Annotated in this window: 109 protein-coding genes, 1 tRNA gene and 1 pseudogene; 51 read left to right on the top strand and 60 right to left on the bottom strand. The window is 63.2% G+C overall.

Going from position 1 to position 112,095, the window contains the following annotated elements; genetic code table 11:
* Positions 1–27 precede the first annotated feature (27 nt).
* Positions 28–915 carry an ABC transporter permease gene (locus MKI86_RS03240; RefSeq protein ID WP_241597126.1) on the top strand — a complete coding sequence of 296 codons (888 nt, stop codon included), beginning with the start codon at positions 28–30 and terminating at the stop codon, positions 913–915.
* A 61-nt stretch (positions 916–976) separates the two neighbouring features.
* On the opposite strand, the gene MKI86_RS03235 is transcribed toward MKI86_RS03240, so the two are convergent.
* Both MKI86_RS03235 and MKI86_RS03230 read right to left on the bottom strand, forming a co-directional pair.
* On the bottom strand, positions 977–1,372 hold the full coding sequence (locus MKI86_RS03235; protein ID WP_241597124.1) for a DoxX family protein: 396 nt from the start codon (positions 1,370–1,372) through the stop codon (positions 977–979).
* A gap of 149 nt (positions 1,373–1,521) precedes the next feature.
* Positions 1,522–2,535, bottom strand: coding sequence for a zinc-binding alcohol dehydrogenase family protein (locus tag MKI86_RS03230; protein ID WP_241597122.1), 1,014 nt, complete (start codon positions 2,533–2,535; stop codon positions 1,522–1,524).
* Between the two features lie 101 nt (positions 2,536–2,636).
* On the opposite strand from MKI86_RS03230, the gene MKI86_RS03225 reads away from it, so the two are divergent.
* Complete coding sequence (locus MKI86_RS03225) at positions 2,637–3,041, top strand: winged helix-turn-helix transcriptional regulator (protein WP_241597119.1); 405 nt, start codon at positions 2,637–2,639, stop codon at positions 3,039–3,041.
* 24 nt (positions 3,042–3,065) lie between these two features.
* On the opposite strand, the gene MKI86_RS03220 is transcribed toward MKI86_RS03225, so the two are convergent.
* Positions 3,066–4,304 (bottom strand): MFS transporter, encoded by a 1,239-nt coding sequence (locus MKI86_RS03220; protein ID WP_241597116.1) that lies wholly within the window; start codon positions 4,302–4,304, stop codon positions 3,066–3,068.
* Between the two features lie 345 nt (positions 4,305–4,649).
* Between MKI86_RS03220 and MKI86_RS03215 the strand changes: the two genes are divergently transcribed.
* Positions 4,650–5,588, top strand: a complete 939-nt coding sequence (locus tag MKI86_RS03215) for a diacylglycerol/lipid kinase family protein (protein WP_241597113.1) — start codon at positions 4,650–4,652, stop codon at positions 5,586–5,588.
* Positions 5,589–5,645: 57 nt separating this feature from the next.
* Here the strand turns inward: MKI86_RS03215 and MKI86_RS03210 are convergent, their stop codons facing one another.
* Positions 5,646–7,016 carry a glutamine synthetase family protein gene (locus MKI86_RS03210; protein WP_241597111.1) on the bottom strand — a complete coding sequence of 457 codons (1,371 nt, stop codon included), beginning with the start codon at positions 7,014–7,016 and terminating at the stop codon, positions 5,646–5,648.
* 149 nt (positions 7,017–7,165) lie between these two features.
* Here MKI86_RS03210 and MKI86_RS03205 point away from each other — a divergent pair, with 149 nt between their 5' ends.
* A complete protein-coding gene (locus tag MKI86_RS03205; protein ID WP_241597107.1) occupies positions 7,166–8,539 on the top strand; it encodes an aspartate aminotransferase family protein in 1,374 nt (457 codons plus the stop codon).
* 3 nt (positions 8,540–8,542) lie between these two features.
* Here MKI86_RS03205 and MKI86_RS03200 read toward each other — a convergent pair whose 3' ends face one another.
* The 8 genes from MKI86_RS03200 to MKI86_RS03165 all read right to left on the bottom strand — a co-directional run bounded on the left by MKI86_RS03200 (position 8,543) and on the right by MKI86_RS03165 (position 14,688).
* Entirely contained in the window at positions 8,543–9,286 is a 744-nt protein-coding gene (locus MKI86_RS03200) for a ChbG/HpnK family deacetylase (protein ID WP_241597104.1), read from the bottom strand.
* An 18-nt stretch (positions 9,287–9,304) separates the two neighbouring features.
* A complete protein-coding gene (locus MKI86_RS03195; RefSeq protein WP_241597101.1) occupies positions 9,305–10,807 on the bottom strand; it encodes a glycosyltransferase family 39 protein in 1,503 nt (500 codons plus the stop codon).
* The gene (locus tag MKI86_RS03190) at positions 10,808–11,818 is read right to left on the bottom strand and encodes a glycosyltransferase family 2 protein (RefSeq protein WP_241597097.1); all 1,011 of its coding nucleotides are present in this window, start codon (positions 11,816–11,818) and stop codon (positions 10,808–10,810) included. It lies immediately after the preceding gene.
* Entirely contained in the window at positions 11,815–12,222 is a 408-nt protein-coding gene (locus MKI86_RS03185; protein ID WP_241597094.1) for a GtrA family protein, read from the bottom strand. Before MKI86_RS03185 ends, MKI86_RS03190 begins: the two co-directional genes overlap by 4 nt.
* A 147-nt stretch (positions 12,223–12,369) precedes the next feature.
* Positions 12,370–13,872 (bottom strand): AMP nucleosidase, encoded by a 1,503-nt coding sequence (locus MKI86_RS03180; protein ID WP_241597091.1) that lies wholly within the window; start codon positions 13,870–13,872, stop codon positions 12,370–12,372.
* A gap of 60 nt (positions 13,873–13,932) precedes the next feature.
* The gene (locus MKI86_RS03175; RefSeq protein WP_241597088.1) at positions 13,933–14,253 is read right to left on the bottom strand and encodes a YnfA family protein; all 321 of its coding nucleotides are present in this window, start codon (positions 14,251–14,253) and stop codon (positions 13,933–13,935) included.
* Positions 14,254–14,320: 67 nt separating this feature from the next.
* Positions 14,321–14,497: a hypothetical protein gene (locus MKI86_RS03170; RefSeq protein WP_241597085.1), complete on the bottom strand. Its 177-nt coding sequence runs from the start codon at positions 14,495–14,497 to the stop codon at positions 14,321–14,323.
* A 26-nt stretch (positions 14,498–14,523) separates the two neighbouring features.
* Positions 14,524–14,688: a hypothetical protein gene (locus tag MKI86_RS03165; protein ID WP_241597084.1), complete on the bottom strand. Its 165-nt coding sequence runs from the start codon at positions 14,686–14,688 to the stop codon at positions 14,524–14,526.
* 165 nt (positions 14,689–14,853) lie between these two features.
* Here MKI86_RS03165 and MKI86_RS03160 point away from each other — a divergent pair, with 165 nt between their 5' ends.
* The gene (locus tag MKI86_RS03160) at positions 14,854–15,555 is read left to right on the top strand and encodes a glutathione S-transferase N-terminal domain-containing protein (RefSeq protein ID WP_241597082.1); all 702 of its coding nucleotides are present in this window, start codon (positions 14,854–14,856) and stop codon (positions 15,553–15,555) included.
* A 45-nt stretch (positions 15,556–15,600) separates the two neighbouring features.
* On the opposite strand, the gene MKI86_RS03155 is transcribed toward MKI86_RS03160, so the two are convergent.
* On the bottom strand, positions 15,601–15,942 hold the full coding sequence (locus MKI86_RS03155; protein WP_241597080.1) for a DUF2147 domain-containing protein: 342 nt from the start codon (positions 15,940–15,942) through the stop codon (positions 15,601–15,603).
* Positions 15,943–16,405: 463 nt separating this feature from the next.
* On the opposite strand from MKI86_RS03155, the gene MKI86_RS03150 reads away from it, so the two are divergent.
* Positions 16,406–16,675 (top strand): SEL1-like repeat protein, encoded by a 270-nt coding sequence (locus MKI86_RS03150; RefSeq protein WP_241597077.1) that lies wholly within the window; start codon positions 16,406–16,408, stop codon positions 16,673–16,675.
* A gap of 99 nt (positions 16,676–16,774) precedes the next feature.
* Here the strand turns inward: MKI86_RS03150 and MKI86_RS03145 are convergent, their stop codons facing one another.
* The 4 genes from MKI86_RS03145 to MKI86_RS03130 form a co-directional block, all read right to left on the bottom strand.
* Positions 16,775–17,887, bottom strand: a complete 1,113-nt coding sequence (locus MKI86_RS03145) for a pyridoxal phosphate-dependent aminotransferase (RefSeq protein WP_241597073.1) — start codon at positions 17,885–17,887, stop codon at positions 16,775–16,777.
* An 85-nt stretch (positions 17,888–17,972) separates the two neighbouring features.
* Complete coding sequence (locus tag MKI86_RS03140; protein WP_241597070.1) at positions 17,973–18,398, bottom strand: PilZ domain-containing protein; 426 nt, start codon at positions 18,396–18,398, stop codon at positions 17,973–17,975.
* A 121-nt stretch (positions 18,399–18,519) separates the two neighbouring features.
* Positions 18,520–18,876, bottom strand: coding sequence for a hypothetical protein (locus tag MKI86_RS03135; protein ID WP_241597067.1), 357 nt, complete (start codon positions 18,874–18,876; stop codon positions 18,520–18,522).
* A 119-nt stretch (positions 18,877–18,995) separates the two neighbouring features.
* Positions 18,996–20,219, bottom strand: coding sequence for an acyl-CoA dehydrogenase (locus MKI86_RS03130; protein WP_241597064.1), 1,224 nt, complete (start codon positions 20,217–20,219; stop codon positions 18,996–18,998).
* A 229-nt stretch (positions 20,220–20,448) separates the two neighbouring features.
* Here MKI86_RS03130 and MKI86_RS03125 point away from each other — a divergent pair, with 229 nt between their 5' ends.
* Positions 20,449–21,477, top strand: a complete 1,029-nt coding sequence (locus MKI86_RS03125) for an extracellular catalytic domain type 1 short-chain-length polyhydroxyalkanoate depolymerase (protein WP_241597061.1) — start codon at positions 20,449–20,451, stop codon at positions 21,475–21,477.
* Positions 21,478–21,529: 52 nt separating this feature from the next.
* On the opposite strand, the gene MKI86_RS03120 is transcribed toward MKI86_RS03125, so the two are convergent.
* From MKI86_RS03120 to MKI86_RS03095, 6 genes are all read right to left on the bottom strand, one after another.
* Positions 21,530–22,030 carry a hypothetical protein gene (locus MKI86_RS03120; RefSeq protein WP_241597059.1) on the bottom strand — a complete coding sequence of 167 codons (501 nt, stop codon included), beginning with the start codon at positions 22,028–22,030 and terminating at the stop codon, positions 21,530–21,532.
* Positions 22,031–22,825 (bottom strand): 5-deoxy-glucuronate isomerase, encoded by a 795-nt coding sequence (gene iolB, locus MKI86_RS03115; RefSeq protein WP_241597057.1) that lies wholly within the window; start codon positions 22,823–22,825, stop codon positions 22,031–22,033.
* Between the two features lie 36 nt (positions 22,826–22,861).
* Positions 22,862–23,779 carry a myo-inosose-2 dehydratase gene (iolE, locus tag MKI86_RS03110; RefSeq protein ID WP_241597055.1) on the bottom strand — a complete coding sequence of 306 codons (918 nt, stop codon included), beginning with the start codon at positions 23,777–23,779 and terminating at the stop codon, positions 22,862–22,864.
* A gap of 105 nt (positions 23,780–23,884) precedes the next feature.
* On the bottom strand, positions 23,885–25,735 hold the full coding sequence (iolD, locus tag MKI86_RS03105; RefSeq protein ID WP_241597053.1) for a 3D-(3,5/4)-trihydroxycyclohexane-1,2-dione acylhydrolase (decyclizing): 1,851 nt from the start codon (positions 25,733–25,735) through the stop codon (positions 23,885–23,887).
* 20 nt (positions 25,736–25,755) lie between these two features.
* On the bottom strand, positions 25,756–27,693 hold the full coding sequence (locus tag MKI86_RS03100; protein ID WP_241597051.1) for a bifunctional 5-dehydro-2-deoxygluconokinase/5-dehydro-2-deoxyphosphogluconate aldolase: 1,938 nt from the start codon (positions 27,691–27,693) through the stop codon (positions 25,756–25,758).
* Positions 27,694–27,798: 105 nt separating this feature from the next.
* Positions 27,799–28,671, bottom strand: coding sequence for a MurR/RpiR family transcriptional regulator (locus MKI86_RS03095; protein WP_241597049.1), 873 nt, complete (start codon positions 28,669–28,671; stop codon positions 27,799–27,801).
* 181 nt (positions 28,672–28,852) lie between these two features.
* On the opposite strand from MKI86_RS03095, the gene MKI86_RS03090 reads away from it, so the two are divergent.
* The gene (locus MKI86_RS03090; protein ID WP_241597048.1) at positions 28,853–29,974 is read left to right on the top strand and encodes a Gfo/Idh/MocA family protein; all 1,122 of its coding nucleotides are present in this window, start codon (positions 28,853–28,855) and stop codon (positions 29,972–29,974) included.
* Positions 29,975–30,070: 96 nt separating this feature from the next.
* Positions 30,071–33,418, top strand: coding sequence for a caspase family protein (locus MKI86_RS03085; protein ID WP_241597045.1), 3,348 nt, complete (start codon positions 30,071–30,073; stop codon positions 33,416–33,418).
* 108 nt (positions 33,419–33,526) lie between these two features.
* Here the strand turns inward: MKI86_RS03085 and MKI86_RS03080 are convergent, their stop codons facing one another.
* From MKI86_RS03080 to MKI86_RS03065, 4 genes are all read right to left on the bottom strand, one after another.
* Positions 33,527–33,898 carry a cupin domain-containing protein gene (locus tag MKI86_RS03080; protein ID WP_241597042.1) on the bottom strand — a complete coding sequence of 124 codons (372 nt, stop codon included), beginning with the start codon at positions 33,896–33,898 and terminating at the stop codon, positions 33,527–33,529.
* Positions 33,899–34,108: 210 nt separating this feature from the next.
* Positions 34,109–34,198: transfer RNA gene (locus MKI86_RS03075), tRNA-Ser, on the bottom strand.
* A 265-nt stretch (positions 34,199–34,463) separates the two neighbouring features.
* Positions 34,464–35,357 carry a tyrosine-type recombinase/integrase gene (locus MKI86_RS03070; protein WP_442475972.1) on the bottom strand — a complete coding sequence of 298 codons (894 nt, stop codon included), beginning with the start codon at positions 35,355–35,357 and terminating at the stop codon, positions 34,464–34,466.
* A 150-nt stretch (positions 35,358–35,507) separates the two neighbouring features.
* On the bottom strand, positions 35,508–36,554 hold the full coding sequence (locus tag MKI86_RS03065; RefSeq protein ID WP_241597040.1) for a porin: 1,047 nt from the start codon (positions 36,552–36,554) through the stop codon (positions 35,508–35,510).
* Between the two features lie 675 nt (positions 36,555–37,229).
* Here MKI86_RS03065 and MKI86_RS03060 point away from each other — a divergent pair.
* On the top strand, positions 37,230–38,273 hold the full coding sequence (locus MKI86_RS03060; protein ID WP_241597037.1) for a porin: 1,044 nt from the start codon (positions 37,230–37,232) through the stop codon (positions 38,271–38,273).
* Positions 38,274–38,373: 100 nt separating this feature from the next.
* Here MKI86_RS03060 and MKI86_RS03055 read toward each other — a convergent pair whose 3' ends face one another.
* Both MKI86_RS03055 and MKI86_RS03050 read right to left on the bottom strand, forming a co-directional pair.
* Entirely contained in the window at positions 38,374–39,249 is an 876-nt protein-coding gene (locus MKI86_RS03055) for an alpha/beta fold hydrolase (protein ID WP_241597034.1), read from the bottom strand.
* A gap of 92 nt (positions 39,250–39,341) precedes the next feature.
* Positions 39,342–41,408: a lytic transglycosylase domain-containing protein gene (locus MKI86_RS03050; RefSeq protein WP_370879882.1), complete on the bottom strand. Its 2,067-nt coding sequence runs from the start codon at positions 41,406–41,408 to the stop codon at positions 39,342–39,344.
* A 318-nt stretch (positions 41,409–41,726) separates the two neighbouring features.
* Here MKI86_RS03050 and dapA point away from each other — a divergent pair, with 318 nt between their 5' ends.
* Both dapA and smpB read left to right on the top strand, forming a co-directional pair.
* A complete protein-coding gene (dapA, locus tag MKI86_RS03045) occupies positions 41,727–42,611 on the top strand; it encodes a 4-hydroxy-tetrahydrodipicolinate synthase (protein WP_241597030.1) in 885 nt (294 codons plus the stop codon).
* A gap of 1 nt (position 42,612) precedes the next feature.
* The gene (gene smpB, locus MKI86_RS03040; protein WP_241597028.1) at positions 42,613–43,092 is read left to right on the top strand and encodes an SsrA-binding protein SmpB; all 480 of its coding nucleotides are present in this window, start codon (positions 42,613–42,615) and stop codon (positions 43,090–43,092) included.
* Between the two features lie 21 nt (positions 43,093–43,113).
* Here the strand turns inward: smpB and MKI86_RS03035 are convergent, their stop codons facing one another.
* Complete coding sequence (locus MKI86_RS03035) at positions 43,114–43,509, bottom strand: hypothetical protein (protein ID WP_241597014.1); 396 nt, start codon at positions 43,507–43,509, stop codon at positions 43,114–43,116.
* Between the two features lie 187 nt (positions 43,510–43,696).
* Positions 43,697–44,272, bottom strand: a complete 576-nt coding sequence (locus MKI86_RS03030; protein WP_241597012.1) for a LabA-like NYN domain-containing protein — start codon at positions 44,270–44,272, stop codon at positions 43,697–43,699.
* Positions 44,273–44,332: 60 nt separating this feature from the next.
* Here MKI86_RS03030 and MKI86_RS03025 point away from each other — a divergent pair, with 60 nt between their 5' ends.
* The 9 genes from MKI86_RS03025 (at position 44,333) to era (ending at position 51,414) form a co-directional block, all read left to right on the top strand.
* The gene (locus MKI86_RS03025; RefSeq protein WP_241597009.1) at positions 44,333–44,611 is read left to right on the top strand and encodes a hypothetical protein; all 279 of its coding nucleotides are present in this window, start codon (positions 44,333–44,335) and stop codon (positions 44,609–44,611) included.
* Positions 44,612–44,677: 66 nt separating this feature from the next.
* Entirely contained in the window at positions 44,678–45,079 is a 402-nt protein-coding gene (gene rpoZ / locus MKI86_RS03020; protein WP_241597006.1) for a DNA-directed RNA polymerase subunit omega, read from the top strand.
* A gap of 116 nt (positions 45,080–45,195) precedes the next feature.
* The gene (locus MKI86_RS03015) at positions 45,196–47,424 is read left to right on the top strand and encodes a RelA/SpoT family protein (RefSeq protein WP_241596995.1); all 2,229 of its coding nucleotides are present in this window, start codon (positions 45,196–45,198) and stop codon (positions 47,422–47,424) included.
* A 168-nt stretch (positions 47,425–47,592) separates the two neighbouring features.
* A complete protein-coding gene (locus MKI86_RS03010) occupies positions 47,593–47,745 on the top strand; it encodes a DUF3563 family protein (protein WP_241596991.1) in 153 nt (50 codons plus the stop codon).
* Positions 47,746–47,847: 102 nt separating this feature from the next.
* Positions 47,848–48,435 carry a DUF2062 domain-containing protein gene (locus MKI86_RS03005; RefSeq protein WP_241596988.1) on the top strand — a complete coding sequence of 196 codons (588 nt, stop codon included), beginning with the start codon at positions 47,848–47,850 and terminating at the stop codon, positions 48,433–48,435.
* Positions 48,432–48,845, top strand: coding sequence for a holo-ACP synthase (gene acpS, locus MKI86_RS03000; protein WP_241596984.1), 414 nt, complete (start codon positions 48,432–48,434; stop codon positions 48,843–48,845). The genes MKI86_RS03005 and acpS overlap by 4 nt, the downstream gene beginning before the upstream one ends.
* 91 nt (positions 48,846–48,936) lie before the next feature.
* Positions 48,937–49,680, top strand: a complete 744-nt coding sequence (lepB, locus tag MKI86_RS02995) for a signal peptidase I (protein WP_370879881.1) — start codon at positions 48,937–48,939, stop codon at positions 49,678–49,680.
* Entirely contained in the window at positions 49,677–50,390 is a 714-nt protein-coding gene (gene rnc / locus MKI86_RS02990) for a ribonuclease III (RefSeq protein ID WP_241596978.1), read from the top strand. The genes lepB and rnc overlap by 4 nt, the downstream gene beginning before the upstream one ends.
* A 79-nt stretch (positions 50,391–50,469) precedes the next feature.
* Entirely contained in the window at positions 50,470–51,414 is a 945-nt protein-coding gene (gene era / locus MKI86_RS02985) for a GTPase Era (protein WP_241596975.1), read from the top strand.
* A 27-nt stretch (positions 51,415–51,441) separates the two neighbouring features.
* On the opposite strand, the gene MKI86_RS02980 is transcribed toward era, so the two are convergent.
* Together MKI86_RS02980 and MKI86_RS02975 are read right to left on the bottom strand one after the other, a co-directional pair.
* A complete protein-coding gene (locus MKI86_RS02980; protein ID WP_241596971.1) occupies positions 51,442–53,805 on the bottom strand; it encodes a putative bifunctional diguanylate cyclase/phosphodiesterase in 2,364 nt (787 codons plus the stop codon).
* Complete coding sequence (locus tag MKI86_RS02975) at positions 53,792–54,841, bottom strand: polyamine ABC transporter substrate-binding protein (protein WP_241596968.1); 1,050 nt, start codon at positions 54,839–54,841, stop codon at positions 53,792–53,794. The genes MKI86_RS02980 and MKI86_RS02975 overlap by 14 nt, the downstream gene beginning before the upstream one ends.
* A 218-nt stretch (positions 54,842–55,059) precedes the next feature.
* Between MKI86_RS02975 and MKI86_RS02970 the strand changes: the two genes are divergently transcribed.
* The gene (locus MKI86_RS02970; protein ID WP_241596965.1) at positions 55,060–57,369 is read left to right on the top strand and encodes a Tex family protein; all 2,310 of its coding nucleotides are present in this window, start codon (positions 55,060–55,062) and stop codon (positions 57,367–57,369) included.
* Positions 57,370–57,506: 137 nt separating this feature from the next.
* The gene (gene bla / locus MKI86_RS02965) at positions 57,507–58,400 is read left to right on the top strand and encodes a BKC/GPC family carbapenem-hydrolyzing class A beta-lactamase (RefSeq protein ID WP_241596963.1); all 894 of its coding nucleotides are present in this window, start codon (positions 57,507–57,509) and stop codon (positions 58,398–58,400) included.
* Between the two features lie 30 nt (positions 58,401–58,430).
* Here the strand turns inward: bla and MKI86_RS02960 are convergent, their stop codons facing one another.
* Entirely contained in the window at positions 58,431–58,754 is a 324-nt protein-coding gene (locus tag MKI86_RS02960) for an ArsR/SmtB family transcription factor (protein ID WP_241596960.1), read from the bottom strand.
* 69 nt (positions 58,755–58,823) lie between these two features.
* Between MKI86_RS02960 and MKI86_RS02955 the strand changes: the two genes are divergently transcribed.
* Positions 58,824–59,312, top strand: a complete 489-nt coding sequence (locus MKI86_RS02955) for an SRPBCC domain-containing protein (RefSeq protein ID WP_241596956.1) — start codon at positions 58,824–58,826, stop codon at positions 59,310–59,312.
* Positions 59,313–59,390: 78 nt separating this feature from the next.
* Here the strand turns inward: MKI86_RS02955 and MKI86_RS02950 are convergent, their stop codons facing one another.
* Positions 59,391–60,101: a L,D-transpeptidase gene (locus MKI86_RS02950; protein WP_241596945.1), complete on the bottom strand. Its 711-nt coding sequence runs from the start codon at positions 60,099–60,101 to the stop codon at positions 59,391–59,393.
* A 205-nt stretch (positions 60,102–60,306) separates the two neighbouring features.
* Here MKI86_RS02950 and recO point away from each other — a divergent pair, with 205 nt between their 5' ends.
* From recO to MKI86_RS02930, 4 genes are all read left to right on the top strand, one after another.
* Complete coding sequence (gene recO / locus MKI86_RS02945) at positions 60,307–61,080, top strand: DNA repair protein RecO (protein WP_241596943.1); 774 nt, start codon at positions 60,307–60,309, stop codon at positions 61,078–61,080.
* A gap of 124 nt (positions 61,081–61,204) precedes the next feature.
* The gene (locus MKI86_RS02940) at positions 61,205–64,051 is read left to right on the top strand and encodes a DUF2339 domain-containing protein (RefSeq protein WP_241596941.1); all 2,847 of its coding nucleotides are present in this window, start codon (positions 61,205–61,207) and stop codon (positions 64,049–64,051) included.
* A 36-nt stretch (positions 64,052–64,087) separates the two neighbouring features.
* Entirely contained in the window at positions 64,088–64,741 is a 654-nt protein-coding gene (locus tag MKI86_RS02935) for an HD domain-containing protein (protein WP_241596938.1), read from the top strand.
* Between the two features lie 79 nt (positions 64,742–64,820).
* Positions 64,821–65,666, top strand: a complete 846-nt coding sequence (locus MKI86_RS02930; RefSeq protein WP_241596927.1) for an MOSC domain-containing protein — start codon at positions 64,821–64,823, stop codon at positions 65,664–65,666.
* On the opposite strand, the gene corA is transcribed toward MKI86_RS02930, so the two are convergent.
* Positions 65,663–66,655: a magnesium/cobalt transporter CorA gene (gene corA, locus MKI86_RS02925; protein ID WP_241596925.1), complete on the bottom strand. Its 993-nt coding sequence runs from the start codon at positions 66,653–66,655 to the stop codon at positions 65,663–65,665. The genes MKI86_RS02930 and corA overlap by 4 nt on opposite strands.
* A 299-nt stretch (positions 66,656–66,954) precedes the next feature.
* On the opposite strand from corA, the gene MKI86_RS02920 reads away from it, so the two are divergent.
* The 5 genes from MKI86_RS02920 (at position 66,955) to MKI86_RS02900 (ending at position 72,743) form a co-directional block, all read left to right on the top strand.
* Entirely contained in the window at positions 66,955–68,190 is a 1,236-nt protein-coding gene (locus MKI86_RS02920; protein ID WP_241596923.1) for an MFS transporter, read from the top strand.
* 167 nt (positions 68,191–68,357) lie between these two features.
* Positions 68,358–69,437: a quinolinate synthase NadA gene (gene nadA, locus MKI86_RS02915; RefSeq protein WP_241596920.1), complete on the top strand. Its 1,080-nt coding sequence runs from the start codon at positions 68,358–68,360 to the stop codon at positions 69,435–69,437.
* A 177-nt stretch (positions 69,438–69,614) separates the two neighbouring features.
* Positions 69,615–71,213 (top strand): L-aspartate oxidase, encoded by a 1,599-nt coding sequence (locus MKI86_RS02910; protein ID WP_241596917.1) that lies wholly within the window; start codon positions 69,615–69,617, stop codon positions 71,211–71,213.
* A gap of 36 nt (positions 71,214–71,249) precedes the next feature.
* Positions 71,250–72,155, top strand: a complete 906-nt coding sequence (gene nadC / locus MKI86_RS02905; protein WP_241596913.1) for a carboxylating nicotinate-nucleotide diphosphorylase — start codon at positions 71,250–71,252, stop codon at positions 72,153–72,155.
* 69 nt (positions 72,156–72,224) lie between these two features.
* A complete protein-coding gene (locus MKI86_RS02900; RefSeq protein WP_241597832.1) occupies positions 72,225–72,743 on the top strand; it encodes a superoxide dismutase family protein in 519 nt (172 codons plus the stop codon).
* Between the two features lie 101 nt (positions 72,744–72,844).
* On the opposite strand, the gene MKI86_RS02895 is transcribed toward MKI86_RS02900, so the two are convergent.
* The 5 genes from MKI86_RS02895 to ygfZ all read right to left on the bottom strand — a co-directional run bounded on the left by MKI86_RS02895 (position 72,845) and on the right by ygfZ (position 76,728).
* Positions 72,845–73,675: a mechanosensitive ion channel family protein gene (locus MKI86_RS02895; protein ID WP_241596910.1), complete on the bottom strand. Its 831-nt coding sequence runs from the start codon at positions 73,673–73,675 to the stop codon at positions 72,845–72,847.
* Positions 73,676–73,746: 71 nt separating this feature from the next.
* A complete protein-coding gene (locus tag MKI86_RS02890; protein WP_241596907.1) occupies positions 73,747–74,724 on the bottom strand; it encodes an NUDIX hydrolase in 978 nt (325 codons plus the stop codon).
* Positions 74,721–75,254 carry a tyrosine phosphatase family protein gene (locus MKI86_RS02885; RefSeq protein WP_241596904.1) on the bottom strand — a complete coding sequence of 178 codons (534 nt, stop codon included), beginning with the start codon at positions 75,252–75,254 and terminating at the stop codon, positions 74,721–74,723. Before MKI86_RS02885 ends, MKI86_RS02890 begins: the two co-directional genes overlap by 4 nt.
* A 2-nt stretch (positions 75,255–75,256) precedes the next feature.
* Positions 75,257–75,886 (bottom strand): HD domain-containing protein, encoded by a 630-nt coding sequence (locus MKI86_RS02880; protein ID WP_241596900.1) that lies wholly within the window; start codon positions 75,884–75,886, stop codon positions 75,257–75,259.
* Positions 75,883–76,728, bottom strand: a complete 846-nt coding sequence (ygfZ, locus tag MKI86_RS02875; protein ID WP_241596896.1) for a CAF17-like 4Fe-4S cluster assembly/insertion protein YgfZ — start codon at positions 76,726–76,728, stop codon at positions 75,883–75,885. Before ygfZ ends, MKI86_RS02880 begins: the two co-directional genes overlap by 4 nt.
* 164 nt (positions 76,729–76,892) lie before the next feature.
* On the opposite strand from ygfZ, the gene MKI86_RS23835 reads away from it, so the two are divergent.
* Both MKI86_RS23835 and MKI86_RS23830 read left to right on the top strand, forming a co-directional pair.
* Entirely contained in the window at positions 76,893–77,222 is a 330-nt protein-coding gene (locus MKI86_RS23835) for a nucleotidyltransferase domain-containing protein (RefSeq protein WP_306424436.1), read from the top strand.
* On the top strand, positions 77,219–77,491 hold the full coding sequence (locus MKI86_RS23830; RefSeq protein ID WP_306424435.1) for a hypothetical protein: 273 nt from the start codon (positions 77,219–77,221) through the stop codon (positions 77,489–77,491). The genes MKI86_RS23835 and MKI86_RS23830 overlap by 4 nt, the downstream gene beginning before the upstream one ends.
* 17 nt (positions 77,492–77,508) lie before the next feature.
* On the opposite strand, the gene MKI86_RS02865 is transcribed toward MKI86_RS23830, so the two are convergent.
* From MKI86_RS02865 to MKI86_RS02850, 4 genes are all read right to left on the bottom strand, one after another.
* Positions 77,509–78,294 (bottom strand): hypothetical protein, encoded by a 786-nt coding sequence (locus MKI86_RS02865; RefSeq protein ID WP_241596887.1) that lies wholly within the window; start codon positions 78,292–78,294, stop codon positions 77,509–77,511.
* A gap of 15 nt (positions 78,295–78,309) precedes the next feature.
* On the bottom strand, positions 78,310–78,579 hold the full coding sequence (locus tag MKI86_RS02860; protein ID WP_241596884.1) for a hypothetical protein: 270 nt from the start codon (positions 78,577–78,579) through the stop codon (positions 78,310–78,312).
* 92 nt (positions 78,580–78,671) lie between these two features.
* Positions 78,672–79,091, bottom strand: a complete 420-nt coding sequence (locus tag MKI86_RS02855) for a TIGR02301 family protein (protein WP_241596881.1) — start codon at positions 79,089–79,091, stop codon at positions 78,672–78,674.
* Positions 79,088–79,522, bottom strand: coding sequence for an NUDIX domain-containing protein (locus MKI86_RS02850; protein ID WP_241596879.1), 435 nt, complete (start codon positions 79,520–79,522; stop codon positions 79,088–79,090). Before MKI86_RS02850 ends, MKI86_RS02855 begins: the two co-directional genes overlap by 4 nt.
* A 60-nt stretch (positions 79,523–79,582) precedes the next feature.
* Here MKI86_RS02850 and MKI86_RS02845 point away from each other — a divergent pair, with 60 nt between their 5' ends.
* On the top strand, positions 79,583–80,359 hold the full coding sequence (locus tag MKI86_RS02845) for an SOS response-associated peptidase (RefSeq protein WP_241596876.1): 777 nt from the start codon (positions 79,583–79,585) through the stop codon (positions 80,357–80,359).
* 11 nt (positions 80,360–80,370) lie between these two features.
* On the opposite strand, the gene MKI86_RS02840 is transcribed toward MKI86_RS02845, so the two are convergent.
* Entirely contained in the window at positions 80,371–80,553 is a 183-nt protein-coding gene (locus MKI86_RS02840; RefSeq protein WP_241596872.1) for a hypothetical protein, read from the bottom strand.
* 574 nt (positions 80,554–81,127) lie between these two features.
* Between MKI86_RS02840 and cysS the strand changes: the two genes are divergently transcribed.
* The 6 genes from cysS (at position 81,128) to rarD (ending at position 87,310) form a co-directional block, all read left to right on the top strand.
* Complete coding sequence (gene cysS, locus MKI86_RS02835) at positions 81,128–82,561, top strand: cysteine--tRNA ligase (RefSeq protein WP_241596869.1); 1,434 nt, start codon at positions 81,128–81,130, stop codon at positions 82,559–82,561.
* Positions 82,558–83,040 (top strand): GFA family protein, encoded by a 483-nt coding sequence (locus MKI86_RS02830; protein WP_241596866.1) that lies wholly within the window; start codon positions 82,558–82,560, stop codon positions 83,038–83,040. Before cysS ends, MKI86_RS02830 begins: the two co-directional genes overlap by 4 nt.
* A gap of 133 nt (positions 83,041–83,173) precedes the next feature.
* Positions 83,174–83,650: a GFA family protein gene (locus tag MKI86_RS02825; protein WP_370879880.1), complete on the top strand. Its 477-nt coding sequence runs from the start codon at positions 83,174–83,176 to the stop codon at positions 83,648–83,650.
* Positions 83,647–84,606 carry a prolyl aminopeptidase gene (gene pip / locus MKI86_RS02820; protein ID WP_241596860.1) on the top strand — a complete coding sequence of 320 codons (960 nt, stop codon included), beginning with the start codon at positions 83,647–83,649 and terminating at the stop codon, positions 84,604–84,606. Before MKI86_RS02825 ends, pip begins: the two co-directional genes overlap by 4 nt.
* Before the next feature lie 27 nt (positions 84,607–84,633).
* Positions 84,634–86,250, top strand: coding sequence for a citramalate synthase (gene cimA / locus MKI86_RS02815; RefSeq protein WP_241596857.1), 1,617 nt, complete (start codon positions 84,634–84,636; stop codon positions 86,248–86,250).
* Positions 86,251–86,365: 115 nt separating this feature from the next.
* Positions 86,366–87,310 (top strand): EamA family transporter RarD, encoded by a 945-nt coding sequence (gene rarD / locus MKI86_RS02810; protein ID WP_241596855.1) that lies wholly within the window; start codon positions 86,366–86,368, stop codon positions 87,308–87,310.
* 79 nt (positions 87,311–87,389) lie between these two features.
* On the opposite strand, the gene MKI86_RS02805 is transcribed toward rarD, so the two are convergent.
* On the bottom strand, positions 87,390–88,010 hold the full coding sequence (locus MKI86_RS02805; protein ID WP_241596853.1) for an LOG family protein: 621 nt from the start codon (positions 88,008–88,010) through the stop codon (positions 87,390–87,392).
* 159 nt (positions 88,011–88,169) lie between these two features.
* On the opposite strand from MKI86_RS02805, the gene MKI86_RS02800 reads away from it, so the two are divergent.
* The 7 genes from MKI86_RS02800 to MKI86_RS02770 all read left to right on the top strand — a co-directional run bounded on the left by MKI86_RS02800 (position 88,170) and on the right by MKI86_RS02770 (position 97,533).
* A complete protein-coding gene (locus MKI86_RS02800; RefSeq protein WP_241596851.1) occupies positions 88,170–90,434 on the top strand; it encodes a LysM peptidoglycan-binding domain-containing protein in 2,265 nt (754 codons plus the stop codon).
* A 147-nt stretch (positions 90,435–90,581) separates the two neighbouring features.
* Positions 90,582–92,477 carry an ABCB family ABC transporter ATP-binding protein/permease gene (locus MKI86_RS02795; protein ID WP_241596836.1) on the top strand — a complete coding sequence of 632 codons (1,896 nt, stop codon included), beginning with the start codon at positions 90,582–90,584 and terminating at the stop codon, positions 92,475–92,477.
* Positions 92,478–92,636: 159 nt separating this feature from the next.
* Positions 92,637–93,335 carry a phosphatidylserine decarboxylase gene (locus MKI86_RS02790; protein ID WP_241596834.1) on the top strand — a complete coding sequence of 233 codons (699 nt, stop codon included), beginning with the start codon at positions 92,637–92,639 and terminating at the stop codon, positions 93,333–93,335.
* A gap of 71 nt (positions 93,336–93,406) precedes the next feature.
* On the top strand, positions 93,407–94,255 hold the full coding sequence (pssA, locus tag MKI86_RS02785; RefSeq protein ID WP_241596822.1) for a CDP-diacylglycerol--serine O-phosphatidyltransferase: 849 nt from the start codon (positions 93,407–93,409) through the stop codon (positions 94,253–94,255).
* A gap of 132 nt (positions 94,256–94,387) precedes the next feature.
* Entirely contained in the window at positions 94,388–94,843 is a 456-nt protein-coding gene (locus tag MKI86_RS02780; RefSeq protein WP_370879873.1) for a MarR family winged helix-turn-helix transcriptional regulator, read from the top strand.
* Positions 94,840–96,495: an MFS transporter gene (locus MKI86_RS02775; RefSeq protein ID WP_370879872.1), complete on the top strand. Its 1,656-nt coding sequence runs from the start codon at positions 94,840–94,842 to the stop codon at positions 96,493–96,495. Before MKI86_RS02780 ends, MKI86_RS02775 begins: the two co-directional genes overlap by 4 nt.
* Positions 96,496–96,498: 3 nt before the next feature.
* Positions 96,499–97,533 (top strand): HlyD family secretion protein, encoded by a 1,035-nt coding sequence (locus MKI86_RS02770; RefSeq protein WP_241596803.1) that lies wholly within the window; start codon positions 96,499–96,501, stop codon positions 97,531–97,533.
* Here MKI86_RS02770 and MKI86_RS23865 read toward each other — a convergent pair.
* From MKI86_RS23865 to alr, 6 genes and pseudogenes are all read right to left on the bottom strand, one after another.
* Positions 97,512–97,693 (bottom strand): annotated as a pseudogene (locus tag MKI86_RS23865) (bifunctional diaminohydroxyphosphoribosylaminopyrimidine deaminase/5-amino-6-(5-phosphoribosylamino)uracil reductase RibD); the annotation flags it as partial. The gene MKI86_RS02770 and the pseudogene MKI86_RS23865 overlap by 22 nt on opposite strands.
* A gap of 25 nt (positions 97,694–97,718) precedes the next feature.
* Complete coding sequence (locus MKI86_RS02765) at positions 97,719–98,459, bottom strand: SDR family NAD(P)-dependent oxidoreductase (RefSeq protein WP_241596800.1); 741 nt, start codon at positions 98,457–98,459, stop codon at positions 97,719–97,721.
* Between the two features lie 11 nt (positions 98,460–98,470).
* On the bottom strand, positions 98,471–99,964 hold the full coding sequence (purF, locus tag MKI86_RS02760; RefSeq protein ID WP_241596798.1) for an amidophosphoribosyltransferase: 1,494 nt from the start codon (positions 99,962–99,964) through the stop codon (positions 98,471–98,473).
* 192 nt (positions 99,965–100,156) lie between these two features.
* Positions 100,157–100,759: a CvpA family protein gene (locus tag MKI86_RS02755; protein WP_241596784.1), complete on the bottom strand. Its 603-nt coding sequence runs from the start codon at positions 100,757–100,759 to the stop codon at positions 100,157–100,159.
* Positions 100,760–100,900: 141 nt separating this feature from the next.
* Positions 100,901–102,304 (bottom strand): DNA repair protein RadA, encoded by a 1,404-nt coding sequence (gene radA / locus MKI86_RS02750; RefSeq protein WP_241596782.1) that lies wholly within the window; start codon positions 102,302–102,304, stop codon positions 100,901–100,903.
* Between the two features lie 101 nt (positions 102,305–102,405).
* On the bottom strand, positions 102,406–103,575 hold the full coding sequence (alr, locus tag MKI86_RS02745) for an alanine racemase (RefSeq protein ID WP_241596780.1): 1,170 nt from the start codon (positions 103,573–103,575) through the stop codon (positions 102,406–102,408).
* Positions 103,576–103,677: 102 nt separating this feature from the next.
* Between alr and MKI86_RS02740 the strand changes: the two genes are divergently transcribed.
* Positions 103,678–104,271 carry a hypothetical protein gene (locus MKI86_RS02740; protein ID WP_241596778.1) on the top strand — a complete coding sequence of 198 codons (594 nt, stop codon included), beginning with the start codon at positions 103,678–103,680 and terminating at the stop codon, positions 104,269–104,271.
* A 64-nt stretch (positions 104,272–104,335) separates the two neighbouring features.
* On the opposite strand, the gene MKI86_RS02735 is transcribed toward MKI86_RS02740, so the two are convergent.
* From MKI86_RS02735 to rpsF, 6 genes are all read right to left on the bottom strand, one after another.
* Positions 104,336–105,835 carry a replicative DNA helicase gene (locus MKI86_RS02735; RefSeq protein ID WP_241596776.1) on the bottom strand — a complete coding sequence of 500 codons (1,500 nt, stop codon included), beginning with the start codon at positions 105,833–105,835 and terminating at the stop codon, positions 104,336–104,338.
* Positions 105,836–106,106: 271 nt separating this feature from the next.
* Positions 106,107–107,393, bottom strand: a complete 1,287-nt coding sequence (locus MKI86_RS02730) for a cyclopropane fatty acid synthase (RefSeq protein WP_241596774.1) — start codon at positions 107,391–107,393, stop codon at positions 106,107–106,109.
* A 205-nt stretch (positions 107,394–107,598) separates the two neighbouring features.
* Positions 107,599–108,177, bottom strand: a complete 579-nt coding sequence (gene rplI / locus MKI86_RS02725; RefSeq protein WP_241596770.1) for a 50S ribosomal protein L9 — start codon at positions 108,175–108,177, stop codon at positions 107,599–107,601.
* 21 nt (positions 108,178–108,198) lie between these two features.
* A complete protein-coding gene (locus MKI86_RS02720) occupies positions 108,199–109,173 on the bottom strand; it encodes a YybS family protein (protein ID WP_241596768.1) in 975 nt (324 codons plus the stop codon).
* A 209-nt stretch (positions 109,174–109,382) separates the two neighbouring features.
* On the bottom strand, positions 109,383–109,631 hold the full coding sequence (rpsR, locus tag MKI86_RS02715; RefSeq protein ID WP_023515801.1) for a 30S ribosomal protein S18: 249 nt from the start codon (positions 109,629–109,631) through the stop codon (positions 109,383–109,385).
* A 24-nt stretch (positions 109,632–109,655) separates the two neighbouring features.
* Complete coding sequence (gene rpsF / locus MKI86_RS02710; protein WP_117369405.1) at positions 109,656–110,108, bottom strand: 30S ribosomal protein S6; 453 nt, start codon at positions 110,106–110,108, stop codon at positions 109,656–109,658.
* A gap of 352 nt (positions 110,109–110,460) precedes the next feature.
* On the opposite strand from rpsF, the gene MKI86_RS02705 reads away from it, so the two are divergent.
* On the top strand, positions 110,461–110,823 hold the full coding sequence (locus tag MKI86_RS02705) for a flagellar basal body-associated FliL family protein (protein WP_241596766.1): 363 nt from the start codon (positions 110,461–110,463) through the stop codon (positions 110,821–110,823).
* A gap of 134 nt (positions 110,824–110,957) precedes the next feature.
* On the opposite strand, the gene MKI86_RS02700 is transcribed toward MKI86_RS02705, so the two are convergent.
* Complete coding sequence (locus MKI86_RS02700) at positions 110,958–112,001, bottom strand: aldo/keto reductase (protein ID WP_241596764.1); 1,044 nt, start codon at positions 111,999–112,001, stop codon at positions 110,958–110,960.
* Between the last annotated feature and the right edge of the window lie 94 nt (positions 112,002–112,095).

Below are 112,095 nucleotides of genomic sequence, written 5' to 3'. Positions count from 1 at the left end.
AGACCGGTGGAGCGGAAGGGGATTGATATGGAATGGTTGACAAAATTTCCGACGATGGACGCGGGATCACTTCGCGATCTGAAAAAGGCGATCGATGAAGGCTTCCGCGGTTTCACGCGCGCCTATGGCGACAGCATCGAATCCCTTTTCGAGCCGTTGCAGCATTTTCTGATCTGGTCCGAGCGCTTCATGACGCGCACACCTTGGCCGATCATCCTCATTCTCATTGCCCTGATCGCATGGTTTGCCAGCCGCAACTGGAAGATCGTCGTCGGTGCAATCGCCACGCTTCTCGTGATCGGCTATCTCGACATGTGGGACGATACGATGAAGACGGTCTCGATGATCTTCGTCTGTACGGTCCTCTCCATCGTCATCGGCATACCGATCGGCATTCTGATGTCGCGCTCCGACAGGTTCCAGAACGTCATCAATCCGATCCTCGACGTGATGCAGACGATGCCGAGTTTCGTCTATCTCATTCCCGTGGTCATGCTGCTCGGCATCGGCAAGGTGCCCGGCCTGATCGCCGTGGTGATCTATGCCATTCCGCCGATGATCCGCCTCACCAATCTCGGTATCCGCCTGGTGGACAAGGATGTGCTGGAGGCTGCCGACGCGTTCGGGTCTTCGGGTTGGCAGAAGCTGAAGAACGTGCAGATGCCGCTGGCGCTGCCCACCATCATGGCCGGCATCAACCAGACGATCATGATGGCGCTCGCCATGGTGGTCATCGCCTCGATGATCGGCGTGCAGGGCCTTGGCCAGCCGGTGCTGAAGGCCATCTCCAACCAGTACTTCACGCTCGGCATCTTCAATGGTCTGGCCATCGTCGGCATCGCGATCATCTTCGACCGCGTCAGCCAGGCCTTCGGCAAGCGCCTGCAGAAGCATCGCGAGATCGTTCACGGCTGATCCGGAACCGGTCCGCAAGACAAGGGGCGCCCCGGCAAAGGCCGTGGGCGCCCTTTCTCGTTCAGCGGGCCGTCTTCCAGGCGACGACCATCAGGGCGCCGATGACGGTGATGTGTTCCATCACGATATAGAACTCGACGGTGCGCATCGGCTCTTCCATGGTCCAGAAATTGTGGGCCAGCGGAATGGTCAGTGCAGTGAAGACGGCGAGCATGCCGGCCCCAAGCCATGTCCAGCGGTTGGCGATGATGAGCGCCGAACCGACGAGCTGGACCACCGCGGTGGCGATATTGAAGAGGGCGGGCGGCTCGAGGCCGAAATGGGCCATCTCGGCCACGCCGCCATTGAAGTCGGCCAGCTTGGCGATGCCGGACAACCAGAACATGGATGTAAGGACGAGGCGGGCAACGAAGCCGAAGGCACGGCTGCCGGTAATGCTTTCGACGAAGGCGGTCATTCTTGTCTCTCCGATGACATGGCCACGACGGGCCGGTTCGCCCGCTCCCGCACGCCTTTCGACAGCGGGAGCGGTACGATCCTGTCTAGCAGAGATTCGGTGCGGGTTGTGCTGCCCGAAAAATAACCCTCGTAAATTTCAGAGGCGTGTCAGAAGCCCTCCAGCACCAGCTTGCCGCGGGTCCGGCCGCTCTCGATCTGAGCATGTGCCTTGCGCAGGTTCTCCGCGTTGATTGTGCCGACCGTCTCGGCGAGTGTCGTGCGGATCTTGCCGTCATCGACCAGCTGCGACACCGCGTTCAGCAGATTGTGCTGCTCGATCATATCAGGTGTCTGGAAGAGCGGACGCGTGAACATCAGTTCCCAATGGGTTGACACCGCCTTGCGCTTGAAGGGCATGACATCGAGCGTGGCGGGGTCGTCGATCAGACCGAAACGGCCCTGCGGTGCAATGGTCTCGACGATGGCGGGCAGGTGCTGCGCGGTGTTGGTGGTGGAGAACACGAAGGCTGGCGCCCCGATGCCGAGTGCCTCCACTTCCGCCGCCAGCGGTTTGCTGTGGTCGACGACGTGGTGCGCGCCGAGCTCCTTCACCCATGCTGCCGTCTCGGGCCGGGACGCCGTGGCGATGACAGCGAGATCCGTGAGGCTGCGGGCGAGCTGCACGGCGATAGAACCGACGCCGCCGGCACCGCCGATGATGAGGATGGCGCTGGCGGCACCGGACACGCCGTCGCGCACCTTCAGCCGGTCGAACAGCATTTCCCAGGCCGTGATGGCGGTGAGCGGCAATGCCGCGGCGGCAGCGAAGCCGAGCGAGGCGGGCTTGCGGCCGACGATACGCTCATCGACGAGGTGGAATTCGGCATTCGTGCCGGGCCGGTCGATGGAGCCGGCGTAAAAGACGGCGTCGCCGGGCTTGAACAGGGTCACATCCGGTCCGACAGCCTTGACGATGCCGGCGGCGTCGAAGCCCAGAACGCGCCATTCGCCCTCCGGTGGCGCTGCCTTGCTGCGAACCTTTGTATCGACCGGGTTCACAGAAACGGCCTTGATCTCGACCAAGAGGTCGCGGCCCAGCGGTTCGGGCGTCGGCAGTTCGATATCGACAAGGGCGGTTTCGGCGGCGATGGGCTGTGGGGTCTGGTAGGCGGTGGCGCGCATCGTGGGTTCCTTTCGCGTTGAATGGAAACTAGATGAAGGGTAGCGTCGCTTTGCGCAAGAATGCACAAATAGTGTCCATAGTATCGAAAAGGATACCGTCGATGTCGCGTCCACGCGCCAAGCTCACCAGCAATTTCCCGGGTTGTCCCGTGGAATCGGCCCTGTCGTTTCTTGATGGAAAATGGAAAGGCGTGATCCTCTTTCACCTTATGGACGGCAAGCTGCGCTTCAACGAACTGCGCCGCAAGCTTCCGAGCGTCACGCAGCGCATGCTGACCAAGCAACTGCGCGAGCTGGAGGAGGCGGGTATCGTGTCGCGCACCGTTTTCCCCGTCGTCCCGCCGCGCGTCGATTATGAGCTGACGGCCATCGGGGGCAGTCTCAAGCCTGTCATCATGGCGCTTGCGGCGTGGGGCGCACGCAATGTCATCTGCGACAACGGCCGCAACGTCATCCGCCTTGCTGATGAAAAGGAAACGGCGTCCCCGGGAAGGGACGCCGCCTGAAGGTTGGCGATGGATCGGAGGCTTTCACTCCGCCGGGCAGGCCGGGGATGCGGCGCGCTCCGCCTTTTCGAGCGCAAGCGAGACGAGGAAGACGCCGAAGCCGATTACGGCCGTTGCAGCCCCCACGAAGCCCATCGATTCGTAGCCGTACCCGGCATTGATCGCCATGCCGCCAAACAGTGCGCCGAGCGCATTGGCGATGTTGAAGGCGGAGTGATTGAGGGCGGCGGCCAGCGTCTGCGCGTCGCCGGCCACATCCATCAGGCGCGTCTGCAAGGCGGGGCCAACCACGAAACTGCACCCGATAAGGAAGCAGCACAGCCCGAGCAGCACGGGATTGTGCGCCACCAGGGACAGGGCGACGAGAACCCCGAAATACAGGACCAGCGACCAGCCGATGGTGCGCATCAACGAGAGATCGGCAAGCTTGGCGCCGAAAAGGTTGCCGACGATCATGCCCGCGCCGAAGATCGCCATATAGACCGGCACCATGCCGACATTGAGCCGGGCCACGTCGGTCACGATCGGCGAAATATAGGTGAAGACCGCGAACATGCCGCAAAAGCCGGTAGCGGCGATGCCGAGCGTCAGCCAGACTTGCTTGCGCTTGAGCGCGCCGAGTTCCGTCAGGGCGTTCACGCCCTTGGGCGCCTTGTCGCGCGGCAGGAAGGTTGCGATCAGCCCGATCGTCAGAAGCCCCGTTACGCCGACGGCGACGAACATGAACTGCCAGTTGAGGATCTGCCCGAAAAAGGCGGCAAGCGGCGTGCCGATCAGGGTCGAGACCGTCAGGCCCAGCATGACCTTGCCGACCGCTTGCGTGCGCTTGTTGACCGGCACCATGGAGGCCGCGACAAGTGCTGCCACGCCGAAATAGGCGCCATGCGGCAGGCCGGAGAGAAACCGGAACAGCATGAAGCTGTGGAAGCTTGGGGCAGCCGCGCTTGCAAGATTGCCGGCGGCGAAAACGCCCATCAGCACCAGCAGGAGGTCGCGGCGGCGAAAGCGCGCGCCGATGACAGCAATGAAAGGCGCGCCGACCACGACGCCGAAGGCATAGGCGCTGATGACATGCCCCGCCGTTGCATTGCTGACGCCGAACGTGCCCGCGACATCGGGCAGGAGGCCCATGATGGCGAACTCGCCCGTGCCGATGCCGAAGCTGCCCACGGCGAGCGCCAGGATGATGAGGGTGACGGTCAACGCCGGAAGTGGCGGCTGCCCGGAGGAGAGGGCGGCATCGGGCAGTTTATGTTCGGACACGGTGGCTCCGCAGGATGTGGCCATGCGGCACATCCGGCCACGAACCCTCACAAGGGCGGCCACTCCTCCTGGCTGCTTTGCGGTGCGGTTCGGCCGGGTTGGCCGCAATGGGGATAGATTCAGGCCGGCAGGCGTCTTCCCGACGCACGCGGCTGCCTGAGATATATCAAAACAGGTGCGGATGCCTACTGTGATTTTTCGCCCGCACCGGTTGAGCGGTGCACGCCGACTTCACGATTTATTGCATTCCCTTTCCTGACCGCCTGTGAATCGCCGCTTTCTCCCCTATCTAATGCAGCCATAGAGAGCCTTCAGGCGTTCTCGGCCAGGATGCGGAGTAGACGAATGAGAGTTCAGGCGATTTTCAACCGGGATGGCGGAACGTTTCGGACCACCGACATGGAGGCCTATGCCCGCCATGCGGAAGAGGTCTTCGCCGCGGCGGGGCACCATCTCGACTGTGACATCGTCGAAAGCTCCGATATCGAGATGGTGCTGCGCCGCTGCGCGGAACGCACGGATCTGGACGCGATGCTGGCCGGTGGCGGCGATGGCACGATCTCTGCTGCTGCCGGGCTTGCCTGGCAGAGCGGCATGCCGCTCGGCATCATCCCGGCCGGCACGATGAACCTCTTTGCCCGTTCGCTGAAGATCCCGCTCGATATCTGGGAGGCGATCGATGCGCTGGCGGATGGTGATATCGCCGCTGCCGATATCGGCACGGCGGACGACCGGCCCTTCGTGCATCAGTTTTCCGCAGGCCTCCACGCCCGCATGGTGCGCCTGCGCAATGCCATGACCTACCGCTCGCGTGTGGGAAAGATCGTCGCCAACACGCGCGCTGCCTTTGGCGTGATCTTCGATCCGCCCGAATTCGAGGTGGAGTTCGAGGTCGACGGCGTTGCGGAAAGTCGCAAGGTCTCGGCCATCAATGTCTCCAACAACCGGTTCGGCGACAATGGCCTGCTCTATGCGGATGATCTGTCCGGCGGACATCTCGGTTTCTATACCACCGGCCCGTTGAAGCCGGCCGGCGTTGCGCGCCTTGCCTTCGATATCCTGCGTGGCAAGCTGCGCGAGAACGCCGATGTGCGCGAAATGACCGGCCGCGAAGTCGAATTGCATTTCCCGCGGGTCGATCGGTCGATCAACTGTGTGATCGACGGCGAGTTGTTGCCGATGGATCGCGACGTCTCGATCCGCCTGCATCCCGGCGAACTCAAGGTGATCGTGCCGAAGGTGCAGGCCGGCAACATGTCCACGACGGAGACGGCGGCGGCTTAAGAAAAGGCACGGCCCGGCACTATCCTTTTCCGCAAGCGGAAAATGAGCCCGAACCTCTCAGATCCGTGGCAGATAGGTCTGGTAGTCGAAATCCGAGACGGTGCGCAGATAGGTGATGGCTTCCTTGCGCTTCGTGTCGCCATAGAGCTTCTGGTAGGCTTCGCCAAAGGCGTCATTGATGAAGGGCGAGGCCGAGAACTCTTCCACCGCTGTCAGGAAGTCGTGCGTCAGGCGCTTGGCGTTTGGCACGTCCTTGCCCGGCTCCGTCACCGGGCCGGGGTCGAGTTCGTTGTCCAGCCCGAGCAGGATGCCGCCGAGGATCGCTGTCAGCAGCAGGTAGGGGTTCACGTCGGCACCCGCCACGCGGTGCTCGACACGCGCCGCCGGGCCGTCCTTGTCGGGAATGCGGATGGCGGTGCCGCGATGGCCGAAGCCCCAGGTCAGATCGACAGGTGCAAACGAGCCCGGCTGGAAACGCCGGTAGGAGTTGGCGAACGGCGCGAAGACGAGCTGCGCATCGCGCATCGTCTGCAGCATGCCCGCGCAGATCGATTTCAGCTTCACCGGATCGCGGCCCTTGGCGTCGAGGATGTTGTTGCCGTCCTTGTCGATGACGCTGCAATGCACATGCAGGCCGGAGCCTGCGTGCTCGGCATAGGGCTTCGCCATGCAGGTGGATTTCAGCCCGAAGCGGCGTGCGGCCTGCTCGGCGATGCGCTTCAGGTAGATGCAGTCGTCGGCGGCGGCAAGCGCATCGGGGCGGTGCAGCAGGTTGATCTCGAACTGGCCGGGGCCGAATTCCGCTGTCGTGGCGTCCGCCGGCAGATCCATCTCCTTCGCCCAGGCGCGTACCGTCTGGATATAGCCGTCCAGCGCATCGGTGGCGCGCATGTCGTAAAGCTGGAAGCCGTTCGGCTCGTCGCGATACATCAACGCCGCCGGCGGGCGCGGCTTGCCGGTTTCGCGCCAGTCGTCCTCGACGACGTAGAATTCGAGCTCGGTCGCGACGACGGGTGTCAGCCCGCGGTCCTCGAAGCGCTTCACCATGCGGGTAAGAATGGCGCGCGGGTCCATGAAGGAGGCGGTGCCGTCGAATTCGTGCATGGTGGCCAGCACCTGGCGTGATCCTTCGGGTGCCCAGGGCATCGACGTCAGAGAACGCCTGTCGGGAATGCACACGCCATCGGGGTCGCCGACGGACAGCGACAGGCCGGTAATGTCGTCGTTATCGTCGCCCCAGATGTCGAGCGACTGGGTGGAGGAGGGCAGGCGGACCGAGCCATCCCAGATCTTCTTCTCGGCTTCGGGCGGAATCTGCTTGCCACGCAGGTCGCCGTTCATGCCGACGAGAAGGATTTCGATACGGGCCTGGGAATTGGTGGGCGCGTTGACTGGCGGCGAACCGGCAGCCTTCTTGTCGTTTGTCATGGTGCCTGCTTTTGGTTTGGCGGGAAGCACCGACAGGAAATTTTGCTCGCGCAGCATCTCTTGCCAAATGCCTGTTACATGGGCATTTTCGTAACCCATTCTGTCCCGTCGTTCAATAAGGCGGGTTCCACCTGCAAGGATGTATTCAAATGTCGCAGACCAGTGCAGCAGCCGTTTCGAACCTCGGTGCCCTCGATGCCGCCCACCATCTTCATCCGTTCTCGGACATGAAGAAACTGAACGCGGCCGGCACCCGCATCATCGAGCGCGGCGAGGGCTGCTACATCTTCGACAACCACGGCAAGCGCTATCTCGACGGCTTTGCCGGACTGTGGTGCGTGAACATCGGTTATGGCCGCAAGGAAATCGCCGATGCCGTCGTGCGGCAGATGAACGAGCTGCCCTATTACAACACCTTCTTCGGCACCACGACGCCGCCGGCCGTGCTGCTCGCGCAGAAGATCACGTCGCATGCCGGCCCCAACATCAACCGCGTCTTCTTCACCGGTTCGGGGTCGGAGGCCAACGACACCTGGTTTCGCATGGCTCGCGTCTACTGGGGCGCTATGGGCAAGCCGAGCAAGAAAGCGATCATCGCCCGCAAGAACGGCTATCACGGCTCCACTGTCGCCGGCGCCTCGCTCGGCGGCATGAAGTGGATGCACGAGCAGGGCGATCTGCCGATTGCCGGCATCCATCACATCGACCAGCCCTTCTGGTACGGCGAGGGCGGTGATCTCTCCTCCGACGAATTCGGCCTGAAAATGGCCCGCCAACTGGAAGAGAAGATCGATGAGCTCGGCGAGGACAACGTCGCCGCCTTCGTCGCCGAGCCGATCCAGGGCGCGGGCGGCGTTATCGTGCCCCCGGCCACCTACTGGCCGGAAATCGCCCGCATCTGCAAGGCGCGTAACATCCTGCTCGTCACCGATGAAGTCATCTGCGGTTTCGGCCGCACAGGCCATTGGTTCGGCCACCAGCATTTCGGCGTCGAGCCGGATCTGGCCCCCATCGCCAAGGGCCTTTCCTCCGGCTATCTGCCGATCGGCGGCGTCATGGTATCCGATCGCGTGGGCAATGTTCTGGTCGAGGAAGTCGGCGATTTCAACCACGGCTTCACCTATTCCGGTCATCCGGTCTGCGCCGCCGCAGCGCTGGAAAACCTCCGCATCATCGAGGATGAGAAGCTTGTCGAGCGCGTGCACGACGATATCGGCCCCTATCTTGCCGCCGGCCTGAAGTCACTTGAGGATCTGCCGATCGTCGGTGAAGTCCAGCAGGTCGGCCTGATGGCCGCCGTCCAGCTCGCCGAGGACAAGACGACGCGCAAGCGCTTCGAGGACAAGGAAAAGGCCGGCGTCACCGTGCGCAACCATTGCCTGGACAACGGCCTCGTGCTCCGCGCCACCGGCGACCGCATGCTCTTCTCCCCGCCGCTCGTCATCACCCACGCCGAAGTCGACCAGATGATCGAGATCACCCGCAAGGGCCTGGAACATGCCTGGACGGTGATGAAGGGCTGAGGTTCAGGCCTGAAGCGAAAGGATTTCCGCTTCCACGACACGGCTTTGCGGTGAATGGCCGGGGCATTGGCTCCGGTCATCGGCGCTTCCCGGATGGACCATCATCAATGTGCCCGTGGCGCGCGCGCTCAGGAGCCTGGGTAGCCATCGCGCGACGGCGTCCGGCCTGTCGAGCGGCAGGAAGCCGGAAAAATCGCTGTTCGTCTTCCAGCCCGCCCTGCGGAACGTCCTTGCCGCGAAATGTGCGAGGATCATGATCAGGACGGTCTTTGGCCCACCTGCGCGCATGTTGAGCATACGGCCAGCCCATGTCCGGGGCAGCGGCACACGAACCCAGACGCCATGTTCTCGGGGCAGCGTTGCCGCAATCCGGTCAAGACCGGGGAAGCAATGGCAGTGCTGGTGGCCGTCATAGTAGTCAGGCAGAAAGCCGAGGGTGGTGCGGAACGTTTCCGCTTGTCCGTGAAAGGCGCTTTGTGCCTCCTGCGGCAATCGTCCAGTGAGACACAGCCGAAGCAGTTCATCGAGCGGCCGATGAAAGTGACTGCCTGAAAAGCCGTGCGTGAGATTGAGATGCAGCCCCACAGCCGCGCCGCGCTCCCGCAACTGGCGTAACCGTTCAATGTCCAGCGGGTCGATGTCGCCGTCGATCATGACTGAGGTGCCGTCGATCTTCCCCCTTTCGAGAAGACCGAGGATCACTTTGTCATGGTCCCGGCCGAGACCGAAGTCGTCTGCAATCAGCATGCGCACCTGCCCTGGCCATCATCTGGGCCAGACATACACCACCGACATCTGAAATGGCAGCTTGCGGGGGAAGCGTATGCCTGAACGTGCGATCGTGAAGGTGGCCGCTTCCGATTGCAATCCATGAAGCGATGCCCAAATCTTCGCGTCCTCTATGCAGTCCGATGCGTCGGAGCCAACGGCCTGAACAGGGCAGGCGATGATACCGGCTTCGTTCCTCCAGTTCCCACGCTCCGGATAGTAGGACGGCAACGCATGAGGCGGTGCAGGCAGCGCCTCTATCGGCATCGGGGAAAAGAATGCGATCATCGCAGCGAGATTGCCACTTGAGACCCAGGAAAGCGGCATGTTGTGGCGCGTGTTCCAATGTTCGACGGCCGCCACGGCCTGTTCCTGTTCCGGGCGGTAGTAATTCACGTTGTCGCTGTAGGCGTCCATCGTTGCCGCGATGACGCTGCCAACGAGCATGATCGGCCAGATGAAGCGAAAGCCTGCAATGATCTTCGGCCCGTTTTCCTGCACAAGCCGCTGGTCGGCATTGGCTATGCCATAAAGCATGAAAGCGAAACCGATCGGGATAGCCCAGGGCGTCGACAGTTCGACGAGGCCCACGACTGCAAAGAAAAGCGTCAACAGCCATGGGCCGAGGGCCAGTACACCGAGAAGAGCATTATCGCGGGGCAATCGCGCCAACTGCGCGCAGCGGCTGAGGAAGGAGCCCTTGACGAGAAAAAGCCCGGCCAGGATGAACGGAATTGGCCAATAGAAGAGAGGGGCCGCGATGAATTTCGCGATGTAGTAGATACGCGCGCCGATCGGGTCGTCTCCCGCCTGCTCGCGGGCATAGGCGAGGGCGTCCTGATGCGCCATCAGCCATAGAATGTGCGGTGTGGTCACGGCAAGATAGACGGCAATGGCGATCCACGGCGTCGCCGTCCGCCAGAGCCAGCGCTGGTTCGACAGGAACGTGAAGGCAAAAAGCGGCAGGATGAGAACGATGGAGTAGTATTTGCTGAGCATGGCAAGCCCGGCAAGCACGCCAAAGAGCGCGGCGTGGACGATGCGCTTTCCACCCTGCTCGGATGTCGCCTTTACGAACGCCCAGGCCGTCCAGGGCCAGATCGAAAGACATATCGCGTTCATGTTGAGCTTGTCGGAAAGCGTCACATACGGAAACGCCAGCGCTCCCAGGGCAAGCGCGACAAGCACCTGGAGATCTCCCAGACGCAGCGCGCGGCCGAGCGCGAGGATACCCAGCATAGCCACGGCGAGATTGGCGGCAGACAGCAGATAGAACGAGGCTACGGTCTGAGGCGCGACCAGAAACCAGATCTTGGCCATCCACGGCAGGAATTGCGGATGCTTGCTCGATCCCGCCAGCCAGTGCTGCGACCAGGCGTAGACTTCGACCATGTCGCCATAGCGATCGAGATTGGGCTTGGCGATGAGGATCATGATCCACCAGACGAAGCAGTGAACCACGACGAAGAGTGCCGGCCTGGAGGAGAAGGTCTTGAACATTCAGGAGGAGATTTCTGTCTGTGCGGACGACGCCGTGTCCTTGGCCGGCGGTGATATCACACGCGTCTCAGCCAGGATGTAGGGGGGCCGTCGCTTCGCTTCGAGTACGGTCTTGCCGATATATTCGCCGAGCAGGCCGAGGAAGATCATCTGCATGCCGCCGAAGAAGGCCATCAGCGCCAGAACGGAGGCGATGCCGATGCTGCTGGAGGTGAAGAACAGCCGCTCGACGACGATGTAGATGCCGTAGACCGCGCTGACGCAGGCAATGACGAGCCCGGCCAGCGCCATCAGGCGCAGGGGGGCGGTGGTAAAGCTCGTCATGGCGTCGAACGACATCGCCACGAGCCGTGCACCATTGAAGCTCGTGGTGCCGCGCTCGCGTGGCGGTGGCGTGAGCGGCAGGCCGCGCTGGGCGAAGCCGACCCATCCGTAAAGGCCCTTCATAAAGCGCTGGCTTTCCGGTAGCAAGCGCAGCGCGTTGGCGTAGCGCCGGCTGATGAGCCGGAAGTCGCCCGCATTTTCGGTGATCGAAAAACGGGCGCCCCGGTTCATGACCCAGTAGAAGACATGCGAGAGTGCGGCTTTGAGGACGCCTTCCGAAGCCCGGCGATGCTCCTTGTAGGTGAAGACGCTATCGACGCTCTCGGTTTTCCAGACGCGCACCAGCTCGAAGAGAAGTTCAGGCGGATGCTGAAGATCGGCATCCATCATGATGATCGCGTCGGCATCGGTCGCGGCATCGATGCCGGCGGACAGGGCAGCTTCCTTGCCGAAATTACGCGAGAACTGCAGGAGCGTGACGCTTTGTCCGCCGTAATCGAGTGCGCCGAGAGCATCGAAGCTTCCGTCGGAACTGCCATCATCGATAAAGATATAACGGATAGTGTCGATACCGAATTCATGGCGAATGCGTTCGCAAACCGTGTTCAGACGGCTGACGAGATAAGAGAGATTCTCCGCCTCGTTGAAGATCGGAACAACGATGGACAGGCTCTGGTCGCAGGTCATTTGCGTCCTTTCATGAAGACCAGCATCGACGAGGCTGCGAAGTTGGCGACGGAGACGACGACGATGGCCACTGCCGCCGCAATAAAGACGGGAAGCCTCGCGGCAATGAGCAGTTCGAGGATCGCGACCCGTAACGCCAGGATAACCGCTGCGAGCATCATGAATTTGACGTAGCGCTTCATCCATCCCGCCCCGGATGTGCGGAAGGTGATCCTGTCGTGATAGAGGAAGACGATGGAGGCGCTGAGCACCATGGAAACGCTCAGAGCAACGGAGGGCGGCGTGCCCAGAAAGCCATTGGCGCACAGCGTCACCACGTAATCGATAATCGCGCCGACCACCGAGCCGCCACTGAAAACCAGAAAATTCCTGACGGTGGAAAAGGTCTTTTGAAAGTCGGGCATGGGCGGTAAATCGGCTGTGCGAGAACCCGCAGAAAGGCGTTGTGGCGCGCATCGCTGAAGGCAGAGAGCGTCGGGATGAAAAATATCCCAACGCACTCAAGTTAAGGGCTAGTAGACCTTATGGGTGTGCCTGTCCACTGCCGTTTTTCACTGAAACGCCGTCTCGAAGAAGCTTCTGAGTTTGCGGGAATGCAGCTTTTCCGTCGGCATGCCGGCGAGTTTTTCCAGGGCGCGGATGCCGATGCGCAGGTGCTGGTTGACCTGGGTGCGGTAGAAGGCCGTGGCCATGCCGGGAAGTTTCAGCTCGCCGTGCAGCGGCTTGTCGGAAACACACAGCAGCGTGCCGTAGGGCACACGGAAGCGGAAGCCGTTGGCGGCAATGGTCGCCGATTCCATATCGAGCGCGATGGCGCGGGACTGGGAGAGGCGTTTGACCGGCCCGCGCTGGTCGCGCAGTTCCCAGTTGCGGTTATCGATCGTCGCCACGGTTCCGGTGCGCATAATGCGCTTGAGGTCATAGCCTTCGAGGCCGGTGACCTCCTCCACGGCGCCTTCCAGCGCGACCTGGATTTCGGCCAGCGCCGGGATCGGCACCCAGACGGGCAGGTCGTCGTCCAGCACGTGGTCCTCGCGCACATAGGCATGCGCCAGCACGTAATCGCCCAGGGTCTGGCTGTTGCGCAGGCCCGCGCAGTGGCCAAGCATCAGCCAGGCGTGCGGGCGCAGCACCGCGATATGGTCGGTGATCGTCTTGGCGTTGGACGGGCCGACGCCGATATTGACCATGGTGATGCCGCCATGGCCTTTCTTCTTGATGTGATAGGCCGGCATCTGCGGCAGGCGGCCGGGGGTGATGTCCGGGTCCGGCCTGTCGGAGCCGGCGTGTGTGATGATGTTGCCCGGCTCGATGAAGGCCGTATAGCCATTGCCGCCCTCGGCCATCTGCTGGCGGGCCCATTCGCAGAATTCGTCGATATAGAACTGGTAGTTCGTAAACAGCACGAAGTTCTGGAAATGTGTGGCGCTCGTGGCCGTGTAGTGGCTGAGGCGGGCAAGCGAATAGTCGATGCGCTGTGCGGTGAAGGGCGCAAGCGGCGAGGGCTCGCCGGGGCCGGGCTCATAGGCACCGTTGGCGATTTCGTCATCGGTGTTCGAAAGGTCGGGCGCATCGAAGAGGTCGCGCAGCGGCAGGTCGATGCCGCCGGCCACGTCCGCTTCTACATGCGCGCCTTCCCCGAAGGCGAAATGCAGCGGGATCGGTGTGGTCGATTCCGACACGATGACCCGCACGCCGTGATTGCGCATGAGAAGCCCGAGCTGTTCGATCAGGTAATGGCGGAACAGTTTCGGGCGGGTGATGGTCGTCGTGTAGACACCGGGCGAAGCGACATAACCATAGGAAAGGCGTGAATCGACATGGCCGAAGCTGGTCGTCTCGATGCTCACCTGCGGATAGCAGGCACGAAAGCGCGTCTGCGGCGCGCCGATGCCGGCAAGCGAGGAAAAGGCATCGGTCAGGAAGCTCGTATTGCGGTCGTAGAGCGCTTCGAGCGCATCGACGGCGGCCACCGGATCATCGAAGGATTTGGCCTCGTAGGCGGCGGGCGTGGCGTAGGAAAGCGGCTTGGGCGAGAAGATTCGTTTGCTCATGAATCACTATAGGTGTTGTCTTTTGACAAGCAAACGACAACTTCAGCGCGCCTGCAAGCCTTATCGCGGTGCGGCGAGGATCACACCGGCACCGACGAGCGCCAGTGTCGCGCCGGCAAGGTCGAAGCGATCCGGCCGCATGCCCTCGGCAACCCACAGCCAGAGCAGTGATGCCGCAATGTAGACCCCGCCATAGGCGGCATAGGCGCGTCCCGCAAACGCGCTGTCGGCCTGCGTCAGAAGCCATCCGAACAGCGCGAGAGAAGCCATGCCGTGAAGGAGCCACAGAATGGACTTGTCCAGCCGCCACCAAGCCCAGAAGGCAAAGCAGCCGGCGATTTCGGCTAGGGCGGCGACGGAAAAGAGAAGGAGGGATTTCATCCGGCGCTCCGCGAAGACGTCAACGTCTCCCCGTTTAGCACGGATCAACCGGCTGGGAAGGCCGGCGTCAGCTCATCGACTGGCGCTGGAGGGTGACGAAGAGAACGAGGCCGGCGCCCTGCTTTTCGATGCCGAGGCCGCCGGCATTGCTCCAGGCGAGACCGCCGACCGGCGCGATCATCATCGCCGAGAGGGCGAGGATGCGCAGAAGCGTCGCGGCGGTGTGGGTAAGGGCGGCGGTCATCGTGAGGTCCGTCTTTCGGTTCAGTATCAGATAGAGGCGCGGCACATCTGCGGTGCGGAGCATGCGACAAGCTTGCCGTTGGCATTGTGGGTGCCGCGGCGGTAGTCGGTCTCGACGGCAGCAGCGAGCATGATCGCGAAGATCGCCATCAGAAGCGTGATGATCGTGAGGCGGCGAGCGAGAATGTCCATTGTCTTGTCCCTGACGCAGAATGTTGCTGTGACGCCTTTGTCGCATTCTGGGACTGAACGCTCCCTGAGAGGCCGGTTCATCTCCTGTTCAGAAAAGGTGTGAATGTGCCTTGAAGCGGCGCAGGGCACCCTCTACGTGTTGAACAGCACGAAGGAGAGACCGAAATGACCGCGCCGATCGAAGTCTATTACTGGCCGACACCCAATGGCTACAAAGTCACGATCATGCTGGAGGAACTGGGTGTTCCTTATGATGTCCGCTACATCAATATCGGCAAGGGTGAGCAGTTCGCCCCTGACTTCCTGAAGATCGCGCCCAACAACCGCATGCCGGCGATCATCGATCCGGACGGACCTGATGGTGCGCCGATCTCGATCTTCGAGTCCGGTGCGATCCTGCAATATCTCGGTCGCAAATATGGACAGTTCTATCCGGCGGACGAGCGCCGGCGCGTCGAGGTCGATCAATGGCTGTTCTGGCAAATGGGCGGACTTGGACCGATGGCCGGACAGGCACATCATTTCCGGGACTACGCACCTGAAAAGATTGCCTACGGCATCGATCGCTACACCAATGAGGTGAACCGCCTCTATGGCGTGATGAACCGGCGGCTTGCCGATCGCGAATATCTGGCTGGGGATTACTCCATCGCCGATATGGCATGCGTCGGCTGGGTGCGATCCTACGAAAAGCAGGGACAGGATCTTAACGACTTTCCGAATCTCAAGCGGTGGTTCGAGACGTTGATGGCGCGACCGGCTGTCGAGCGCGGCATTGCGGTCGGCCAGGAAGAGCGGGCCCGTCAGGCCAACCTTGCCGAGGACAAGGAAGCGCAGAAGATCCTGTTCGGCCAGCGCGCCCAATAATCGAAGACGGCAAAGCCGGCGCCTGGCGCCGGCTTTTCGGTTTCCTCAGAGCCGTGTCCAGGTCTGAGACTTGCACAGAACCGCCAGCACGCAGCCTTTCATGCGCAGTGAACTGCCGGTGACCGTGCCCGAGCCGCTATAGGTCTTGTCGGTTTCCGGGTCAGTGATCGATCCGCTGTAATCGGTGCCGGCACCATTCATCTGGCCGATGCGCTTGCCGGCATGTTTTCCCGTCTTCAAGGTAATGCAGAAGCCGCCGCCGCATTTGGCGATCGCGGCGGTCGCGCCGCTCGCCGTCTTCCAGTTGCCCTCGATGGGCTCGGCGGCATGGGTAACGGCAGCAGGCATGGCCAGAAGCGCCGCAATGAGCAAGGTCCTCAGTTTCATTCTCTTCCTCCTCCAGAATGAGCGCGCAGAATATCTTACGCAAACGTAAAGGTAAATATGCGCGAAAGCCGGAATCCGGCGCCTCCAAAGGGGGAAGAGCCTCAAATCTTGCTGATCGCAAAATCACTGCCGTTCGCCGTGGTTAGCGAAGCGTTGAAATCGCCGTTTGAACAATCGGTAAATTTTGAAGCAAATCCGCCGGATTTCAGAGGGTCCGATGTTTAACGAAAACCCAATTTTACCAAGCGTTTGGATTTTGTTTGTCTCAAATTAAGCATGCCTTTTAAGCGCATTTTGAAGGCCCCGCGGCATAGTGGAGCCATAAGACGAGCACGGAATAACCGGCCGGCAAAACTCTCAGGGAAGACCAAAGCCGCGAAGACGGCAGGCGCCAGGAGAGGCCCGAAAGGGCAGGTAAAACAGGACAAAAGAACAGTAAACCAGTCAGACAGGGACTATCGAAATGGCACGCTTTGATTTTCAGAATACCGAAACGGCCGCCATGACTGGCGGTGAAAACCGCGCCGAAACCTTCTGTGACATGGGCCTGATGTATGCGACGGGCCGCGGTTGCGATATCGACGTGGTGCAGGCCCACAAATGGCTCAACATCGCCGCGATCAAGGGCTGCGACCGCGCCGCTGAACTGCGCGCCGATCTTGCCGCGACAATGACGAAGACAGATCTCGCCATGGCGCTGCGCGCCGCCCGCGAGTGGATGACGCTTCACTGATAAGACAGGCCTGAACAGGCATTCGCCAAGCCTCCCGGAGACCCACGGCAACCGGCGCCAGAACCGGAGTTCCGTTGGCCTCGTCGGGAGGCTTGGCGTTTATGCCAGCTTTTTCAGCACTTTGGGCAGGGCTTCTTCCAGCAGGGCCATGTCGCTTTCCATTCCCGTGCTGATGCGAATGCATCGGTTGAGGGGCGCAACGCCCGGCATGCGGATGAACACGCCATGCTCCATGAGCCCTTCGACGATGGCCTTGGCATGCGCGACGTCGCGGCCGCAGTCGATGGTGACGAAATTCGTGGCGGAGGGGAGTGGCGCAAGGCCGTTCGACTGCGCAATGGTGGTGATGCGCGCGCGCGATGCCGCGATGCGGCCGATCACATCCTTCAGATAGGCCTGGTCATCGAGTGCGGCCAGCGCTGCCGCGATCGACACCCGCGCCATGCCGAAATGGTGGCGGATCTTGTCGAAGGCCTGCGCATTGCCAAGCGTGCCGATGGCATAGCCCACACGCGCACCCGCCAGTCCGTAGGCCTTCGAGAAGGTGCGCATGCGCAGAATGTTCGGTTGGCCGATCAGCGCGGTAATGGACGGAATGGTTCCGGACGGCGCCGTCTCGCCGTAGGCCTCGTCCAGCACGAGCAGCGTCGTTTCCGGCAGAGCCTTCGCGAAGGCGACGACGCTGTCGGCATCCCACCAGCTGCCCATCGGATTATCGGGGTTCGCGAGGTAGACGAGCGGAGCATTTTCCCGCCGCACAGCATCCAGCAGACCGTCGAGATGCTCGCGGTCGCCCGCATAGGGCACCGTGACCAGCCGACCGCCATAGCCGTTCACATGATAGTTGAAGGTGGGATAGCCGCCGAGCGAGGTGACCACGGGCGTGCCCGGCTCCACGATCAGGCGCGCGATATCGCCGAGCAGACCATCTATGCCGCTGCCGATGGCGATGTTGTTGCGCGATATGCCGTGATGAAGGGCAAGCGCCTCCCTCAGCTCGAAATTCTCCGGGTCGCTGTACATCCATGTCGTCGTCGCTGCCGTGCGCATGGCCTCGATAACGGAGGGGGCTGGGCCGAAGCCGCTCTCATTGGCACCGATGCGGGCGCGGACCGCAAGGCCGCGGGTGCGTTCGATTGTTTCGGGGCCGACAAAGGGAACGGTGGAGGGCAGTGCCTGGGCAATGGCGGTAAAGCGGGAAAATGCGGACATGAAAACGCCTGGGATCGGTGAACGGACAAGGTGCCGGAATCGGCTTTGCCGGCACCCTAGCCAATAATCCCCGGTTGCGAAACGCTCAGGTGATGCGCGATCCCACGCCGCCCTTTTCGACACCCACCATGTAGCGCCGCTCCGGCACTTTCGGCTTGGCGGCACCGCCGGTGAAATAGTCGGCGCGCACGATGGTGTGCAACAGCTCCTCGTCGATTTCCTTGATGAACTGCACGCCGATGCGGCTGTCGGTGCGATAGACCTCGGCGCAGCCGATGCGCGACGTGACGCCGACGATGGAAAGATAATAGTGCAGCGGAAGGCCGATCGTCGTGGTGACGCTGAAGCTCGCGCCGCCCTGGGAGATGTCGATCAACTGGCAGCTACGCATCTTCGGCGCGCCCAGATCGAAGCCCACGGTCATCAGCATACCTTGCCGGTTGACCGCGTAACGCTCCCACTTGCGTTCATAAAGGCCCGCGGCGGAACGCGGATCGGCGCCAATGCTCATTGCGATACTCCCGAGGAGGACGATCATGTCCGACACAGATGAGGCAGTGTTGCAGCGGAGTATTTTGTTTCGCTGAAGCAAATTTTTAAAAGTTTAATCGACGCATATTTTGTGCGGCCGATCAGGCCTCATGCAGGTCGGCCGGCCGCCCCAGCACGACCTTGAGGAATTCCGTATCGAGGAACATGTTGAAACGCACGACCATCTCGTCGCCGTCGCGCTTGAACTCGGTGCAGGGAATGCCGTCGCGAATGCCCTGGATTTCCAGATAGAAGTTCTCGGGCAGCGTCAGCGTCCGATTGATGGAGAGCACCGCACCGGCACTCGAAATGCTGCGGATCAGGCAGGTGTAGCGCAACGCCGTGCTGAGGTGATGACCGATCGGCGTGATGAAGCCGGGCCGGTCCAGCCTGTACTGGACGAAACTGCGCTTGGGCTGGCGCGCATGGGCCTGTTCGTGGAGATGTTCGAGAGGCATGAAGCCCTCCCGCTTCTGTTGCCGGACTGGTACTGTACCGAAACGGGATGGAGAAAGCGTAAAAACGGCCGCCCGTATTCTAACGAGCGGCCGCCGAAATTGCGAAATGTCAGGTCAGCTTACTGGAAGGCCTGAAGACCAGTCTGCGCGCGTCCGAGGATCAGCGCATGGATGTCATGCGTGCCCTCATAGGTGTTGACGGCTTCAAGGTTCATGACGTGGCGGATGACGCCATATTCGTCCGAAACGCCGTTGCCGCCGTGCATGTCGCGCGAAACGCGGGCGATATCGAGCGCCTTGCCGCAATTGTTGCGCTTCATCAGCGAAATCAGCTCGGCAGGCGCGCGATGTTCGTCGAACAGGCGGCCAAGCCGCAGCGCGCCCTGCAGGCCGAGTGCGATTTCGGTCTCCATGTCGGCGAGCTTCTTCTGGATGAGCTGCGTTGCGGCGAGCGGCTTGCCGAACTGCTTGCGGTCGAGCGTATACTGGCGCGCGGCGTGCCAGCAGAATTCGGCGGCACCCATGGCGCCCCAGGCGATGCCGTAGCGGGCGCGGTTGAGGCAGCCGAACGGACCGGCAAGGCCCGACACTTCCGGCAGCAGGTTTTCTTCGGGCACGAAGACGTCCTGCATCATGATCATGCCGGTGACGGAGGCGCGCAGCGAGAACTTGCCGTCGATCTTCGGTGTTTCGAAGCCTTTCATGCCGCGTTCCAGCACGAAGCCCTTGATCTTGTTGTCATGCGCGTCGGACTTGGCCCAGACGACGGCAACATCGGCGATCGGCGAATTGGTGATCCAGTTCTTGGCGCCCGAGACGAGATAACCACCGTCGACCTTCTTCGCGCGGGTGATCATGGAGGAGGGGTCCGAGCCATGGTCGGGCTCCGTCAGTCCGAAGCAACCGACCCACTCGCCGGAAGCGAGTTTTGGCAGGTACTTCTTGCGGGTCTCTTCGGTGCCATAGGCGAAGATCGGGTGCATGACGAGCGAGGACTGCACGGACATGGCCGAGCGATAGCCCGAATCGACGCGCTCCACTTCGCGGGCGACGAGGCCGTAGGACACGTAGTTGGCGCCCACGCCGCCATACTCTTCCGGGATGGTCGGGCCGAGCAGGCCCAGTTCGCCCATCTCACTCATAATTTCGCGGTGGAAGATCTCATGGCGGTTGGCTTCGGTCACGCGGCTGGCGAGCTTGTCCTGGCAATAGGCGCGCGCCGTATCGCGGATCATGCGCTCTTCGTCCGTCAGCTGATCTTCAAGCAGGAAGGGATCGGCCCAGTCGAAGGGCGCCATCTTGGCGCGCGCCTGCTCGGGGGTGGCGCTGTGGTGCTCGCTCATGGGGTTCCTCCTGTCGCGGATCTGTCGTTGCAGAAGTGCTACATCAGCTTGACCGGGTTCGAAAGGCCGGGAACGAAATGCAGGGCGTTGCACTTTGGCTATTTATGAATGCCCTCATGAATCCGCAGAATGAGCCATCCCCGATATTTCGCCGCCTGTGCCTTGATCCTGCCGCGCGCACTGCGCAAGTAAACTGACGATGGGCAATTCCATGAAAGAGAGGCCAAGCATGCGGGATCGCTTCAAGCGGTCGGTCGAGCGACTGTTACCAGCCGAAACGCGGCTGGGAGACCTGTTCTGGCCGTTTCAGCCGACCACGGAACGCAGGACGCCGGCCGTGCGCCGCCGCGTGGACACAGGCTCGCCGCTTGTCGAGACGAGTGGTTTCGGCAGCAATCCCGGCGGCCTTCGCATGTTGCTGCATATCCCCGAGGGCCTGCCGGCCGGGCGCCCGCTCGTGCTGGTGCTGCACGGTTGCCGGCAGGATGCCGAAAGCTATGACCGCGCCGCCGGCTGGGCCTCGCTTGCCGATGAGCGTGGCTTTGCCGTCGTTTATGCCCAGCAGCGGGAGGCGAACAATCCGCGTCTGTGTTTCACCTGGTTTCGCCCGAGCGAGGTGACACGTGACCGCGGCGAACTCATGTCGATCCGCCAGATCGTGGCCCACGCTACGGAGCTTGCGGCAAGCGACCGGCAGCGCATTTTCATAACGGGCCTTTCGGCCGGCGGCGCCATGACGGCTGCGATGCTGGCGAACTACCCTGATGTCTTCGCGGGCGGCGCCATCATCGCTGGCCTCCCGTTCGGTGCCGCACGCGACGCCACCCGTGCCTTTGATGCGATGGCGCAGGCCCCGGATCATACGCCCCGCGCCTGGGCCGATCTCGTTCGCCTGGTCTCGCCGCGCATTCGCCGCAAGCCGTCGGTCTCGATCTGGCACGGCACTGCCGACGATACGGTCGCGCTTTCCAACGGCCTCGCGCTTGTCGAGCAATGGCGCGACCTCTACCGCCTGCCGAAGGATGCCTTCGTCGAAAAGCGCCTGAAAGGCCGCCGCATCCGGATCTGGCCGGACAAGGACGGCAAGCCGCTTGTCACCTTCCATGAAATCGACGGCATGGGTCACGGCACGCCGGTCATGTCGGGCGAGGGCGGCGGCTACGCGGCCTCACCGGAACCCTTCATGCTGGAGGCCGGCTTTTCCTCGACGCTCGAGATCGCCAAGGAATGGGGCATCACGCGCAAGTGGAAGCGCTGATCTTAAGCTCGCACGCGCTTTTCGTCTGATTGCCGCTGGCTGCGCGTGATATTCACATCTGGTGAATCGTGGAGCGATAAAAGACGTGGCGGAAAATCATTGGGAAGGCGACCGGTTTGACGGTCGGTGGGAAATCTTCCGGGACGAGCCCGATCACGGATGGATCCCGTGGCATGGCGGCCTGCCGCCGTTCACGACCGGCGATGTCGATGTGCGCCTGCGGTCCGGCCGCTTCATTTTCTATCGCGGTATCGTCCATATCGGGGGGCGGAAAAACGAGGGCGGCAACTGGGTTCATCTCGGTGAAATGACCGATATCGTCGCCTATCGCCGCCATCCCAAGGAGGCTTTCGCCAGAGACCGCGAGGAGATCATTCCCTTCTAGGCCGGCTTTCAGCCTGCGCTTCGTTTCTTCGCCCGGAAACGTGTCAAAGGGTTGAAAAATAAAGCCGATGGTATTCCGGCACCCGGTGCCGCCGCCAGCGAGATGGTCGGTGCAGGGCGATGTGATTGATTTCGTATTGCAATCCTGCGCGATGATTCTGGTGCACAATCACCCCAGCAGCCACTCATGCTCCTTGGCGTTGTGGAACTTCCAGACGCGCTTCGGACCGGCCATGACGTTCAGGTAATAGAGGTCGTAGCCGTGAATGGTCGCGCAGGGGTGATACCCCCTCGGCACCAGCGTCACGTCGCCATCCTCCACCGCCATGGCTTCGTCCAGAGAACGGTCGTCCGTATAGACGCGCTGGAAGGCGAAGCCCTGCGGCGGGTTGAGGCGGTGGTAGTAGGTCTCTTCCAGCAGGCTTTCGTTCGGCAGGTCGTCCCGGTCATGCTTGTGCGAGGGATAGGACGAGGTGTTGCCGTTCGGCGTGATGACTTCGACGACGAGCAGCGAATGGGCCGAATTGTCGTCTTCCGGCATGATGTTATGCACATGCCTGATATTCGAGCCCTTTCCGCGATGAAGCTGCGCATGGGTACCCGGGGGAATGGGCTTCGCCTTGTAATCGCCGCCGCCCGGGGCCGAGCAGACGGCGAGTTCCAGATCGGTCTCCGCCGTCACCGACCAGTTGGAATCGGCCGGGATATAGAGTGCGTGCGGTGCGCCTTCGAAGGGGCTCATGCGCTCGCCGAGCACGCCGAAATCCTCGCCGCCCGCCGTCGCCTTGCCCTTGCCGGAAACCCAGACGAGGCAGACCTCGCGGCTGCCCGTTTCCGCCGCCACGATCTCGCCGGGCTTCATGCGGTGCAGGTCGAAGCCGACATAGGTCCATCCGGCGCTTTCGGGCGTGACATGGCTGACGCGGCCGTGGGTGCCCTGGGGTTTGACGAGCAGGTTCGGCATGGGTTCGGTCCTTTCATTCAGGCGTGCGGCTAGGGCTTACCCTTTCGGAAATCCTTCCGTCTCGACAGTATAACCGGCGGCGGTCATCACGCGCATCAGTTCGGCATGGCCGACTTCAGCCATCTTCGCCGGTGGAGCCTTGCGCGGATCCTGCTCGGCTTCGACGACGAACCAGCCTTCATAGCCGTAGTCGGCAAAGCGCTGCACGATGGCGCCGAAATCGAGCGAGCCGTCGCCCGGAACGGTAAAGGCGCCGAGCGCCACCGCATCGAGGAAGGACTGTTTCGTGCGGTCGAGGCCATCCACGACCGACTGGCGGATATCCTTCACATGCACGTGGTTGATGCGGGCATGATGGTTGTCGATGGCGCGCAGCACGTCGCCGCCGGCAAAGGCGAGGTGGCCGGCATCGAGCAGCAGCGGAATGCCTTCGCTGGAATTCCTCATGAAGGCATCGAGTTCCGGCTCGGTCTCGACGACTGCGGCCATGTGGTGGTGGTAGGAGAGCGGCATGCCCTGTTCGGCGCACCATTCGCCGAAGGCGGTGAGGCGGCGACCATACGCCTTCATCTCGTCGTCGGAGAGGCGCGGCTTGGTGGCGAGCGGCTTGGAGCGGTCGCCCTGGATGGAGCGGCCGACTTCGCCATAGACGATGCAGGGCGCGTTGACGGCCTTGAACAGTTCGATCATCGGGGCGATGCGGTCCTTGTTGGCCGACAGTTCCTCATCGACCAGCGTGCCGGAAAACCAGCCGCCGCACAGCGTGACGTCGGCGGCGCGCAGGATCGGCAGCATTTCCTCCGGGCTGCTCGGAAAGCGGCGGCCCTGTTCCATGCCCGTGAAGCCGGCCGTGCGCGACTGGCGCAGGCACTCTTCGAGGGACACGTCGTCGCTCAGGTCCGGAAGATCGTCGTTCCACCAGGCGATGGGCGACATGCCGAGTTTGGCTTTCATGCGAGGCTCCATGGCGGGAGGCAACGGCCTCCCTGTCGATTGTCTTGTCCCATTCATTCTGCCTTCCTCTCGGGACAAGCCTGAGGGTGGCAGAGACGATACTTCCTAGCCCAAGGCCTGGGCTGCGCGGGCCTTCACATAGGCGATGCGCGCCTTGTTGACCTCGCTGCGGGGGCTGACTTCCGGCACCGCCACATCCCACCAATGGCCACCTTCCTCGGTGGTGATCAGCGGGTCGGTGTCGATGACGATGACCGAGGTGCGGTCGTTGCCCTTGCTCTGCTCGATGGCCGTTTCGAGATCGGCGATGGAGGACACCTTGACCGCGACCGCGCCCATGCTCTCGGCATGCGCCCGGAAGTCGATATCGGGCATCATCTCGATCATCGAGTCCTTGAGCAGATTGTTGAAGTTCGCGCCGCCGGTGCCCATCTGCAATCGGTTGATGCAACCGTAGCCGCGATTGTCGAGCACGATGATGGTCAGCTTCTGGCCGAGCATGATGGACGTCGAAAGCTCGGAATTCATCATCATGTAGGAGCCGTCGCCAACCATGACGACGACATCCGCCTCGGGCCGCGCCAGCTTCACCCCGAGCGCGCCGGCAATCTCGTAGCCCATGCAGGAAAAGCCGTATTCCATGTGGTAGCCGCCCGGCTTCTTCGCCTGCCACAGCTTGTGCAACTCGCCCGGCAGGCCACCGGCGGCGCAGACGAGGACGGAGTTCTCGCCGCCGATCGAACGCTGCACCGCACCGATGACCTGCGCGTCGGAAGGCAGGTCGGCATTGGTTGGTGCCGTCGCGCGGTTCGCCGCCGCCATCCATTCGCCCTTGCGGCTCTTGGCCGTCTGCGTGGAAGCCGAGGGTGCCGACCAGCCGCCTAGCGCTTGCGAAAGCAGCTTCAGGCCTTCCCGCGCATCCGCGACCAGCGGCTGGCTGTCATGCTTGGCGGCATCGAAGGGCGCGGTGTTGAGGCCGATCATCGTCACGCCGCCGTTCTTGAACAGCGCCCACGAACCCGTCGTGAAGTCCTGCAGGCGCGTGCCGACGGCGAGGATGACATCGGCTTCCTCCGCAAAGGCGTTGGCGGCCGAGGTGCCGGTCACGCCGACCGAGCCCATGCAGAGCGGATGATCGTCCGCAATGGCCGACTTGCCGGCCTGCGTGACAGCCACAGGAATGCCATGCGTTTCCGCGAAAGCCTGGAGCTCGGCGGTCGCCTGCGAATAGAGCACGCCGCCGCCGGCGATGATCAGCGGCTTTTGCGCCTTGCGCAGCGTTTCGATGGCCGCTGCCAGTTCGTCCGTGTCGGGGCGGGGGCGGCGGGTCGTCCAGACCTTTTCCTCGAACAGGCTGGCGGGATAGTCGTAGGCCTCGGCCTGCACGTCCTGGCAGAGTGAAAGCGTCACCGGCCCGCAATCGACCGGATCTGTCAGCACCTGCATGGCACGCTTGAGCGCCGAGATGATCTGCTCGGGCCGCGTGATCCGGTCGAAATAGCGCGACACGCAGCGGAAGGCATCGTTGACCGAAACCGTACCGTCGCCGAAATCCTCGATCTGCTGGAGAACCGGGTCTGGAATGCGGTTGGCGAAGATGTCGCCGGGCAGGAAGAGCACGGGCAGGCGGTTGACATGTGCAACACCCGCTGCCGTCACCATGTTGAGCGCGCCGGGGCCGATGGAGGTCGTGCAGGCCATGAAGCGCTGGCGGAAGCTCGCCTTGGCGAAGGCGACGGCGGCATGAGCCATGCCCTGCTCATTGTGGGCGCGCAGCGTCGGCAGTTCCTCACGTACCTGATAGAGCGCTTCGCCCATGCCCGCGACGTTGCCATGGCCGAAAATGCCCCAGACGCCCGCGAAGATCGGCACCGTCTTGCCGTCGATGATCGTCTTCTGCGCGTTCAGGAAATGCGCAACGGCCTGTGCCATCGTCAGCCGGATCGTCTTGCCCATGATGTTCCTCCCGTATTCTGTTATTGCAGGCTACGCGTGCGCAGCCATGCGTCGGTCAGTTCGCGGAAGCGGCTGGCCATGTCCGTGATCGCCGCCTCGTCGTCGATCTTGCCGGCCATCCAGGCGCGGGCGGCGTCGACGAAGATCGTGCGGCCGACGGCAAAACCTTTCACCGAAGGCGCCACCGTGGTCGCCTCGAAGGCCTTGACCAGATCTTCCGTCGGCGCCTCGAGACCGAGCAGCACGATGCCGCGGCAATATTCGTCGTTGCGTGCGATGACGGCTTCGATGTTCTGCCACGCCGCGCTGGAGGCCTGCGGCTCCAGCTTCCACCAGTCCGGCTTGATGCCGAGATCGTAGAGTTCCTGGAGTGCGGTCGAAACGGTGTCGTCGGTGAGCGGGCCGTTCTTGCCGGCGATGATCTCGACCAGCAGCTCGCGACCGACGCGGCGGGCGGCTTCGAAGAGCGTGCGCAGCTTCTCCTGCTGCTCCGTCTTGAGGGTATCAGGATCGTCGGGATGATAGAAGCACAGGCATTTGATGCAATGGTCGAGCGGCCATTCCACCAGTTGAGAGCCGATATCCTGGCTGAACTCGAAGCGCAGCGGCTTGGAGCCCGGCAGTTCGACCGGGCGGCCGATCCACGAGAAACCCTTGGTTGCAGCGTCGAAGAAGGCGTCGCGGCCGAAACGTTCGTCGATCAGCATGCCGTAGCCCGGACGGCCCTGCGAGACGCGGGCGGCAGCCTCGACTGTCAGCCGCTTGAACGCGGAAATCCTGTCATGCGGCACCTTCAACTCGTCGGCCACGTCGACAAGCTGCATGCGGTGGTCGCAGGCGAGTGCCATCAGCAGGGGAATGTCGGCCTGCTTGCGGTTCGTCGCCCAGTGGATGTGGTTGATCGCCTCGTCCTTGCGCAGCGCGCGATGCTTGCTGCCGTTCTTCAGGAAGAAGGTCAGTTCCTCCCAGCTCGGATATTCCGGCGAACACAGAAGGCGCGATACGGCAAAGGCACCGCAGGCATTGGCCCAGGTGGCGCAGGTCTTGTGATCCTCCCCCGTCAGCCAGCCGCGCAGGAAGCCGGACATGAAGGCATCGCCCGCACCCAGCACATTATAGACCTCGATGGGAAAGCCATCGCCCACCACGCCGTCTTCCAGATCGTCAGAGATCGGGCCGTCATAGACTATGCAGCCCATGGCGCCGCGTTTCAGCACGATGGTGGCCGGCGAAACGGCGCGGATCGCCTTGAGCGACGACAGCACGTCGTCGGCGCCGGAAGCGATCATGATTTCCTCTTCCGTGCCGACGATCAGGTCGCAGTCCGGCAGGACCGATTTAAGGGTGGCGGACACCCGGTCGGACTTCACATAACGCTCGAAACCCTCGGCATGGCCGGCAAGGCCCCAGAGGTTCGGGCGGTAGTCGATGTCGAAGATGACCTTGCCGCCGCTTTCCTTCGCGATGCGGATCGCCTTGCGCTGCGCAGCTTCCGTGTTGGGGCGCGAAAAGTGCGTGCCGGAGACCAGAACGGCGCGCGAGGAGCGCACGAAGGCCTCGTCCACGTCACCTTCGTCCAGCGCCATGTCAGCGCAGTCGGTGCGCACGAAGATCATCGGCGAAACGCCTTCGGCTTCGATGGCGAGCAGCACGAGCGCGGTCAGCCGATCCTTGTCGGTCTTGATGCCCTCGACATCGACGCCTTCGCGGGCGGATTGCTCGCGGATGAAGCGGCCCATCTGCTCGTCACCGACGCGGGTGATCAGCGCCGACCTGAGGCCGAGGCGGGCCGTGCCGATCGCGATATTAGCCGGGCAGCCGCCCACGGACTTGGCGAAGGAGGCGGTGTCCTCCAGCCTCGTTCCGAGCTGCTGGCCGTAGAGATCCACCGACGAACGGCCGATCGTGATCACGTCGAGCGACTTCGCCGGGCTCTCGCGGCGATCGATGTTGGGCATGTCTTCCTCCCGGTCTCGCGGCGCCTTCGGGAAGGCGATGCGGCATTCTCGGAAAATGAAACATGAATTCTATTATTATGTCAATTCGGAATATTCATTCCATTTTTATTCTCCGGCATTCCGCCTTGGTGTGCGCTTGAGACTGCGCCGGCGTTCGGCGATCGCGACGGGCAGCGCCATGGCAAGCGCCATGGAGGCCGAAAGCGAGCGAAAGCCGGCATAATCGGCCTCAGACACCTCGAACCAGTGGGCGGCGGTGGCGGCAAGCGGCGAGAACACCGAGTCGGTGATCGCGATGATCGGAACGCCGCGGCCCGCCAACTCCTGCGCCTGCGTCAGGCTTTCGGCGGCATAGGGTGAAAAGCTTGCCGCAATCACCGCGTCCTTGCCGGTGGCGAATTGCGCCATTTCGGCATCGATGCCGTTAGGGGAGGCGATGATCTGGTGGCGGATACCGAGCTTGCCGAACGCATAGGCAATATGCGCCGTCAGCGGATAAGAACGGCGCTTGGCGACGAGATAGATCGTTTCCGCCCGCGCCAGCACATCCACCGCTTTCGAAAATGTCTCGCCATCGACCGTGCTGGCAAGCCGCGCCACCGACTGGCTTGCCGCATTCAGGAAGCCGGAAAGAAGTTCGGTATCGCTGCTGGCCGTTGCGCCGGCCTCCAGCGACAGCAGCCGCTCCTCATACGAAAGCGTGCGGTCGCGCAGCCGGGCGCGAAAGACATTCTGGAGGTCGGAAAAACCGTCGTAGCCGAGATGGTGGGCAAGGCGCACCAGCGTCGAAGGCTGCACGTCCGCAGCCGTTGCAATGCTCGCTGCGGTGCCGAAGGCCATGTCGTCAGGGTTGGACAGCGCATAGGCCGCCACCTGCGCCAGCCGCTTCGGCATGGTCTCCTTGCGCTCGATGATGACGCTGCGCAGGCTTTCAAAATCGCGGGGTACGCGGGTCTGGGCCGCTTCGCTGCTGGTCATGCATTCATTCTCCTCACGTTGCCGCTTCGCGAAAAACGGAATGAATATTCCATTATTAAGGAAAAGAAAGTTTTCATTCCAAATCTTTCCGGCTATGAATGACGTCAGCGCGCCCCTCTTTGCGAGATATAGCAATTCCGGCGCGGGAGCGTAGCGGAATTCAGCGGACGGAGGAGACGTCATGAAGGCTCTTGGCATTGGACTGATCGGCACCGGCTATATGGGCAAGTGCCATGCGCTCGCCTGGAACAATGTCAGTACGGTTTTCGGCGACGTCGATCGCCCGCGCCTCGTGCATCTGGCCGAAGCCAATGGCGAACTCGCCGTTGCGCGTGCGAAGGAGTTCGGCTTTGCCAAAGCCACCGCGAACTGGCGCGACCTGCTGGCCGATCCTGAGGTCGATGTGATTTCCGTCACCACACCCAACCAGTTCCACGCCGAAATGGCGATCGCCGCGCTCGAAGCGGGAAAACACGTCTGGTGCGAAAAGCCCATGGCAACGGACCTCGGCGATGCCGAGCGCATGCTTGCCGCCCAGCGCGCGTCCGGCAAGGTCGCCGTGATGGGCTACAACTACATCCAGAACCCGGTCATGCGCCACATCCGTTCGCTGATCGACGAGGGCGCGATCGGCACCGTCAATCACGTCCGCATCGAGATGGACGAGGATTTCATGGCCGATCCGCAGACGCTGTTCTATTGGAAGAGCGAGGCGTCATCCGGTTATGGTGCGCTTGATGATTTCGCGGTGCATCCGCTGTCGCTGCTGTGGAGCCTGTTCGGCCATGTCGAGGCGGTCATCGCCTCGCTTGCCAAGCCCTATGCCGACCGTCCCACGAAGGACGGCGGTCGGCGCGCCGTCGAAAATCACGATATCGCCAGTGTTCTGATGCGCCTTTCCGGCGGCATTTCCGGCGTGCTGATGGCGAACCGCTCCGCCTGGGGGCGCAAGGGCCGCATCGCCCTGCAGATCTATGGCTCGACGGGTTCGATCCTCTACGATCAGGAGCGCATGAACGAGTTCCAGCTCTATACGACCGATGGTCGCGCCACCGAACAGGGCTTTTCCACAATCCTGACCGCCCCCCATCACAAGCCTTATGACCGGTTCATTCCGGCGCCGGGCCACGGCCTTGGTTTCAACGATCTCAAGGTCATAGAATGCCGCGAGCTGATGGCCGCCATCGCCGGGAAACCATCCCATGCCATCGATTTTGTCGATGGCCTGCGCATCGAAAAATCCGTGCATGCCATGGCCCGCTCCCATCGCGAGGAGCGCTGGGTGGAGGTCGATGCCGGGTGAGCTCCGCCGGCCATGATAAAAAATTCCGAATGCCCCCACATTGAAACGGGCATGCCCATACGTAATAGTGGCGGCAATAATGCCGGAGGTAAGGGCATGTTAAGACGCGTACAAAAACACTGGGCGCCGGTATTCTTCGTGTCTGTCGCCGTCGTGGTGTTCAATGCGGGCGCTGCGGAGGCGAAGCGCGTTGCGCTGTTGATCGGCAATCAGAAATACGAAGAGACCGCCCAGCTCAACAATCCTGCGAACGACGTGGAGCTGATGCGCGCCTCGTTCCAGAATGCGGGATTCGATTCCGTCAAGACGGTGTTCGATCTCGACCGCTCCGCCATGGTCAAGGCGCTGCGCGAATTCGAGGACGAATCGGTCGATGCGGACATGGCGGTGGTCTATTATTCCGGCCACGCTATGGAAATGAACGGGGTCAACTACCTGATCCCCGTCGACGCGGCGCTGAAGAGCGACAGGGATGTCGAGGACGAAAGCGTGGCCATCGATCGCGTGCAGCGGTCGCTGGAGGGCGCCAAGAAGCTGAAGCTGTTCATCCTCGATGCCTGCCGCAACAATCCGTTCTCCGCGCAGATGACGCGCTCGATCGGCACGCGTGCCGTGTCGCGCGGCCTTGCGCGCGTCGAGCCTGAATCGGCGGATACGCTGATCGCTTTCGCGTCGAAGGCCGGTACTGTGGCGCTGGACGGGGAGGGCAAGAACAGCCCGTTTGCCACCGCGCTTGCCAAGTACCTCACGGAACCCGGCCTCGATGTGCGCATCGCGCTCGGCAAGGTGCGCGATGAGGTGGTGCAGGCCACCAATCGCGAGCAGGAGCCTTTCGTCTACGGTTCGCTCGGCGGTGCGCAGATCTTCCTGAACATCAAGGAAGTGAACATCAACATCACCAACAGCGGCAACACGCAGGAGGTCTCGCCGAACGGCCAGTCCGAGGCGGCGGCCGACTGGCAGAACATCCGCGACCTCGCCGACGAGGACCTTATCAACGCCTTCATCGCCAAGCACGGCAAGGACCCGGTCTACAAGATGCTGGCGGAAAAGAAGCTCGCCGGCCTCAAGGAAGCGACCGAGACAGAAGGGCAGGATGCGGCGGGCATCGCCTGGGAGGCGCTCACGGGCTCGACCGATGCGGCCGCCCTCCAGCGCTTCATCGAGCGCTATCCCGACAGTCAGCACCGCAGCGACGCCGAACAGCTGATCGCCGCGCTGGAGCCAAAAAAGGGGCTTAGCGTCAATGTTGCCGGCAAGGAAACGCCGGCGTCGCGCGATTGCTTCCTGCTCGCCGGCGAGCCGCAGTCGCTGCCCGGCTTCATGGGCGTGAACTTCCTGAAGATCGATGCCAAGCGCGCGCTCACCGCCTGCGCTCAGGCCGTCAACGAGAACCCGACCGACGGCATGCTCGTAAACCTGCTCGGCCGCGCGCATGACGCAGACCGCAACTATATCGAGGCGCGCCGCAACTACGAAAAGGCGATCGAACTCGGCAACATGTATGGCCTTACCAACCTCGCTTGGTTCTCGGTCTATGGGACGGACGGCCCCGTCGATGTGCCGAAGGGCCTGTCGATGTTCGAGAAGGCTGCGGTTGCCGGAAATTCCTATGCGCAGGCCTCGCTCGGCTGGCTTTACCGCGAAGGCTACGGCGGTACGCGCCAGGATTATAATGAAGCGGTGAAGTGGTATCAGCAGTCGGCCAACCAGGGCTACGCCAATGCCATGGCGACGATGGGCTGGTTCTATCGCGAGGGCCTCGGCGTCTCGCAGGATTACGTCCAATCGCTTTCCTGGTATCGTAAGGCCGCTGATGCGGGCGATGCCAATGCCATGTCGTCGCTCGGCTGGGCCTATCAGAACGGCCTCGGCACCGCGCAGAACTATGCCGAGGCCAAGGTCTGGTACGAGAAGGCTGCCAATATGGGCGACGCCTACTCCATGGCCTCTCTTGCCTGGCTCTACGATGTCGGCAACGGCGTGAAGCAGGATTATGTGGAAGCCCGCTACTGGTATGAAAAGGCCGCCAATGCCGGCAGCGCCTATGCCATGGGCAACCTCTCCCGCCTTTACGATCAGGGCCTCGGCACGCCGGCCGATGCCAAGGAAGCCGTTCGCTGGGCGGCGGCTGCCATCGAAAGCGGCGATGCCAACAAGCTGAAGGAACTGAAGGAAACCCCCGGAAACTTCACCGTTGCCTTCCGCACGGAGCTGCAGAACCTGCTGCGCGAACGCGGCTACTACAGCGGTTCGTCCGATGGCGAATTCGGCGCGGCGACGATCGCCGCCATCGACGGGCTCGCGACCGGCCGCACCGGCAGTGCCTCGGTCTCCAGCGGCGGCACGTCGACCATCACCACTGGCCAATCCTCGACGGTGCTCACCGGTTCGGATGCGGACCAGTGTTACGAATTGGCCGGCGAGCCGAACCTGCGCCCCGGCTTCCTCGGCAAGCTCTTCACGCAGATCGATTACGGTCGCGCGATCCCGGTCTGCGAGGCGGCGCTCAACGCCAATCCGTCCGATAACGGGATCCGCAACATGCTGGGCCGCGCGCACGATGCGGCGCGCAACTACAGCCAGGCCCGTGAGTATTACCAAAAGGCGGCGGACGAGGGGAACCTCTACGCCCTGACCAACCTGGCCTGGTACTCGATCTACGGTACGGATGGCCAGGTCGACATGGCCAAGGGCATGCGCATGTTCGAACAGGGTGCCAATGCCGGCAATCCCTATGCGCAGGCCTCGCTCGGCTGGCTCTATCGCGAGGGCTACAACGGCACGCGCAAGGACTATGACGAGGCCATCAAGTGGTACCGCAAGTCCGCTGAACAAGGCTATGGCAATGGCCAGGCCACCATGGGCTGGTTTTACCGCGAAGGTCTCGGCACGGCGCGTGACCTGACCCTTTCGCTCGAATGGTACAAGAAGGGCGCGGAAGGCGGCGACATCAACGCCATGTCCTCCGTCGGCTACGCCTATCAGTCCGGTCTCGGCGTTCCCGTCGATTACGCCGAAGCCCGCAAGTGGTACGAGAAGGCGGCAGCCTTCAACGACTACTATTCGATGGCCTCGCTGGGCTGGCTTTACGATGCCGGCAACGGCGTGAAGCAGGATTACGCTCAGGCCATCAGCTGGTATGAAAAGGCGGCCAATGGCGGCAATACCTATGCGATGGGCAACCTCTCGCGCCTCTACGACTACGGTCTCGGCACCCGCGCCGATGCCAAGGAGGCAGCGCGCTGGGCAGCCGCCAGCATCGAGGGTGGTGATCAGGGCAAGCTTTCGGAACTCAAGGGCTCGCCGTCGAACTTCACGCCGCAGTTCCGCAAGGCGTTTCAGCAGATCCTGAAGGACCGTGGCTACTACAACGGCCCAATTGATGGCGACTTCGGCGCTTCCACCCAGAACGCCATCGATCGCCTCGCCGCCCGCGCCTGATACGCTGCCGGTCGAAAAATCGAAGCCTCCGGAAACGTTCGTTTCCGGAGGCTTTCTCGTTTCGGGGAGTCGTTAACCAGCGCCTTCAAGCCTGCGCAATTCGACAGGTCAGATCCAGATATCGTTTTCGGCCGTACGTTCGCCGCCGGCTTGGCCCGTGTTCAGCACCCCGCGCGGCTCGATCAGCAGAAGATGGACTTCCCTCTGCGCAAAGGGCTTGTGTTCCACGCCCTTCGGAACGACGAACATTTCGCCCGGCCGGATCGTCACGGCGCCATCGCGAAAATCGATCCGCAATTCTCCATCGAGGACGATGAACGTCTCATCCGTCTCCGGGTGATCATGCCAGATGAAATCGCCTTCGATGCGCACGAGCTTGAACTGATAGTCGTTCATCTCCGCGACGACGCGCGGCTGCCACAAATTTTTGATCCCGGACAGTTTTTCCGAAAATCGGATGGGTTGGTACGTGCTGTCCATCTTGCCGCTCTCCTTTGTTGAGCGCGGTGAATAGGCGTGTTTGCAGATCCGTTCTTGAACGATCGTGCAGGGACAGGCCCGGACAGATTTGTCTCGGTGGGACCGGGTGACCGAATGCATCTTAACGGCAGGGCAGGCGGCTACTCACTTCGCGGCAAGGAGCGAACTGTGCAACCATTCGGCATTATACAAGATGGCAGAAGGGGAAACTGGCGGAGAAGAAGGGATTCGAACCCTCGATACCGTTTCCGGTATACTCCCTTAGCAGGGGAGCGCCTTCGACCACTCGGCCACCTCTCCGCTCGCGATTTCACTATGCGGCATGGGTCGGGATTGCAAGGCATTTTTAGATTTTTGCGACAATATCCAGAATTTCTCGCGCCTTAGGCCAATGTGCAGTCCGCTGCACGCGCAGCCGTCTTTTGCGCGTTGACCGCTCAGGGCCGTCTGGGCATCTGCCGCCGTTTCAGGCCCTGACAAATCATGCCCGGACCTGCTCCCAAAATCCTGTGATTCGGGGGGAGGAATGCCTCCCTCCGGCCAATGACGACGCCATGCTGTTTGCCTACGGCGCCTTGATACGGGCGGCGTGCTCCAGAACGGGGACACAGACATCGAGATCGCCGGATGCCAGATGCGCATAACGCATCGTCATCTGCAGCGTCTGGTGCCCGAGCCATGTCTGCACGCGCCTGATATCGATGCCGCCCTGAACGAGCCGCGATGCACAGGTGTGTCGCAGGATATGCGGAACAACATCCGGTTCCGAGCCGAGGCCGACCTCCTGCTTCGCCTCGTTCCAGGCCGCCCTGAATTTCGCTTGGACAATGCTGGTGAAAGGCCCGCGTCGCTTGCGTTCCGAGGCCTGGATGGCCGCCGCCGCCCGCTCGGTCAGGGGAACAGAGCGGCTTTTGCCGCTCTTCGTCAGCCAGAACGTCACGCGGTCCTGGTTCATATCCTGCCATCGAAGGCCGATACCCTCGCCAAGCCGCGCCCCTGTATCGATGAGGAAGATACAGAAGCGACCGTAGAGCTCCGATTTCTCGGATATGGCGGCAAAGAGCCGGTTTTCCTCTTCCGGCTCGAGAAAACGGATGCGTCCGGCCTTCTCTTTCAGGCGCTTGAACTCCGGCAGGCCCTGGATATCGCCCATCTTCTGGGCCTTTTTCAGAAGCTTGCTGAGTGCGGCCATCTTGCGGTTGATGGTGGCATTGCTGTTGCCGCGCTTGCGAAGCGCGCCCGTCAGCGTGTCCATCATCTCGTCGGTAAACGATTCGGCACCGAGCAGGACCTCGTCAAGCTCGCCGACGAAGGATGTGACATTGTATTTATGCGAGCCCGGTTCCCAGAGAACGTCGACGTATCGATCGAGAAGGGCGCGAAGCGAAACCTGATTACGGGCGCTCTGAAACTGATAATGCAAGCGGTAGGGACCGCTCATCAATGGAGGGTTTAACATGTCGACCTTGCTACGCCACGTTGAGCGCGTATTGGTTGCATCGAAATGCTTATCAATTTCCTGCTAATTAACCCCAAAAACTAGCCGGAACGGGAAAAACCCGACCGAAGGCCGGGTTCTTCGCTTTTGGATAAGCTAAGCCAGATTGGCTTAGAAGTTGCGCTGCAGGCGCAGGAAGCCGCGCGTGAAGTCTTGGTCGTCAGCGCCGGAGATGTTGACCTTGTTGTAGTCAACCGTGCCGAGGAAGTTCAGGCCGGATACGATTTCGTAGCCAACCGTCAGGCCAACGCGCCACTGGTCAACGTCGCTGTCGAAGCCGACATCACCGAAGTACTGAGCAGCCGGGGTGATCGTCAGCTTTTCCGTGGCCTTGAAGGCGTAGGAAGCAGCAACGGTCCACTCGGACTTATCCCAATAGATGTTGTAGTCGGAAGCCCAGATACCAGCGAGCTGGAAAGTGCCCGGGCCGAGGTCAGCCGACAGGATCGCGCGGATCGCGCCTTCTTCGTTCCAGCCGTCGTAACCGCCGAGGATATCGAGGTTTACGCCACCGAGCGAGAAGCCAACCGTACCGGCAACGCCGAGGTCATGATGTGCGCCGTCGGTGAGATCCTTATCAAGCTCGTCGAGCGAGATACCTGCACGCCAGGTGCCACCATCGTAGGTATAGGCAATCGAGTTGAACTGCGTTGAAGCTCCGCCCAGCGTATCGACTTCGCCGTTGATGCCGCTATCCCACCAGCTGTAGAAATAACCGACCTTGAAGCCTGCCAGTTCAATGAAGGCTTCGTCGATATAGAAGGCATTCGAATCGGCAGAGCCGCCAGCCTGGCCTTCGAAGTTGATGTACGAACGCAGCGTGCCGAGCTCGGTGTCATTGCGGGCGTCGAAGTTTACGTCAACAAGCGTAAACGAATCCCAATCGGAAGGACCCTTGCTCTGAAGGTACTTCTGGCTGCTGCCAACACCAATCGTGTCGTCGTCAGAGCCGAAGCCGGTCTGGAAGCGCACGAAGCCGCCGATCTTGAGGCAGGTTTCGGTGCCCGGGATGTAGAAGAAGCCGGTGCCGAAAGCGTCGCAAACGCGAACGTATTCCATGGGCTCGGGCTCAGCAGCGACGATGGCGTCGGCGGCCTGTGCGCCGGATACTGCCATGAGAGCGGCAGCGGAGCCGATGAGAAGGCTCTTAATGTTCATTTCTGACCTCCAGTCAAAAAGAGCCGCGCGTGTGCCTTTCTGCCAGTTGGTCAACCCCTGGCTTCCGTATGCCACATATAAGGTGTGCGTTTGTGCGAGGATGGGGTGTCGCCGACATGGAAGTGCACGTGCTTTTCCGATTGCTACGTCGTCCAAGGCTTTCGCTGTGTAGTGCGTACCTAGGCGAAGTCGCGTCAAGCGGCTGCGTGAGCGGTGACGATTCGCAGGCGAATCGAACGAGCTACATGGCGCACCGATTCTCGATTTTCCTTGAGGCTGCTGTGATCCAACGCGTGAAGTGCCCCATAAAAACCGCGCTCTTGTCATGCGAAGAGGCCGCGTCTGCCGGCTTTCTGCCTGGATTGTGACGGCGTCACCAGGGATGCGCCACCGGCTAAGTGACGGCTACATAAGGTTTTTTGTTAAGGATCCATAAACTTTTAGCGATCCCGGCTGCCATTTTGTGTCCTTTGCGCAACAGGCACTGGCGAAGGCTGACAGAAACCCTGCCTCGTTTCAGTTTGATGATTGCTTACGGAAACGCGTCTTGTATTTTCACTTTCGGAAGCAGGGGCGGTTGTTCGTCCGCTTCCTGAACTTGGGGATGGGGCAGGGAACGCTGTCCTTCAGCAAAAAACCCAGACCCGTTTGAAACTTTTTGACTGGAGGTCAGAAATGAACATTAAGAGCCTTCTCATCGGCTCCGCTGCCGCTCTCATGGCAGTATCCGGCGCACAGGCCGCCGACGCCATCGTCGCTGCTGAGCCCGAGCCCATGGAATACGTTCGCGTTTGCGACGCTTTCGGCACCGGCTTCTTCTACATCCCGGGCACCGAAACCTGCCTCAAGATCGGCGGCTTCGTGCGCTTCCAGACCGGCTTCGGCTCGGACAACGACTTCGGCCTCGGCGGCGGTCAGAGCTTGCTGCGCGACGGCGGTCATTCCGATTGGGATTCCTTCACGCGTATCAACGTAAATCTTGATGCCCGCAACGATACCGAACTCGGCACGCTGCGTTCGTACATCAACGTTGAAGCAAACGCCGGTGGCGTTGGCGGCACCAGCGATTTCTACATCGACGAAGCCTTCATCGAACTGGCCGGTTTCAAGGTCGGTTACTTCTACAGCTGGTGGGATAGCGGCATCAACGGCGAAACCGACACGCTCGGCAACGAGACGCTGTTCAACTCGATCGCCTACACCTACGATGGCGGCACCTGGCGTGCAGGTCTGTCGGTTGACGAAATCGAGTACACTGCTCTTGATCTCGGCCATCACCACGATGTCGGCATTGCCGGTACGGTTGGCTTCTCGCTCGGTGGCGTAAACCTCGACATCCTCGGCGGTTACGACAACGCAGCTGAAGAAGGTGCGATCCGCGCCATCCTGTCGGCTGAAGCCGGTCCGGGCACCTTCCAGCTCGCTGGTATCTGGGCTTCCGACGCGAACGCTTACTGGGATCAGTCCGAGTGGACCGTTGCTGCTTCCTACGCCTTCAAGGCAACGGAAAAGCTCACGATCACCCCGGCCGCTCAGTACTTCGGTGATGTTGACTTCAACAGCGACATCGACCAGTGGCGCGTTGGCGTAACGGTTGGCTACGAAATCGTATCCGGCCTTAACTTCCTCGGTACCGTTGACTACAACAAGATCAACGTTTCCGGCGGCGACGACACCGACTTCACGCGCGGCTTCCTCCGCCTGCAGCGCAACTTCTAATCTGAAGTTGAGCTAAGAATAGACCCGCAGCCTCTCAGAGGCTGCGGGTTTTTCGTTTTTTAGGCCTCCGTGCCTTACGGCGGCCCACCCACGCTAGACGTTAGTAATCGTCCAAAAACGCCTCGACCCGCTCGAACAATCCCGGCTGGTGCAAGAGCGGAGCATGGCCCTGGCCTCTGGCCGTCGTGATTTCGATATTCGGCTCCTGCGCCTTCATGCGCGCCAATGTCTTCGCGGAAAAAAGCTTGGAATATTCGCCGCGCACCACGAGCAGCGGCTTTTGGGCCAGCAGGGCGAATTGTGGCCAGAGCGTCGGCAGGGGCTGGGAGAAATCCATGGCCTGTAAGGGCACTGCCAAGGCAGGGTCGTGGTCTGCGACCAGTCTGCCATTCTCCTCGACATAGATGGCGTCTGCCATATCCAGCCAGTCCCGCCGGGTGAGGGCCGGGAAGGCCGTGCCATGAACGGCTTCGAGATGGTCGGCCGCCGCTTCGAAATCGTCGGGCGCGGTCTGCCGCGAGAGATAATCCCGGATATCCCGAAGACCCTCGGCCTCGATCTCCGGCCCGATGTCGTTGAGAACCGCCGCCGCGATCCGCTCCGGCTGTAACGTCGCCATGATATGAAGAATCAATCCGCCACGCGAGGTGCCGACGAAGATGGCATGCGCGATGCCGAGCGCGTCGCAGATGGCCAGTACGTCTCCGCACTCCACGCCGACATTATAATGTGTGGGATCCGGATCGCGGCTCGAGCGACCCCGGCCGCGATAATCGATGGCAACGACGCGCCGTGGCGTTGTCGTATCCTTGGAAAGGCGCTCTGCGAATGGATGGAAATCGCGGCTGTTGCGGCTGAGCCCCGGCAGGCAGATCACCGGAAGCCGGGAGGCGCCGCCAGACAAGGGCGCATAGTCCCGCACATGGAGTTGCAGTCCGTCCGTCGTGGTAATGAAGCGGCTGATAAAGTCTTCCATACCTGCGCCCTCGTGTCCGATGGCGAAAGCCTAGACCAAAAGCGAGCACGGTGCGTAGCGCTTTCGCACCGGAGTTTTCAGGGGCAGGGCGGTTAACGCCCCGCGACGAGGTCGTGTTCGATATCAGCCTTCTGGCCAAGCCGCGTCTTGTAGACCTGGTAGTTCTCCATCACGCGCTGGACATAGCCGCGGGTCTCGGAGAACGGAATGCGCTCGACCCAGTCCACCACCTCGTCGACCGATTTGCCGCGCGGGTCGCCGTAGCGGGCGATCCATTGTGGCACACGACGCGGGCCGGCATTGTAGGCGATGAAGGTCAGCACGTAGGAGCCGCCGAAGTCATTGATCTGCTCGCCGAGATAATGCGCGCCGAGCGTGGCATTGTAGGCAGCGTCCGTCGTCAGCTTCTCCTTTGAATAGGCGAGGCCGTAGCGTTTCGCGACACCCTGGGCCGTTGCCGGCATCAGTTGCAACAATCCCTGCGCATTGGCCGGCGAAACGGCCGCTGGGTTGAAGGCGCTTTCCTGGCGCGCAATGGCATAGGCCAGCGCCTTGCCCGAGCCGGAAATGTTGGCGCCATCGGGAATGACCCCGACCGGGAAGGCCAGTGCCGCCACGTCGATGCCGCGGCCGAAGGCGATCTTGCCGATCTGGAGCGAGAGCTGGTGGTTGCCGCCTTTCTCCGCTTGTGCCGCAAGCAGTGCCAGTTCGCCGGGGCTCACCAATTCGGCGGCCAGCGCGCGGTAGAGGCTGTCGCCGCGCCAGCCATGGCCGGCGGCCTGCAGCCGCGCGATGGCCTGGACAGCTTCGCGCGCATGGAAGCGGCCGCGTTCCTCTGCCGTCGGCTTCGGATAGGCGACATTCAGGGCCTTGCGGCCGAGCCTTGCTGCGGCGAGCTGACCATAGAAAGTGCCGGGAAAGTTCGCGGCCTTCGCGAAATATTCCTTCGCGTCGCCGGTTGCGCCCTTTTCCGCCGCGCGCCCCAGCCAGTACCAGGCGCGGGACACGGACAGCGGGCGGTCGGAGGCTTGCAGGATGCGCTGAAAATGCTTGTGCGCGGTCTTTGCGTCGCCGAGATCGCGCAGCGCGTACCAGCCGGCATGGAATTCCGCCTCGACGATATCGGTTGCATCATCTGCGCCGTGATGGGCCGCAACCCGGTAGGCGTCGCGATAGTCGCCCAGATCGGCAAGGCCGCGGCTGACGATGCGCTGCTCGTTCCACCATGCGCCCGGATTGACCAGCCGGGCCGGGTCTTCCGGCATGGCCGAGAAGAGCTTGCCGGCGGCGCGGTATTCCTCGTTGTTGCGCAGGTTGCGGATGCGCAGATAGGTGTAAGCGGGATTGTTCTGCCAGCGGGCATCCACCGCCTTGATGAGCGTGGCCGTATTCTTGTTCTTGCGGATGACGGCGGCCCAGGCGCGGTAAAGCGATTGCGCCTGACCGAGATCGCCGAAACGCTGCGCCTGGTCGGCGCGGTCCCGGTAGAGCAGCATTTCCATGCGGGCACGATGGTCCGCGATGGTCAGAAGCCTGCCGAATTCGTCGAGGATCTGCGTTTCGATATCCGTGTTCATCGCCTCCCTGTGCCAGAAGGTACGCAGCACGTCCGTCGCGCGGGCCGTATCGCCCGTCGCGATGAGCGCGCGGGCAAGCACGACGGCGCCTTCCGCCGTTTCGGGGCGGGTCGTACCGAAGGCGGCGAGCACGTCTGATGTCGGTGGATTTTCCCGGGCAAGCGCCCGTTCGGAATGGCCACGCAGCGCCTTCAGGCCCGGCCAGCCCTTCAACTCCCTCTGCGCCTCGGCGATCTCCCACGATGGCACGCCGCGTTGGCCGGAAACCGCGATGGCCCATGTCAGGATATGGCGGTCGAGGCTATCCCTGGACAGACGATCGCGTGCAACCATCGCGGCCGCCGCATCCCGGTTGGAAAGCGCGTCCAGCCCGGCCTTGAGCGCAGGGTTCACTTGCGGCACGGCGTCGCCGCGCGGAATGGCGTTGGTGATGATGTCCTTCGACGGCATCTCGGCGGCGAAACCGAGCGGCTTGATCGTGGGCGTCGCGACACTTTCCGCTTCCACGGGGGAGGGGCGAAGGGAAAGACCGGCCACGCCGGCCAGCAACAGTGCGCAAAGGGCAAGACTGCGTTTTGAGATCATCTCACGTCCCGGATGCCTGGCAGGCGGCGATGGTCATGGTGCGCCTGATCCTCGGCAATCATTAACCCTTTGTTGTCTTAACGAATGCTTAACCGGTCCGGTCACCAAGCCGTGAAGGCCCGCGCTTTCGAACGACGGACAGAATGACACGGATATTCGCGTCGTTGCGGCACTTTCGCTTTGATCGCGCACGAAAAACGCCTCTCACGCCGCTTGCCGCATGACTGTCACATGACTATTGTGCCTTCGTTTTTAACCACGGAATACGGCCAAAGCATGTAAGCCTCCGGGCGGCTCTGGTCTTAGGAGTTCTCGATGTTCAAGGGATCCATTCCCGCTCTCGTCACCCCGTTCACCGATGCTGGTGCCGTCGATGAAGCGGCATTCGCCGCCCATGTCGAATGGCAGATCGGTGAGGGCAGCCACGGCCTCGTACCCGTCGGCACCACGGGCGAATCGCCGACGTTGTCGCATGACGAGCACAAACGGGTGGTGGAGCTCTGCATCGAGGTTGCCAAGGGCCGCGTTCCCGTCATCGCCGGCGCCGGCTCCAACAACACGAAGGAAGCGATCGATCTGGCCCGCCACGCCGAAAAGGCAGGCGCGGATGCGATCCTCGTCGTGACACCTTATTATAACAGGCCGACGCAGAAGGGGCTGTTCGCCCATTTTTCCGCCATTGCGGAAAGCGTGAAACTGCCGATTGTGATCTACAACATCCCCGGCCGTTCGGTCGTCGACATGACGCCGGAAACGATGGGCGCGCTGCACAAGGCGCACCCGTCGATCATCGGCGTCAAGGACGCCACGGGCAAGATCGAGCGCGTTTCCGAGCAGCGCATCGCCTGCGGCAAGGATTTCGTCCAGCTCTCGGGTGAGGATGCGACAGCCCTCGGCTTCAACGCCCATGGCGGCGTCGGCTGCATCTCGGTCACGGCCAATGTGGCGCCGCGCCTGTGTGCGGAGTTCCAGGAAGCGATGCTTTCGGGGGATTACGCCAAGGCGCTTGACTATCAGGACAAGCTGATGCCGCTGCACAAGGCGATCTTCATGGAGCCGGGCGTCTGTGGCGCGAAATACGGCCTGCATCGCATCCGCGGTGGTAACCGTGCGGTGCGCTCGCCCCTTGTTCCCAGCCTGGAACCGGCAACGGAGGCCGCCATCGATGCGGCCCTTCGCCATGCCGGTCTGTTGAACTGACATGGCAATCAAGGCACGTCCGACAACGATCAAGAAGATAGTCGCGGAGAACCGCAAGGCCCGCTACAACTACGAGATCGTGGATACCTACGAGGCCGGTCTCGTGCTGACCGGCACGGAGGTCAAATCCCTGCGCGAGGGCAAGGCGAACATCGCCGAGTCCTATGCGTCGGACGAGGGCGGTGAGATCTGGCTGATCAATTCCTATCTGCCGGAATACCTGCAGGCGAACCGTTTCAATCACGAGACCCGCCGCCGCCGCAAACTTCTGTTATCGAAGCGGGAAATCCATCGCCTGCGTTCCGCGATCAACCGCGAGGGCATGACGCTGGTGCCGCTGAAGGTCTACTTCAACGATAGCGGCCGCGCGAAGCTGGAACTTGCGCTCGCCAAGGGCAAGAAGCTCCATGACAAGCGCGAGAGCGAGAAGGAACGCGACTGGAACCGCCAGAAAGGCCGCCTGCTGCGCGACCGCGGCTGAACGGGCTCCCCGCGTTCCGCGTCAGAACTGACTGTACAGCTGGGCGATCATCGACTGGTTGATGACGGTGCGTGCGGCAGTTTCGCCGCTGGCCGGCGTGCGCGCCGTGAGGAAGGACGACATCAATGCGTTGAGGTCGGCGCTCTGGATGGCGAGCGGGCTGGGCGTATGCCGCGTGGTGTCGGCATTTACGGCGCGCTCGACAGCACTGGACGACGCGGCCGAAATGCCCGGAAGGCCGTTGGTCGCATAGAGGAAGCTCAAGTCGCCCACGTCGTCCGCAGCATCGGACGGCTGCGTAACGGCGGGCGACGAAACGCTTGGACGGGTCTCGCCAGTCGGGGCGGCCGGACGCAGCGCAAGCGCCTGCGTTGCTGCCCGGTAGCTGTTGCCAGAAAGCGATACTGCGTCGACCATTACAGGATATTCCAATGCGGGATGTGTTTACCGCATTTTGAATAGCAGCAGAACCTTGCGGAATACTAATGCGGTTCCGCGCTATTTTCCTCGATGTTTAACGAAGCGTTGAAAAGTCTGGTTTTGCTAGGGCCCAGGCGTTTCTAAAGGGAGCGTTCCGTTTCGTGCGCGACCTTTCTGCCTGATGTCAGTCCGCGGCGGTCTCCGCTGCTTCCGCCGGGCGGGCCGGACGCTCGGAGGGATCCCGACCGATTTCGGCCTTCAGCGTGCCAAGATCGATGAAATAGTCCGCCTGCCGGCGCAGATCGTCGGCGATCATCGGTGGCTGGGTCTGCATGGTCGAGACGACCGAGACCTTGCGGCCACGGCGCTGAAGCGCCTCGACCAGCGTCGTGAAATCGCCGTCGCCCGAAAAAATGACGAGGTGATCGACCGTCTCGGACTGTTCCATCGCGTCGATGGCCAGTTCGATGTCCATGTTGCCCTTGATCTTGCGGCGACCGAGCGAGTCGGTGAATTCCTTCGCCGGCTTGGTAACGACCTTGTAGCCGTTATAGTCGAGCCAGTCTATCAGCGGGCGGATGGATGAATATTCCTGGTCCTCTATCAGCGCCGTGTAGTAATAAGCGCGTAGAAGATAGCCGCGTTTTTGAAATGCTTTCAACAGTTTCCGATAATCGATGTCGAACCCGAGTGTTCTGGATGCTGCATAGAGATTGGCGCCATCGATGAAGAGTGCGATTTTCTCGCGCGGGTCGAACATTTCAAAAAATCCCTTAAGTAGAGGTCCGGATAATGCGTAAGCCACGCCACGCCGGCGTGCATGGCTGCGTTTTCCGGTGGCATTATGCATATTTCATTTATTTGTCATTTAGGGCAGGTTGGTGGCATTTCCAAGCAAACACGGGTTGCGGCGCATTTTTTCCAGAAGCACGGTGCCCGTGCATTTCACAATATCGGAATTGGGAAGTATTTACCGGCCTTTATCCTCGCCGTTCGGGGCGCCGTGCCGCGTCTTTTCGTGGACGCAAACCTCAACCGGGAATTACACGCGGGGGCTTGCGGCGTCCGCGAAAGGCGCGTTCGGCAAGGAAAAACTTGAATTTGCCGTCCTTTGCCTGTATCGGGCATGCAAACTCCTGAAATTCTCGATCACAAAGGACAGGCAATGGCCCGTGTCACCGTTGAAGATTGCATTGACAAGGTAGACAACCGCTTCGAGCTGGTTCTCTTGGCAAGCCATCGCGCCCGCCTCATCTCGCAGGGTGCGGCCATCACCATCGATCGCGACAACGACAAGAACCCCGTCGTGGCGCTGCGCGAGATCGCCGACGAGACCCTGTCGCCCGACGATCTGAAGGAAGACCTGATCCATTCGCTGCAGAAGCATGTTGAGGTCGACGAGCCCGAGCCCGATCCGGCAAGCCTGCTCGCAGAAGATGCCACGACCGCAACCGCCGACGAGGACGACGACCAGCCTGAGACGATCGCTTTCGACCGCATGTCGGAAGAAGAGCTGCTCGCCGGCATCGAAGGCCTCGTTCCGCCGGAAAAAAGCGACGATTACTGATTTCGGTAGCCATTCCGAAACCTTTATTATTGTGAATATCGGTGCGCCCCTTCTAAGCTCGGGGCGCACTTTTTGTTTGCCCCGCCTGAACGAGCTGGGGAGGGAGCCCACCGAGAATGATGCGTCAATATGAACTCGTGGAGCGGGTTCAGAAATACAAGCCCGATGCCAACGAGGCGTTGCTCAACAAGGCTTATGTCTATGCCATGCAGAAGCACGGCCAGCAGAAGCGTGCGAGCGGCGATCCCTACATCTCGCATCCTCTCGAAGTGGCTGCCATCCTCACGGAGATGCGGCTCGACGAATCGACCATCGCCGTCGCCCTTCTGCATGACACGATCGAGGACACCAGCGCGACCCGCGCGGAAATCGACGAGCTGTTCGGCGAGGATATCGGCGCCCTCGTCGAGGGCCTGACCAAGATCAAGAAGCTCGACCTCGTCTCCAAGAAGGCCAAGCAGGCCGAAAACCTGCGCAAGCTCCTGCTTGCCATCTCCGACGATGTGCGCGTGCTGCTCGTCAAGCTAGCCGACCGCCTGCACAACATGCGCACGCTCGAGCACATGACGCCGGAAAAACGCGCCCGCATTTCCGAAGAGACGATGGACATCTATGCGCCGCTCGCCGGCCGCATGGGTATGCAGGACATGCGCGAGGAGCTGGAGGACCTGTCCTTCCGGCATATCAATCCTGAAGCCTACGAGACCGTCTCGCGCAAGCTGGAGGAGCTGTCGCAGCGCAACGAGGGGCTGATCCGCAAGATCGAGGAAGAGCTTCGCGAACTGCTCGTCGTGAACGGCCTGCCGGATGCCCTCGTCAAGGGCCGCCAGAAGAAGCCCTATTCGGTCTTCCGCAAGATGCAGTCGAAGTCGCTCTCCTTCGAGCAATTGTCCGACGTCTACGCCTTCCGCATCCTCGTCGACGACATTCCCGCCTGCTATGCGGCGCTCGGCATCGTGCACACACGCTGGCGCGTCGTGCCCGGCCGCTTCAAGGACTATATCTCGACGCCGAAACAGAACGACTACCAGTCGATCCACACCACCATCGTCGGGCCGTCGCGCCAGCGCATCGAACTGCAGATCCGCACCAAGCGCATGCACGAGATCGCCGAATACGGTATCGCCGCGCATTCGCTCTACAAGGACAAGGAGCCGGTCAACGAGGGGGCCGCACGCTCGCCGCGCTCCAATGCCTATGCATTGCTGCGTCGGACCATCGAGGCGCTGGCCGAGGGCGACAACCCGGAAGAGTTCCTTGAGCACACCAAGCTGGAACTCTTCCAAGACCAGGTGTTCACCTTCACGCCCAAGGGGCAGCTGATCACGCTGCCGCGCGGCGCGACGCCCATCGATTTCGCCTATGCGGTGCACACCAATATCGGCGATACCTGCGTCGGCGCCAAGATCAACGGCCGCATCATGCCGCTCGTCACGCGCCTCAACAATGGTGACGAGGTGGAAATCATCCGCTCGGGCATCCAGGTGCCGCCGCCGGCCTGGGAAGAGATCGTCGTGACCGGCAAGGCGCGCGCGGCCATCCGCCGGGCCACGCGTGCGGCCATTCGCAAGCAGTATTCCGGCCTCGGCTACCGCATCCTTGAGCGCACCTTCGATCGTGCCGGCAAGACCTTTTCGCGCGACGGCCTGAAGCCTGTTCTGCACCGGCTCGGCCACAAGGATGTGGAAGACGCCATCGCCTCCGTTGGCCGTGGCGAACTCTCTTCGCTCGATGTGCTGCGCGCCGTCTTCCCGGATTATCAGGACGAGCGCGTGACTGTGAAGCCCAACACCGATGAGGGCTGGTTCAACATGCGCAGCGCCGCCGGCATGGTCTTCAAGCTGCCCGGCAAGACGAAGGCCGCGCTGGAAGACGGCGAGGGCGAATCGGGCCCGGAGGCCCTGCCGATCCGTGGCCTCTCCGGCAATGCCGAAGTGCATTTCTCCGCCGGCGGCGCCGTTCCCGGCGACCGCATTGTCGGCATCATGGAGAAGGACAAGGGCATCACCATCTATCCGATCCAGTCGCCGGCGCTTCAGAAGTTCGATGACGAACCGGAGCGCTGGATCGATGTGCGCTGGGATCTCGACGAGGCGAACAACACCCGCTTCATGGCGCGCATCATGATCAACGCCCTGAACGAGCCGGGCACGCTTGCCGAAGTCACGCAGGTCATCGCGACCAGCGACATCAACATCCGGTCGATGTCCATGGCGCGTGTGGCGGCCGATTTCACCGAGGTGCATATCGACCTTGAGGTCTGGGATCTGCGGCAGCTCAACCAGCTGATGGGCCAGCTGAAGGAGTTGCAGTGCGTTTCGACCATCAGCCGTGTGTTTGAGTAAGGGCTGACATCGAATTTTCAGCAATTTGCCTTGAATAAGTCAGGATTGCCCAAGTTTTAACCAGGCGATATGCGCAATGCGCATGGCTGTGTTGGGATAGTCGCGCTGGTGCCGGCGGGGTGTCTCACCTATCTTCTGTCTCGGGAGGTCAACCGAAAGAGGTTTACCATGCTGAAGCAGTTCAAGAACATCGCCCGCGCCTTGCGCGTTCCGTCGGCCGAAGAGCGCGAGAGCGCCTATCTCAACGGCGCCATCGACCGGATCGACCTGGAATACCGCCAGCGTCAGATCGACCGCGGCCTTTTCCGCAAGTCCTACTAAGGTCTGCAGCCATGCGGCGCACCCCGTGCGCCGCGGCGGCTCCTGCCGTGGCGCCTAAGGGCGCCATTGAAATGACACCAACGGATCGGCTATGTCTGGGCGATGTTGTTCAGACGCCGAAAAAAGGCCTCACGGGCCGAACGCTTGCGCGAATTTCTCTGGCCGCGCAAGGGCCTGACGCGGCCGGCGCGCTATCTCGCGAAGCGCATCATCCGCCTGTCGGCATCTCCGCACGCGGTTGCCGCGGGTGTCGCAGCCGGCGTCTTTTCCGCCTTCACGCCGTTGCTCGGGTTTCACGTCATTCTGGCGCTGGTCATGGCCTATCTCATGGCCGGCAATCTGCTCGCGGCCGCCCTTGCCACAACCGTCGCCAACCCGCTGACCATTCCGCTGATCGCGCTCACGACCTTCCGCATCGGCGAAGCGCTGCTCGGCATCCAGGCCGCTGAAGCCATTACAACGCACGACCTTCTGCACAGGCTGGAGCATCTCCAGTTCTCCGAACTCTGGCAGCCGGTGTTGAAACCCATGCTGGTCGGCGCCGGTGTGCTCGGGCTGCTCGCAGCCGTGATCGCCTATGGCGTGACACGCCTTGCCGTCCAGTCCTTCAAGGCCCGTCGCCGCGCGCGGCTGGCGCTTCGCGCCGGGCTTGCACCCGCCGCGCTCTCATCCGGAGACCTGTCCTCATGATCATCGGCATCGGCAGCGACCTCATCGACATCCGTCGGGTGGAGAAGTCGCTGGAACGTTTTGGCGCACGCTTCACGGAGCGCTGCTTCACCGAGATCGAACAGGCAAAGTCCGATGGACGGAAGAACCGCGCCGCCTCCTATGCCAAGCGTTTCGCCGCTAAGGAGGCCTGTTCCAAGGCGCTCGGCACCGGTCTGGCGCAGGGTGTGTTCTGGAAGGACATGGGCGTCATAAATCTGCCGGGCGGCAAGCCGACCATGCATCTAACCGGCGGCGCGCTCGAAAGGTTGAAACGGATGCTGCCGGCCGGTCACGAGGCGCGAATCCATCTCACCATCACCGACGACTTTCCGCTGGCGCAGGCTTTCGTGATCATCGAGGCGCTACCCGCGGGAATGCCGGCTTTGTGAGGCTTCCGCGTCTTTTTGACCGATGTGATTTCCAACAGGCAACCTTTCCTCTATAGAGGGCCTCATGTTAGCAAATAAGGACAAGTCGGGCGTGGCAGAGAAGACTGAAAAGGCCGAAGGCGGCCTGTGGGAAAACGTCAAGGTCATCATTCAGGCGCTGCTGCTCGCCGTCGTGATCCGCACCGTGCTTTTCCAGCCCTTCACCATTCCGTCCGGCTCGATGATGCCGACGCTGCTGGTCGGCGATTACCTGTTCGTCAACAAGTTCTCCTACGGTTATTCGAAATATTCGCTGCCGTTCTCGCCGAACCTGTTCTCGGGCCGCATCTTCGCAAGCGAGCCGAAGCGCGGCGATATCGTCGTGTTCCGCTTCCCGCCGAACCCCGACATCGACTACATCAAGCGTCTCGTCGGCCTGCCGGGCGACCGCGTGCAGGTGCGCGACAGCATTCTCTACATCAATGACAAGCCCGTCGAGCGCCAGCAGGATGGCTTCTTCCGCGCGGACGACCAGTACGATACCGGCGAAAACATCCCGATGTTCCGCGAGACGCTGGACACCGGCGTTTCCTACGACACGCTGGACACCCGTCCGGGCACCGTCGGCGACAACACGCGCGAGTTCATCGTCCCCGAAGGCCACTACTTCATGATGGGCGACAACCGCGACAACTCCGCCGACAGCCGCTTCGACGTCGGTTTCGTCCCGGCCGAAAACCTCATCGGCCGCGCCAGCCTGATCTTCTTCTCGCTCGGCCACGACACGTCCTTCAGCGAAGTCTGGAAGTGGCCGGCGAACCTGCGTTGGGATCGCCTCTTCAAGGTCGTTGAATGAAGGGCGCCATTCCGCTGAACGACGCCAACCGCAAGGCCCTCGAGGCGCTGATCGGCTACGTCTTCACTGACAAGGATCGTCTCGACCGGGCTATCACGCATGCGAGTGCACGGCCCGGCAAGGGCAGTAACTACGAGCGGCTGGAGTTTCTCGGTGACCGCGTTCTCGGCCTTTGCGTGGCCGAGATGCTGTTTCGCACCTTTCGCGATGCCAAGGAGGGCGAGCTGTCCGTTCGCCTCAACCAACTCGTCAGCGCTGAAAGCTGCGCGGCAGTTTCGGATGATCTTGGTCTGCATCGCTTCATCCGCACCGGCGCCGACATCAAGAAGCTCACCGGCAAGGCCATGCTGAACGTACGGGCCGATGTGGTGGAATCGCTGATCGCGGCCATCTATCTCGATGGCGGGCTGGAGGCCGCGCGTGGCTTCATCCTCGCCAACTGGGAGGGCAGGGCGGCGCGTGCCGAAGGCGCGCGGCGAGACGCAAAGACCGAGTTGCAGGAATGGGCGCACGCCCGGTTTGGCCTCACACCGAATTACAGGGTGGACGAGCGCTCCGGACCGGATCATGATCCCCGCTTCACCGTGACAGTCGAGGTCAAGGGCGTGGCGCCGGAGACCGGCATCGACCGCTCGAAACGGGCCGCCGAACAGGCGGCCGCGACGAAGATACTGGAACGCGAAGGCGTCTGGCCCAAGGCCGACGCCTGAACGCACTTCCGCCTTTTGAAATTGCATGGAAACAGGAACATGGGGCCTTCCGCCGGAAGGACCCGGATTGACGGATATCATGACGGAAGAAACCAACATCCCTGCCGAGACCGGTGCCGCAGCCGAGGGCGCGACCCGTTCGGGCTTCGTCGCCCTGATCGGCGCCACCAATGCCGGCAAGTCGACGCTGGTGAACCGGCTGGTCGGCGCCAAGGTGTCGATCGTCAGCCACAAGGTGCAGACGACGCGCGCCATCGTGCGCGGCATCGCGATCCACAAGAACGCGCAGATCGTCTTCATGGACACACCCGGCATCTTCAAGCCGCGCCGCCGGCTCGACCGCGCCATGGTGACGACGGCCTGGGGCGGCGCCAAGGATGCCGACTTCATCATGTTCCTGATCGACAGCGAGCGCGGCCTGAAGGGCGACGCCGAGACGATCCTGGAGGGCCTCAAGGAGGTCCATCAGCCGAAGATCCTCGTGCTGAACAAGGTCGACCGCGTCAAGCCGGAGGATCTCCTGAAGCTGACGGCCGCCGTGAACGAGGTCGTCAAGTTCGAGCGCACCTTCATGATCTCCGCCCTCAACGGCTCGGGCTGCGAGGATGTGATGGACTATCTTGCGGCCGCGCTGCCGGAAGGTCCGTGGTACTACCCGGAAGACCAGATTTCAGACCTGCCCATGCGCCAGCTCGCCGCCGAAATCACCCGCGAGAAGCTGTTCCTGCGCCTCCACCAGGAACTTCCCTATTCCTCCCACGTCGAGACGGAAAAGTGGGAAGAGCGCAAGGACGGCTCGGTGCGCATCGAGCAGGTCATCTATGTCGAAAGAGACAGCCAGAAGAAGATCGCGCTCGGCAAGAACGGCGATGCGATCAAGGCGATCTCCACGGCGTCCCGCAAGGAGCTCTCGGAAATCCTCGAGCAGCCGGTTCACCTCTTCCTCTTCGTGAAGGTGCGCGAGAACTGGGGTGACGATCCGGCCCGTTTCCGCGAAATGGGCCTCGATTTCCCGACATCCTGATCCGTTTCGCGGCCGTCTGGGAAGCGCTTAGCCCTGTGCGCGGCGTTCTGCCGACCTCATCGTTTCGCGTGCCGTGTCCAGCAGGCGCTGCATGGCCCAGACGCCGAGGTCGTCGAGCGCAAGCGGGCGGCTGATGAGATAGCCCTGGTAGAGGTCGCAGCCAGCCGCGGCGAGCAGCGACATCTTTTCCGGCGTATCGACCCCTTCGGCAATGACCGACATGTCCTGCGCGTGGCAGAGTGCGATCAGCGCGCGCAAGGTGGGAAGGGCGGCCGACCGGGTCAGGCTTTCCACCAGTTCACGGTCGAGCTTGATGGTCTCAGCCGGGTATTCGATGATCTGCTGCACGGACGTATATCCGGCGCCGAAATCGTCGATCGAGATGCGGAAGCCCTTGGCGCGCAGGATCTCGATGTTGCGGCGGGACTGCTCGCCGAGCTTGACCGCGAAGGTTTCCGTCAGCTCGATCTCGATCAGCCGCGCATCGACGCCATGCCTGTCGGCGCAGTCGCAGAAGTGATCGCTGATCGACTTGGTGTAGAGTTCGGCGGACGAAATGTTGATGCACAGGATGGTCTCGGCGCCGAAGAGCTTCCTGACATGGCCATAGTCGGCCATCGCGCGGTTGATCACCCACCAGTCGATCTTGCTGAAAAGGCCCGTCGTTTCGGCGATGGGAATGAATTCGTCCGGCGTGACATTGCCGAGCACCGGTGAGGTCCAGCGCAGCAGCGCTTCGCAGCCCGTGACTTTGCCCTGACCGTTGACGATGGGCATGTAGACCAGATGGAATTGCTCGTCGGCGTTGAGGATGCGCAGTTCCTCCTCGATGCGGCGCTGACGGTTGCGCTTCTCGTGCAGGGAGCGGGAATAGCGGGCCGAACCGTTCTTGCCCTGCGATTTTGCCTGATACATAGCCGCGTCGGCATTGGCGATGAGTTCGGGCAGTGTGCGCGCGTCTTCGGGGTAGACGGCGATGCCGATGCTGGCTGTGACCGGATAGGCCTTTTCCAGTACTTCGAATCCCTCCGCAAACAGCGCCAGGATATTGCCGGACAGTTCGGTGATCGTTCCCGCGCCGGGCTGGCAGCGCAGCATGATGGCGAATTCGTCACCCGAAAGGCGGGCGAACAACCCTGCCGGAAGGCCGCGCTCGATGACGATGCGTGCGACGATCGCCGAGATGCGGTCTGCCAGCGTCTTGAGCAGTTCGTCGCCGATCTTGTGGCCATGCTTGTCGTTGACGAATTTGAAGTTGTCGACGTCGATGAACAGCAGCGTGCAGCCGATGCCGGCTTCCTCGGCCTCTTCGAGCAGCTGCGTCGAGCGGATGTTGAAGTATTCGCGGTTGGAAATCCCGGTCAGCGTATCCGTCCAGGAGGCGTTCTGCACGAGATCGAAGGAGTGCATGGATTGGTCGTGGAGGCGCTTGACGTTCACGGAGAGGCGGCCGATTTCGCCGATCTCGTGCATTTCGGGCAGGGCGCTGCGATTGCCGGTCATGACTTCGGTCAGCTGGCGGTCGAGGCGGGCGATCGGGTTGGTGATGTAGCGGCGAACCAGCACCAGCACGAGAACGATGGTGCACAGGCTGAGCGCGATGGCGCCGAGCGCCAGAAGCATTCTGAGCGTCGAAAGCCGTTCCTCCAGAAAACCCGGCTCCGGCGTCAGGCGTGCAAAGAGCGAGGGGCCGAGCGTGGCGGTCGCCGAAAGCCCGCCCTGAGCAAGGAACTGATGCCGTGCGATCTCGACGGTTGCGCCATATTCCTTCTCGAGCGCCCGCTTCAATTCGAGAAAGGCCTTCGGGCGCACTGCCGTCTGCACCAGGATCGATTCGGCTTTGGCGCTGGCGACCGGGCGGTTGAAGGTCACGGGGTCGATGAATTCGGAATGCACGATGAGCGGTTCGATGCCCGGCGTGTCGAGGTAGGACCACGAGGACAGCCGTGGGCTGTCTATGGTATGGCGGATGTGTTCGAGTTGCTGCGGTGTGATCTCGGCGAAGGGATCGGCGCTGTCCTCGAAATAGTAATCCACCGTCAGGGGCGGGCGAATGATGGCGGCAGAAATAAAGCGTTTGCGGTCGTCGGAGAGAGACGTGATGCTCTGCTGCAGCCGCACGCCGAGCGCCATACGGCGGTAATCGGCATTCGGTTCGTTGACGAAGAGGCGCACCGCACCGCCTTCGACGAGCGAATACAGGAAGCTGCGGTTCTGCATCACGTCGTTCTGGAAGACGGCGGTCAGCATGCCGATCTGCTGCCAGAGGCGCGCGCGCTCCAGCCCGGCGATGGACGAGCTCTGCACATAGTAGATGAGGGAAGCTGCAAGCACATAGCCTGCCAGAACGACCGGGAAGATAAGGGCGAGGGCGCGTTTACCGAGCGTCACTGAATTGAGCCAGACTGCTGAGGATGCGACGGCGGGCCTGCACCGATTGAACGGTCAGTTCCTCCTGAAGCTGGCTCTTTGCCAGGATTTCCGGGGCCGCATAGATTTCGGGATTGGATTGCATGTCTTCCGGCAGTAGCGCCATTGCCGCCTTGTTTGCCGTGGGCATGTTGAGCTTGACGGCGTTGCGGGCGCTGTTTTCCGCATTGCCGATATAGTCGACCAGCTTCAGCGCGAGCGCCTTCTGCTTCGAACGTTCGCTGACCGAGACGCAGTCGAGCCAGGACAGCGTGCCTTCCTTGGGCAAGGCATAGCGCCAGAGGTGCGGCGTGCCCACCTTGCCGTTGAGGGTATACTGGTCGCCGCTATAGCCGAGCGCCATCCAGATGTTCGGCCCCTTGTCCGGACTTTGAACCGAGGTGATGGCGTAGTCATAGGTCAGCACATAGGGGGCCTGCGCCTTCATCATGTCGTAGGCGGCCTTGAGCGTCTCGTTGTCGTTGGCGTTCACCGATTTCCCGAGCAACACGAGCGGCGCGACGAAGGCTTCGGCATGGTCATCGTACATCGCGATATGGCCGCGCAGGGGTTCCGCGGGCATCATGATGTCGGCCCAGGAGGTCGGCGGCGTCGTAATCTTGTCCGAGCGGTAGAGGATGCCCATCGTTCCCCAAAGATAGGGAACGCCGTAGCCGCCGCAGCGCTTGGTCCAGCTGTCCTCGTAATCCTTCAGGGCGGGAACGTTGCCGGTATCGAGTGCCGTCAGAATGCCGCGATTACCGTAGAGCTTGGCACCGTTCTCGTTGGTCACCACCACGTCGATATTGCTGTTGGGGTCGGCGAGGATCTCGTCGCGCACGTCGCCGCTGTCATAGAGCGTCTGCCGGACCTCGGCGCCGGTTTCGGCGGTGAAGTCGGCAAGCACCTGTTCGTCGATGTAGGCTTCCCAGATCAGCAGGCTGAGCGTTGTCGCATGCGCAGGCCCTGCCACGGCGAGGGCCGCCATTGAGACTGTTGCGAGAAATGCACTGCGCATGACGATGGCCCCGTTGCCGTTCCACAGTGCACGATACCGGCGGAAGGCTTTATGAAGCGTTACAACCCAAGGGTCGGAAAGCGTGGTAGCCTCACTTTCCCGCACTCGCGGGAGCGCCGATATATTGTGGACTGGCCTTCCGTCGCGACGCTGACAGTTGGCCTCGTCCCGCCGGCGAACTATGGTCGCCGCCCGCCGTCACCGTACAGGAGTTCGTCATGGCCCCGACCCCGCTCAAGATCGCAAACCTGATCGCAGCCGAGATCAAGGCGACCGCCGCGCAGGTTTCCGCAGCCGTCGGACTGATCGACGAGGGCGCGACCGTTCCCTTCATCGCCCGCTACCGCAAGGAAGTGACCGGCGGGCTCGACGATACCCAGCTGCGCACGCTCGCCGAAAGGCTCGCCTATCTGCGCGAACTGGAAGCCCGCCGCGCCTCCATCGTCGATTCCATCGCGGGGCAGGGAAAGCTGACCGACGAGCTGTCCGCCCGCATTGCCGCCGTCACCACCAAGGCCGAGCTTGAGGATATCTATCTTCCCTACAAGCCGAAGCGCCGCACCAAGGCGGAAATCGCCCGCGAACGCGGCCTTGGCCCGCTCGCCGAGCAGATCCTTGCCGACAGGGCACTGGTGCCGTCCGAGCTGGCCGAGAAATTCCTCTCGGCCGATGTGCCCGATGTGAAAGCGGCGCTGGAAGGCGCGCGCGACATCGTGGCCGAACAGCTCACGGAAAACGCGGACCTTCTCAAGCGCCTGCGCGATTACATGAAGGACAATGCCTTCCTGCGCTCGCGCGTCGTCGAGGGCAAGCAGGAGGCCGGAGCAAAGTTCTCCGACTATTTCGACCACACCGAACGCTGGGCGACCGTGCCCGGCCACCGCGCGCTTGCCATGCTGCGCGGCTGGAACGAGGAGTTCCTGTCGGTCGATATCGTCGTGGATCAGGACAGCACCGAGCCGGTCAAGCCCGTCGAGCGCATCATCGCCTCCTTCTACGCCGTCGGCACAAGGCCGGGCGACAAGTGGCTGGCCGATGCCATCGGCTGGACCTGGCGCGTCAAGCTCTCCATGTCGCTGTCGCTCGACCTGATGCGCGAGATGCGCGAGCGCTCCGAGGAGGAGGCGATCCGCGTCTTCGCCCGCAATCTCAAGGACCTCTTGCTCGCGGCCCCCGCCGGCACGCGCGCCACGATGGGCCTCGATCCGGGCATCCGCACCGGCGTCAAGGTCGCCGTTGTCGACAACACCGGCAAGGTGGTCGAGACGACGACGGTCTATCCCTTCCCGCCGAAGAACGACGTGCGCGGCACGCAGGCCGAACTTGCCGCGCTCATCCGCAAGCACAAGGTGGAGCTGATCTCCATCGGCAACGGCACGGGCAGCCGCGAGACGGAAAAGCTCGTCGCCGACATGCTGGCCCAGCTTCCGGCGCCCAAGCCCACCAAGGTCATTGTCTCGGAGGCCGGCGCCTCGGTCTATTCCGCTTCCGAAACAGCCGCCGCCGAGTTTCCCAACCTCGACGTGTCGCTGCGCGGCGCCGTCTCCATCGCGCGTCGCCTGCAGGATCCGCTGGCCGAACTGGTGAAGATCGAGCCGAAGTCGATCGGCGTCGGCCAGTACCAGCACGATGTCGACCAGGGCAAGCTGTCGCGCTCGCTCGATGCCGTGGTTGAGGATGCCGTAAATGCCGTCGGTGTCGACCTCAATACGGCGTCTGCGCCGCTTCTCGCGCGTGTTTCGGGCCTCGGAAAATCCTCGGCCGAGGCCATCGTGGCGCATCGCGATGCCAACGGCCCCTTCGAAAGCCGCAAGGAGCTGATGAAGGTCGCGCGCCTCGGCGCCCGTACCTTCGAACAGTGTGCCGGCTTCCTGCGCATCCCCAACGGCAAGGAGCCGCTCGATGCCTCGTCGGTCCACCCGGAAGCCTATGGCGTCGCCAAGAAGATCGTCGCCGCCTGCGGTCGCGATCTGCGTTCACTGATGGGGGATAGTGCGGCGCTGAAGCAGCTCGATCCGAAGCTCTTCGTCGACGAACGCTTTGGTCTGCCCACCGTCAAGGACATCCTCGCCGAACTGGAAAAGCCCGGCCGCGACCCACGCCCGGAATTCAGGACCGCGACCTTCGCCGATGGCATCGACGATATCAAGGACCTCAAGGCCGGCATGCTGCTTGAAGGCACGGTCACAAACGTCGCCGCCTTCGGTGCCTTTGTCGATATCGGCGTGCACCAGGACGGTCTCGTCCATGTCTCCCAGCTCGCCGACCGCTTCATCAAGGACCCGCACGAGGTCGTGAAGGCCGGCGACGTCGTGAAGGTGCGGGTGACGGAAGTGGATGTGCCGCGCAAACGCATCGGCCTCACCATGCGCAAGGACGGGGCAGCTCCCGCGCCGCGGGACAACGCCCCGCGCAATGACCGCAACGCCCAGATGAAGCCGAAATTCAGCCAGGCTGCGCCCAAGCAGCCGGCCCCGTCGCAAGGCGCCTTCGGTGCCGCGCTCGCCGAGGCGATGAAGAAGAAATAGGCCTAGTTTTCCTAATGGCTGCTGGCAGAATTCGTCGTTTGTTTTGACCCGGCCCGTTGCGCATAGTCGCGATGTGGGCGGGCTCAAACCGGTGTGGCGCACAAGGCGCCCGTTACCGGCAGACAGGAAATGAACGGATGACGATGACGATTTCACGCCGGCAGGCGATGGCCGGCGCTCTCTTTGCGATTCCCGCCGGTGCGGCAATGACGGGCTCCGCCCAAGCCGCCGGCGACGGTGCGCTCGGCAAGCGGCTCGCCGAACTGGAAGCGCGCCACAAGGGCCGCATCGGCGTTGCCATACATAATCTCGCAACGGGCGCCCGGCTCGGCCATCGGGCGGATGAGCGGTTCCTGATGTGCAGCACCTTCAAGGCGCTGCTGGCCGCGCATATCCTCGCGCGTGTCGACCGCGGAGAGGAAACGCTCGATCGGCGCATCGTCGTCAGGAAATCCGACCTCGTCGACTGGTCGCCGGTGGTGGAAAAGCATGTCGGCGGTGCCGGCATCTCGGTGGCCGCGCTGTGCGAGGCGACGATCACGCTCAGCGACAATGCCGCCGCGAACCTGCTGCTTGCCGCGTCGGGCGGCCCGGAAGCGGTCACGGCGTTCCTGCGCGGGTTCGGCGACACGTTAACGCGCCTCGACCGCACGGAGCCGACGCTGAACTATCATGACAAACCGGACGACGAGCGCGACACCACGACGCCGGCCGCCATGACCGACACCCTGCACAGGCTCGTTCTCGGCGACGTGCTTTCGCCGCGTGCGAAGGCGCAGCTTGCCGCCTGGCTGGTGATGAACAAGACGGGCGATACGCGGCTGCGCGCCGGCTTCCCGGCGAACTGGATGACCGGCGACAAGACCGGAACGAACGGCGACAAGGCCGGCAACGCCAACGATGTCGCGATCGCCTGGTCGCCGGATCGCGGCGCGATCGTGGTGACCGCCTTCGTGGAAATGCCCGATATTTCCGGCGACGAACGAAACGCCATCATTGCCGAGATCGGCCGCATCGCGGTCGCGGTCTGATTTTGTGAGGCGCCGTCGAATGGCGGGGCCTCAGCCTTCCAGTTCGTCTTTCAGGGCCGACAGCACGTTCATGGCATGCCCGGCATACTGGCTGATCCAGCGGTCATGGATCGCCTGGATCGGCAGGGCGTTAAGGTGGTTCCAGCGCTCGCGGCCCTCTCTGCGGGGAATGATCAGGTCCGCCTCTTCAAGCACCTTCAGGTGCTGCATCACCGTGCAGCGGTCCATTTCCGGAAATTTCTCGCACAGTGCACGCGTCGTCAGCGGCGCGAGCTTGATCGCGTCCAGCATCTGCCGCCGCTTGCCGTTGGCAAGCGCCTTGAAGACGGCATCCTCTATCGATTCGATTGACATGTTATATTTTTATAACCTATTTTGACCGGGTACAAGACAGAGGAGGCGGGTACGCCCAAGGAGGAAGGCATGACGCTGGAATTTCGCGTGAACGGGCGGATCGGCAAGCCGGTTGCCGAGGTTTTCGATGCGGTGGTCAATCCGACGAAACTGAGCGGTTACTTCACGACGATCGGCGGTGCGAGCGCGCCGCTTGTCGAGGGTACGACCGTCACCTGGTGGGGAATGGCCCCTGTTATCGTCGACAAGGTAGAGGAAAACACCCTTATCGTCTTCCGGTGGGACGCCATGGTCGATGAGGGGGAGGCGCCTTACAAGACACGCGTCGAGATGCGTTTCAAGTCCCTGGACGATGGCGGTACGATGGTGACGATTGCCGAGACCGGCTGGCGGGAGAACGAGCGCGGCCAGAAATCCTCCTACATGAACTGCGAGGGCTGGTCGCAGATGCTCGCCTGCATGAAGGCCTATGTCGAGTACGGCATCAACCTGCGGGAAGGCTATTACCCAAGCGAAATGAAGGGTGTGGTCACCGCCGGGCAGGAGGATTTCACGTAAGGAGGCCGCGATGCGCGCTGGATCATGAACCCCGCCAGCATCGTGCATATGGTTCGAGAGCCCGACGCTTGGTGATGCTCAGATCGCAGCCGGCGGCACAAGTCCGTCGGACGCGGCCATCGGCCCCGGCTCGTCGACCGGCGTGTGATGCTGCAGCACGACGACGCGGCTTCCAGTCGGAACACGGCCATAGAGGTCGATGATATCCTGGTTGAACAGCCGGATGCAGCCGCTCGAGACCGCCTTGCCGATAGACCACGGCTCGGAGGTGCCGTGGATGCGGAAGAGCGTGTCGTTGCCGTCCTTGTAGAGATAAAGCGCGCGCGGGCCGAGCGGGTTGGTGAGGCCCGGCTCCATGCCACCTGCCCATTTCAGGTTACGTTCGGGTTCGCGCGCAATCATGTTCTGCGTGGGCGTCCAGCGCGGCCATTCCGCCTTGCGTCCTATGCGTGCCGCACCTTCGAATTCCAGTCCCGCCTTGCCGACGCCGATGCCGTAGCGCATCGCCATGCCGTCGCCCTGCACGAGATAGAGGAAGCGCTCCTGCGTATCGACCACGATGGTGCCGGGCGGCTCCATCGTCTGGTAGGCCACCTGCTGGCGGAAGTATTTAGGATTGACCTTGCTGATATCCATCGCCGGCAGGGGAAAGCGCTCGTCGGGATGCGGCCCGTACATTGCCACATGCATCGGATCGGGCCCCTTCTGCTTCACTTCCATCACGGTCGTGGCGCAGCCGGCAAGCGTCGAGGCAAGAACGAAGAGGGCGATGGAGCGAAGCAAACGCATGAAAACGGCACCTGTCATGTCAGCGAAATTTGGCTTTTGCAGCCTTTGGGCGGTCTTTCAGGGGCAAAGCGGGCGAGGGCAGGGCGAGAAGAAAGCGAAACTGTGGCAAGGGCTTAAGTGTGGCGCCAGCGCCACGCGGCGTTCCGCCGCACAGCGATGACCCGCGCGCCTTGCGGCCGCAGGGCCGAAGGCGTAAGGCTTGGCCATGCAGTGGAGTGATGAGGCCATCGTTCTGGGCGTTCGGCGCCATGGCGAAACGTCTGTGATCGTCGAGGTCATGACGCGCGGCCGCGGCCGGCATCTCGGCATGGTGCGCGGCGGACGCTCGCGGACTATGCAGCCGGTGCTCCAGCCGGGCAATTCCGTAGATGTGACCTGGCGTGCGCGGCTCGACGAGCATCTTGGCGAGTTCCGCATCGAGCCGGTGGAACTGCGCGCTGCCCGGTTGATGGAAACGGCGACCGCCGTCTACGGCGTGCAGGCCATGGCCGCACTCCTGCGCTTCCTGCCGGAGCGCGATCCTCATCCCCATCTCTACGAGGCGCTCGCCGTCATCCTCGACCACCTGCACGAGCCATCTGCTGCGGGCGAGCTTCTCATCCGCTTCGAGCTTGCCGTTCTCAACGATCTCGGCTTCGGCCTCGACCTTCTGGAATGCGCCGCCACCGGCTCGCGCGAGGACCTGTGCTACGTGTCGCCCAAGTCGGGGCGGGCGGTGTCGCGCGCCGCCGGCGGCCCCTGGGCGGACAGGATGCTGGCGCTGCCGGCGTTCCTGGGCGATGAAAGCCGGCATGCCGCCGATGCCGCGGCACTCTCCGATGGCTTCCGGCTCACGGCCTTTTTCCTCAACCGTTACGTCTGCGAGCCGCGCGGCCTCACGCTGGCGAGCGCCCGCGACGGGTTCGTGCAGGCGGCGCTCAAGGCGCTCGGTGCGGCCGAAGACATGCGGGCCGGGGAAGCGGGCGCGCACGGCGGTTGATGGTCCAGGTCAAAACCTCCATCCCTATCCTGTGAAGAGATCGCCGGCCTGAAACGTAACCCTGTTTGGCGTTTGAAGAAAAACGGGTAGTCTGCCGCCCGAACATGGCCGTCCTGGAGTTGTAATGCTCGATATCCTTACCCTGGTCGCGATCGGCCTGGCGCTCTACACCCTCAACGCATCCCGCAACAGCGCGCAGAAGATCGGCGAGGAGGTGCTTCGCCTCCGGCGCGAGGTAGAAGCTTTAAAGGCGGCCGGTCCCGTGGTGGTAGCCCAGGCAGAGCAGGCGGACGATGTCGCAGCCTTACCGGCCGATCCTGCGCAAGAGCCTGAACAGGAAACGTTCGACGGTCCATGGGCAGGGACAACCGACGAGCTCGACAAGGGCCGTGCGATTTTTGGCAGCGCGCCGGCCGAAGAAGCAACGGAGAGCGTGGCGGCAAGCCAGACGGCACAGGATGTTGTCACGGCTCCGGCCGCCACCCCTGTCACCACGCCGGCAAAGCCGCGCGAAAGCTTCGAAAGCCGCATCGGTGCGCGCTGGGCGGTCTGGGTGGGCGGTGTCGCGCTCGCGCTCGGCGGCATTTTCATGGTGAAATATTCCATCGAGGCCGGGCTGCTCAGCCCTGCGGTGCGCCTGTCGCTCGCCGCCGTCTTCGGCCTGGTGCTGATCGCCATCGGCGAATTCGTGCGCCGCCGCACCCAGCCGCTCATCGCCAATGCTTTCCAGAACGCCATGATCCCCGGCGTGCTGACGGCCGCCGGTGCCCTGACGCTCTTTGCCGTCACCTATGTTTCCTACGGGGTCTACGGCTATTTCGGCCCGCTGGCGGCCTTCGTGCTGCTGGCCGCCGTCTCCTTCGGCACCATCGGCCTGTCGCTGCTGCACGGTCAGGCACTGGCGGGCCTCGGCCTGCTTGCCTCCATGCTGACGCCGGCGCTGGTCTCGACGGAAAATCCCAGCGCCTGGGGCGTGTTCGGCTTTCTCGGCATCGCGTGGCTTTCTACCTTTGCTGCCGCGCGCATCCGCCGCTGGCAGGTCGTGCCGGCGCTTGCCAATGCCGGCATGGCGATGTGGACGCTGCTCTATCTGACGCAGGCGAGCTATGTCGATGTCATCCCGGTGCTGCTGACAATGCTGCTGCTGGCGCTCGGCCATGGCCTGCTCTGGCCGGGAAGCGTAACGGCGGACGACGTTCCCGCACCTGCCGCGATGTCCGCGACACCGGCCGTGCCCGCAACCGCGCTCGACCGTCTGTTCGCGCCCCCGCTGCTTGCCGTCTCCCTCACCGGCGCTCTGGCCATGGCCTTCCCGGCGCTCGTCCTTGCCGGCAAGGTACCGGCGATCGCGTACGGCGAATACGCCTTCGCAGCCATCGTGCTGGCGCTGGCCGCTCTCGGCACATTGCGCGGCTGGGCGATCTATCCGGCGCTCCTGTCGGCCATCGCTGCTGTCGGCGGCGTCGTGAAGATGACCGCGCTACCGGGCGGCCTGATCGATCCGTTTACGCTGATCGAACCGCCGACACTGGATGGCGCACAGCCTGTCTCCGTTCTCGGTTTGGTGCCGGTCAATCTGCTGCTCGTTCTGGCGGTCGCCTATGTGGCGGTCGGCCTTGTCGCGGTGCGCCTGCAGGGCAGGGGCGATCGTGCCTTTGCCGCGATCTGGAGCATATTGGCGCCGGCCGTGCCGTTTTCGATCGTCGCGGTCAGCTTCCTCAATCTCGGTAATCTCTCCTTCGATCCCAAACACGGTCTGCTCGCCATCGTTCTCGGCCTTGTCTTCTTCGCGGCGGCCGAGATGTTCTCGCGCGAAAGCGAGGCGGAGGAAGGTATCGACATCAAGCAATGGGCCTTCGTGGCCGGCGGCTTCGCCTTCCTGGTCCTCGCGCTGCACGCCCTGACCGATGGTCTCGCAACCACGCTTGGCATCGCTGTCCTCGGTACGGTCGCGGTCTTTGCCACGCGCCTGCGCCGCTGGCCGGTCCTGCCCTGGCTGATGGCGGCGGCCGCAATGCTCGTTGCCGGCCGCATTGCCTGGGAGCCGACCATCGTCGGCGCGGCCAATCTGTCGAAGACGCCGGTGTTCAACCAGTTGCTTGCCGGCTACGGCATTCCCGCCGCACTTCTCGCGCTGTCCGCCTTCGAACTGCGCCGCTGGCCGGGTGAACGCATCCGTAATCTCCTGCAGGCGCTCGCGAGCCTCTTCGTGCTGCTGACGGCGGCGATCCTCGTGCGCCACGGCATGAACGGCGGCGTGCTCGACAGTGCCGTGCCGACGCTGGGCGAACAGGCGACCTACACGCTGCTGATCATCGGCGCCTCGGCGGTCATGATGTCGCTCGACCTCAAATCCCCGAGCCCGGTCTTCCGCTATGGCTCGATGGTGGTCGGTTCGCTTTCCGTCCTGTCGGTGCTGAGCGCGCATTTCATCGGCCTCAATCCCTATTTCACCGGGGAACTGCTCGGCAAATGGCCGGTGTTCGATCTGCTGCTGGTCGGCTACCTGCTGCCGGGCATCGCCTATGGCGGGCTTGCCCTCTATGCACGCCACCGCCGGCCGCTGCCCTATGTCATCATGCTGGCGCTGACGGCCGTGGCGCTCGCCTTCGCCTGGGTGACGCTTTCCGTTCGCCGCTACTGGCACGGCGAGGGCATCGCCGACTGGAAGGGTTTCCTCCAGCCGGAGACCTACACCTATTCCGTCGTCTGGCTGCTGCTCGGCGTCGTGCTTCTGGCGATCGGCTCGAAGGTCGATTCCCGGAGCATCCGCCTCGCTTCCGCCGGCCTCGTGCTGATTTCCGTGGTGAAGGTCTTCCTGATCGACATGTCGAACCTCGAAGGCATCCTGCGGGCGCTCTCCTTTATCGGGCTCGGAGCGGTTCTCATCGGCATCGGCCTGTTCTACCAGAAGATCCTGTCGCGAAAATCCGGGACGGAGGATGCGACGGAATTGAACGCCGGGGCCTGACGGGCTAGGGAAGGAGCACCATTCCGGGATCGCTCCATGTCTTTCACCTGCCTTGCCGCCGCTTTCTCGCCGCTCGGAAGCCTTGCTGAACGCCTGCTGCCGCAGGCCTTCGCTGCCGATGACGGCTCGCATGACGCGGCCCATCTCATCCGTGTGTGGAAGAATGCCCGACGCATCCAGGCGGAGGAGGGCGGCGACCTGCGGCTGCTTGCCGCCGCCGTTCTGCTGCACGATTGCGTGGCCGTGGAGAAGAACTCGCCACTGCGGGCAGAGGCCTCGCGCCTTGCCGCGGAAAAGGCTTCTACCCTGCTGGCCGCCGAAGGCTGGGACGCGGCGGATATTGGCGCCGTCGCCCACGCCATTCTCACGCACAGCTTCTCCGCCAATATCGCGCCGGAGACGCTCGAGGCGAAGATCGTGCAGGATGCCGACCGGCTCGACGCCATCGGCATGATGGGCGCGGCGCGCTGCTTCTACATTGCCGGTCGCATGGGCAGCGGTCTTTACGATCCCATGGACCCGCTGGCCGAAAATCGCCCACTCGACGACAAGGCCTTCGCCATCGATCATTTCGAGGTGAAGTTGTTTCGGCTCGCCGATGGCTTCCGCACGGCAACCGGCAGCCGCATGGCAGTTGAACGGACGCAGCGCCTGCGCGTCATCCGCGACATGATGCTGGATGAAATCTGAAGGAAAACATGCTTTTGTGACCCCGGATTGAATCGATCCGGCAAGGAATTGAATCGATATTTCAGGAAAGATTGCCGTTATGCAGGTCGAAGGCCTCAACATCCATCCGCTGAAAAGCGGCCGCGCCATTCCGCTCGAGACGGCGACCGTTCGTATCGACGGGCTGGCCGGCGACCGGCGCTACATGATCGTCGAGCCGGACGGCCGTTTCATCACCCAGCGCGAATTGCAGGCGCTGGCCCGGGTCGAGGCCACAGCAGTCGGTGAAAGTCTGCATCTCGAAATGGATGGCCGCCAGCTCTTTGCGAGCTTCGAGCCGGAGGACCGCCTCGATGTCGTGATCTGGGATACGCCCGTCAACGCGGCTGTCGCCGATCCCGCAGTCAACGAGGCGCTTTCCGAATGGTTCGCCCGCCCGGTCAAACTCGTGCACATGGATGCCCAGGCGCACCGCGCGGAAGGCGAGGCATGGGCCGGCGCGGCGGCGCCGGTCGGCTTTGCCGACGGATTTCCGGTTCTTGTCACGACGACCGGTTCGCTGGCCGACCTCAATGCGACGCTCAGCGCAAAAGGGCAGGAGCCGGTCGGCATGGATCGTTTCCGCACCAATATCCTCGTGTCGAGCGACGAGCCGTGGGCCGAGGATTTATGGGAAACGATCGAGGTGGGCGGTGTCGTGTTCGACCTCGTCAAGCCGTGTTCCCGCTGCATCATGACGACGCAGGACCAGACGACCGGCGAGCGCATCGGCGGCAATCCGATCCAGGGCCTGGCCGAAAAGCGCATGTCCGCCGACCGTCGCGTGCCTGGTGTCCTGTTCGGCTGGAACGCCGTCCCGCGCAGCGAAGGCGAAATCCGCCTGGGCGACCCGGTGCGCGTAACGAAGACGCGCGCCGAGCGCTGGCCGATGAAGGTGCGCGGTTAGACCCAGCCGCGCCGCTTGAAGTAGAGGTAGGGCATCAGCGCCGAGATGACCATCAGGCCGACGGCATAGGGGTAGCCGAAGTGCCATTGCAGCTCCGGCATCAGTTCGAAGTTCATGCCATAGGCCGACGCGACAAGCGTCGGCGGCAGGAAGACCACCGAGGCCACGGTGAAGATCTTGATGATCTGGTTCTGCTCGAGGTTGATCAGCCCCAGCGTCGCGTCGAGCAGGAAGTTGATCTTGCCCGACAGGAAGGCGGCATGGTCGCCCAGCGAGGTGGCGTCGCGCTGAACGAGCTTTACCAGCTGGCGAACCTCCTTGGAGGGCCGGCGTGACGGGCTTTCCAGTGCCGCGTGATAGGCGACGAGCCGCGAAATGCTGACGAGGCTTTCACGAACGCCGCTCAGGAAGTCTCCCTTGCGGCCGAGCTGCTCGATCAGCGCCTCGAGGTCACGCGTCTTCTTGCGCGAGGAGGCCTTCTTGCCGCGGAACACGCCGCGCGAAATGCCGTCAATCTCGTTGCCGAGCCGTTCCAGTACGTCCGCCATCCGGTCGATCACGGCTTCGATCACGCCGAGCATGACATCCTCGCCGGTCTCGTAGCTGTGGCCGTTGCCGCGCAGCGCCCGCGTGCAGAACGTGGCGAAGGGCTTCGCATCGGCATGGCGCACCGTGATCAGCGTCGGCCCCCGCAGGATGAAGGTGATCGGGGTCTTGGCCGGCTCGTCGCTGTCGAGATTGGTCAGCGCCGTCATGGTCATGAAGGACGCACCGTCCTCCTGATAGAGCCGGGCCGACAGCTCGATATCCTCCATCTCCTCCCGTGTGGGAATGGAAACGTGAAGGGCTTCCTGGACGTCCTTGATCTCCGCGGGCGTCGGGCTGAGCAGGTCGTACCAGAGCGCGGGCGAGATCGCCTGCTCGATGGCGGGGTTGGAAATTTCGCGCAGGCAAAAGCGGTCGGCCCTGCGGGCGTAAATCTGCAGCATGCTTCACTCCTTTGAGGGCAGGCGAACCGCCCGGAGCGAAGCGTGAAGCCGCTACCGGACAGATCGTTCGACTGCTCTCGATCGTCTACTGTCGGGGTCCATTGTCTTATCCGGTTTGGTTTGGCGTCTTGTGACGCCTGCGGTGGAGATGCGCCTAAAATCGCCCGGCGTCAAGTCGATCTGACAGGGTGGAAAGGACTGTCGGATTCCATCAGTACGGCTGATCGTTCAGTCAATTAAATTCGCTTTTGTTCATCGATCGCGACGCCTAGGTTCGGCAACCTGATCTGGAGACCGTCATGTCCGCCCCATCCACCCATGCAGCGCCGTCCGCCAGCCGCCCCATGCCCTGGGGCATCATCGCCGCCGGCTCGCTGATCGCTGTGCTCACCTTCGGTCCACGCTCGGCGATGGGCTTCTTCCAGCTGCCGATGCTGCAGGATACCGGCTGGGACCGCACGACCTTCGGTCTTGCCATGGCATTGCAGAACCTTGCCTGGGGCCTCAGCCAGCCTTTCTTTGGCGCGATCGCCGACAAGTTCGGCACCTGGCGGGTGCTGCTGGTCTCCGGCATCGTCTATGCGCTCGGCCTGTTCCTCATGTCGCTCGGTACCTCGCCGCTCTGGCTGCATATCGGCGGCGGCGTGCTGGTCGGTCTCGGTGTCGGTTCGGGCTCGTTCGGCATCCTGCTTTCGGCCTTCGCGCGCAATGTCACGCCGGAGCAGCGCTCCATGGCCTTCGGCATCTGTACGGCGGCAGGCTCTGCCGGCATGTTCCTCTTTGCGCCGCTATCGCAGGGTCTGATCAGCGCCTATGGCTGGTCTGACAGTCTCGTCTATCTCGGCGTGCTGATGCTGCTGGTGCCGCTGATCGCCATTCCGCTGCGCGGCAACTCGTCATCGGGCATCACGGCGGCGAGCGAATACAAGCAGACGATCGGCGAGGCGCTGCGCGAAGCGCTCGGCCACCGATCCTATCTGCTGCTCGTGTCCGGCTTCTTCGTCTGCGGCTATCAGGTCGCGTTCATCACCGCGCATTTCCCCGCCTATCTCGGCGATATCGGCATCGATGCGCGCTATGCAGTGATCGGCCTCGCGCTGATCGGCTTCTTCAACATCATCGGCTCGCTCGCCGCCGGCGTCATCGGCCAGCGCTACTCGAAGCCCTATTTCCTCGCCTATATCTACATTGCCCGCTCGGTCGCCGTTTCCGCCTTCATCCTGCTGCCCAAGTCGCCGGCCTCCGTCATCATCTTCGCCATCGTGATGGGCCTGCTGTGGCTTTCCACTGTGCCGCCGACCAACGGGCTTGTCGCCATCATGTTCGGCACCAAGCATCTCGGCCTGCTGGGCGGCATCGTCTTCCTGTCGCACCAGGTCGGCTCGTTCCTCGGCGTGTGGATGGGCGGCTATCTCTACGATCATTTCGGCACCTACGATCCGGTCTGGTGGCTCGGTGTGGTGCTCGGCATCTTTGCCGCCATCGTGCACTGGCCCATCGAGGAAAAGGCCGTGCCGCGGCCGGCCGCCGCGTGAACGAAATGAGGGCGGCGTCAAGAGGATTTCGGGCGCCGCTCCTTGCAAACCGTCACAAAAGTTTTTAAATCAGAACCACCGGCCATGCCGGTTTTGTTTTAAGGCCATTATGCTCACTTCGAGCAAAATGGCGGCGCCGCCGGAGGGCGGTGGAAGAGGAGGGTTCCATGACCGTTCTGGCCCAGCATGCGCCGGCAGCCGATGCACCGCGTCGGCTCACCGCAGCGGAGCGCTTCGGCGTCCTTGAAAAACCGGACCTCACCTTCACGCCGGAAATCGCCCGCGAGACGGAGCACCTCTACGAGAAGGTCAAGCAGTTCATTCCCGCCTTCGAATGGCCGGTCTATGCGCCCTATGTCGCCGCCATCAACCGGCTGAAGCGCGAGCGCGGCGCGGTCATCCTGGCGCACAACTACCAGACGCCCGAGATCTTCCACTGCGTTGCCGATATCGTCGGCGATTCGCTGCAACTCGCCCGTGACGCCACCAAGGTCGATGCTGAGATCATCATCCAGTGCGGCGTGCACTTCATGGCCGAGACGTCCAAGCTCCTCAACCCGGAAAAGACCGTTCTCATTCCCGATGCCAGGGCCGGCTGCTCGCTGTCGGACTCGATCACCGGCGCGGATGTGCGGCTCCTGAAGGAGCGCTATCCGGGTGTGCCCGTCGTCACCTATGTGAACACCTCGGCCGATGTGAAGGCAGAGACGGATATCTGCTGCACCTCGTCCAATGTGCTGGCCGTCATCGAAAGCCTGGAGAGCGACACCGTTCTCTGCATCCCCGACGAATATCTCGCGATGAACGTCGCCAAGCAGACGAACAAGAAGATCCTGACCTGGAAGGGCCATTGCGAGGTGCATGAGCGCTTCACCCCGCAGGAACTGCTGTCCTACAAGGAAGCCCATCCCGGCATCGAGATCATCGGGCATCCGGAATGCCACCCTGATGTCATCGCCGTGTGCGATTTCGCGGGCTCAACGGCGGGCATGATCAACTATGTGAAGGACAACCGCCCCGCGCGCGTCCTGCTTGTCACCGAATGCTCCATGGCTTCCAACATCCAGGCCGAATTGCCCGGCGTCGATTTCGTCAAGCCGTGCAATCTCTGTCCGCACATGAAGCGCATCACGCTGCCGAAGATCCTCGACAGCCTGGTGAACATGACGGAGGAGGTCGTGGTGGACCCGGCGATCGCCGACCGCGCCCGCCTCGCCGTCGAGCGGATGGTGAACCTTAAGCAGTAGGAAGCGCACGCAACGTTCGCGCGGCCCCTCATCCCCGTGCCGGGACCTTCTCCCCGCAGGCGGGGGGACGGGGCAGAACGGTGAACCCCATCGCTCCTTTCCCCGCTTGCGGGGAGAGGATGCCGGCAGGCAGGTAAGGGGCAAGCTGACGGGGCCGACGCGCTGGAGGAGTAAGACATGCCCATGGATAGTTTTCGCCCGCAATCGTGGAACGGTATCGACGATATCGTTATCGTCGGCGGCGGTCTGGCCGGTCTGTTCTGCGCGCTGAAGCTCGCGCCGCGGCCCGTGACGATTCTCGCGGCCGCGCCCATCGGGCAGGGCGCTTCCTCCGCCTGGGCGCAGGGCGGCATCGCGGCGGCCATGAGCCCCGGCGATACCTTCGACAAGCACGTTGCCGATACGCTTGAAGCCGGTGCCGGCATCGTCGATGAGAAGATGGCACGCTTCATGGTCTCCGAAGGCCCCGCGCGCATCCATGATCTGCTGGAATATGGTGTGCCGTTCGATCGTGACCTGGAGGGCAAGCTCCTGCTGTCGCGCGAGGCGGCCCATTCCGAGCGCCGCATCGTGCGCGTCAAGGGCGACATGGCCGGCAAGGCCATCATGGAAGCGCTCATCGCGGCCGTGCGCAACACTCCGTCGATCCGCGTGCTGGAAGGCTATGTGGTCGAGGAGCTGGTGCGCGAGGGCCGCTTCATTTCCGGCGTCGTCGCGCGGCCGGATGCCGGCCAGTCGAAGCGGCGCGTGCATTTCCCCGCCCGCGCCGTGGTGCTGTGCTCGGGCGGTGTTGGCCATCTCTTCGCCGTCACCACCAATCCGTGGGAAGCCTGCGGGCAGGGCGTCGGCATGGCGGCACGTGCCGGGGCCATCATCGCGGACCCGGAATTCGTCCAGTTCCACCCCACAGCCATCAATATCGGCCGTGATCCCGCGCCGCTCGCCACCGAAGCCCTGCGCGGCGACGGCGCCCATCTGGTCAATTCCGCCGGCCATCGTTTCATGCTCGATATCCACGAGGATGGCGAACTCGCGCCGCGTGACATCGTCTCGCGCGGCGTCTTCGCGGAGGTCCAGGCCGGCCGCGGTGCCTTCCTTGATTGCACCAAGGCCGTCGGCGCGCATTTCCCGGAAATGTTCCCGACCGTCTACGCATCCTGCATTGCCGCCGGCATCGATCCCGTAACCCGGCCCATCCCCGTCGTTCCGGCCGTACACTATCATATGGGCGGCGTGCTGACGGATGCCGAGGGCCGCACCTCGATCGATGGCCTCTGGGCAGCCGGCGAAGTCACCTCTACGGGCGTGCACGGCGCCAACCGCCTTGCCTCCAACTCGCTGCTCGAAGCCGTCGTCTTTGCCGCTCGCATCGCCGAAAACATCAAGGGGATGCTGCCCGAGCCCAAGCTCAACGACTGGGGCGAGAATGCCGGCGAGAGCGACGATCTCGTCACCATTGAAGATAGCGCGGCGCTCAAGCGTCTGCGCCGCCTGATGAGCGATCATGTCGGCGTCATCCGCACCCGCGAGGGCCTGATGACCGCGATCCGCGACATAGCCGCGCTGGAGCGCGAAAACACCCGAATGCGCTTCCACAATATCGTCACGACAGCCAAGCTGATCGCGACCGGCGCCTATCTGCGCGAGGAAAGCCGCGGCGGCCACTTCCGCTCCGATTTCCCCGAGCAGAAGGTAAGCTGGAAGCACCGCACCTTCCTGACCCTCGCCGAAGCCGACCGCGTCGTCGCCGAACTCTCCGAAACGAAGGCGGCGTAAGCTGCCGCGCATCCATGATCTGAACAGGACAAGCCCATGACCACGCCCCATCTTCCCGTTCTCTCCCCGCTGATGGTCGAGGAGCAGGTGCGCGCGGCGCTGGTCGAGGATCTCGGCCGGGCGGGCGATATCACGAGCCAGGCGACGATCGCGCCGGATATGACGGCGACGGCGGAGCTCAATGCGCGGGAGGAAGGCATCGTCGCGGGGCTCGATCTGGCGCGCGCGGCGTTCCGGTTGATGGACCCCGAAATCCGCTTCGAGGCCTTTGTGAAGGATGGCGACCGTCTCGAACCCGGCACGGTGATCGCGACGGTATCCGGCCCAGCGCGCGCCGTGCTGTCGGCCGAGCGCGTCGCGCTGAATTTTCTGATGCATCTGTGTGGTGTTGCCACCCATACCGGCCATTTCGCGCAGGAGATCGCGCATACACAGGCAAAGGTCTGCTGCACGCGCAAGACCATTCCGGGCCTGCGGGCGCTGGAGAAATATGCCGTCCGCATGGGCGGCGGCTCCTCCCATCGCTACGGCCTGGACGATGCCATCCTCATCAAGGACAACCACATCGCCGTTGCCGGCGGCGTCGCGCCCGCCATCCGCGCCGCCCGCGCCTTCGCCGGTCATCTCGTCAAGGTGGAGGTCGAGGTAACGACGCTGGAGGAACTGGAGGAAGCGCTGGAGGCGCAGCCCGACGTGGTGCTTCTCGATAATATGGGGCCGGAACTGCTCTACCGCGCCGTCGAGATCAACCGCGATTGCGCGGGTCTGACAGACGCCACCTATGCGGCTGATCCGCGCCGGGTGAAGCTGGAGGCGTCGGGCAACGTCAACCTCAAGACGATCCGCGCCATTGCCGAGACCGGCGTTGACTATATCTCGACGTCCAAAATTACCATGGCGGCGCCGACGCTCGATATCGGCCTCGACGTCGTCGTCGGCTGAAAAGGCGGAACACCCTCACGCACGATGCGTTCCGGTTCCATGACCAACCAACCGGAAGGACGTATCATGTTGAAAATTCTTGCACTCGCCGCCGCGGCGAGCACCGTGGCGCTGAGTTCGCCAGCGCTCGCCCAGCAGGCCGGAAACACGGCCCAGGCGGATTTCGTGGACAAATCCGGCAAGGAGACAGGCCGCGCGCATCTCACGGCGGCAAGCGGCGGCGTGCTGTTCGAAGTCGAGGTCTCGGGCCTGGAGCCACGCAAATGGGTCGCGCTGCACGTTCACGAAACAGGCAACTGTGATGACCATGCGGAGGGCCACAAGGCATCCGGCGGCCACTTCAATCCCGATGAGAAGGAACACGGTTTCCTGGCCGCCAACGGTCCGCATGCCGGCGACCTGCCGAACCAGTACGTTGCGCAGGATGGCGTCATGCGCGCCCAGATCTATTCCACGCTGGTTCGCCTCGACGACAAGGAGCGTGGCATTCGCGGCCGTGCGCTGATCGTTCACGCAGGCTCGGATGACAACCGCACCGATCCCGCCGGCGGTGCGGGCGATCGGCTCGCCTGCGCGGTGATCCGGTAAGCGTTTCCCATCCGGCGCAGGGTCCTTTGCGTCGGATGCTCGGAAAAGAAGCAGAGAAGTCATTTCCGGCGAACGCGTGTTCGCCGGAAATTCTTTGGAGATCAGGCGGCCGGGGCGGCATCCGGCTCCGGCCCGGCCACCTTCTGGCCGAAGGCGATCCGCACCCGGCGGTTCATGTCCCTGGTAATCTTGAACCATTGCGGCGTAGACACCCAGTAGCGCAGTTTCAGGGTCGCGGCGCTGTCGCTCACGCTGTCGACGAAGACCTGCGGGGCGGGCACGCTCTCGATCATCGGGTCCTCCTGCGCAATCGACAGCAGGCGCGCAATCTCGTCGTCGATGTCCCGGTCGCCCGGCACGGTCACTTCAAGGTCGTGCTTGCGGATTCGCTCGCGGCTGAAATTGGTGACGGGCGTGTTCCACAGAGTCGAGTTGGGCGCCAGGAGATACAGTCCGTCGCTGGTTTTCAGCTCGGTGGCGAACAGACCGACTTCGGTGATTGTGCCGGAAACGTCCTTGGTCTGGATATATTCCCCCACCCGGAACGGCCGCAGCACCAGAAGCATGATTCCGGCCGCGATATTCTGCAGCGTGCCTTGCAGGGCCAGGCCGATGGCGAGGCCGGCGGCGCCGAGGGCGGCGATGATCGACGCCGTCTGCACGCCGAACTGACCGAGCACTGTGACAAAGACGAGGATGAGGACGGCGTAGCGCAGCGCGTTTGCGAAGAAATGCGCGAGCGTGGTGTCGATGCCGCGCACGTGTTTAAGCCCGTTGAGCGCCCAGCTATGCAGAATGCGCGACAAGAACCACCCGAGCAGAAGCAGCACGACCGCGCCGAGAATGGAAAAGGAATATTGCACGGCCATGGCACTCGCCTGGGTGAGTGCGGCACGCGTTGCGACGACGGCTTCGTTGACCTGCTGTTCCATGAGCCCTTCCACGTTTTGATGTTGAAGGGCCAAATGTCAGGGAAAGCGATAGGTTCCCCTGGTTCGGTCGCCTAGCGCATGCCCACCTTGAGGCCCGGCGCCGGTCGCTCTTCCAGAATGCGGCGGCGGAAGCGGAAGAGCGCGGCCGGCCGCCCGCCTGTCGCGGATGTGGAGCCGCCGGTGGCTTCCACGAGTTCGGCGCCTTCCACCAGCCGGCGGAAATTCTGCTTGTGCAGGTGCCGCCCGGAGATCGCCTCGACACTCGCCTGCAACTCGGTGAGGGTGAACTCCGGCGCCATCAGCTCGAAGATGACGGGGCGGTATTTGATCTTGCCGCGCAGGCGCGCCATGGCGGTGGCAAGGATGCGGCGATGGTCGTGCCGCATGGCCACGCCCGGGGCGCTGACACAGGATGTACCGCGCCCGTCGGTTACGGCCTCCTCGGCAAGCCCGGCCTCATAGAGCAGTTCGTAGCGCTCCAGCACGCGCTCTTCGTCCCACGGAAAGTCGTCAAGCCCGAAGGCGAGGCGCATGCGGGTGCGCGGCGAGGGCATGGTGCCAATGCGCTCTTCCAGCGGCGGCTCGGCCGCCCAGCTTTTCAGCGCCGGCAGGATGATCTGGTCGATCACGGCAGGACGGCCTTGCCGCCAGTCCTCCCACGGCAGATAGCTGTACCAGTCGCGCCAGGCCGCACCGGCTTCGGCCAACTGCTCCGTCGCCTCCGCATCGGTGCGCGTGAGCGCGAGATAACCGACCGACACCATATGCGTGCCGGCCTCGTCGGGTAGCTTCTGCCGTCCCCGGTCGCCGAAGGTGTAGAGCTGCTCGATATAGCCGAGTTTCAGTGCTGTCTGCGCCTCGACGCTTGCCCTGAGGCTCGTTTCGAAAGTGCGGTGCTGGCGCGGATCGAAGGGGCCGAAGGGCAGCGCGTCGCGGCTGTCGGGCCCTTCGCCGCCAATCGCCAGAATGGACGGCCGGCCACCGGAGATCGCAACCACCGCCGCATTGAGGCCGATTTCGACCGGCGGGCGGGCGCGCGTCTCGCTCATGGCGCAACCTGCTCCGGCATGGCGGAAAAGGAGAAGGGGCTGTCGCCGACATAGTCCGCACCGCGGCCGATCGCCTTGACGGCGGCCACCAGCCGTCCGCTGCGGCCCAGCATCCGGTCGCCGATCTCGATAAGGCGTGCATTGGGCGTCGCCTGAACGGAGGCGCGCCTGAGGCGCTGCGCAAGGTCGTGATCGTCCTGATCCGGCGCCACCGCGAGTGCTGCGATGAGGGCGGCGGCCGGCGAGCGGGAGACGCCCATCTGGCAATGCACCAGAAGCGGCGCCTGCCGGTCCCATCCACGCGCAAAGGCGATGATGGCGTCGACATGCTCTTCGCCCGGCGCCACGAGCCTGCCGGTGCCGGCAAAGGCGATGTCGTTGACGCCGAGGATGAGGTGGCGCTCCCCGGCAATGACGGCGGGTCGGTGGAAATTCTGCTGCGGCGCGATCAGGCTCAGCATTTCCCGGCAACGGTGGCGCACGGCGAGTTCCGCGATCTTGCCGAGTGGCGCAACGATGATCGTGCCCATCGTCACACCGCCGCGGCCAGCAGGCCGCGTTCCAGCTCCAGCGCCTCGAACCGCGCGCAGAACAGCCGCTGCGCTTCCAGCGCGGGAACGGGGACGATGTCGATCATGTCGAGCGTGATACCGCGCGGCGCGCCGAAGAATTTCACGGCCTCCGCATGGGAGAAGCCGGCAAGCTCGGTGGCCTCGAAGAAGGCGGCGACCTGATCGGCCTTCTTGATCTTGGTTTTCAAGGCAGCGGGCGTCACGGGCGGCAGGCCGAAACGCAGGTGCACGGCGGCCTCCAAACGCTTCTCCACGGTCTTGTAGCCACCGCCGACCACCGCCTTGAACGGTGAAATCATGTCGCCGATCACATATTCCGGCGCATCGTGCAGCAGCGCCATCAGGCATTCGTCCACGCCTGAGCGGTTCTGATGGCGGAAGATCGTTTCGACGATCAGCGAGTGCTGCGCGACGGAAAAGGCATGGTCGCCGTTGGTCTGGCCGTTCCAGCGCGCGACACGGGCAAGCCCATGGGCAATGTCGGAAAGCTCGACATCGAGCGGCGAGGGGTTGAGCAGGTCGAGGCGGCGGCCAGACAGCATGCGCTGCCAGGCGCGCGGCTCGGCCTTGGCACGCACCGTTCCGCTCATGGCGCCGGAGCCTCCGCGGCATCCTGCGGGAAGGCGAGGCCGGTCCAGTGCGGCAGTTCCACCGTCACGGGCGCGCCGTCGAGGGTGATCGGCGTGCCGGACTGGATAGCGTCGCCCGCGCGGTCAATGCGCACGATGGCAAGGCCGAGTGTGCCGGCGACGCTGCCGAGCGTGCCGATCGGCTTGCCGCCGGCCATGAGCTCGGTGCCGGTATGGGGCAGCGCCACTTCGCCCTTGACGATGACCGGACGGCGGCGCGCCGTGCCGCGATGATGCATGCGCGAGACGACCTCCTGGCCGACATAACAACCCTGCCGGAACGAAACCCCGTCGGTAAGATCGAGCAGCACGTCGTGCGGAAAGGCGTCCGACAGCGCATAGTCGCGGCCGGCTTCCGGCAGGCCCGCCTCGATGCGCAGGAGATCGTAGAGCGCGGGATCTTCGCTACCCGTCGCGCCAGGTGTGCGCGAGAGGGCGATGCCGGCCTTGGCGAAGCGGCCGTCGCGCGGTGCGCCGGCTTCAGCTTCATCCCAGGCCAGCGTCACGCTGTCGCCGTCCACGGCCGTAAGGTCGACGGCGGCGCGCAGCCTGTACATGGTCAGCCGCTTGAGAAGTGCATCGCGCTGGTCGGCGCTCGTCTCGAGCAGGAAGGCCCCTTCGCCATCGCGGCGGATCAGGAAATCGAACAGGATCTTGCCCTGCGGCGTCAGCAGCGCACCGGGCCTGATCTCGCCCTCGGCCAACTCGGGCAGATTGGTGGTGATCAGCGATTGCAGGAGGGTCTCGGCATCCTTGCCGGAAATGTGGAGAAAGGCGCGGCCGGAAAGCGTGACGGAGGGCATGGCAAAATCCAGATATCTCGCGCGCCGGGAAACGTTCGGCGCAGGCGGTGCGTCGATGCACCTATCGAAACAGAGGTAGAACGGCCGGGCGCCTTTCGCAAGGTCAGGCCTCTTGCCGCGCCGTGCAAAGCCGCTATGACAGCCTCCCAATCGAAGGCGAAGTCATGAGCGAAACATCCCCAATCCCGCACGATGCCTGGTGTACCTGGCACCCGCAGGAATTGGCGCGCAGGGTTTCCGGCGTCAAGCGACCGTGGTGCGTCGTCGGTGGCTGGGCGCTCGACCTGTGGCACGGCGCTGAGACGCGGCCGCATGAAGACATCGAGTTTACCGTATTGCGCGCAGAATTTTCCCTGTTTCGCCATGCGTTGACCGGCCTGCGCTTTCACGCTGTGGGAAACGGGCAGGTGAGGCCTTTGCTGCCGGACGAAGCGCCCCCTGCCGATATCGCGCAGGTCTGGTGTGAGGACGTCGCGGCTGGCGGGCGGACATGATGCTGGAGGAGGGCACGCCGCAGACCTGGATCTACAAGCGCGATCCGTCGATCCGGCGCTCGCGCTGCGAAATGGTGCAGGTCACTGCGGACGGCATTCCCTATCTCGCGCCGGAGGCCGTTCTGCTGTTCAAGGCGAAATACCGGCGGGAGAAGGACGAGGCCGATTTTGCCCGCACCGTTCCCATGCTTGGCAAGGACCGCCGCCGCTGGCTGAAAGCGTGCATCGCGAAGGCTGATCCGCGCCACGTCTGGCTGGCGGCTTTATAGGTGAGGCCGTCCGCCCCTTAGTCGCCTGTCACGAAGAACTTCCACTGGCCGTCGGGCGCAATGCCGACGCGGTAGAAGTTGTAGCTGCCGAATTCCTGCATGTCGGCGAAGTCTCCGGCGGTGACGATGCGCAGCAGCTCCACCTTTTCCGGCGGCGTGAGGCCGGCGAGCGGTTTGGCGGTGAAATAGGGCCAGACATACATTTCATCCGGCGTTCCCTGGCCGACATGGACATAGCCCGTCGCCAGCACGTCGAGCAGGATGGCGAGGACCTCGATGCCGTCGGAATCGCCGGACTGGCCCTTGAGGGTCTCGACCGGTCCCTCCTGGCTCTCGACCATGGAGACCTGCGTTTCGGTCACGCCCTTGCCGAGCAGCGGGCGCAGGCGCTCGATATCGCCGGAAGCCGCGGCCTCGACGATCAGCTGGCGCATGCGGCGCACCGGTTCGGGCGCCTTCTCGATGTCGTAGATGACTTCGACGGGTTCCTGCGGTTCCTCTTCGGCGGGCTTGTCGTCGGTGACGGCGGGCTCGTCCGTGGGTTCCGTCACCGAAGCGCGCTTACGGATCAGCGGATCGGGCTGCGGCAGTTCAACCGGAGCGGCGTTTTCCTGCTCTTCCTCAACGGGAGCTGTCTTTTCGCCCTCGGCGGGCTTCTGGGGAAGCTCACCCTCTTCCTTCTTCAGCTCGCTGAGTGCGAAGGCGGGGCGTGCGGGCAGGGTGAGCGCCGTTGTTGCAAACAGCGCCGACAATACGATGAGGCTGCTGCGAAGCAGCGTTTTACCGTCCGTCGATATGCGCATGATCAAAATTCCAGCCTATTGCAGGATACGCTCGGGGGAGAACTCTCCGGCGAGCATGCGCTCGCGCAGCGCGTCGAGCATCGCTTCCGCGCCGCGTTCGCCCTGGGTGCGTATCGTCTCGCGAAGCGCAAGCGCGATCGCCGCATCGGCAATGATTTCCGGTTCGATACCGTCTGCCATTCCGTCGGCCCAGGCTTCGTTCTGGTATTCCAGAGCGGCCTGCATCTTCTCGTGCACGATCATCTCGTCGATATCGTTGAGAGTAGGTTCCATCAATCGGTCCATGCGCGGCATTCAGTTCTTACTGCTCTGTTAACGACCTTAGCAGCCTTTTCCCAAAACGGCACTGGGTCAGGTAAAAAGGGGTTAATTAATCCCTAATTTCCGAAGCGTGCGGTTATTTCTGTGGCAAGTGTTGCACCTTCGTTACGGTATCTCTCTTCTGCGACAACTGCCGAGTCGGTGCAAGCGGTATAGATGGACGCAAAGGACCTGTATCCACGGTTGAATGCCGCCGTCAGCTTTTCCTGCCGCTTCGGCTCGCCCGCCGCCTCCATGTCGATGAGGCGTTGCATGTCGGCGCGCCAGTTGTCCTCCGCCTGTCCCAGGCACAGATTGCGCAAATAGTGCACCGCGCCCAGGATTTCCGAAAGGCGTTCCAGCCGCTCGTCATAGGGGGCCGGCTTTTCCTCCACGGTGGGGGTCGCAGGCGTCGCGGCCGATGCGTCGCCCTTCGCCTTCTGGGCAAGCGCCGGTGTGGCCAGCGCAAGGCTGAGCAGGAGAAGAAGCCGAATCATGCGCTGATCCCCAGTCTTTCGGCCTCCAGCCGTGCGATGCAGTCTCGCACGCTATCGGGTGCCGGCATGGTGGCGATCTCTGCGGCCGTGTACCAGCCGACGCTCGCGGCATCGTCGGATGCGACGGCAACGGCCTGCGGATCGGCGTTCACCTTGAAGACCGAAAGGAAGAAGGAAAGGCTGCCGGGTGCGCCTTCGGGACCGGACAGGTCATAGGTGGCGAAGAGTTGAGGATTTTCGCCGTGAATACCGGTTTCCTCGGCCAGTTCGCGCAGTGCCGTTTCAGCGGCCGTCTCGCCCGGTTCGCCGCGCCCGCCGGGAAAGGCATACATCGCCTTCGACGGCGGCTTGCTGCGCAGCACGAGCAAATAGCGGCCGTCGCGCTCGAGAATGGCGGAGGAGGCGGGCTTGGATATCCTGGGCGTCGTCATCGTGATCCGGTTCGCTGGCGCTTCATTGACCCCTTATAGGCAAAGTGCGATGACGACGCCATGTGTGGACGATTTGCATTGCTGGCCAAGACCGATCTTGCGCGCGAATTCTTCAGTCTTGCCGAGATCGACGATCTGACGGAGCGCTACAATATTGCGCCGACGCAGCCGATCGTCATCGTGGTGGCAAGCGAGCGGCAGGAGAAGGGCAGCAACCTCCCGGAGCGCAAGGCCATGCTGGTGCGCTGGGGCTTCATGCCCGGCTGGGTCAACGACCCGCGCGAGTTCCCGCTGCTTATCAATGCCCGCGCCGAGACGGCCATCGGCAAGGCGTCCTTCAAGGCCGCCATGCGCCACCGCCGCATCCTCGTGCCGGCGACGGGGTTCTTTGAATGGCGCCGGCCGCCGGAGAAGGGCGCGAAGTCGCAAGCCTATTTCATCCGCCCGAAGAAGGGCGAGATCGTTGCCTTTGCCGGGCTCATGGAAACCTGGTCCTCGGCGGACGGATCGGAGGTCGATACCGGCGCCATCCTGACCACAGCGGCCAACACCGACATCGCCCGTATTCATGATCGCATGCCCGTCGTCATCCGTCCGGAGGACTTTTCCCGCTGGCTCGACTGCAAGACGCAGGAGCCGCGCGATGTTCTGGATCTGATGAAGCCGATCGACGACGGTTTCTTCGAGGCGATCCCGGTCTCCGACAAGGTTAACAAGGTCGCCAATATGGGCCCTGATATCCTCGAGCCGGTCGAGGAGGTCATTGACCAGCCGCCGCCGCAAAAGAACAAGGGTGCTGACGCGCCCCCTTCATCCGATCAGCTTTCGCTGTTCTGATCTGCATCCGCTCAGTCGTGCAGCGACCGAAGCACGGCGGGCAGGTCGCGCTTGCTGTCCGTATCCGCGCTCTTGATCTCCGGCTTGCACTGCGTAGCCGCAACCACGGCGCGCAGGCCGAGCGGCTTGTAGCGCGTCTGCAGGCTTTCCTTCGTGGCGCCTTGCGGAGCAGGCTGGGTTTTGGCGGTCGACATCTCGTTCTCCTCAGTTCGGTTGGCGAGGCAGCCCCGTGTATTCCCCCGGTTGCCACCCTCGATGAGCTATGAATCTAACGCAGCCTTCCGGCCGAATTCTGCCCGAAATTTGATCGCTCTGCGGCAAACTACTGAAAGCATGTTGTTTTCGATCAACAATTGTGACGGGCGCACACAATCAGCGGGTGGTTCGCGGACGCGCTCGGGCAAGCATGACCGCCGCCAGAACGGCGCGCATGACAAGAGGATTATAGTGTTCTGCGAGGTCGATCTGTGTCCTGTCGGTCTTCATCCTGCGGCTCCTCTTCGGGCGTTGAAGACCTGTTCTCGCATGGCCCTGACTGGCGGCCAGTCACCTGGGGAACAGGGAAGGGCAGGATTTTCGCGCCGGCGCGCCCGCACCCGCTTGACCGGACGCCTGCGGGGCGCAATAAAGCACACCATGAAAACGGTACTCTGCCTTCGCCGGAGCATTATTCGCTAGCGCACGCGCTGGCTCGGCCGTTTTCGTCCCCCAAAATCCCTGGATGACAACGACCCGGCCAGCCGGGTTTCTGCATTTTGGGAGATTCTAATGGCCGAAAAGCCGGTCCTGACGCTGTACAACACGCTCACGCGCACCAAGGCGCCGCTTGCGCCCATCGATCCGCAAAACGTGCGCATGTATGTCTGCGGCCCGACGGTCTACGATTTCGCGCATATCGGCAATGCGCGCCCGGTCATCGTCTTCGATGTGCTGTTCCGGTTGCTGCGCCATGTCTATGGCGAAAGCCATGTCACCTATGCGCGCAACATCACCGACGTCGACGACAAGATCAACGCCCGGGCGCTGCGCGATTTCGGCCCGGAAATCGAGAAGGGTACCTTGTCGCTCAACGAGGCGATCCGCCGTGTGACGGAAAAGACGGCAAACCAGTTCCACGAGGATATCGTCCGCCTCGGCGCCATGCCGCCGACGCATGAGCCCCGCGCCACCGAGTTCGTCTCGCCGCGCGAGGATGGAAAGGTGGACATGATCACCTTGATTCAACGTCTCATCGAACGCGGCCATGCCTATGAAACCAATGGCGAAGTCCTGTTCGAAACGCGCTCCATGGAAGATTACGGCGCGCTCTCCAAACGCAATCTCGATGAGCAGCAGGCGGGCGCCCGCGTGGCGGTCGATACGCACAAGAAGAATCCGGGTGATTTCGTGCTCTGGAAGCTGTCCTCGCCGGAGGAGCCCGGCTGGGATTCGCCCTGGGGCCGCGGCCGTCCGGGCTGGCATATCGAATGCTCCGCCATGTCGGCCGCCTATCTCGGCGAGGTCTTCGATATCCATGGCGGCGGGCTCGACCTGATCTTCCCCCACCACGAAAACGAGATCGCCCAGTCGCGCTGCGCCCATGGCACGAAGGTCATGGCCAATGTCTGGATGCACAACGGCTTCGTACAGGTCGAAGGCCGTAAGATGTCGAAGTCGGAAGGCAACTTCGTCACCATCTACGAACTGCTGCACGAAGAAAAATTCGGCGGCCGCAAGTGGCCGGGCGAGGTGCTTCGGCTTGCCATGCTGATGACCCATTATCGCGAGCCGATCGATTTCTCCGTCAAGCGGCTGGAGGAGGCCGAGCGCCTGCTCGCCAAATGGCCGGCCGGCGGCGATCCGGCGGAAGGCCGGGTGGACGACACCGTGCTCACGCCCCTTCTCGATGATCTCAACACGGTCGGCGCGGTACAGGCGCTGCACGCGCTCGCCCAATGCGCCAACAGCGACCCGCTGATGCTGCCGGTCTTCGCCGCCAGCGCCGAGCTTCTCGGGGTCCTGCCGAAGAAGGCTGAGGTCTCCAAGGCGCTGGAAGACAGCGTCGAAAGCCTCATCCAGCTCCGTCTCGAAATGCTGAAGGCCAAGAATTTTGCCGAAGCCGACAAACTCCGCGACGACCTCGCGGCCAAGGGCATCCAGCTCAAGGACGGCAAGGATCCGCAAACCGGCGAACGCGTGACGACGTGGGAGGTGAAGAGGTGACCACATCCGTTCACACCGGCGGCTGCCAGTGCGGGGCGGTGCGCTTTCGCGTCGAGGGCGCGCTTGGCGATGCGTCGGTCTGTCATTGCCGCATGTGTCAGAAGGCGAGCGGCAATTTCTATCTGCCGCTGGTCTCCGTGCGCGACGCGGCGCTCAGCTGGACGCGCGGCGAACCGAAACGCTTCCGCTCGTCGAACCACGGCCATCGCGGTTTCTGCGCCGATTGCGGCACGCCGCTGACCTATGAGGCGCCTGATGGCGTGGCGCTGACTATTGCCGCCTTCGACGATCCCGCCGCGATCGTCCCGCGCATCCAGTGGGGCATCGAGGCGAAGCTGCCCTATGTCGATACGATCCCTGGCCTGCCGGGCGAGGACACGATGGCCGATCAGGACGCCGCGTCCTTCCTCGCCGATCTCGTCTCCTACCAGCATCCCGACCACGATACCGATGAATGGCCGCCGGAGGATCGTCGATGACCGATCCGCGGCCGGAAATCGGCTTTCCGCGTAAATGGCTTTATCTCATCGCCGCCAAGCTGGTGCTGATCACCGCGGTGGTGGTCGCTGTCGTCGTTTATTCCTCCTACCGTTGAAGGATATCGTCATGAGCATGGAAGAGCAGGTAATGAGAACCGGAGGTTGCCAGTGCGGTGCCGTGCGTTTCCGCATCCGGGGCGCGATCGGCCGCCCGTCGATCTGCCATTGCCGTATGTGCCAGAAGCAGTTCGGCGGCTTCTTCGGTCCGCTCGTCACGGTCAAGGGCGAGGTGGAATGGCCGCGCAGCGAGCCGGCCTATTTCCAGTCCTCGATCAACATCGCCCGTGGGTTTTGCCCGCAATGCGGCACGCCGCTCACCTACAAGCATCCCGGCGGTGTAGAGATCGCCATCGGCGCCTTCGACGACCGCAGCGATCTCGCCCCGCAGATCCAGGTGAACTACGGTTCGCGGCTGCCCTGGGTGGAGCAAATCTTTGCCGCCCCTGTTCACGACGACCCGGACTATTACAGTCAGCAGGAGGGGATCATCTCCTTCCAGCATCCCGACCACGAAACCGAAAACTGGCCTGAACACGGACTGAAATTATGAGCGATACCCTGCGCGGCCTCTATCCCGAGATCGAACCCTATGCGTCCGGCCACCTCGATGTCGGTGATGGTCATGTCATCTATTGGGAACGTTCGGGAACGCCGGGTGCAAAGCCGGCCGTGTTTTTGCACGGCGGCCCCGGCGGCGGGTTTTCCCCGAGCCATCGCCGCCTGTTCGACCCCGCCCTCTACGACGTGACCCTGTTCGATCAGCGCGGCTGCGGCCGGTCCACGCCGCATGCGGAGCTGAACGCCAACACGACCTGGCATCTTGTCGAGGACATCGAGCGGCTGCGCGAAATGGCCGGTGCCGAGAAGTGGCAGGTCTTCGGCGGCTCCTGGGGTTCCACGCTGGCGCTCGCCTATGCGCAAAAACATCCTGAGCGCGTCTCCGAACTCGTCCTGCGCGGCATCTACATGCTCACCAAGGGCGAGCTCGACTGGTACTACCAGTTCGGCGTCTCGGAAATGTTCCCGGACAAGTGGGAGCGCTTCATCGCGCCCATCCCGCCGGAGGAGCGCCACGAGATGATGCATGCCTACCATCGCCGCCTGACCAGCGATGACAAGGCGACGCGTTTTGCCGCCGCCAGGGCCTGGAGCCTGTGGGAAGGCGAGACGATCACCCTGCTGCCCGAGCCGTCGACGAGCGACAAGTTCGGCGAGGACGAATTCGCGCACGCCTTCGCGCGCATCGAGAACCATTTCTTCGTCAATGCCGGCTGGATGGAGGAGGGGCAGCTCCTGCGCGACGCGGGCAAGCTCAACGGCATTCCCGGTGTCATCGTGCATGGGCGCTACGACATGCCATGCCCGGCCAGATATGCCTGGGCGCTGCACAAGGCCTGGCCGGAAGCTGAGTTCCACCTGATCGAGGGCGCTGGCCACGCCTATTCCGAACCTGGCATCCTCGATCGCCTGATCTACGCGACGGACAAGTTCGCGGGCAAACAGTAAGACAGACGGTTCCCAGGGAGGGAACAGATGAAAAAAGACCGTATCTACCTTTTCGACACCACGCTGCGCGATGGCCAGCAGACACCGGGCATCGATTTTTCCGTCGAGGACAAGATCGCGATTGCCGGCATGCTGGACGAATTCGGCCTGGATTATGTCGAGGGCGGCTATCCCGGCGCCAACCCGACCGATACGGCGTTCTTCGCAAGGAAACGCACCGCACGCGCAAAATTCGTCGCCTTCGGCATGACGAAGCGCGCCGGCATTTCCGCCTCCAATGATCCGGGCCTTGCAGCCCTTCTCGATTCGCAAAGCGACGCGATCTGTCTCGTGGCCAAGAGCTGGGATTATCACGTGCGCGTGGCGCTCGGCTGTTCCAACGAGGAGAACCTCGAGAGCATCGCCGAATCGGTCAAGGCGGTTGTCGCTTCCGGCCGCGAGGCGATGATCGACTGCGAGCATTTCTTCGATGGCTACAAGGCCAATCCCGACTATGCTCTGGCCTGCGCCACGACGGCCTTCGCATCGGGCGCGCGCTGGGTCGTGCTGTGCGACACCAATGGCGGCACGCAGCCGGCCGAGGTGCGCGCCATCGTCGAGGCGGTCATCGCCGCCGGCGTGCCGGGCGCGAACCTCGGTATCCACGCCCATAACGACACCGGACAGGCCGTCGCCAACACGCTCGCCGCCGTCGAGGCGGGCGTGCGCCAGATTCAGGGCACGCTGAACGGCATCGGCGAACGCTGCGGCAACGCCAATCTCGTGACGCTCGTGCCGACGCTCGCGCTGAAGGAAACCTACGCCGAACGCTTCGACATCGGTATCGACACCGACATGCTGACCGGCCTCACCAAGCTGTCGCACACCTTCGACGAACTGCTGAACCGCTCTCCCGACCATCAGGCGCCCTATGTCGGCGCCTCCGCTTTCGCGACCAAGGCCGGTATCCACGCCTCGGCGCTGCTCAAGGACCCGCGCACCTATGAGCATGTTACGCCCGAAAGCGTCGGGAACCTGCGCAAGGTCATGGTGTCCGACCAGGGCGGCAAGGCGAACTTTATCAATGCGTTGAAGCTGCGTGGCATCACCGTCGCCAAGGACGATCCGAAGCTCGATCGCCTCATCCAGATCGTCAAGGAACGCGAGGCCACCGGCTATGCCTATGAGGGTGCGGATGCAAGCTTCGCGCTCCTGGCCTACCGCACGCTCGGCACGGTGCCGGATTTCTTCCATGTCGAGAGCTTTCGCGTGATGGTCGAGCGCCGCTACGACGCGAACGGCCAGCTCAAGACCGTCTCGGAGGCCGTGGTGCGCCTTATCGTCGACGGTGAGACCATGATGTCGGTGGCCGAGGGCCACGGCCCGGTCAACGCGCTCGACCTCGCACTGCGCAAGGACCTCGGCAAGTACCAGTCCGAAATCGCCGATCTGGAACTGGCGGACTACAAGGTGCGCATCCTCAATGGCGGCACCGAGGCTATAACCCGCGTCCTTATCGAATCGACCGATGCCTCCGGCGCGCGCTGGTGGACGGTCGGCGTCTCCGACAACATCATAGACGCCTCCTTCCAGGCGCTGATGGACAGTATCGTCTACAAGCTCCTGAAGAACCGGGGTGAGGCGGGCAAGGCCGCGGCGGAGTAAAGCGGGCGGCAGGTTCAATGCCGCTCATCATCCCTTCACCGGAATGAATTGGTACATTCATCGCGGTTGGAGTATTCCCGTCGAAAAATCCATAAATCGACGGGAAGTGACACCCATGGCCGACGCCAATTCCTCCAGCGGCCCGCAAACTGGCGATTCGCCGCGCGGTTTCGCCTTCGCCCTGACAGCTTATGTCTTGTGGGGCTTCCTGCCGTTCTTCATGAAGGCGGTGGCGCATATCCCGGCGGCCGAGGTGGTCGCGCATCGCATCATCTGGTCCGTGCCGCTCGCCGGCCTCGTCCTCGTCTGGCTGGGGCGCACCGGCGACATCAAGGTGGCGCTGCGCTCGCCGCGCATGATCGCCATGGCGACGCTGACGGCGGTGCTCATCACCATCAACTGGGGCATCTATGTCTGGGCCATCGGTGCCGGTCGCGCCATCGAGACGGCGCTGGGCTATTACGTCAATCCGCTGTTTTCTATCTTCCTTGGCGCCGTTCTGCTGAAGGAGAAGCTGGATCGGGCGCAGATGGTGGCGATTGCGCTGGCCGCCGTTGCGGTTGCCATTCTGGCATTCGATGCCGGTGGTCTGCCGTGGGTGTCGTTGGGGCTGTGCGTGTCCTGGGCCTTCTATGCCTTCTGCCGCAAGGCGCTGCCCATCGGCCCGAACCAGGGCTTCTTCCTGGAGGTGCTGATCCTCAGTGTGCCGGCTATCGGCTACATCATCTGGTTGGAATCCACGGGGCAGGGCCATTTCGGCGACACCGGCATGGCGGATGTGCTGTGGCTTCTGTCCTGCGGCGTCGTCACCGCGATCCCGCTCATGATCTATGCCAACGGCGCCAAGCTCCTGCGCCTCTCCACCATCGGCATCATGCAATACATCGCGCCCACCATGATCTTCATCATCGCGGTCTTCGCCTTCGGCGAGCCCTTCGGTACGGTCAAGCTCATAGCGTTCGTATTCATCTGGGCGGCACTTTTCATCTATTCGGGCTCCATGCTGCGCAGCGCGCGCAACCGTCGCCTGGCGGCCGCCGAAGTCAAGGCGGCGGAATAGGGCGAGCGGCTTTTCGGTCGACAAAAAATGGCCGGGACGTGCCCGGCCATGATGGAACTGCGTGGTGAAGGAAGACCCGTTAGAGCCGGGCGATGATTTCCGCTTCGCCCTCGCGGTCGACCTGGCTCGCCCAATGTTCGAGCAGGGTCGAGACGATCTCCTCCGGCTCGTCGATGACGAGCGGCTGCACGAGATGGGCGGTGTGGATGAAGCCTTCGTCCGCCATGTGGCGGATGAGCTTGAGCATCGGATCCCAGAAGCCGCCGATATTGGCGAAGATCATCGGCTTGCGGTGGCGGCCGAGCTGCCCCCAGGTCATGATCTCGACGATTTCCTCCAGCGTGCCGATGCCGCCGGGCAGCGCGACGAAGGCATCGGAGCGCTCGAACATCTTGTGCTTACGCTCGTGCATGTCGGGCGTGACGATCAGTTCGCTGAGCTGACCGAGCGAATGGCGCGTGGCCTCCATATCGATGAGGAATTGCGGTATGATACCCGTGACGCGGCCGCCATGGGCGAGCACGCCGCTGGCGACGGCGCCCATGATTCCCTTGGTGCCTCCGCCATAGACGAGGCGGAGATGGTTTTCCGCCATGGCCTTGCCCAGGCTGCGCCCGGCATTGACATAAGACGCATCGCGTCCCGGCTGGGAACCGCAGTAAACGCAGACGGATCGAATCGGCATTGAATGTTCGCTCATGGGCCGATTCAGCCACCCGGCCACGGGCCCGTCAAGGATAATGACGGAAAATGCGCGCATGGGAGGCTCCGGGAGACCGCAAACCTTGTGCGAGCCATCGGGAATCGGTAGCAATTCGGGCAGGGAACTCCCCGGGAAACCGGGACAGAGAGAGAGTTGATGATGAAGAACAAGACCGGCCTGGTGGCTCTGATCGTGCTGGCGGCGGCAACGCTGCTCATGGTTTTCTTCGTGCTGCCCAACATGAACAAGGACAAGCCGGCTGAAACCACCGTCTCGACCGCAAGCGAGACACCGGCCGCGGGTGGTAGTGAAACCACGACGGCAGCCGGCAAGCAGGCGCGCGGCACGACCGAATCCGCCGGCGAGGCCGCCGCGACCGACGGTGCCGCGGGCGCTGGGACCACCCCGACGCAGGACGCGACCGTCACGCAGGAAACCGCCAAGGCGGATGCGACACCGGCCGCGCCGGGTGAAGACTGGGTCACGCCGTCCTTCGACGTGCTGCGCGTCGAGCCGGACGGCTCCACGGTCATTGCAGGCCGCGGCCAGCCGAACACCAAGCTGGAGATCAAGAACGGCGATACGGTCGTCGGCACCGCCGATATCGGCCCTTCCGGCGATTTCGCTGCCGTCTTCGACCAGCCGCTCGCCGCGGGCGACTATCAGCTTTCCCTCAACACGAAGGACGACAAGGGCACGTCGAAGACCTCCGAAGAGGTCGCGACCGTTTCCGTGCCCAAGGACGGCGCGGGCGATCTGCTCGCCATGGTTTCGCGCCCCGGCGAGGCGAGCCGCCTGATCACGGTTCCGCAGACCGAGACGATCGGCAAGGCCGCCGAAACCGCAACCACCACGCCGGCCGGTGAAACGGCCGACAAGCCGGCGACCGAGACGGCGTCAGCGGATGTGGGCACCGCCAGCAGCGACCAGCCGGCAGCAGGCGAGACCGCGAATGGCTCTGATACCGCAGCAAAAACGTCCGGCGAGGCGGCGACGGCGTCTGCGCCCGAGGCTGTTGCCAAGGAAGCGCAGGCCCGTGTTTCGGCCGTCGAGCTGGAAGGCCGGCGCATGTTCATCGCCGGCACGGCCAAGCCGGGTGCGCTGATCCGTCTCTATGCCGACGACACGCTCGTCGGAGAGACGAAGGCGGACGAGCAGGGGCGCTATGTGGCCGACGGCACGATCGATCTTTCGGTCGGCCGCCACACGATCCGCGCTGACGTCATGAGCGCGGATGGCGGCAAGGTCGAGTTCCGCGCCTCCGTGCCGTTCGATCGTCCCGAAGGTGAGCAGGTCGCGGCCGTCGTGGCGCAGGACAATCCGACGGGCGCATCCGACGCCACGCTCGGCCTGATCGGCGGTGGTACCTTCGACAAGCTGCGCGGCGATGCCGACAAGGCGCTCGCCCTGCTCAAGGGCCTCTACGCCAACGGTGCGGTTCCCTCCGCCGAGCAACTGGCCGCAGCCCGCTCGGCGACGGAAATCGCCTTGAAGTCACTGGCCGAGTTCAAGCCGGGCGAAGAAGAGGGCGACGCCGCCCGCACCATGGCTGCCAAGGCCTCGGCCGCTGCCGCCGATGCGCTTGCCCGCCTGCGCGCGCTGCCGACGGACGCTGCTGCCGTCGGTGCTGCGCTTAGCTCCATCGAGACGGCGGTCGCGGACGCGCTCGCGCCGGCCATCGAGAAGGCACAGACCATGGCCGAGAATGTCGCGGCTGCGGCTGACGGCTCCATCGAGGCGCTGGTCGAGCAGACTGCGGCGATCCATCAGAAGTTCGTCGCCCTCTTCGCCGATGGCCGCAACGCTACGGCGGCGGAAATCCAGACCGGCCGCTCCGCGCTGGAGGCAGCGCTGGACAAGATCGTCGGCTTCACCGTTCCGGCCAATACGACCGGCGACGTGGCTGCCGCAATCGAGAAGCTGAAGGGCTGGGCCTCCACCGCGCTCGACCGTCTGGCGGCCGTTCCGGCCGGCGCGGGCCCGGAGGCCTACCGTCAGGCGCTCGTGGCGCTGGAGGGCATGCCCTCGCTCAGCGCCGCTGCCGGCGCCGTGGAAACGACGACCGAAGGCGCGGCCGCGACGACGGCCGGCTCCACCTCCACGCAGACCGCGGGCACCGATACGGCAGCCAACCCGGCGGGCGGCGAGGCCGCAGCCGAAGAGCCGGAAACGGTTGAGCAGGCGCCGCTTCAGGCCAGCAAGACCTCCGTCATCATCCGTCGCGGTGATACGCTGTGGCAGATCTCCCGCCGCATCTACGGCAAGGGTGTACGCTATACGACGATCTACCTCGCCAACGAAGACCAGATCACCGATCCGGACCGCATCATCCCCGGCCAGGTCTTCGGCATCCCCGACAAGACCGTGGAAACGGATGCAGCTGCCGAGGAGATGCACCGCAAGCATGTGCGCGGCAATTGATGCCCGACAATTTCCCGCCGGCGGTTGCGAAGCGGCCGGCGAGGACCTATCTCACACGGACGGCGCCCGAAAGGGCGCCGTCTTTTCATTAGAGCAATTCCAGCACGTAAAGACCGAACCGTTGCATATGGTTCGGCGGAGGCCAGCGTGGCGACGACGACGAAAAAGACGGTTTCGGCCGATAGCAGCAATCCGCTCCGGACGCTGGTCAACCTTTGGCCCTATATGTGGCCCTCCGACAGGCTCGACCTGAAGATGCGGGTTGTGTGGGCTTCGGTCTTCCTGCTCGCCGCCAAGGTCGTGCTGCTGCTTGTGCCCTATTTCTTCAAATGGGCGACGGATGCGCTGAACGGCAAGCCCGACGCCGTCGGCCTGCTGCCGGTCTTCATGCTCGGCGCGGTCATGCTGGTGCTCGCCTACAACGGCGCGCGCATCCTGCAGGCCGGCCTCAACCAGCTGCGCGATGCGCTGTTTGCCAGCGTCGGGCAATATGCGGTTCGCCAGCTTGCCTACCGCACATTCGTCCACCTGCACCGCCTGTCGCTGCGCTTTCATCTGGAGCGGCGCACCGGCGGCCTTTCGCGCGTCATCGAGCGCGGCACCAAGGGCATCGAAACGATCGTGCGCTTCACGATCCTCAACAGCGTGCCGACCTTCATCGAATTCCTGATGACCGCCGCCATCTTCTGGTGGGGCTACGGGCTGCAATATCTGCTCGTCACCGCCGTCACGGTCTGGCTCTACATCTGGTTCACGGTTCGCGCCTCCGACTGGCGCATCTCCATTCGCCGCTCGATGAACGACAGCGACACAGAGGCCAACACCAAGGCCATCGATTCGCTCCTGAACTTCGAGACGGTGAAGTATTTCGGCAACGAGGATATGGAGGCCCGCCGCTTCGACCAGTCCATGGAGCGCTACGAGAAGGCCGCGACCCAGGTCTGGACCTCGCTCGGCTGGCTGAACTTCGGCCAGGCGCTGATCTTCGGCATCGGCATGGCGGTCATGATGGCGATGTCGGCGTTCGCCGTGCAGCGCGGCGATCAGACGCTCGGCGACTTCGTCTTCATCAATGCCATGCTGATCCAGCTGGCCATTCCGCTCAACTTCATCGGCTTCGTCTATCGCGAAATCCGCCAGGGCCTGACGGATATCGAGCAGATGTTCGATCTCCTGGAGGTTGAGGAAGAGGTGCAGGACAAGCCGGGCGCTGCCGATCTCGTCATCTCCTCCGGCGCCATCTCCTTCCGCGACGTGCATTTCGCCTATGATCCCGCGCGGCCGATCCTCAAGGGTGTCTCCTTCGACGTGCCCGCCGGCAAGACCGTCGCGGTCGTCGGTCCGTCTGGCGCCGGCAAGTCCACCCTGTCGCGGCTGCTCTATCGCTTCTACGATGTGCAGGAGGGCGCCATCACCATCGACGGACAGGATGTGCGCGACGTCACGCAGAAGAGCTTGCGCCATGTCATCGGCATGGTGCCGCAGGATACCGTGCTGTTCAACGACACGATCGCCTACAACATCCGCTATGGCCGGCCCGATGCAAGCCAGGAGGAGGTGGTGGCCGCCGCCGAGGCCGCGCAGATCGGCCCGTTCATCCACCAGCTGCCCGAAGGCTTCAAGGCGATGGTGGGCGAGCGCGGCCTGAAACTGTCTGGCGGCGAGAAACAGCGCGTCGCCATCGCGCGCACCATCCTGAAAAGCCCGCCCATCCTCATCCTCGACGAGGCGACCTCCGCGCTCGATACCCGCACGGAACAGGAAATTCAGGCGGCGCTGGACATCGTCTCGAAAAACCGCACCACGCTGGTCATCGCTCACCGCCTTTCCACGGTCATCTCCGCCGACGAGATCATCGTGTTGAAGGACGGCGCGATTGCCGAGCGCGGCACCCATGGCGAACTCATGCAGCGTGACGACGGCCTCTACGCCTCCATGTGGAACCGCCAGCGCGAGGCCGTGCAGGCCGAGGAACGCCTCAAGCAGGTGCGCGAGAGCGACGATCTCGGCATCATCGTGCGCGGCGCCCCTGCGGCGGAGTAGGATCAGGGATCAGGCAGCCGGAGCGGGCAACAGGGGGGAAGGGCGATCGCTTTTCCCCTGATTCCTATTGTCGACTGCCTATCACCTTTCCCTAAACATTGCCCCCATCGCCATTTCACGCTAGGTCGATGGCGTGAAATTGTCAGGAGATGTCGAAAAATGAGTTTGGTCGATACAGTCCGCAGCACCCTGGTGCCGATCCATCGGGAGGGCTGGAAGTTCGTGGCCGGCTTCTTTGTCGTCTCGCTTCTGCTGGGCTTGCTCTGGACGCCGCTGATGTGGATCGGCTTCGTCCTCACCGCCTGGTGCGCCTATTTCTTCCGCGACCCCGAGCGCCTGACGCCGCAGGACGACGACCTCGTCATCAGCCCGGCTGACGGCCGTGTCTCGGCCATAGCCCTGATGACGCCGCCGGTGGAGCTCGAGCTGGGCGACCAGCCGATGCTGCGGATTTCGGTGTTCATGAATGTCTTCAACTGCCATGTGAACCGTGCGCCCATGCGCGGCCGCATCTCGCGCGTCGCCTATCGCGCAGGCAAATTCCTCAACGCCGACCTCGACAAGGCAAGCCAGGAGAACGAGCGTAACGGCCTCGTCATCGAAAGCGCGCATGGTGAAATCGGCGTCGTGCAGATTGCCGGCCTCGTCGCGCGCCGCATCCTGTGCTGGAGTACGATGAACGATCATCTCGATGCGGGCGAGCGCTTCGGCCTCATCCGCTTCGGCTCGCGCCTCGACGTGTTCTTGCCGGCCGGCGTCCAGCCGCGCGTCAGCGTCGGGCAGACGGCGATTGCCGGCGAAACGGTGCTCGCGGAATTCGGCTCGGCCAAGGGCCCCGTCGTCAGCCGCAGGGCGTAGGATCGGGAAACGAGGTGGCCAACGGGGCGTTTTGCGCCGCGGCCGCGTCCAACCAAGAGAAACGACACGCGATGGAAACGCCATTTCCACCCTATGAGCCTGACGGCCCGAACGACGAAGCGCGCGGGCCGCGCCTGCGCGAAATCCCGCTGCGCATCGTCATTCCCAACGTCATCACTGTACTTGCTATCTGCGCGGGCCTCACCGGCATTCGGCTGGCCTTTGAAAACCGCTACGAACTGGCTGTGGGCATGGTGCTGCTCGCCGCCTTCCTCGATGGCATCGATGGGCGCGTGGCACGCCTTCTCAAGGCCACGTCGAAATTCGGCGGCCAGATGGATTCGCTCGCCGACATCGTCAATTTTGGCGTCGCGCCCGCGCTCGTGCTCTATGTCTTCATCCTCGATCAGGCCCGCTCCTTCGGCTGGATTGCGGCACTGATCTACGCCATCGCGGCGGGCCTTCGCCTTGCGCGCTTCAATGTCATGGCCGAGCGCGAGACCAAGGCGAAATGGCAGAGCGAATACTTTGTTGGCGTGCCGGCCCCGGCCGGCGCCATGCTCGTGCTCCTGCCGGTTTATATCGGCTTCCTCGGCGTGCCGCCGAGCCCGCTCTTCGCCTTCCTTGCCTCCGGCTATACGGTGGTGATCGGCTTCCTTCTGGTGAGCCGCCTGCCGGTCTGGTCGGGCAAGTCCGAGGGCAGCCGCATCCGCCGTGATCTCGTGCTGCCCGGCATCCTGCTCGTCGTGCTCTATGTGGCGACCCTGATGAGCTTTACCTGGGAAACCATGGTGGTGACCGTCGTGGCCTATCTCCTGACGCTGCCCTTCGGCGCCCGGTCCTGGAAGCGCAAATATGGCGGCTGGTCTGCACCGGTCACGCCGGCCGCCAGCGAGTTTCCCGAAACCGACGGCCACTGACCGCCGCAATCATTTTTACGTGAGCTTGCTGCAAGCCCCGTCCAGTCCTCTGGGCGGGGCTTGATTTTTGTCATGCCTTGGATTACCTAGCAAGCAAATAGATAGTGAGCTAATAATATTTAGGCTACCAAGATGACGATGACCGATCCGCGTGAACGCCTCCTCGACGATCTCTCCCGTGTCCAGCGCAAGATGCGCGCCTTGTTCGATGCGCGGGTGAAGGAGAGGGGGCTGACCCTGCCACGCGCCCGCGCCCTGATGATTCTCGGGCGCGGTTCCCAGCTCAACCAGCGCGAACTGGCCGATGAACTCGATATCGAGACGCCGACGCTGGTGCGCCTGCTCGACGGCATGGAGAAGCAGGGTTTCATCGCCCGCCAGTCGGTGGAGGGCGACCGCCGTGCCAAGCAGATCGTCATGACGCCGCACGGCGCGCGCATGGCCGGCGAAGTGCTCGATCTTGCGCGCTCGCTGCGGGCGGACGTGCTGGCCGACATTTCCACGGCCGACATGACGGCGACAGTGAAAGTCTTCGCGGCCATGTCGGACAACATTGCCAGGAGCTGCCGGGACAGCGTCGAGGCATGAGCACGGTTTCCCCAAGCGATGAGCTGGACGAGCCGGCCGAGCCGGTAACGCCGGTGGCCGCGCCACCGGCACCGCCGCCGATGCCACCCGGCCGTGCCGCCCTCTACATGGCCGCCTCCACGTTGCTCGCCATGACGCAGGGCTTCGGCATGAACTTCGTCGCCGCCAATCTGCCGCAGCTGCAAGGCCCGCTTGGCGCGACAAGCACGGAGGCGGTCTGGCTGGTCGCGGCCTATATGGCGCCCAACGCCTCGCTGTCGATCGCGCTCATCAAGATCCGCAACCAGTATGGTCTGCGCCACTTCGCCGAACTCGGCATTGCCGTCTTCCTCGTCGTTTCGGTAATGCACATCTTCATCACCGATCTGCATTCGGCAATCGTGCTGCGCTTCTTTGCCGGCATGGCTGCCGCGCCCCTCTCGTCCCTCGGCTTCCTCTACATGCTGGAGGCCTTTTCACCGGCGCGAAAGCTGACCGTCGGCATCTCGCTGGCGCTGACCAATATCGGGCTGGCCGCGCCGCTGACCCGCATCATCTCGCCGCCGCTGATCGACCTCGGCGGGGTAAGGTCGCTGCTCTATCTCGAACTCGCGCTCGCCATGCTGTCCTTCGCGGCGATCTATCTCCTGCCGCTGACCCCGATTCCGCGTGCCAAGGTCATCGAGAAGCGCGATATCGTCAGCTATCTTTTCATCGCCGTCGGCTTCGGCTCGGCTGCCGTGATCTTCGTCGTCGGCCGAACCTACTGGTGGCTGGAGGCGGAGTGGATCGGCGTTCTGGCCGTCGTGATGATTGCCGCGCTCACCATCGCGGCCGTTCTCGAGCTCAATCGGGAGACGCCGCTGATCGACCTGCGCTGGCTTCTCAGCCGCGAGGTGATGCATTTCGCCGCCGTCCTCATCCTCTTCCGGCTGATGCTGGCCGAGCAGACGGCGGTGGCGAGCAACTTCTTCCAGATCATGGGCCTGCAGAACGGCCAGCTGACCGGCCTTTACACCTATGTCGCCCTGGCGACGCTTATGGGCGGGCTGGTCTGCGCGGCGATCCTCAAGCCCAGCCGTGAACCCGGCATCCACATGGCGGCGCTCATGCTGATCGGCGTCGGCGCCTGGCTCGACAGCCACGCCACCAATCTGACGCGGCCGCACGATATGTATCTCAGCCAGGCGATGATCGCCGCCGGCGGCGGTCTGTTTCTGCCGCCCGCCATCGCTGCGGGCTTCACCATGGCACTGCGCAAGGGCCCGCAATACATCCTGAGCTTCATCGTGGTCTTCCTCGTCACGCAGAGCCTTGGCGGCCTTGCCGGCTCCGCGATCTTCGGCTCCTTCATCACGCTGCGCGAGAAGTTCCATTCCAATATCCTCGCCCAGACAATGACCCTGACCGATCCGCTCGTCGCCGCGCGCATTTCGCAGCTTGCCGCCGGCTATGGCCGTACGATCACCGATCAGGCGGTGCTCAAGGCCGAGGGCGTGGCGCTGCTCAGCCAGCAGGTGACGCGCGAGGCGAACGTACTCGCGCACAACGATGCGTTTTTCGTCATCGCGCTTCTGGCGGTCGCCTCCGCCGTCGCGCTCGCCATCCACCGCATCTATGTCCGAATCAGAGAGGCGGGCGCCGTTTCGGGCGCGGCCGCCGCAAAGGCTTGATCCATGAAACAGTATATTCGCAACACCGCGACCGCGCTGGCGGTCGTCCTCGGCATCGCCGGCATCGTCGTCGTCGCCTATGCCTGGCGCCTTCCGCCCTTCAGTAGCCAGGTCCAGACGACGGACAATGCCTATGTGCGCGGCTACGTGACCCTGATCAGCCCGCAGCTCCCGGGCTATGTCACGGAGGTCGCCGTCAAGGACTATGAGAGCGTGAAGCAGGGGCAGGTGCTCGCCCGCCTGGATGACCGCATCTACCGCCAGAAGCTCGCCCAGGCCGAGGCAACGCTCGCCAGCCAGAAGGCGGCTCTTGCGAATTCAGAGCAGCAGGAAAATGCCGCCAAGGCCCGTATCGGCGCCAGCGAAGCCGCGCTCGGCGGTGCCACCTCGGCCAAGCGTCGGGCAGAGGAAAACTGGAACCGCGTCGAGGAACTGTCGACCAAGGGCATCTCCACCCAGAGCGATCTCGAGCAGAGCCGTACAACGCTCGATCAGGCCGAGGCCGCGGTCTCGCAGGCACAGGCCAATCTCGAAGTGTCGAAGCAGGATCTGCAGACGATCATCGTCGGCCGTGATTCGCTCGGCGCGGCCGTTGCCGGCGCCGAGGCCGCCGTGGAACTGGCGCGGATCGATCTTTCCAACACCGCGATCACCGCGCCGCGCGATGGCGTGGTCGGCGAGGTCGGCGTCAAGCTCGGCCAGTATGTCGCCGCCGGCACGCAGCTCATGGCCGTCGTGCCGCGCGATACCTGGGTCATCGCCAATTTCAAGGAAACCCAGCTTGCCTATATCAAGCCGGGGCAGGCGGTGGAGGTGACGGTCGATGCCTTCCGCCACGCCACGCTCAGGGGCCATGTCGAGCGCTTTTCGCCGGCCGCCGGCTCGGAGTTCAGCGTCATCAGGCCCGACAACGCCACAGGCAATTTCACCAAGGTCGCCCAGCGCATCCCCGTCCGCATCGCCATCGACGACGGGCAGGACCTGTCGCAATACCTGGCGCCGGGCCTTTCGGTGGAGGTGAGGACGGTGGTGGAGTAGGGCGCCAGCACCCCCTCTGCCCTGCCGGGCATCTCCCCCACAAGGGGGGAGATTGGATGGGGGCCTGCTTCGCCCCATCTCCAACGTCATTAGGTGAGCGACGCCAGTGCATCTTGCCGATCTCCCCCCTTGTGGGGGAGATGCCCGGCAGGGCAGAGGGGGTCTCCAAGCGATAACGCTGAAGATCACTCCGGCAGGCGGTAGTCCATCAGGCGCCCCTGGCGCATGTCGAACAGCTTGCCGGTCTCGGCATAGTCGCGCGCGACGAGCGGCAGGATGGCCTTGGCCACCTCGGAGGGATGCTGGACCGTCGAGGGGTCTTCGCCGGGGATGGCCTGGGCGCGCATGGCCGTGCGGGTGCCGCCGGGATCGAACGAGGTGATGCGTAGTGCCGTGCGCTGTGTCTCGCCGGCCCAGGTGCGGGCCAGGGCCTCGACGGCTGCCTTGGAGGCGGAGTAGGGCCCCCAGAACGGCTTGCATTTGTGGGCGGCGCTCGAGGAGAGCAGCACGGCGCGGCCGGCATCGGATTTCAGGAGCAGCGGCGCCACCGAGCGGATCAGCCGCCACGTCGCCGTGACGTTGATGTTCATCACCTTCTCGAACACCTTCGCCTCGACATGGTCGATCGGCGAGATAACCCCGAGAACGCCGGCATTGGCAATAAGGATGTCGAGCTTGCCCCAGCGCTCGAAGATCGAGCCGCCGAGCTTGTCGATGGCCGCCATGTCGGCGAGGTCGAAGGGCACCAGCGTGGCCGAGCCGCCCGCGGCCTGGATGGCATCGTCCAGTTCTTCCAGCCCCCCGACGGTGCGGGCACAGGCGATCACATGGGCGCCGGCCTTGGCCAGTTCGAGGGCGGTGAAATAGCCGATCCCGCGCGACGCGCCGGTGACCAGCGCGATGCGGTCTTTCAGGTCGATGCTCATGCTGTCTTCAATTATCCGTTGCTTGCCAGTACCGAGACCTTCCGTCCCATCGTCTCGCCTTCCTTGTCAAGGAGGCGCGTCGGATAGTCGCCGGTGAAGTAATGGTCGGTGAACTGCGGACGGGCCGGGTTGCGATCCTCGCCGCCGACGGCCCGGTAGAGACCGTCGATGGAGATGAACTCCAGCGAATCCGCGCCGATATACTTCGCCATGGCGTCGACGTCGGCATACTGGTTGGCCAGCAGCTTGTCCCGATCCGGCGTGTCGATGCCGTAGAAGTCCGGATAAAAGATCATCGGGCTCGCCACGCGCACATGCACTTCCTTGGCGCCGGCATCGCGGATCATCTGCACGATCTTGAGCGAGGTGGTGCCGCGCACGATCGAATCGTCCACGAGAATGACGCGCTTGCCCTCGATCATCGCACGGTTGGCCGAGTGCTTCAGCTTCACGCCGAAGGCGCGGATCTGCTGCGTCGGTTCGATGAAGGTACGGCCCACATAGTGGTTGCGGATGATGCCGTATTCGAACGGGATGCCGCTCTCCTGAGCGTAACCCAGAGCCGCGGGCGTGCCTCCATCCGGCACGGGCACCACGACGTCACCCTCGACCGGGTGTTCTTTCGCAAGGTTGATGCCCATGTTCTTGCGCGCCACATAGACGCTGCGGCCGCCGACGACGGAATCGGGACGGGCGAAATAGACATATTCGAACAGGCAGAGCCGTTCCGGCTGCGCATTGCCGGACTTCCTGGCCTCGATGGTGATCGAGCCATCGGGCTGGATTTCGCAGATGACGATTTCGCCGTTCTCCACGTCACGAATGAACTTGGCGCCGATGATGTCGAGCGCGCAGGTTTCCGAGGCGAAGATCGGCTTGCCGTCGAGTTCGCCCATGACGAGCGGACGGATACCGGTGGGGTCGCGCGCGGCGATCAGCTTCGTGCGGGTGATGCCGAGCATCGAATAGCCGCCTTCCATCTGGCGGATCGCATCGATGAAGCGGTCGGTCGTGTTGGTGTAGCGCGAGCGGGCGATGAGGTGGAGAACGACTTCCGTATCCGAGGTCGACTGACAGATGGCGCCGCCGGCAATAAGTTGACGGCGCAGCGTCAGGCCGTTGGTGAAGTTGCCGTTATGGGCGACCGCGATGCCGCCGACTTCCAGTTCCGCAAACAGCGGCTGCACGTTGCGCAGCGCCACTTCCCCTGTCGTGGAGTAGCGCGTGTGGCCGATCGCCATGTTGCCGGGCAGCTTCGCCAGCGTCACCGGATTGGTGTAATGGTCGCCGACGAGGCCCATATGCTTTTCGGTGTGGAACTGCATGCCGTCGACGGAAACGATACCCGCCGCCTCCTGGCCGCGATGCTGGAGCGCATGCAGGCCAAGCGCGGTCAGCGTTGCAGCATCGGGATGGCCCAGAATGCCGAAAACGCCACACTCCTCGTGAAGCGTATCGCCGTCGAGATCGTCATCGTGGCGGCCGGGGAACAGGAAATCGCTCATTGCTGCAAGCCTTTGCTCGGAACCTGGGAGGTTGCACGGGGGTCTTCACCGCTCCGGCCATGCCCATATGGGTATGGCCTAAAGCATTTGCCACCGAGGCCCGGAAGCATCAGTGGCTGTTCTTTCATCCTAACAAAAAAACGGGGAGCCTGCCTTCGTCAATTTTCGCGAGCGGCGGCTCCCCTGATTGTCTTATCCGTTCGTCGCGGGCGTCTCTTCGGCGGGCGCCTGGTTCGTTCCGCCGGCAGCACCGTCCGGATCCTCCGTGGCGCCGTCGGTCTGCTTGCCGCGCAGGCGGTCGATGATCGTCGCGTCGGCATCTTCCGGCAACAGCGCCACGAGGCGCGAGCCGAGATTGTCGAGCAGCGGCTTGGATTTCGCGGTGGTGACCCAGGACGGCTGCTGCTGCGGTGCCACCAGCCAGTTGAAGAACAGCATGGCGACGACGACGAGCAGGATGCCGCGCGCCGCGCCGAACAGGAAGCCCAGGGTGCGGTCGAGTGCGCCGATACGGCTGTCGATGATGAAATCGGCGATGCGCATGGTGATGAAGGAGATCACGATGAGCGCGACGAGGAAGATGGCGGCGGCGGAACCCACCAGGGCGACCGTATCGCTCGTCGTATAGTCCTTCGCATAGGGCAGAAGGACGGGATACAGGAAATAGGCGGCGGCTGCGGCACCGACCCAGCTTGCGACGGAGAGCACCTCGCGCGAGAAGCCGCGCACCATCGCCAGCACGGCGGAGAACAGCGCAACGCCGATGACGATACCGTCGAGAATTGTGATGGGCATGTTCGTCCTACTCCAAACCCGAAATGTCGCCAGGCCCGCCCCGTGCGAAGCGCACATTAGCGGAAGGCGTCTTCGCCGTCCCGGTTCGGCACGCTTCAAACCCGTGTTTCCCACAGGGCATTGACCCGCTGCCGAAGGCCGTCAGACGTCCTCGTCTTCCCGCTTGAGGGCGCTCTTCGATCCGGCGATGCGCGCCACCAGGTCCGGCAGGCCTTCGATCTCGCTCCAGCGGCCGCCGGTGCCCTTGGGCAGTTCGGCTGAACCCGCTGGCAGCAGGGCCTGCGAAAACCCCAGCTTTTCCGCCTCCTTGAGGCGCTGGGCGGTGTGCGCAACCGGACGAATGGCGCCCGACAGGCTGACTTCGCCGAAATAGACGCAATCGGCGGGAAGGGCAAGACCGGCAAGCGAGGAAACCAGCGCCGAGGCCACCGCAAGGTCCGCCGCCGGCTCCGAGATGCGGTAGCCGCCCGCCACATTGAGGTAAACGTCGTGTTGACCGAGCCGCACGCCGCAATGGGCCTCCAGCACCGCAAGGATCATCGAAAGGCGCGCCGAATCCCAGCCGACGACGGCGCGGCGCGGTGTGCCGAGCGAGGTCGGCGCCACCAGCGCCTGCACCTCAACCAGCACCGGCCGCGTGCCCTCCATGCCGGCGAAGACCACCGCACCCGGCGCCTTTTCGTTGCGCTCGCCGAGGAAGAGCTCTGACGGATTGGAGACCTCGCGCAGGCCCTTGTCGGACATTTCGAAGACGCCGATCTCGTCCGTCGGCCCGAAGCGGTTCTTCACGGTGCGCAAAATGCGGTAATGGTGGCCGCGGTCACCCTCGAAATAGAGCACGGCATCGACCATGTGTTCCACGACGCGCGGTCCCGCGATCTGGCCTTCCTTGGTGACATGGCCGACCAGCACCATGGCCGCGCCCGTCTGCTTGGCGAAGCGGATCATGGCCTGCACGCCGGTGCGCACCTGCGTCACCGTGCCGGGCGCGGCTTCCGCCGTATCGCTCCACAGCGTCTGGATCGAATCGATGATAACGAGGTCCGGCCGTTTGCCTTCGCCGATGGTGGCCAGGATGTCCTCGACATTGGTCTCGGCGGCGAGCAGCACGTCGGTCTGGTGTGCCTGGAGACGTTGCGCGCGCAGCCTGACCTGCGCCACGGCCTCTTCGCCCGAGACATAGATGATGCGGTGGCCATGGCGGGAGAGGGCAGCAGCGGCCTGCATCAGCAGCGTCGACTTGCCGATGCCGGGATCGCCGCCGATCAGCACGGCCGAGCCGCGCACGAAGCCGCCGCCCGTGGCGCGGTCGAGTTCGGCGATGCCGGTATGGATGCGCGGCGCTTCCTCGATCTCGCCCGAGAGCGCGGTCAGCGCGACGGGCCGGCCCTTCTTCGGCACCTTGCCGGGGCCCGAGCCGATGCCACCCATCGGGTCTTCCTCGACCACGGTGTTCCACTCGCCACAGCCCTCGCATTTTCCCACCCAGCGGGAATGCGTGGTGCCGCAGTTCTGGCAGACGAATTGAGTGCGGCCTTTCGCCATCAGGACTTGTTCTCCGGTATCAGTCGCTAGTGGCAATAGCACAAAACGGGAACAAGTCCAGTTCGCCGGTGGTGGTGGGCACGTCGCCGTCGTGAGGCGATCTACTTCTTCAACGCCTCGTAGCGCCGTTCGTAGCGGTTGCCCAGGCTTGTAAGAAGCTCGTAATCGACGGTGCCGGCGGCACGCGCCACATCCTCGATCGGCATGGTCCTGCCGAAGAGTTCGATGAAATCACCCGGCCGCACGCTTCCGGCGGGCAGGTCCGTCACATCGAAATGCGTTAGGTCCATGGTCACGCGGCCGATGATCGGCACCGGGTGGCCATGCAGCATGCCGCTCGGGCCGGCAAGGCCGGTCTGGCGCAGCGTTATGCCGGCGCTGGAAAGGCTGCGCATATAGCCGTCCGCATAGCCGATGGCGGCGATGGCGACGCGTGTATCGCGCGCGCAGACCACGGCGGCGCCGTAGCCGACGCTTTCGCTGGCCTTCACGTCGCGCACCTGGAGAATGCGGGCCTCCGCCGTGACGACCGGTTTCATCGGGTTGGGCACGCCATTGACCGCAGCTCCGCCATAAAGCGCGATGCCGGGGCGGGTGAGGGTGAAGTGATAGTCCTCGCCGAGAAAGATACCGGCGGAATTGGCAAGCGTCGCGTCGATATCGCCGAAGGCGGAAATGACGCTGCGGAAGCGCTGGAGCTGCTGTCGGTTCAGCGCGTGGGAAGGCTCGTCGGCGCAGGCGAGGTGGCTCAGCAGCATGATCGGCGAAAAGCTTGCGGGGCGAGCGATGTCATCGGCAAGCGCCAGCGCATCCTCCACCCTCAGCCCCAGACGGCTCATGCCGGTGTCGACATGCAGCACGCAGGGAATGTCGCCGCCATCGGCAATCGCCGACATGAACACGACAAGCTGTTCCTCCGAGACAATGACCGGCACGAGGTCGTATTCGAAGAACAGCCGCTCGGCGCCCGCCCACATGCCCGAAAGCACATAGATGCGCGCATCGGGCAGAACGGCACGCACAGCAGCGCCTTCGGCGGGCGTAGCGACGAAGAAGTCGCGCGCGCCAGCCTGGTGGAAGGTTTTGGCGGCGGGTTCCAGGCCGATTCCGTAGGCGTCGGCCTTCAGCACGGCGGCGGTGCGGGCCGCGCCGGAGCGGCGGTCCATGGCGCGCCAGTTGTCGGCAAGCGCGGAAAGGTCGATCGTCAGGCGGGCATGATCCTCGCCTGCGACAGGAAGCGTTGGGCGGCCGGAAGCTGAAAGTTTGCTCATCGTGTGGAAATACAGCCTGTGGACTGTGGCCGCAATACGGTCGGCGCGCGCATTGCGGCGGCCCGGCGCCGGCCCTATGGTGCGGTGCAAACAGGAGCGAGCATGGCGCGCAGAAAACCATTGATCATTGCCGCTGCGATGTTTCTCCTGGCCATGCCCGTCCTCGCGCAGGAGACCCCGACCGACGCGGATATCCGGGATGCCCATGCGGCGCTGCTCGGCCTTGCCCGCGACGATGGAACGCCCGAGAAGGACGGCGCTGCCGCCGTCTATTATTCCATCGTCGAAAACCCGGATGCGCCGCGCCTCGTCACCCGTCTCGAAGTGGGCGGCGCCCCATGCCGCTCCCGCTTCATGTCCGCGCTGCAGTTTCCCAACCAATGGGCAACCCTGACCTTCGGCATGGTGGACCTGCGCCGTGTCACGTCCGTCGTCGCCTACGCTTCGGCCGACGATATGATCGCGGGCGTGAAGCCGGTGCCGGTCGATTCGGAAAAGGCCGTGCAGATCGTTCTAACCGGCAAGGATCTGCATTGCTCCAGCCGCATGGCGCTTTCGGGCGAAGCCGCCTCGGACCCGGTTTGCTCCGACCGGCTGGACCTGACACTGACGGACGCGCGGGAAAAGGAGCGCGCCCGCAAGGCGCTCGCCATCGTCGCCGGCATCTGCAAGGCTCCGGCCTTTTCGAAGAAGTAAGCGCGCAAAAAGGCCGGGCAGGGCCCGGCCGTTCGTCGCAGATATAAGCGGCTTGAACCGGGCCTCAATGCTCGTACTGGGTGAAGGACGGGTCGGCGAGGTCGGTGAAGCGGGTGTATTCCGACTGGAAGGCGAGCTTCACGGTGCCGGTCGGTCCGTGACGCTGCTTGGCGATGATGACGTCGGCCGTACCCTTCACGGCCTCGAACTTCATCTTCCATTCCTCGTATTTCGGATCGAACTCGTCGCGCGGCTCGAGGTTCTTCACGTAGTATTCCTCGCGGAACACGAAAAGCACCACGTCTGCGTCCTGCTCGATGGAGCCTGATTCGCGAAGGTCCGAAAGCTGCGGGCGCTTGTCCTCGCGGCTTTCCACCTGACGGGAGAGCTGCGACAGCGCGATGATCGGCACGTTCAGTTCCTTGCCCAGCGCCTTGAGGCCCGTGGTGATCTGGGTGATTTCCTGCACGCGGTTGTCGCTCGACTTGCCCGAGCCGGTCATGAGCTGGATATAGTCCACCACAAGGCAATCGAGACCGCGCTGGCGCTTGAGGCGTCGGGCGCGTGCCGAGAGCTGGGCGATGGAAATACCACCGGTCTGGTCGATATAGAGCGGCACCTTCTGCATCATCTGGCTGCAGGCGACGAGCTTCTCGAAATCGGCCTCGGAAATGTCGCCGCGGCGGATCTTCGAGGAAGAGACTTCCGTCTGCTCGGAAATGATACGGGTCGCCAGCTGTTCTGACGACATTTCGAGCGAGTAGAAGCCGACGACGCCGCCATTGCGCGCCTTGTAGGAGCCGTCCGCCTGCACTTCGGGCTCGTAGGACGCCGCAATATTGTAGGCGATGTTGGTGGCAAGCGAGGTCTTGCCCATGCCGGGACGTCCCGCAAGCACGATAAGGTCTGAACGCTGCAGGCCGCCCATGCGGGCGTCGAGCGAATGGATGCCGGTGGAAATGCCCGACAGCGAACCATCGCGCTCGAAAGCCTGACCGGCCATGTCGATCGCCTGCGCCACCGCATCGTTGAACGACTGGAAACCGCCGTCGTAGCGGCCGGTTTCGGCCAGTTCGAACAGCCGGCGTTCGGCATCCTCGATCTGCGTTTGCGGCGGCATGTCGAGCGGCGCGTCATAGGCGATGTTGACCATGTCCTCGCCGATATTGATCAGCGAGCGACGCAGTGCGAGATCGTAGATCGCCCGGCCATAGTCTTCCGCGTTGATGATCGTCACGGCCTCGGCCGCCAGACGCGCAAGATATTGCGGGATCGTCAGGTCGCCGACCCGTCCGTCGGTCGGCAGGTGCGTCTTGAGCGTGATCGTCGTGGCAATCTTGCCCATGCGGATCGTATCGCCGGCAAGCTCGTAAATCTTGCGGTGCAGCGGCTCGTGGAAATGGATCGGCTTCAGGAAGTCGGAGACGCGGTAATAGGCATCGTTGTTGACGAGAATGGCGCCCAGCAGCGCCTGTTCGGCCTCGACGTTGTTCGGTGCCTCGCGATGGTGAAGCTCCGTATTGTCGTGACCGGCCTGGCTGAGCTTGCGCACGGCATCATTCATCGTCCCGAATCTCCCCGTCCTCTTTTGCGAAGGCCGATGGTTTGGGTTCTTTACCGTCGGGGGTCAAGCGCATCCGACTCACACCGACGTTTAAGCCCGGTCTTAGACTTTTCCACAGGCGGGCATGACACAGCAAGCCCGGATTCCTCTGGGACATCTGGCTTTCGGTTGACTCGCTACGCGAATCTTCACGCATTGCCAGCCGAGGCGGCACACTGAGGCATCTGAAACAACGATCGAAAAGCTCTGGTGAGTGTTGCCCGGAGCGTCTCTAGAGCGATGCCTCCTGCGGGAACTGCCGCGGGCCGCGCTGCTCGCCTTTGGGATTGCCCTCATGCGCCTTGAGGCAATCCTCACCGCGGCCGATATAGTCGCGGGTCAGCGGCATGGCCTCCTGATCGTGCGCCAGCTGGAGCTGGAAGACGACGAGGTTCTGCCAGCGGAAGGCGCTTTCGGAAGCCGCGAGATAGAACTCCCAGATGCGGCAGAACTTCTCGTCATAGAGCGCCTTGGCCTCGTCGCGCCGGGCCATGAAGCGCTCGCGCCAGTGGCGCAGGGTCTCGGCATAATGCAGACGCAGGATTTCCACATCCGTCACGACAAGCCCGCTTTTCTCCACAGCCTGCATCACCTCGGACAGGGCAGGGATGTAGCCCCCGGGAAAGATGTATTTCTCGATGAACGGATTGTTGGCCGTCGGCCGGTCGGTGCGGCCGATCGTGTGCAGCAGCATCACGCCATCGCGCTTCAGAAGGGCCGCGCTCTTCTTGAAGAAGGTGAGGTAGTTCGGCCGCCCGACATGCTCGAACATGCCGACCGAAACGATGCGGTCGAACGGGCCTTCCGTATTGCGGTAGTCCTGCAGCAGAAACGTCACCTCGTCGGCTAGCCCCGCCTCGTTCGCCCGCTTCACAGAAAGCGCGTGCTGCTCGTCGGAGAGGGTGACGCCCGTGACCTTCGCGCCGAGCTGGCGGGCAAGGTAGAGCGCCATGCCGCCCCAGCCGCTGCCGATGTCGAGCACGTTCTGGCCCGGCCTGTTGATGTTGAGCTTGGCGGCGATGTGCCGTTTCTTGGCAAGCTGCGCCTCGTCCAGCGACTGGTCCGGCCGTTCGAAATAGGCGCAGGAATATTGCCGGTCCTGATCGAGGAAGAGGTCGTAGAGCGCGCCGGTCAGGTCGTAGTGATGCTGCACGTTGCGGCGTGAGCGCACGACGCTGTTCTTCTCGCGCGCCCAGCGCAGCAGGTAGCGCAACCGCTCCAGCGTCCGGTTCCACCGTGTGTGGTAATACTGAAAGTCGGGATTGCCGGTGAAGACGATCTTGAGCAGACCGTACATGTCACCCTCGACGATATCGATATCGCCGGTGCCGTAGTGATGGCCGAGATAGTAGGCCGGGTCGAGCGCAAGGCCCCAAAGCGCCTTGCGGCTGTTGATGCGCATGTGCACCGGATTGCCGGTTCCATCGCCGAAGGTCTGGCGGGATCCGTCCGGGTAGGTGACCGTCAGATTTCCAGTCTCGACGAGGCGGGAAACAAGAGCCTGTACTATGAATTTCATCAGCAAACTCCGTCGCGCTTGAAAAAATGGCGGAACGGGTCTGGTCGGAAACCGGCCTGAAGAGCGGCCCAACCGCCAATCCAGTCTAACGGCTTATAAATATTGCTGAGAAAGCGGGGATTTCAACCCGTGTTTTTTGACCTGCCAAAACGAAGACGGGCCGGCAATGCCGGCCCGTCCCGTAACCAACCGTAGGGGCTGGATATTATGCTTCGTCTTCGTCCATGCCGTCAGCTTCCGGGTCGAAGAAGTCGGCTGCCGTCAGCGCGTCTTCGTCAACGCCGTAGATGGCGTCGGCCGAGGTCAGGCTTTCGCCCTTGGCCTGGCGCTCGGCTTCATCGGCCGAACGGGCAACGTTAAGCTCGATGGAGATCGCGACTTCGGCATGCAGGTGCAGCACGACCTTGTGCAGGCCGATGGCCTTGATCGGCGTGTTGAGTTCGACCTGGTTGCGGCCGACGTTGAAGCCTTCGGCTTCCAGTGCTTCGATGATGTCGCGCGCAGCGACCGAACCGTAGAGCTGGCCGGTTTCGCCGGCGGAGCGGACGATCACGAAGGACTTGCCGTCGAGCTTTTCGGCAACAGACTCGGCTTCGGACTTGCGCTCCAGGTTACGGGCTTCGAGCGTCGCACGCTCGGCTTCGAAGCGCTTCTTGTTGGCTTCGTTGGCGCGCAGCGCCTTGCCCTGCGGCAGCAGGAAGTTGCGGGCAAAGCCGTCGCGAACCTTTACGGTTTCGCCCATCTGGCCGAGCTTGGCGATGCGTTCGAGAAGAATGACGTCCATTTTAGAGTTCCTTTCTTGAGTTCAGGTATTTGGGTTTTTCTGTTCAGCCGGGCCTGTGGGCGTCAGCGCGATGGTGCGCCTCGTGTCCATCAGACCGAGAATGAGGATGAAGAAGACCGGTATCGTGAAGAGCAGTACCGAGATGTAGGTGAACCACAGCGCAAGCAGCCGCCATGGCTTGCCGCGGGTGCGGAAATGCAGGCTGGCGAAACCGGCGAGCACGAAGCCGGCGCCGAACGTGCCGCAGATCAAGGCGCCGATGATCGCCGGAACGCCGCCCACGAAGGTGAGCACGAGGCCGCCGAGGAAGGCGAAGATCGCATTGCGGTGCATGCGTAGCGTCGCGGGCATGTCCTCGCGCGGGCGCAGCCCCTTGCCGGAAGCGCGCACGATGAAGGACGCGATGTAATAGGCCGCAAACAGCAGGAACACCCACAGCGCGCCCTGCACGAGCGGCAGCGCGATCGCAAACACCGACTTCAGCTGCGCGACGGCGGTGGCATCCGGGTTATAGAGCGGCTCCTGCGCCTTCAGGGCCTCGATGACCATGTCGACGAGCTTGCTCGCCATCTCGCTGTCATAGCCGACGATGGCGCCGACCGCGATCATGCCGAGCGTGACCATCACGGCGAGATGGGCGAGGATGTTGGAAAGAGGATACCAGGCGAGCGCGTTGTCAGGGCCGCCGAGCTCGGAAGCCGGACGCGCGAGGTTCGCGAGATTGGAGAGCCAACCCGCCGGGATCAGCGTGATGAGCACGATCAGCGCGGCGAAATGCGAGGAAACGAGCGCGGACGCCGTGACGCCACCGGCAATGACGGCGATGAACGCACTGGCATTGCCCCAGCCGAGGCCGGCAATCAGAATGGGCAGGGCGGACGCTGCGTAAAGCACGATGGCCAGCGACGACTGCGCATTCGCGCTCAGCGAAAGCAGAGCGGCGGTCACACCGGCAACGAGGCCGATCGCAATCGAGGTTGGCGTCAAGGTCTTCACGTTCGCTGTCCTGTCTCATCAGACAGTTAGAGGAGGTTCCTGATCGATGGTTTCAGGACTGCCTCCCCAACATGGGGTTTTGGCTTCGAAAAGCCGGCGGCTCCGATCCGCGCCCAACGCGGAAGGGAAGCGGGGAAGGCGGAAGACCGTCTTCCCCTTGAGTCAGAGGCCCCGGCCTGACGCGGAGTCAGGCCGCAGCGTCAGCGTGCTTACGCTACGACGTAGGGCAGCAGACCGAGGAAGCGGGCGCGCTTGATCGCCTTGGCGAGTTCACGCTGCTTCTTCTGGGAAACGGCCGTGATGCGGGAAGGAACGATCTTGCCGCGCTCGGAAATGTAGCGCGACAGAAGACGGACGTCCTTGTAGTCGATCTTCGGAGCGTTTGCGCCCGAGAAGGGGCAGGTCTTGCGGCGGCGGTGGAACGGACGGCGTGCCGGAGCGGAAGAAACATCAGCCATATCTATAATCTCCTTCTGCTTCGATTACGCGCGGTCTTCGCGGGCCGGACGGTCGCCACGCGGCGGGCGGTCGCCGAAATCGCGGCGCGGACGGTCGCCGAAGTCGCGGCGCGGGCCGCGGTCGTCGCCTTCGCGGCGCGGACGGTCGTCGCGGTCACGCTTCTGCATCATGGCCGACGGGCCTTCTTCGTGCGCTTCGACGGCGATGGTCATGTAACGAAGGATGTCTTCGTTGATGCGCATCTGGCGCTCGACTTCGTGGATCGCAGCTGCCGGAGCGTCGATGTCCATCAGCGCGTAATGCGCCTTGCGGTTCTTCTTGATGCGGTAGGTCAGGGACTTGAGGCCCCAGTTTTCGACCCGGCCGACCTTGCCGCCGAACGATTCGATAACACCCTTGTACTGTTCGACGAGAGCGTCGACCTGCTGGGCGGACACATCCTGGCGGGCCAGGAAAACGTGTTCGTAAAGAGCCATGTGGCTTTGCCTTTCTTGCGTTTGCATATCACCCGAAACCGGCGCCAAGCCTCAACGACAGTTCTCAAGAGGCCGAAGCCCGAAGCAAGAAAAGCGTTAATCCAGACGGTCGAGAGCGGAGACACGGGAGGCTGGAGCCCTTGGCCCCAAACGGCATGTCACAAGGATATGCCGGCCCTCCGTTCAGCCACCAGCCGATTGACCGGGTGTTTTGAACAGCGCGCTTATACGGTTTTTTCCGCGAAACGCAAGGCCTGTCGCCAAAAGCCCCTGTTTCGTTCACCAACGCCTTGCGGAACCATCCCCGCACCCGGACGTTATCACCGCGATCCAACAACATGGAGTGAACGACATGCAAGACCCGAACCTTGTCAATCGTCCCCTGGAACACAACTCTCCGGATGGTCGCGTGGAGCGCCCGGTGCAGGACCGCGATCCCGTCGTTGTCAACAACACCCGGAGTGGTGGGACCGGCGGCTGGGCCGTCGCGGTGATCCTCGCCGTGCTGGTCGCCGTAGGTGCTTTCTACTTCGTCGGCAGCGGCACGCCCGATAATGTCGACCCGAACGCCAACACCTCGTCCGTCACGACGCCGGAAACCGCACCGGCCGCAGGCACGGCCACGGATGGCCAGACCGGCGGCGCCACGGGTACTCAGCAGCCGCTGAACACCCAGCCTGCAGAAGGCGGCGGCGCCACGACGACGACGCCATAAGAATTTCCGAAGCTCGGTCAAGGACAAACCCCAAGTCCGCGCCTGAGCAGAGGGAGCGAGAAACCCGCCGGAGACGGCGGGTTTCTTATTATGTGCATATGACCGAATTATGCGCATATGACCAAATGCCGATGTCAGATCGGCGCGGGATGCAGACGGTGGATGCGGGCGATGCCATCGAGCACCTCTTCCGACAATGTGACGTCCTTCGCCCCGATGTTCGTCTTCAGCTGCTCCATCGCGGTCGCGCCGATGATGACGGATGCCATGAAGGGGCGCGTCAGGCAGAAGGCGAGCGCCATCTGGGCCGGGTCGAGCCTGTGCTTGTGGGCAAGATCCACATAGGCGCGCACCGCCGGCTCCTGCAGCGGCTGGTAGCGCCCGCCGAGATCGCCGTTCTTCGTCAACCGGGAACCCTCGGGCTTCGCGCCATCGAGATATTTGCCGGTCAGCAGGCCGGCGGCGAGCGGCGAGTAGGCGAGGAGACCGATATCCTCGTGATGCGAAAGTTCCGCAAGGTCGAGATCGTAGGTCCGGTAGAGAAGGTTATACTCATTCTGGATGGAGGCGACGCGCGGCAGGCCTTTTTGCTCGGCAAGGGCGAGCATGCGCATCGTGCCCCAGGCCGTATCGTTGGAAAGCCCGAGCGCGCGGACCTTGCCGGCCTTGACGAGATCGCCCACGGTTTCAAGGATTTCCGAAAGTTCCTCGGCCACCTGATTGCGGTCCTGCTGCGAGGGGTCGTAACCCCAGGCATTGCGGAAATGATAATGGCCGCGGTTGGGCCAGTGCAACTGATAGAGATCGACATAGTCGGTCTGGAGGCGTGACAGGCTGGCGTCGATGGCCGCAAGGATGCCCGCGCGGTTCATCGGTTCGCCGCCGCGGATATGCGGGCGACCGGGGCCGGCGACCTTTGAGGCAAGCACCACCTTGTCGCGGTTGCCACGCGCCTTCAGCCAGCTGCCGATGAAGCGCTCGGTGTCGCCATACGTCTCCGGCGAGAGCGGAGTGGTCGGGTAGAGTTCGGCGGTATCTATAAAATTGACGCCCTGGGCGAGAGCATAATCGAGCTGGTCATGGGCTTCCTGCTCGCTGTTCTGGGAGCCCCAGGTCATGGTGCCGAGGCAGATTTCCGACACATCGATGCCGGTCCTGCCGAGCGGATTGTATTTCATGGGAGGGAAAATCCTTTTGTGGGAACGGCGCGAATGTAGGCGGGCGTCTGCGAAGTGCAAGACATGAGGCCGCAATTCCCTGTGCAAGGCGCGC

The sequence above is a fragment of the Shinella sedimenti genome (assembly GCF_022601905.1).
GTDB classification, from domain to species: Bacteria; Pseudomonadota; Alphaproteobacteria; order Rhizobiales; family Rhizobiaceae; genus Shinella; species Shinella sedimenti.
This window is presented reverse-complemented; position numbering and strand designations above follow the sequence as displayed.

Excerpts from the sequence above, each read along its gene's own strand:
- MKI86_RS03240 (WP_241597126.1), top strand. The coding sequence starts at position 28 with ATGGAATGGTTGACAAAATTTCCGACGATGGACGCGGGATCACTTCGC.
- MKI86_RS03235 (WP_241597124.1), bottom strand. The coding sequence starts at position 1,372 with ATGACCGCCTTCGTCGAAAGCATTACCGGCAGCCGTGCCTTCGGCTTC.
- MKI86_RS03230 (WP_241597122.1), bottom strand. The coding sequence starts at position 2,535 with ATGCGCGCCACCGCCTACCAGACCCCACAGCCCATCGCCGCCGAAACC.
- MKI86_RS03225 (WP_241597119.1), top strand. The coding sequence starts at position 2,637 with ATGTCGCGTCCACGCGCCAAGCTCACCAGCAATTTCCCGGGTTGTCCC.
- MKI86_RS03215 (WP_241597113.1), top strand. The coding sequence starts at position 4,650 with ATGAGAGTTCAGGCGATTTTCAACCGGGATGGCGGAACGTTTCGGACC.
- MKI86_RS03210 (WP_241597111.1), bottom strand. The coding sequence starts at position 7,016 with ATGACAAACGACAAGAAGGCTGCCGGTTCGCCGCCAGTCAACGCGCCC.
- MKI86_RS03205 (WP_241597107.1), top strand. The coding sequence starts at position 7,166 with ATGTCGCAGACCAGTGCAGCAGCCGTTTCGAACCTCGGTGCCCTCGAT.
- MKI86_RS03200 (WP_241597104.1), bottom strand. The coding sequence starts at position 9,286 with ATGCTGATTGCAGACGACTTCGGTCTCGGCCGGGACCATGACAAAGTG.
- MKI86_RS03195 (WP_241597101.1), bottom strand. The coding sequence starts at position 10,807 with ATGTTCAAGACCTTCTCCTCCAGGCCGGCACTCTTCGTCGTGGTTCAC.
- MKI86_RS03190 (WP_241597097.1), bottom strand. The coding sequence starts at position 11,818 with ATGACCTGCGACCAGAGCCTGTCCATCGTTGTTCCGATCTTCAACGAG.
- MKI86_RS03185 (WP_241597094.1), bottom strand. The coding sequence starts at position 12,222 with ATGCCCGACTTTCAAAAGACCTTTTCCACCGTCAGGAATTTTCTGGTT.
- MKI86_RS03180 (WP_241597091.1), bottom strand. The coding sequence starts at position 13,872 with ATGAGCAAACGAATCTTCTCGCCCAAGCCGCTTTCCTACGCCACGCCC.
- MKI86_RS03175 (WP_241597088.1), bottom strand. The coding sequence starts at position 14,253 with ATGAAATCCCTCCTTCTCTTTTCCGTCGCCGCCCTAGCCGAAATCGCC.
- MKI86_RS03170 (WP_241597085.1), bottom strand. The coding sequence starts at position 14,497 with ATGACCGCCGCCCTTACCCACACCGCCGCGACGCTTCTGCGCATCCTC.
- MKI86_RS03165 (WP_241597084.1), bottom strand. The coding sequence starts at position 14,688 with ATGGACATTCTCGCTCGCCGCCTCACGATCATCACGCTTCTGATGGCG.
- MKI86_RS03160 (WP_241597082.1), top strand. The coding sequence starts at position 14,854 with ATGACCGCGCCGATCGAAGTCTATTACTGGCCGACACCCAATGGCTAC.
- MKI86_RS03155 (WP_241597080.1), bottom strand. The coding sequence starts at position 15,942 with ATGAAACTGAGGACCTTGCTCATTGCGGCGCTTCTGGCCATGCCTGCT.
- MKI86_RS03150 (WP_241597077.1), top strand. The coding sequence starts at position 16,406 with ATGGCACGCTTTGATTTTCAGAATACCGAAACGGCCGCCATGACTGGC.
- MKI86_RS03145 (WP_241597073.1), bottom strand. The coding sequence starts at position 17,887 with ATGTCCGCATTTTCCCGCTTTACCGCCATTGCCCAGGCACTGCCCTCC.
- MKI86_RS03140 (WP_241597070.1), bottom strand. The coding sequence starts at position 18,398 with ATGAGCATTGGCGCCGATCCGCGTTCCGCCGCGGGCCTTTATGAACGC.
- MKI86_RS03135 (WP_241597067.1), bottom strand. The coding sequence starts at position 18,876 with ATGCCTCTCGAACATCTCCACGAACAGGCCCATGCGCGCCAGCCCAAG.
- MKI86_RS03130 (WP_241597064.1), bottom strand. The coding sequence starts at position 20,219 with ATGAGCGAGCACCACAGCGCCACCCCCGAGCAGGCGCGCGCCAAGATG.
- MKI86_RS03125 (WP_241597061.1), top strand. The coding sequence starts at position 20,449 with ATGCGGGATCGCTTCAAGCGGTCGGTCGAGCGACTGTTACCAGCCGAA.
- iolB (WP_241597057.1), bottom strand. The coding sequence starts at position 22,825 with ATGCCGAACCTGCTCGTCAAACCCCAGGGCACCCACGGCCGCGTCAGC.
- iolE (WP_241597055.1), bottom strand. The coding sequence starts at position 23,779 with ATGAAAGCCAAACTCGGCATGTCGCCCATCGCCTGGTGGAACGACGAT.
- iolD (WP_241597053.1), bottom strand. The coding sequence starts at position 25,735 with ATGGGCAAGACGATCCGGCTGACGATGGCACAGGCCGTTGCGCATTTC.
- MKI86_RS03100 (WP_241597051.1), bottom strand. The coding sequence starts at position 27,693 with ATGCCCAACATCGATCGCCGCGAGAGCCCGGCGAAGTCGCTCGACGTG.
- MKI86_RS03095 (WP_241597049.1), bottom strand. The coding sequence starts at position 28,671 with ATGACCAGCAGCGAAGCGGCCCAGACCCGCGTACCCCGCGATTTTGAA.
- MKI86_RS03090 (WP_241597048.1), top strand. The coding sequence starts at position 28,853 with ATGAAGGCTCTTGGCATTGGACTGATCGGCACCGGCTATATGGGCAAG.
- MKI86_RS03085 (WP_241597045.1), top strand. The coding sequence starts at position 30,071 with ATGTTAAGACGCGTACAAAAACACTGGGCGCCGGTATTCTTCGTGTCT.
- MKI86_RS03080 (WP_241597042.1), bottom strand. The coding sequence starts at position 33,898 with ATGGACAGCACGTACCAACCCATCCGATTTTCGGAAAAACTGTCCGGG.
- MKI86_RS03070 (WP_442475972.1), bottom strand. The coding sequence starts at position 35,357 with ATGTTAAACCCTCCATTGATGAGCGGTCCCTACCGCTTGCATTATCAG.
- MKI86_RS03065 (WP_241597040.1), bottom strand. The coding sequence starts at position 36,554 with ATGAACATTAAGAGCCTTCTCATCGGCTCCGCTGCCGCTCTCATGGCA.
- MKI86_RS03060 (WP_241597037.1), top strand. The coding sequence starts at position 37,230 with ATGAACATTAAGAGCCTTCTCATCGGCTCCGCTGCCGCTCTCATGGCA.
- MKI86_RS03055 (WP_241597034.1), bottom strand. The coding sequence starts at position 39,249 with ATGGAAGACTTTATCAGCCGCTTCATTACCACGACGGACGGACTGCAA.
- dapA (WP_241597030.1), top strand. The coding sequence starts at position 41,727 with ATGTTCAAGGGATCCATTCCCGCTCTCGTCACCCCGTTCACCGATGCT.
- smpB (WP_241597028.1), top strand. The coding sequence starts at position 42,613 with ATGGCAATCAAGGCACGTCCGACAACGATCAAGAAGATAGTCGCGGAG.
- MKI86_RS03035 (WP_241597014.1), bottom strand. The coding sequence starts at position 43,509 with ATGGTCGACGCAGTATCGCTTTCTGGCAACAGCTACCGGGCAGCAACG.
- MKI86_RS03030 (WP_241597012.1), bottom strand. The coding sequence starts at position 44,272 with ATGTTCGACCCGCGCGAGAAAATCGCACTCTTCATCGATGGCGCCAAT.
- MKI86_RS03025 (WP_241597009.1), top strand. The coding sequence starts at position 44,333 with ATGGCTGCGTTTTCCGGTGGCATTATGCATATTTCATTTATTTGTCAT.
- rpoZ (WP_241597006.1), top strand. The coding sequence starts at position 44,678 with ATGGCCCGTGTCACCGTTGAAGATTGCATTGACAAGGTAGACAACCGC.
- MKI86_RS03015 (WP_241596995.1), top strand. The coding sequence starts at position 45,196 with ATGATGCGTCAATATGAACTCGTGGAGCGGGTTCAGAAATACAAGCCC.
- MKI86_RS03010 (WP_241596991.1), top strand. The coding sequence starts at position 47,593 with ATGCTGAAGCAGTTCAAGAACATCGCCCGCGCCTTGCGCGTTCCGTCG.
- MKI86_RS03005 (WP_241596988.1), top strand. The coding sequence starts at position 47,848 with ATGTTGTTCAGACGCCGAAAAAAGGCCTCACGGGCCGAACGCTTGCGC.
- acpS (WP_241596984.1), top strand. The coding sequence starts at position 48,432 with ATGATCATCGGCATCGGCAGCGACCTCATCGACATCCGTCGGGTGGAG.
- rnc (WP_241596978.1), top strand. The coding sequence starts at position 49,677 with ATGAAGGGCGCCATTCCGCTGAACGACGCCAACCGCAAGGCCCTCGAG.
- era (WP_241596975.1), top strand. The coding sequence starts at position 50,470 with ATGACGGAAGAAACCAACATCCCTGCCGAGACCGGTGCCGCAGCCGAG.
- MKI86_RS02975 (WP_241596968.1), bottom strand. The coding sequence starts at position 54,841 with ATGCGCAGTGCATTTCTCGCAACAGTCTCAATGGCGGCCCTCGCCGTG.
- MKI86_RS02970 (WP_241596965.1), top strand. The coding sequence starts at position 55,060 with ATGGCCCCGACCCCGCTCAAGATCGCAAACCTGATCGCAGCCGAGATC.
- bla (WP_241596963.1), top strand. The coding sequence starts at position 57,507 with ATGACGATGACGATTTCACGCCGGCAGGCGATGGCCGGCGCTCTCTTT.
- MKI86_RS02960 (WP_241596960.1), bottom strand. The coding sequence starts at position 58,754 with ATGTCAATCGAATCGATAGAGGATGCCGTCTTCAAGGCGCTTGCCAAC.
- MKI86_RS02955 (WP_241596956.1), top strand. The coding sequence starts at position 58,824 with ATGACGCTGGAATTTCGCGTGAACGGGCGGATCGGCAAGCCGGTTGCC.
- MKI86_RS02950 (WP_241596945.1), bottom strand. The coding sequence starts at position 60,101 with ATGCGTTTGCTTCGCTCCATCGCCCTCTTCGTTCTTGCCTCGACGCTT.
- recO (WP_241596943.1), top strand. The coding sequence starts at position 60,307 with ATGCAGTGGAGTGATGAGGCCATCGTTCTGGGCGTTCGGCGCCATGGC.
- MKI86_RS02940 (WP_241596941.1), top strand. The coding sequence starts at position 61,205 with ATGCTCGATATCCTTACCCTGGTCGCGATCGGCCTGGCGCTCTACACC.
- MKI86_RS02935 (WP_241596938.1), top strand. The coding sequence starts at position 64,088 with ATGTCTTTCACCTGCCTTGCCGCCGCTTTCTCGCCGCTCGGAAGCCTT.
- MKI86_RS02930 (WP_241596927.1), top strand. The coding sequence starts at position 64,821 with ATGCAGGTCGAAGGCCTCAACATCCATCCGCTGAAAAGCGGCCGCGCC.
- corA (WP_241596925.1), bottom strand. The coding sequence starts at position 66,655 with ATGCTGCAGATTTACGCCCGCAGGGCCGACCGCTTTTGCCTGCGCGAA.
- MKI86_RS02920 (WP_241596923.1), top strand. The coding sequence starts at position 66,955 with ATGTCCGCCCCATCCACCCATGCAGCGCCGTCCGCCAGCCGCCCCATG.
- nadA (WP_241596920.1), top strand. The coding sequence starts at position 68,358 with ATGACCGTTCTGGCCCAGCATGCGCCGGCAGCCGATGCACCGCGTCGG.
- MKI86_RS02910 (WP_241596917.1), top strand. The coding sequence starts at position 69,615 with ATGCCCATGGATAGTTTTCGCCCGCAATCGTGGAACGGTATCGACGAT.
- nadC (WP_241596913.1), top strand. The coding sequence starts at position 71,250 with ATGACCACGCCCCATCTTCCCGTTCTCTCCCCGCTGATGGTCGAGGAG.
- MKI86_RS02895 (WP_241596910.1), bottom strand. The coding sequence starts at position 73,675 with ATGGAACAGCAGGTCAACGAAGCCGTCGTCGCAACGCGTGCCGCACTC.
- MKI86_RS02890 (WP_241596907.1), bottom strand. The coding sequence starts at position 74,724 with ATGAGCGAGACGCGCGCCCGCCCGCCGGTCGAAATCGGCCTCAATGCG.
- MKI86_RS02885 (WP_241596904.1), bottom strand. The coding sequence starts at position 75,254 with ATGGGCACGATCATCGTTGCGCCACTCGGCAAGATCGCGGAACTCGCC.
- MKI86_RS02880 (WP_241596900.1), bottom strand. The coding sequence starts at position 75,886 with ATGAGCGGAACGGTGCGTGCCAAGGCCGAGCCGCGCGCCTGGCAGCGC.
- ygfZ (WP_241596896.1), bottom strand. The coding sequence starts at position 76,728 with ATGCCCTCCGTCACGCTTTCCGGCCGCGCCTTTCTCCACATTTCCGGC.
- MKI86_RS23835 (WP_306424436.1), top strand. The coding sequence starts at position 76,893 with ATGAGCGAAACATCCCCAATCCCGCACGATGCCTGGTGTACCTGGCAC.
- MKI86_RS23830 (WP_306424435.1), top strand. The coding sequence starts at position 77,219 with ATGATGCTGGAGGAGGGCACGCCGCAGACCTGGATCTACAAGCGCGAT.
- MKI86_RS02865 (WP_241596887.1), bottom strand. The coding sequence starts at position 78,294 with ATGCGCATATCGACGGACGGTAAAACGCTGCTTCGCAGCAGCCTCATC.
- MKI86_RS02860 (WP_241596884.1), bottom strand. The coding sequence starts at position 78,579 with ATGGACCGATTGATGGAACCTACTCTCAACGATATCGACGAGATGATC.
- MKI86_RS02855 (WP_241596881.1), bottom strand. The coding sequence starts at position 79,091 with ATGATTCGGCTTCTTCTCCTGCTCAGCCTTGCGCTGGCCACACCGGCG.
- MKI86_RS02850 (WP_241596879.1), bottom strand. The coding sequence starts at position 79,522 with ATGACGACGCCCAGGATATCCAAGCCCGCCTCCTCCGCCATTCTCGAG.
- MKI86_RS02845 (WP_241596876.1), top strand. The coding sequence starts at position 79,583 with ATGTGTGGACGATTTGCATTGCTGGCCAAGACCGATCTTGCGCGCGAA.
- MKI86_RS02840 (WP_241596872.1), bottom strand. The coding sequence starts at position 80,553 with ATGTCGACCGCCAAAACCCAGCCTGCTCCGCAAGGCGCCACGAAGGAA.
- cysS (WP_241596869.1), top strand. The coding sequence starts at position 81,128 with ATGGCCGAAAAGCCGGTCCTGACGCTGTACAACACGCTCACGCGCACC.
- MKI86_RS02825 (WP_370879880.1), top strand. The coding sequence starts at position 83,174 with ATGGAAGAGCAGGTAATGAGAACCGGAGGTTGCCAGTGCGGTGCCGTG.
- pip (WP_241596860.1), top strand. The coding sequence starts at position 83,647 with ATGAGCGATACCCTGCGCGGCCTCTATCCCGAGATCGAACCCTATGCG.
- cimA (WP_241596857.1), top strand. The coding sequence starts at position 84,634 with ATGAAAAAAGACCGTATCTACCTTTTCGACACCACGCTGCGCGATGGC.
- rarD (WP_241596855.1), top strand. The coding sequence starts at position 86,366 with ATGGCCGACGCCAATTCCTCCAGCGGCCCGCAAACTGGCGATTCGCCG.
- MKI86_RS02805 (WP_241596853.1), bottom strand. The coding sequence starts at position 88,010 with ATGAGCGAACATTCAATGCCGATTCGATCCGTCTGCGTTTACTGCGGT.
- MKI86_RS02800 (WP_241596851.1), top strand. The coding sequence starts at position 88,170 with ATGATGAAGAACAAGACCGGCCTGGTGGCTCTGATCGTGCTGGCGGCG.
- MKI86_RS02790 (WP_241596834.1), top strand. The coding sequence starts at position 92,637 with ATGAGTTTGGTCGATACAGTCCGCAGCACCCTGGTGCCGATCCATCGG.
- pssA (WP_241596822.1), top strand. The coding sequence starts at position 93,407 with ATGGAAACGCCATTTCCACCCTATGAGCCTGACGGCCCGAACGACGAA.
- MKI86_RS02780 (WP_370879873.1), top strand. The coding sequence starts at position 94,388 with ATGACGATGACCGATCCGCGTGAACGCCTCCTCGACGATCTCTCCCGT.
- MKI86_RS02775 (WP_370879872.1), top strand. The coding sequence starts at position 94,840 with ATGAGCACGGTTTCCCCAAGCGATGAGCTGGACGAGCCGGCCGAGCCG.
- MKI86_RS02770 (WP_241596803.1), top strand. The coding sequence starts at position 96,499 with ATGAAACAGTATATTCGCAACACCGCGACCGCGCTGGCGGTCGTCCTC.
- MKI86_RS02765 (WP_241596800.1), bottom strand. The coding sequence starts at position 98,459 with ATGAGCATCGACCTGAAAGACCGCATCGCGCTGGTCACCGGCGCGTCG.
- purF (WP_241596798.1), bottom strand. The coding sequence starts at position 99,964 with ATGAGCGATTTCCTGTTCCCCGGCCGCCACGATGACGATCTCGACGGC.
- MKI86_RS02755 (WP_241596784.1), bottom strand. The coding sequence starts at position 100,759 with ATGCCCATCACAATTCTCGACGGTATCGTCATCGGCGTTGCGCTGTTC.
- radA (WP_241596782.1), bottom strand. The coding sequence starts at position 102,304 with ATGGCGAAAGGCCGCACTCAATTCGTCTGCCAGAACTGCGGCACCACG.
- alr (WP_241596780.1), bottom strand. The coding sequence starts at position 103,575 with ATGAGCAAACTTTCAGCTTCCGGCCGCCCAACGCTTCCTGTCGCAGGC.
- MKI86_RS02740 (WP_241596778.1), top strand. The coding sequence starts at position 103,678 with ATGGCGCGCAGAAAACCATTGATCATTGCCGCTGCGATGTTTCTCCTG.
- MKI86_RS02735 (WP_241596776.1), bottom strand. The coding sequence starts at position 105,835 with ATGAATGATGCCGTGCGCAAGCTCAGCCAGGCCGGTCACGACAATACG.
- MKI86_RS02730 (WP_241596774.1), bottom strand. The coding sequence starts at position 107,393 with ATGAAATTCATAGTACAGGCTCTTGTTTCCCGCCTCGTCGAGACTGGA.
- rplI (WP_241596770.1), bottom strand. The coding sequence starts at position 108,177 with ATGGACGTCATTCTTCTCGAACGCATCGCCAAGCTCGGCCAGATGGGC.
- rpsR (WP_023515801.1), bottom strand. The coding sequence starts at position 109,631 with ATGGCTGATGTTTCTTCCGCTCCGGCACGCCGTCCGTTCCACCGCCGC.
- rpsF (WP_117369405.1), bottom strand. The coding sequence starts at position 110,108 with ATGGCTCTTTACGAACACGTTTTCCTGGCCCGCCAGGATGTGTCCGCC.
- MKI86_RS02705 (WP_241596766.1), top strand. The coding sequence starts at position 110,461 with ATGCAAGACCCGAACCTTGTCAATCGTCCCCTGGAACACAACTCTCCG.
- MKI86_RS02700 (WP_241596764.1), bottom strand. The coding sequence starts at position 112,001 with ATGAAATACAATCCGCTCGGCAGGACCGGCATCGATGTGTCGGAAATC.